At 71.3% G+C, this 108,313-nt stretch carries 92 protein-coding genes (1 of these 92 running past the window's edge); 63 read left to right on the top strand and 29 right to left on the bottom strand.

Annotation, left to right across the window (positions count from 1 at the left end):
• Window positions 1–135 precede the first annotated feature (135 nt).
• Window positions 136–1,746, bottom strand: coding sequence for an NADH-ubiquinone oxidoreductase-F iron-sulfur binding region domain-containing protein (locus AC07DS_RS04520; protein WP_479142605.1), 1,611 nt, complete (start codon window positions 1,744–1,746; stop codon window positions 136–138).
• A complete protein-coding gene (locus tag AC07DS_RS04515) occupies window positions 1,743–3,032 on the bottom strand; it encodes a cytochrome b/b6 domain-containing protein (RefSeq protein WP_479142603.1) in 1,290 nt (429 codons plus the stop codon). Before AC07DS_RS04515 ends, AC07DS_RS04520 begins: the two co-directional genes overlap by 4 nt.
• Window positions 3,033–3,448: 416 nt before the next feature.
• Between AC07DS_RS04515 and leuS the strand changes: the two genes are divergently transcribed.
• The 9 genes from leuS to AC07DS_RS04470 all read left to right on the top strand — a co-directional run bounded on the left by leuS (window position 3,449) and on the right by AC07DS_RS04470 (window position 14,728).
• Entirely contained in the window at window positions 3,449–6,325 is a 2,877-nt protein-coding gene (gene leuS / locus AC07DS_RS04510; RefSeq protein ID WP_479142601.1) for a leucine--tRNA ligase, read from the top strand.
• 182 nt (window positions 6,326–6,507) lie between these two features.
• Window positions 6,508–7,245 carry a hypothetical protein gene (locus AC07DS_RS04505; RefSeq protein ID WP_479142600.1) on the top strand — a complete coding sequence of 246 codons (738 nt, stop codon included), beginning with the start codon at window positions 6,508–6,510 and terminating at the stop codon, window positions 7,243–7,245.
• 72 nt (window positions 7,246–7,317) lie between these two features.
• On the top strand, window positions 7,318–8,163 hold the full coding sequence (locus AC07DS_RS04500; RefSeq protein WP_479142598.1) for a DegV family protein: 846 nt from the start codon (window positions 7,318–7,320) through the stop codon (window positions 8,161–8,163).
• Window positions 8,164–8,283: 120 nt separating this feature from the next.
• Window positions 8,284–9,441, top strand: coding sequence for a ComEA family DNA-binding protein (locus AC07DS_RS04495; protein ID WP_479142597.1), 1,158 nt, complete (start codon window positions 8,284–8,286; stop codon window positions 9,439–9,441).
• A complete protein-coding gene (locus AC07DS_RS04490; RefSeq protein ID WP_479142595.1) occupies window positions 9,438–11,960 on the top strand; it encodes a ComEC/Rec2 family competence protein in 2,523 nt (840 codons plus the stop codon). The genes AC07DS_RS04495 and AC07DS_RS04490 overlap by 4 nt, the downstream gene beginning before the upstream one ends.
• Before the next feature lie 27 nt (window positions 11,961–11,987).
• Window positions 11,988–12,824 carry an arylamine N-acetyltransferase family protein gene (locus AC07DS_RS04485; RefSeq protein WP_479142593.1) on the top strand — a complete coding sequence of 279 codons (837 nt, stop codon included), beginning with the start codon at window positions 11,988–11,990 and terminating at the stop codon, window positions 12,822–12,824.
• A gap of 55 nt (window positions 12,825–12,879) precedes the next feature.
• Window positions 12,880–13,125, top strand: coding sequence for a hypothetical protein (locus AC07DS_RS04480; RefSeq protein WP_479142591.1), 246 nt, complete (start codon window positions 12,880–12,882; stop codon window positions 13,123–13,125).
• A 98-nt stretch (window positions 13,126–13,223) separates the two neighbouring features.
• Window positions 13,224–14,213: a DNA polymerase III subunit delta gene (gene holA, locus AC07DS_RS04475; protein WP_479142589.1), complete on the top strand. Its 990-nt coding sequence runs from the start codon at window positions 13,224–13,226 to the stop codon at window positions 14,211–14,213.
• A 119-nt stretch (window positions 14,214–14,332) separates the two neighbouring features.
• On the top strand, window positions 14,333–14,728 hold the full coding sequence (locus AC07DS_RS04470) for a nuclear transport factor 2 family protein (protein ID WP_479142587.1): 396 nt from the start codon (window positions 14,333–14,335) through the stop codon (window positions 14,726–14,728).
• Window positions 14,729–14,927: 199 nt separating this feature from the next.
• On the opposite strand, the gene rpsT is transcribed toward AC07DS_RS04470, so the two are convergent.
• Window positions 14,928–15,194, bottom strand: a complete 267-nt coding sequence (rpsT, locus tag AC07DS_RS04465) for a 30S ribosomal protein S20 (RefSeq protein ID WP_145878540.1) — start codon at window positions 15,192–15,194, stop codon at window positions 14,928–14,930.
• Between the two features lie 226 nt (window positions 15,195–15,420).
• On the opposite strand from rpsT, the gene lepA reads away from it, so the two are divergent.
• From lepA to AC07DS_RS04435, 6 genes are all read left to right on the top strand, one after another.
• Complete coding sequence (lepA, locus tag AC07DS_RS04460; protein ID WP_479142586.1) at window positions 15,421–17,295, top strand: translation elongation factor 4; 1,875 nt, start codon at window positions 15,421–15,423, stop codon at window positions 17,293–17,295.
• A gap of 263 nt (window positions 17,296–17,558) precedes the next feature.
• Window positions 17,559–19,433, top strand: coding sequence for an AMP-dependent synthetase/ligase (locus AC07DS_RS04455; RefSeq protein WP_479142584.1), 1,875 nt, complete (start codon window positions 17,559–17,561; stop codon window positions 19,431–19,433).
• 146 nt (window positions 19,434–19,579) lie between these two features.
• The gene (locus tag AC07DS_RS04450) at window positions 19,580–25,243 is read left to right on the top strand and encodes an AAA domain-containing protein (RefSeq protein ID WP_479142583.1); all 5,664 of its coding nucleotides are present in this window, start codon (window positions 19,580–19,582) and stop codon (window positions 25,241–25,243) included.
• 188 nt (window positions 25,244–25,431) lie between these two features.
• On the top strand, window positions 25,432–27,309 hold the full coding sequence (locus AC07DS_RS04445) for a SpoIIE family protein phosphatase (protein WP_479142899.1): 1,878 nt from the start codon (window positions 25,432–25,434) through the stop codon (window positions 27,307–27,309).
• Window positions 27,310–27,336: 27 nt separating this feature from the next.
• Complete coding sequence (hemW, locus tag AC07DS_RS04440) at window positions 27,337–28,569, top strand: radical SAM family heme chaperone HemW (protein WP_479142582.1); 1,233 nt, start codon at window positions 27,337–27,339, stop codon at window positions 28,567–28,569.
• A gap of 27 nt (window positions 28,570–28,596) precedes the next feature.
• A complete protein-coding gene (locus AC07DS_RS04435; RefSeq protein WP_479142581.1) occupies window positions 28,597–29,160 on the top strand; it encodes a hypothetical protein in 564 nt (187 codons plus the stop codon).
• A 48-nt stretch (window positions 29,161–29,208) separates the two neighbouring features.
• Here the strand turns inward: AC07DS_RS04435 and AC07DS_RS04430 are convergent, their stop codons facing one another.
• Together AC07DS_RS04430 and AC07DS_RS04425 are read right to left on the bottom strand one after the other, a co-directional pair.
• Window positions 29,209–30,075, bottom strand: a complete 867-nt coding sequence (locus AC07DS_RS04430; protein ID WP_479142580.1) for a DUF3097 domain-containing protein — start codon at window positions 30,073–30,075, stop codon at window positions 29,209–29,211.
• Window positions 30,076–30,109: 34 nt separating this feature from the next.
• Complete coding sequence (locus tag AC07DS_RS04425; protein WP_479142578.1) at window positions 30,110–30,844, bottom strand: MBL fold metallo-hydrolase; 735 nt, start codon at window positions 30,842–30,844, stop codon at window positions 30,110–30,112.
• A gap of 152 nt (window positions 30,845–30,996) precedes the next feature.
• Between AC07DS_RS04425 and hrcA the strand changes: the two genes are divergently transcribed.
• The 10 genes from hrcA (at window position 30,997) to AC07DS_RS04375 (ending at window position 41,992) form a co-directional block, all read left to right on the top strand.
• A complete protein-coding gene (hrcA, locus tag AC07DS_RS04420) occupies window positions 30,997–32,013 on the top strand; it encodes a heat-inducible transcriptional repressor HrcA (protein WP_145878552.1) in 1,017 nt (338 codons plus the stop codon).
• On the top strand, window positions 32,014–33,150 hold the full coding sequence (gene dnaJ, locus AC07DS_RS04415; RefSeq protein ID WP_468808550.1) for a molecular chaperone DnaJ: 1,137 nt from the start codon (window positions 32,014–32,016) through the stop codon (window positions 33,148–33,150).
• Between the two features lie 212 nt (window positions 33,151–33,362).
• Complete coding sequence (locus AC07DS_RS04410) at window positions 33,363–34,481, top strand: nitronate monooxygenase (protein WP_479142575.1); 1,119 nt, start codon at window positions 33,363–33,365, stop codon at window positions 34,479–34,481.
• Window positions 34,478–35,224, top strand: coding sequence for a 16S rRNA (uracil(1498)-N(3))-methyltransferase (locus AC07DS_RS04405; RefSeq protein ID WP_479142573.1), 747 nt, complete (start codon window positions 34,478–34,480; stop codon window positions 35,222–35,224). Before AC07DS_RS04410 ends, AC07DS_RS04405 begins: the two co-directional genes overlap by 4 nt.
• A gap of 20 nt (window positions 35,225–35,244) precedes the next feature.
• Entirely contained in the window at window positions 35,245–35,637 is a 393-nt protein-coding gene (locus AC07DS_RS04400) for a VOC family protein (protein WP_479142571.1), read from the top strand.
• An 85-nt stretch (window positions 35,638–35,722) separates the two neighbouring features.
• Window positions 35,723–36,286, top strand: a complete 564-nt coding sequence (locus AC07DS_RS04395; protein WP_479142569.1) for a hypothetical protein — start codon at window positions 35,723–35,725, stop codon at window positions 36,284–36,286.
• A 108-nt stretch (window positions 36,287–36,394) separates the two neighbouring features.
• Complete coding sequence (locus AC07DS_RS04390; protein ID WP_479142898.1) at window positions 36,395–39,592, top strand: S41 family peptidase; 3,198 nt, start codon at window positions 36,395–36,397, stop codon at window positions 39,590–39,592.
• A 121-nt stretch (window positions 39,593–39,713) separates the two neighbouring features.
• A complete protein-coding gene (locus AC07DS_RS04385) occupies window positions 39,714–40,067 on the top strand; it encodes a histidine triad nucleotide-binding protein (RefSeq protein ID WP_479142568.1) in 354 nt (117 codons plus the stop codon).
• A 6-nt stretch (window positions 40,068–40,073) separates the two neighbouring features.
• The gene (locus tag AC07DS_RS04380) at window positions 40,074–40,979 is read left to right on the top strand and encodes a ribonuclease Z (RefSeq protein ID WP_479142567.1); all 906 of its coding nucleotides are present in this window, start codon (window positions 40,074–40,076) and stop codon (window positions 40,977–40,979) included.
• 20 nt (window positions 40,980–40,999) lie between these two features.
• Entirely contained in the window at window positions 41,000–41,992 is a 993-nt protein-coding gene (locus AC07DS_RS04375) for an adenosine deaminase (protein ID WP_479142565.1), read from the top strand.
• On the opposite strand, the gene AC07DS_RS04370 is transcribed toward AC07DS_RS04375, so the two are convergent.
• On the bottom strand, window positions 41,956–43,257 hold the full coding sequence (locus AC07DS_RS04370; RefSeq protein ID WP_479142564.1) for an MFS transporter: 1,302 nt from the start codon (window positions 43,255–43,257) through the stop codon (window positions 41,956–41,958). The genes AC07DS_RS04375 and AC07DS_RS04370 overlap by 37 nt on opposite strands.
• A 523-nt stretch (window positions 43,258–43,780) precedes the next feature.
• Here AC07DS_RS04370 and AC07DS_RS04365 point away from each other — a divergent pair.
• From AC07DS_RS04365 to AC07DS_RS04310, 12 genes are all read left to right on the top strand, one after another.
• Complete coding sequence (locus tag AC07DS_RS04365; protein WP_479142896.1) at window positions 43,781–44,677, top strand: 5-dehydro-4-deoxyglucarate dehydratase; 897 nt, start codon at window positions 43,781–43,783, stop codon at window positions 44,675–44,677.
• The gene (locus AC07DS_RS04360) at window positions 44,674–45,963 is read left to right on the top strand and encodes a glucarate dehydratase family protein (protein ID WP_479142562.1); all 1,290 of its coding nucleotides are present in this window, start codon (window positions 44,674–44,676) and stop codon (window positions 45,961–45,963) included. The genes AC07DS_RS04365 and AC07DS_RS04360 overlap by 4 nt, the downstream gene beginning before the upstream one ends.
• Window positions 45,964–46,025: 62 nt before the next feature.
• Window positions 46,026–47,168, top strand: a complete 1,143-nt coding sequence (locus AC07DS_RS04355; protein WP_479142561.1) for a carbohydrate kinase family protein — start codon at window positions 46,026–46,028, stop codon at window positions 47,166–47,168.
• A gap of 187 nt (window positions 47,169–47,355) precedes the next feature.
• Entirely contained in the window at window positions 47,356–48,435 is a 1,080-nt protein-coding gene (locus AC07DS_RS04350; RefSeq protein ID WP_336112681.1) for a PhoH family protein, read from the top strand.
• Between the two features lie 12 nt (window positions 48,436–48,447).
• The gene (gene ybeY / locus AC07DS_RS04345; RefSeq protein ID WP_479142559.1) at window positions 48,448–48,945 is read left to right on the top strand and encodes an rRNA maturation RNase YbeY; all 498 of its coding nucleotides are present in this window, start codon (window positions 48,448–48,450) and stop codon (window positions 48,943–48,945) included.
• A gap of 19 nt (window positions 48,946–48,964) precedes the next feature.
• Complete coding sequence (locus AC07DS_RS04340; protein ID WP_479142557.1) at window positions 48,965–50,269, top strand: hemolysin family protein; 1,305 nt, start codon at window positions 48,965–48,967, stop codon at window positions 50,267–50,269.
• Window positions 50,266–50,625 carry an MmcQ/YjbR family DNA-binding protein gene (locus AC07DS_RS04335; RefSeq protein WP_479142555.1) on the top strand — a complete coding sequence of 120 codons (360 nt, stop codon included), beginning with the start codon at window positions 50,266–50,268 and terminating at the stop codon, window positions 50,623–50,625. Before AC07DS_RS04340 ends, AC07DS_RS04335 begins: the two co-directional genes overlap by 4 nt.
• Window positions 50,626–50,753: 128 nt before the next feature.
• Window positions 50,754–51,692, top strand: a complete 939-nt coding sequence (locus AC07DS_RS04330) for a S66 family peptidase (RefSeq protein WP_479142894.1) — start codon at window positions 50,754–50,756, stop codon at window positions 51,690–51,692.
• A gap of 38 nt (window positions 51,693–51,730) precedes the next feature.
• Window positions 51,731–52,084: a cytidine deaminase gene (locus AC07DS_RS04325; protein WP_479142554.1), complete on the top strand. Its 354-nt coding sequence runs from the start codon at window positions 51,731–51,733 to the stop codon at window positions 52,082–52,084.
• 273 nt (window positions 52,085–52,357) lie between these two features.
• Complete coding sequence (locus AC07DS_RS04320; RefSeq protein WP_479142552.1) at window positions 52,358–52,834, top strand: hypothetical protein; 477 nt, start codon at window positions 52,358–52,360, stop codon at window positions 52,832–52,834.
• Window positions 52,835–53,016: 182 nt separating this feature from the next.
• On the top strand, window positions 53,017–54,345 hold the full coding sequence (locus AC07DS_RS04315) for a WxL domain-containing protein (protein WP_479142551.1): 1,329 nt from the start codon (window positions 53,017–53,019) through the stop codon (window positions 54,343–54,345).
• Window positions 54,346–54,438: 93 nt separating this feature from the next.
• Window positions 54,439–55,458: a DUF916 domain-containing protein gene (locus AC07DS_RS04310; protein ID WP_479142550.1), complete on the top strand. Its 1,020-nt coding sequence runs from the start codon at window positions 54,439–54,441 to the stop codon at window positions 55,456–55,458.
• Here AC07DS_RS04310 and AC07DS_RS04305 read toward each other — a convergent pair.
• Window positions 55,352–55,690, bottom strand: a complete 339-nt coding sequence (locus AC07DS_RS04305; protein ID WP_450589792.1) for a P-II family nitrogen regulator — start codon at window positions 55,688–55,690, stop codon at window positions 55,352–55,354. The two genes, AC07DS_RS04310 and AC07DS_RS04305, sit on opposite strands and share 107 nt — an antisense overlap.
• The gene (locus tag AC07DS_RS04300) at window positions 55,687–56,997 is read right to left on the bottom strand and encodes an ammonium transporter (RefSeq protein WP_479142548.1); all 1,311 of its coding nucleotides are present in this window, start codon (window positions 56,995–56,997) and stop codon (window positions 55,687–55,689) included. The genes AC07DS_RS04305 and AC07DS_RS04300 overlap by 4 nt, the downstream gene beginning before the upstream one ends.
• 174 nt (window positions 56,998–57,171) lie before the next feature.
• Between AC07DS_RS04300 and era the strand changes: the two genes are divergently transcribed.
• Window positions 57,172–58,125 carry a GTPase Era gene (gene era, locus AC07DS_RS04295; RefSeq protein ID WP_479142546.1) on the top strand — a complete coding sequence of 318 codons (954 nt, stop codon included), beginning with the start codon at window positions 57,172–57,174 and terminating at the stop codon, window positions 58,123–58,125.
• Window positions 58,126–58,267: 142 nt separating this feature from the next.
• Here era and AC07DS_RS04290 read toward each other — a convergent pair whose 3' ends face one another.
• From AC07DS_RS04290 to AC07DS_RS04275, 4 genes are read right to left on the bottom strand one after another with little or no spacing between them, the layout of a single operon-like run.
• Window positions 58,268–59,521, bottom strand: coding sequence for an MFS transporter (locus tag AC07DS_RS04290; RefSeq protein ID WP_479142544.1), 1,254 nt, complete (start codon window positions 59,519–59,521; stop codon window positions 58,268–58,270).
• Window positions 59,518–60,831 carry a GH1 family beta-glucosidase gene (locus AC07DS_RS04285; protein WP_479142542.1) on the bottom strand — a complete coding sequence of 438 codons (1,314 nt, stop codon included), beginning with the start codon at window positions 60,829–60,831 and terminating at the stop codon, window positions 59,518–59,520. Before AC07DS_RS04285 ends, AC07DS_RS04290 begins: the two co-directional genes overlap by 4 nt.
• A 58-nt stretch (window positions 60,832–60,889) precedes the next feature.
• Window positions 60,890–61,156, bottom strand: coding sequence for a protealysin inhibitor emfourin (locus AC07DS_RS04280; protein WP_468808520.1), 267 nt, complete (start codon window positions 61,154–61,156; stop codon window positions 60,890–60,892).
• Window positions 61,157–61,176: 20 nt separating this feature from the next.
• Window positions 61,177–62,247, bottom strand: coding sequence for a M4 family metallopeptidase (locus AC07DS_RS04275; RefSeq protein WP_479142539.1), 1,071 nt, complete (start codon window positions 62,245–62,247; stop codon window positions 61,177–61,179).
• A 322-nt stretch (window positions 62,248–62,569) separates the two neighbouring features.
• On the opposite strand from AC07DS_RS04275, the gene leuA reads away from it, so the two are divergent.
• A complete protein-coding gene (gene leuA, locus AC07DS_RS04270; protein WP_479142538.1) occupies window positions 62,570–64,291 on the top strand; it encodes a 2-isopropylmalate synthase in 1,722 nt (573 codons plus the stop codon).
• A gap of 185 nt (window positions 64,292–64,476) precedes the next feature.
• Window positions 64,477–65,172, top strand: a complete 696-nt coding sequence (locus AC07DS_RS04265) for a TerB family tellurite resistance protein (protein WP_479142536.1) — start codon at window positions 64,477–64,479, stop codon at window positions 65,170–65,172.
• Window positions 65,173–65,200: 28 nt separating this feature from the next.
• Here the strand turns inward: AC07DS_RS04265 and AC07DS_RS04260 are convergent, their stop codons facing one another.
• Entirely contained in the window at window positions 65,201–65,836 is a 636-nt protein-coding gene (locus AC07DS_RS04260; RefSeq protein WP_336112696.1) for a response regulator transcription factor, read from the bottom strand.
• A complete protein-coding gene (locus AC07DS_RS04255; protein WP_479142533.1) occupies window positions 65,833–67,047 on the bottom strand; it encodes a sensor histidine kinase in 1,215 nt (404 codons plus the stop codon). The genes AC07DS_RS04260 and AC07DS_RS04255 overlap by 4 nt, the downstream gene beginning before the upstream one ends.
• Before the next feature lie 170 nt (window positions 67,048–67,217).
• Here AC07DS_RS04255 and AC07DS_RS04250 point away from each other — a divergent pair, with 170 nt between their 5' ends.
• The 13 genes from AC07DS_RS04250 to AC07DS_RS04190 all read left to right on the top strand — a co-directional run bounded on the left by AC07DS_RS04250 (window position 67,218) and on the right by AC07DS_RS04190 (window position 83,575).
• Window positions 67,218–68,306 carry an ABC transporter permease gene (locus AC07DS_RS04250; RefSeq protein ID WP_479142531.1) on the top strand — a complete coding sequence of 363 codons (1,089 nt, stop codon included), beginning with the start codon at window positions 67,218–67,220 and terminating at the stop codon, window positions 68,304–68,306.
• The gene (locus tag AC07DS_RS04245) at window positions 68,303–68,986 is read left to right on the top strand and encodes an ABC transporter ATP-binding protein (RefSeq protein WP_479142528.1); all 684 of its coding nucleotides are present in this window, start codon (window positions 68,303–68,305) and stop codon (window positions 68,984–68,986) included. Before AC07DS_RS04250 ends, AC07DS_RS04245 begins: the two co-directional genes overlap by 4 nt.
• Window positions 68,987–69,289: 303 nt before the next feature.
• Window positions 69,290–71,374, top strand: coding sequence for an MMPL family transporter (locus AC07DS_RS04240; RefSeq protein ID WP_479142526.1), 2,085 nt, complete (start codon window positions 69,290–69,292; stop codon window positions 71,372–71,374).
• 47 nt (window positions 71,375–71,421) lie between these two features.
• Window positions 71,422–72,711, top strand: coding sequence for a sensor histidine kinase (locus AC07DS_RS04235; protein WP_479142524.1), 1,290 nt, complete (start codon window positions 71,422–71,424; stop codon window positions 72,709–72,711).
• A complete protein-coding gene (locus AC07DS_RS04230) occupies window positions 72,708–73,373 on the top strand; it encodes a response regulator transcription factor (protein ID WP_479142522.1) in 666 nt (221 codons plus the stop codon). The genes AC07DS_RS04235 and AC07DS_RS04230 overlap by 4 nt, the downstream gene beginning before the upstream one ends.
• Window positions 73,374–73,376: 3 nt before the next feature.
• Complete coding sequence (locus AC07DS_RS04225; RefSeq protein ID WP_479142520.1) at window positions 73,377–74,567, top strand: sialidase family protein; 1,191 nt, start codon at window positions 73,377–73,379, stop codon at window positions 74,565–74,567.
• Between the two features lie 130 nt (window positions 74,568–74,697).
• Window positions 74,698–75,375 carry an SseB family protein gene (locus AC07DS_RS04220; protein ID WP_479142518.1) on the top strand — a complete coding sequence of 226 codons (678 nt, stop codon included), beginning with the start codon at window positions 74,698–74,700 and terminating at the stop codon, window positions 75,373–75,375.
• A 20-nt stretch (window positions 75,376–75,395) separates the two neighbouring features.
• Window positions 75,396–75,983 carry a hypothetical protein gene (locus AC07DS_RS04215; RefSeq protein ID WP_479142516.1) on the top strand — a complete coding sequence of 196 codons (588 nt, stop codon included), beginning with the start codon at window positions 75,396–75,398 and terminating at the stop codon, window positions 75,981–75,983.
• The gene (locus AC07DS_RS04210) at window positions 75,983–80,701 is read left to right on the top strand and encodes a putative T7SS-secreted protein (protein ID WP_479142515.1); all 4,719 of its coding nucleotides are present in this window, start codon (window positions 75,983–75,985) and stop codon (window positions 80,699–80,701) included. Before AC07DS_RS04215 ends, AC07DS_RS04210 begins: the two co-directional genes overlap by 1 nt.
• 36 nt (window positions 80,702–80,737) lie before the next feature.
• Window positions 80,738–81,322 carry a hypothetical protein gene (locus AC07DS_RS04205; protein WP_479142514.1) on the top strand — a complete coding sequence of 195 codons (585 nt, stop codon included), beginning with the start codon at window positions 80,738–80,740 and terminating at the stop codon, window positions 81,320–81,322.
• A 77-nt stretch (window positions 81,323–81,399) separates the two neighbouring features.
• Window positions 81,400–81,903: an Imm50 family immunity protein gene (locus tag AC07DS_RS04200; protein WP_479142512.1), complete on the top strand. Its 504-nt coding sequence runs from the start codon at window positions 81,400–81,402 to the stop codon at window positions 81,901–81,903.
• Window positions 81,890–82,297 (top strand): Imm50 family immunity protein, encoded by a 408-nt coding sequence (locus AC07DS_RS04195; RefSeq protein ID WP_479142510.1) that lies wholly within the window; start codon window positions 81,890–81,892, stop codon window positions 82,295–82,297. The genes AC07DS_RS04200 and AC07DS_RS04195 overlap by 14 nt, the downstream gene beginning before the upstream one ends.
• Window positions 82,298–82,321: 24 nt before the next feature.
• Window positions 82,322–83,575 carry a DUF1266 domain-containing protein gene (locus tag AC07DS_RS04190; protein WP_479142509.1) on the top strand — a complete coding sequence of 418 codons (1,254 nt, stop codon included), beginning with the start codon at window positions 82,322–82,324 and terminating at the stop codon, window positions 83,573–83,575.
• Window positions 83,576–83,603: 28 nt separating this feature from the next.
• Here AC07DS_RS04190 and AC07DS_RS04185 read toward each other — a convergent pair whose 3' ends face one another.
• The gene (locus AC07DS_RS04185) at window positions 83,604–84,500 is read right to left on the bottom strand and encodes an RpnC/YadD family protein (RefSeq protein ID WP_479142508.1); all 897 of its coding nucleotides are present in this window, start codon (window positions 84,498–84,500) and stop codon (window positions 83,604–83,606) included.
• Entirely contained in the window at window positions 84,500–84,907 is a 408-nt protein-coding gene (locus AC07DS_RS04180) for an ATP-binding protein (RefSeq protein WP_479142506.1), read from the bottom strand. Before AC07DS_RS04180 ends, AC07DS_RS04185 begins: the two co-directional genes overlap by 1 nt.
• A gap of 202 nt (window positions 84,908–85,109) precedes the next feature.
• Here AC07DS_RS04180 and AC07DS_RS04175 point away from each other — a divergent pair, with 202 nt between their 5' ends.
• Together AC07DS_RS04175 and AC07DS_RS04170 are read left to right on the top strand one after the other, a co-directional pair.
• Complete coding sequence (locus tag AC07DS_RS04175) at window positions 85,110–85,961, top strand: helix-turn-helix domain-containing protein (protein WP_479142505.1); 852 nt, start codon at window positions 85,110–85,112, stop codon at window positions 85,959–85,961.
• A gap of 8 nt (window positions 85,962–85,969) precedes the next feature.
• Window positions 85,970–86,170 (top strand): DUF397 domain-containing protein, encoded by a 201-nt coding sequence (locus AC07DS_RS04170; protein WP_479142503.1) that lies wholly within the window; start codon window positions 85,970–85,972, stop codon window positions 86,168–86,170.
• A 29-nt stretch (window positions 86,171–86,199) separates the two neighbouring features.
• Here AC07DS_RS04170 and AC07DS_RS04165 read toward each other — a convergent pair whose 3' ends face one another.
• From AC07DS_RS04165 to AC07DS_RS04140, 6 genes are all read right to left on the bottom strand, one after another.
• Entirely contained in the window at window positions 86,200–87,276 is a 1,077-nt protein-coding gene (locus AC07DS_RS04165) for a PP2C family protein-serine/threonine phosphatase (protein ID WP_479142502.1), read from the bottom strand.
• A gap of 223 nt (window positions 87,277–87,499) precedes the next feature.
• Window positions 87,500–88,426, bottom strand: coding sequence for a dihydrodipicolinate synthase family protein (locus tag AC07DS_RS04160; protein ID WP_479142501.1), 927 nt, complete (start codon window positions 88,424–88,426; stop codon window positions 87,500–87,502).
• Window positions 88,427–89,431, bottom strand: coding sequence for an oligopeptide/dipeptide ABC transporter ATP-binding protein (locus tag AC07DS_RS04155; protein WP_479142499.1), 1,005 nt, complete (start codon window positions 89,429–89,431; stop codon window positions 88,427–88,429).
• Complete coding sequence (locus tag AC07DS_RS04150; protein ID WP_479142497.1) at window positions 89,428–91,404, bottom strand: dipeptide/oligopeptide/nickel ABC transporter permease/ATP-binding protein; 1,977 nt, start codon at window positions 91,402–91,404, stop codon at window positions 89,428–89,430. Before AC07DS_RS04150 ends, AC07DS_RS04155 begins: the two co-directional genes overlap by 4 nt.
• A complete protein-coding gene (locus AC07DS_RS04145) occupies window positions 91,404–92,360 on the bottom strand; it encodes an ABC transporter permease (RefSeq protein WP_479142495.1) in 957 nt (318 codons plus the stop codon). Before AC07DS_RS04145 ends, AC07DS_RS04150 begins: the two co-directional genes overlap by 1 nt.
• A 4-nt stretch (window positions 92,361–92,364) precedes the next feature.
• Window positions 92,365–93,999, bottom strand: a complete 1,635-nt coding sequence (locus AC07DS_RS04140; RefSeq protein WP_479142493.1) for an ABC transporter substrate-binding protein — start codon at window positions 93,997–93,999, stop codon at window positions 92,365–92,367.
• A 302-nt stretch (window positions 94,000–94,301) separates the two neighbouring features.
• Between AC07DS_RS04140 and AC07DS_RS04135 the strand changes: the two genes are divergently transcribed.
• The 4 genes from AC07DS_RS04135 to AC07DS_RS04120 are packed head-to-tail and all read left to right on the top strand — an operon-like array spanning window position 94,302 to window position 97,524.
• Window positions 94,302–94,517 (top strand): hypothetical protein, encoded by a 216-nt coding sequence (locus AC07DS_RS04135; protein ID WP_145883224.1) that lies wholly within the window; start codon window positions 94,302–94,304, stop codon window positions 94,515–94,517.
• A 22-nt stretch (window positions 94,518–94,539) separates the two neighbouring features.
• Entirely contained in the window at window positions 94,540–95,286 is a 747-nt protein-coding gene (gene recO / locus AC07DS_RS04130) for a DNA repair protein RecO (protein WP_386571960.1), read from the top strand.
• Between the two features lie 20 nt (window positions 95,287–95,306).
• Window positions 95,307–96,158, top strand: coding sequence for an isoprenyl transferase (locus tag AC07DS_RS04125; RefSeq protein ID WP_145883388.1), 852 nt, complete (start codon window positions 95,307–95,309; stop codon window positions 96,156–96,158).
• 40 nt (window positions 96,159–96,198) lie between these two features.
• On the top strand, window positions 96,199–97,524 hold the full coding sequence (locus AC07DS_RS04120) for a histidine-type phosphatase (protein ID WP_479142490.1): 1,326 nt from the start codon (window positions 96,199–96,201) through the stop codon (window positions 97,522–97,524).
• A 16-nt stretch (window positions 97,525–97,540) separates the two neighbouring features.
• On the opposite strand, the gene AC07DS_RS04115 is transcribed toward AC07DS_RS04120, so the two are convergent.
• The 4 genes from AC07DS_RS04115 to AC07DS_RS04100 are packed head-to-tail and all read right to left on the bottom strand — an operon-like array spanning window position 97,541 to window position 100,661.
• Window positions 97,541–97,954, bottom strand: coding sequence for a Fur family transcriptional regulator (locus AC07DS_RS04115; protein WP_479142488.1), 414 nt, complete (start codon window positions 97,952–97,954; stop codon window positions 97,541–97,543).
• 60 nt (window positions 97,955–98,014) lie between these two features.
• Window positions 98,015–98,917, bottom strand: coding sequence for a metal ABC transporter permease (locus tag AC07DS_RS04110; protein WP_479142486.1), 903 nt, complete (start codon window positions 98,915–98,917; stop codon window positions 98,015–98,017).
• Window positions 98,917–99,687, bottom strand: a complete 771-nt coding sequence (locus tag AC07DS_RS04105; protein ID WP_479142892.1) for a metal ABC transporter ATP-binding protein — start codon at window positions 99,685–99,687, stop codon at window positions 98,917–98,919. Before AC07DS_RS04105 ends, AC07DS_RS04110 begins: the two co-directional genes overlap by 1 nt.
• A 17-nt stretch (window positions 99,688–99,704) precedes the next feature.
• Window positions 99,705–100,661 carry a metal ABC transporter substrate-binding protein gene (locus AC07DS_RS04100; RefSeq protein WP_479142484.1) on the bottom strand — a complete coding sequence of 319 codons (957 nt, stop codon included), beginning with the start codon at window positions 100,659–100,661 and terminating at the stop codon, window positions 99,705–99,707.
• Window positions 100,662–100,822: 161 nt separating this feature from the next.
• On the opposite strand from AC07DS_RS04100, the gene AC07DS_RS04095 reads away from it, so the two are divergent.
• Entirely contained in the window at window positions 100,823–102,205 is a 1,383-nt protein-coding gene (locus AC07DS_RS04095) for a glycine--tRNA ligase (RefSeq protein WP_479142482.1), read from the top strand.
• Window positions 102,206–102,421: 216 nt separating this feature from the next.
• Here the strand turns inward: AC07DS_RS04095 and AC07DS_RS04090 are convergent, their stop codons facing one another.
• Window positions 102,422–103,534, bottom strand: a complete 1,113-nt coding sequence (locus tag AC07DS_RS04090) for an endonuclease/exonuclease/phosphatase family protein (protein WP_479142480.1) — start codon at window positions 103,532–103,534, stop codon at window positions 102,422–102,424.
• Window positions 103,535–103,727: 193 nt separating this feature from the next.
• Here AC07DS_RS04090 and AC07DS_RS04085 point away from each other — a divergent pair, with 193 nt between their 5' ends.
• Window positions 103,728–104,339, top strand: a complete 612-nt coding sequence (locus AC07DS_RS04085) for a LysE family translocator (RefSeq protein WP_479142478.1) — start codon at window positions 103,728–103,730, stop codon at window positions 104,337–104,339.
• Window positions 104,340–104,375: 36 nt separating this feature from the next.
• On the opposite strand, the gene AC07DS_RS04080 is transcribed toward AC07DS_RS04085, so the two are convergent.
• Window positions 104,376–105,428: a chitinase gene (locus AC07DS_RS04080; protein ID WP_479142476.1), complete on the bottom strand. Its 1,053-nt coding sequence runs from the start codon at window positions 105,426–105,428 to the stop codon at window positions 104,376–104,378.
• A 200-nt stretch (window positions 105,429–105,628) separates the two neighbouring features.
• Between AC07DS_RS04080 and AC07DS_RS04075 the strand changes: the two genes are divergently transcribed.
• Window positions 105,629–106,639, top strand: coding sequence for an aldo/keto reductase (locus tag AC07DS_RS04075; protein WP_479142474.1), 1,011 nt, complete (start codon window positions 105,629–105,631; stop codon window positions 106,637–106,639).
• A 25-nt stretch (window positions 106,640–106,664) separates the two neighbouring features.
• A complete protein-coding gene (locus AC07DS_RS04070) occupies window positions 106,665–107,252 on the top strand; it encodes a TetR/AcrR family transcriptional regulator (RefSeq protein WP_479142472.1) in 588 nt (195 codons plus the stop codon).
• Here the strand turns inward: AC07DS_RS04070 and AC07DS_RS04065 are convergent.
• Window positions 107,245–108,313, bottom strand: partial view of a PQQ-dependent sugar dehydrogenase gene (locus tag AC07DS_RS04065; RefSeq protein ID WP_479142471.1) — the 3' portion only. Its footprint extends 230 nt past the window's final position; the window shows 1,069 of its 1,299 coding nt (coding positions 231–1,299); the start codon falls outside the window, past its right edge — the gene reads right to left on this strand; the stop codon is at window positions 107,245–107,247. The genes AC07DS_RS04070 and AC07DS_RS04065 overlap by 8 nt on opposite strands.

Raw genomic sequence — 108,313 nt, 5'->3', positions numbered from 1 at the left:
CGACAGACAAAAGAAAACAGAAGAAGCACCAACAAACCGCCCTCTCCCTCTTCGTCCGTCGCGGCCGCCAAGGGAGCGAGCAACTGGGGCCCCCCCCCCCCCCCCGCCCCCCCCCCCCCGGTTCCGCTCGGCGTCTCAGCGTCCGAGGGCGCGGCGGCCGCGGCCCTGGGACAGGACGGGCAGGTTGCGCGCGGGTGCCTGCCCGCGCGTGTCCTCCTCGATGCGCAGCGCCAGTGCCGGGCAGCGGCGCACCGCGCGCAGCGCCTTCGCCTCGGCGTAGCGCGGCACCTGTGCCTGCGCCACGGTCGGGAAGCCGTCCGCGCCCAGCTCGAAGACCTCCGGGAGGATGTCGGCGCACAGACCGTGGCCCCGGCACAGCGTCCAGTCGACGTAGATCTTCTGGCGGCTGGAACCGGTCTCCTCGGGCTCTGTGCCGCCCGTGATGCCCAACGGGGCTCTGCCGCCCTCGAAGAGCGGCAGAACGCCCTCCACGGGCCGTCCGCAGCCGTTTCCGAGGACGTGCGCGGCCAGGTCGTCGGTGAACGCCTTGATGGTCGACTCCAGGAACATCGCGGAGCCGTCGGGGTGCGAACACGCCCCGCGCCGCTTCACGTTCTTCGCGACCTGCTTCAGCGCCTCCAGGGCGGCGGGTCCGCCGCCGTTGAGGATGTCCTCCAGACCGCGCGCGGCGGCGGGCAGTCCGAGGTAGCAGGGGCCGCACTGGCCGGCGCTCTCATCGGCCAGCCACTGGGCCACCCGCAGCGACTCGCCCAGTGGGCAGGTCTCCTGAGTGATCGGCAGGATCGCGCCCGCGCCCAGGGCGCCGCCCACCGCGTCCAGGGAGTTGCGGGAGACGATCGCCTCGTTGACGGTGGCCGCGTCGATCCACTTGCCGTGGTAGCCGCCGGTCAGCACGCCCTGCGGCACCGGCGGGGCGCCGGCCAGTTGCAGGACGTAGCGCAGCGGCACGCCCGTGGGGACCTCGAGCACCATCGGGCGGGCGACCGCGCCGGAGACCGTGAGCATGACGGTGCCCGGCTCGTCGTACAGGCCGGTGTTGCCGTAACGCTCGGGGCCGATGCGGGCGGCGATGGCCAGCTGCGCGAACGTCTCCGCGTTCGACAGCAGGGTGGGCGCCCCGCCGACGCCGGACTGCGAGGCGCTGATCTTGCGGCCGGGCGGGATCGCGGGGCCGCCGTCGACCGAGCGGATCAGCGACGCGGCGGCGCCGGTGACCATGCGCACGGGGTTGCGCTGCACCCACGCGCGCAGTGCCGATCTGCGGCTGTTGCTCAGGCCGCGCTCGGCGAGCGCGGCCTCCATGGAGCGCTGGGTGGACTCCCGGGTGACCCCGATCACGAGTGTGCGGGCACCGAGGGCCTCGGCGCACAGCAGGGCGCCGTCGAGGATGAGATGCGGGGCACGGTTGATGAGCACCGTGTCCTTGCGGCAGGCCGGTTCGTCCTCACTGCCGTTGACGACGACGACCGGCCGCACTCCCCGCTTGATGGCGGACTCGGCGACCGATCGCAGCTTCTTGTGAAAGGGGAAGCCCGCGCCGCCGCGGCCCTTGAGGTTGATGGCCTCGGCGAGTTGGGCGAGTTTCTCGCCGCTCAGCGGGTCGAGCGGCCCGTGCACCTTCAGATGCATGGGCAGATCGAGCCGCTCCACAAGGTCGAAGCCCGACGTGAGCTGCGGAAGTCCGACCACGCGGACTTCGGGTACGTCGGGCAGGGCCTCGTTCACCTATAGCCTCCGGAAGGCATGTTCCAAGGTTCGCCCGAACCCGGCGTCTCGTACGAGGTGCCGGGGTTTGGTTCTGTGGCGGGACCGCTGTTGTACGTGTCACCCGAGTTGTACGTGCCGTAGAGGTTGTTCGTCTCACCGGTGTCGTACATGTCACTTCCGCCGTATCCCGTGGTGCCCGTATTGCCGTAGACCGGAATGGTGTATCCCGTGTCCTGGAGCGGGTCGTACGCCGACGGCGGGGCCTCGCCGACCGGCGGCGGGGACGGGACCGGCCAGCTGCCCGAGGTGCTGGACTGGCCGTCCACGCGCGACATCGTCTCGGTGGCCTGCATGTCCCTCGGCAGGTCCATGCGTGTGGTCTGGCCGGTGGCGAACGACTGCTGCTGGCCCGGAGTGGACACCGCCCGGTAGGCCGCGGCGAAACCGGACGCCGGCTCGGGTGCCGGGCTCGCGGGGGTCTGGTACAGCGACGAGGCGGCGGGGGCGGGCCTCTCGCCCTGCGCGGCCCTCGGCTCGCGCCGGCTCTCGAAGCCCTGCAGGCCGGAGTCGGCGGCCCGGGAGCGGCTCGCCTCCAGGCCCTCGCGCCCCTGCCGCTCCTCGCTGCCGATGAGCGCGACGATCCGGTCGGCGACCTTGCGCTTGAACGGGCGCGGCGCGGCCCGCAGCGCGAGCGCCGCCATGATGCCGACCAGGCACAGCTCGTACGAGATCATGAAGAACGGCTTCGCGGCGCGCCCCGCGAACAGGCCGTGGATCAGCGCCGCGCACAGGGCCGGGTAGGCCAGCATGTGCATGGCGCGCCAGCGCGCGGCCACCGGCGCGGGGGAGGCGAACTGGTTGCGCAGCGCGCCGGTGACGCCCACGAAGATCATGAGCAGGGCGGCCAGCGAGCCGAGGCCGATCAGTCCCCCGGTGCCCGACACGCCGAGGCTGAAGGGGATCAGCGCGGCGATCAGGACGGTGTGTCCCAGCGCCAGCTTGATCGTGATGTGCACCAGGAGGAACGCGATCGAGGCCACCGCGAGCACCCGGTGGATAGCTTGGGCGACGATCCGCTGACGAGTGTTGAGGATGAGCCGGTCCTGCGTGACCAGACCCCAGATCACCGAACTGGTGAGGCTGACGAGCGACAGGACGCCCGCACCGAAGTTCAGGAAATCCTGGAGCCAGCCGCCTCCGTTCACCACAACCACGGGTATGAGCAGCAGGACGACAGCAGTCGCCACCCCATAGGCCGACCGGCCCGGCTTGGGGAGTGAGCTGTTACTACGACGAGGGTTCATGGGGGCAACTCCGAGCAGTTTCGGGAAGGCGGTCCCGCTGCCGAACTCTAGGTGGCGCCATACCGATCAGTACGAGGTTTGAGTTATTGCGTTGTTATCAAAGGACAATGCGACCGTGTCGATGTCCCTTAGCGGGTGTTACGCGAAGTAATCTTTGACCTTCGTTCAGTTCTGGTCGGGTTCGTGGCATGTCCACATGGCATACGGACGTTCGGCGCCGCTTGCTCAAGGGCTGCGGTACCCTAGCGCCATGCGTGCCGTACGCCTTCTGCTTAGCGGGCCGCGCTGATCAATACCGACCCCCGGTCGAACCGGGCGGGTCGGCATCGGCGCGGCGTCCCCTCCTGTGCGAGGGGTTTTTTCGTTTCTCAAGGACACAGCCGCAGGCAGAGACGATCGATGGAGCTTTGAGGATCATGAGCGAGACGAACCCCGCTGCCCCCGCCGAGGTGGCCGCGCCGCACCGCTACACGGCCGCCCTGGCTGCCGAGATCGAGGCACGCTGGCAGGACTTCTGGGACGTCGACGGCACCTACGCGGCGCCGAACCCGAAGGGTGACCTGGCCGGCGACGCCGAGCTGGCCGCCCGGCCCAAGAAGTTCATCATGGACATGTTCCCCTACCCGTCGGGTGCGGGCCTGCACGTCGGCCACCCCCTGGGCTACATCGCCACCGACGTCTACGCCCGGTTCCAGCGCATGACCGGCCACAACGTCCTGCACACCCTGGGCTTCGACGCCTTCGGCCTGCCCGCCGAGCAGTACGCCGTGCAGACCGGCACGCACCCGCGCGTGTCCACCGAGGCCAACATCGAGAACATGAAGGCCCAGCTGCGCGGGCTGGGTCTGGGTCACGACAAGCGCCGGTCGTTCGCCACGATCGACCCGGACTACTACAAGTGGACCCAGTGGATCTTCCTGCAGATCTTCAACTCCTGGTACGACGACGAGGCCCGCAAGGCCCGCCCGATCTCCGAGCTGATCGCCCAGTTCGAGTCCGGTGAACGCGCCGTGGCGGGCGACCACGGGCGCGCGTGGAACCAGCTGACCGCCGCCGAGCGCTCCGAGGTCCTGAGCGAGTACCGCCTGGCCTACGCCTCCGAGTCGCCCGTCAACTGGTGCCCCGGCCTGGGCACCGTGCTGGCGAACGAGGAGGTCACCGCCGACGGCCGCTCCGAGCGCGGCAACTACCCGGTCTTCAAGGCCAAGCTGCGCCAGTGGAACATGCGCATCACCGCCTACGCGGACCGGCTGCTGGAGGACCTGGAGGAGCTGGACTGGCCCGAGGCCATCAAGCTGCAGCAGCGCAACTGGATCGGCCGCAGCGAGGGCGCCCGCGTCGACTTCCCGATCGACGGCGAGCGCATCACGGTCTTCACCACCCGCCCGGACACCCTGTTCGGCGCGACCTACATGGTGCTGGCCCCCGAGCACCCGCTGGTCGACAAGTTCACCCCGGCCGCCTGGCCGGAGGGCACCCACGACGTGTGGACCGGCGGCCACGCCACCCCGGCCGAGGCCGTCGCCGCCTACCGTGCGCAGGCCGCCTCGAAGTCGGACGTCGAGCGCCAGGCCGAGGCCAAGGACAAGACCGGCGTCTTCGTCGGCGCGTACGCGACCAACCCGGTCAACGGCGACCGGGTCCCGGTCTTCATCGCCGACTACGTCCTGATGGGCTACGGCACCGGCGCGATCATGGCCGTCCCGGCGGGCGACCAGCGCGACTTCGAGTTCGCGCGCGCCTTCGAGCTGCCGATCCACTGCATCGTCGAGCCGACCGACGGCCGGGGCACCGACACCTCGACGTGGGAGGACGCCTTCGGGTCGTACGACGCGAAGATCATCAACTCCGCCAACGACGAGATCTCCCTGGACGGCCTGCCCGTCGCCGAGGCCAAGGCGCGCGTCACCGAGTGGCTGGCGCGCAAGGGCATCGGCGAGGGCACCGTCAACTTCCGCCTGCGTGACTGGCTGTTCAGCCGCCAGCGCTACTGGGGCGAGCCCTTCCCGATCGTGTACGACGAGGACGGCATCGCCCACGCGCTGCCCGAGTCGATGCTGCCGCTGGAGCTGCCGGAGGTCGAGGACTACTCGCCGCGCACCTTCGACCCGGACGACGCGGACACCCAGCCCGAGACGCCGCTGTCGCGCAACGAGGACTGGGTCAACGTCACCCTGGACCTGGGCGACGGGCCGAAGAAGTACCGGCGTGAGACCAACACCATGCCCAACTGGGCCGGTTCCTGCTGGTACGAGCTGCGCTACCTGGACCCGCACAACAGCGAGAAGCTGGTCGACCCCGAGATCGAGCAGTACTGGATGGGCCCGCGCGAGGGCCAGCCGCACGGCGGTGTCGACCTGTACGTCGGCGGCGCCGAGCACGCCGTACTGCACCTGCTGTACGCGCGCTTCTGGTCCAAGGTCCTGTACGACCTGGGGCACGTCTCCTCCGCCGAGCCGTTCCACAAGCTGTTCAACCAGGGCATGATCCAGGCCTTCGTCTACCGCGACAGCCGCGGCATCGCCGTGCCGGCCGCCGAGGTGGAGGAGCGCGACGGCGCCTACTACTACGAGGGCGAGCGGGTCAGCCGGCTGCTGGGCAAGATGGGCAAGTCCCTGAAGAACGCGGTGACTCCGGACGAGATCGCCGCCGAGTACGGCGCGGACACGCTGCGCCTGTACGAGATGGCGATGGGCCCGCTGGACGTCTCCAGGCCCTGGGACACGCGCGCGGTGGTCGGCCAGTTCCGGCTGCTGCAGCGGCTGTGGCGCAACATCGTCGACGAGAACACCGGCGAGGTCACCGTCACCGACGCCGAGCCCGACGAGGACACGCTGCGCGCCCTGCACAAGGCGATCGACGGCGTGCGCCAGGATCTGGAGGGCCTGCGCTTCAACACCGCCATCGCCAAGGTCACCGAGCTGAACAACCACCTGACCAAGGGTGGTGGCGCGGTGCCGCGGTCGGTCGCCGAGCCGCTGGTCCTGATGGTCGCCCCGCTGTCCCCGCACATCGCCGAGGAGCTGTGGCGCAAGCTGGGCCGCACCGACTCGGTCGTCCACCAGGACTTCCCGGTCGCCGACCCGCGGTACGTGGTGGACGAGACCGTGACCTGCGTCGTGCAGATCAAGGGCAAGGTCAAGGCCCGTCTGGAGGTGCCGCCGGCCATCTCCGAGGAGGAGCTGGAGAAGGTGGCGCTGTCCGACGAGAAGGTCGTCGCGGCGCTGGACGGCGCGGGCATCCGCAAGGTGATCGTGCGGGCGCCCAAGCTGGTCAACATCGTTCCGGCCTAGGACCAGGTCCGAGCGGACGCCCGGGTACCGGAACATCCGGGGTCCCGGGCGCCCGGGGAATGCGGCGTCGGGGTAGTCCCCTACGGGCAGGTTCGGGGTTTTTCCGGAACTCCGGACCTGCCCGCTGCGTTTACCGTGGAGAACACAGCGGCTCGTGCCGCATCCGGCGGAGGAGGAGCGTCATGGAAGTGATCACCGTGCTCGCCCTGTTCTTCCTGCTCTTCGTCGGCCTCGGCGCCTTCGTCACGATCAAGGCGCTCGGCGCCGCCAAGCGCGGCGTGGACCGCACGATCGCGCAGGCCAGACGCACCGTCGAGGACCACACCCTGCGTGCCAAGTCCTTCGCCCAGGTCGGCCCGGCCGGGGAGATCGCCCAGCTGCGGCTCACGCTGCGCACCTCGATGCGCGCCACCCAGGAAGCCCTGGACGCGGGATTGCCCGAGGACGAGTCGCTGAAGGAGTCCCTCGGCCTCTTCGAGCGGCTCGGCGCGCACGGCCGCGAGCTCGACGCCGACCTCAAGCGTCTGGAGTCCGAGCCGGACCGGGCCACGCTCGCCGCACGGCTGCCCGAGCTGCGCGGCCGCACCGAGCGCATCACCCAGTCCGCCGACTCCCTGCGCTGGGCCGCCCGCGACCGGGCCCGCCGCTTCTCCGACGACGACCTGGACTCGCTCAGCGCCCAGATCGACGTCGAGGCCGGGGCCCTTCGCCACTGGACGCGGGACGAGCCCACACCGGCACCCCCGCCGTGGCCGGACGCCCCGGCCGCCGCCGGCGGCCCCGAGGCACGGCAGCAGACCTGGCAGGAAACACCCGGCTCCCGCACCGCCGATGAGCCGGCGGGCCGGGCCATCACCCCGCCGACACCGCACCCTTCCTACCCCTGGCAGAAGAAGCCGCGCCCCGAGAGCACCACATGACCGGTCCGCTTCCGGACCGGCGGACAGGGGCTGGGCTGCCACGTGAGCGCTACGGCAGGTAACCTCCAGCTCATGTCCTGCCATGTCGCTATCGTCACCGATTCAACGGCCTACCTGCCGCCGCGGACGATGGAGCGTCACGGCATCACAGCGGTGCCGCTGACCGTGGTCCTCGGCGACCAGGCGCTCGAAGAGGGCACCGAGATCTCGACCCGTTCCCTGGCCCAAGCACTGCAGAAGCGGCGCCCGGTCACCACCTCCCGCCCCAGCCCGCAGACGTTCGCGGAGACCTACCGCAGGGTCGCCGAGTCCGGCGTGAGCGCCATCGTCTCCCTGCATCTGTCCGCCGAGCTGTCCGGCACCTACGACGCGGCGGTCCTCGCGGCGCGTGAGGCACCGGTGCCGGTACGGGTGGTGGACACCGGGATGGTCGCGATGGCGCTGGGTTTCTGCGCGCTCGCCGCGGCCGAGGCCGCAGAGGCCGGCGGCACGGTGGACGAGGTCGTGGCGGCGGCCGAGAAGCGGGCCGCGGGCACCTCCGCCTACTTCTACGTCGACACGCTCGACTACCTGCGCCGCGGCGGCCGCATCGGCGCGGCACAGGCCCTGCTCGGCTCCGCACTGGCCGTCAAACCGCTGCTCCAGCTGGGCGGTGGCCGCATCGAGCTGCTGGAAAAGGTCCGTACGGCGTCCAAGGCGATCGCCCGTCTCGAGGAGATCGCGGCCGACCGGGCGGGTGCCGCAGAGGTCGACATCGCCGTCCACCATCTCGCCGCCCCCGAGCGGGCCGCCGCCCTCGCCGACCGGCTGCGGGAGCGGGTGCCCGGGCTGGCCGATCTGCATGTCAGCGAAGTCGGGGCGGTCATCGGGGCGCACACCGGGCCCGGGCTGCTGGGAGCGGTCGTCTCCCCGCGCTGACCCCCCGCCCCACGGGCTGCCGTCACTCGTGCGAGTGGTGGAGTTGTCCACAACCAGGCGGTGATCCACGGGAATTGACCAAGATCATCGTGAAGTGGCGAGATGTTCCATCCTCGTCGCATGGCACTTCGATCACACGCACGCACCGCCACCCCGACCAGCGGACCGGGCCGTGGCCCCGCCTCCGACGGACGCATCCGCCGCCACCCCGCCGACCGTGGCCGCGCCCGTCACCGAGTCCCCGCACCCGCGGAGGAGCTGCGCCGCCGCGCGGAGCTCCTCTTCGGTGAACGAGCCGTGCAATGGCGGGAGTCGGGGAACGCACCGCCGGAGAGGCGGCAGCCGGCGCGTACGGCGACGGGGGTGGGTGCGGCGCCCGGGCTGAGGGCGGCTACGCGGGCGGCGCCCGGGCCGAGTGCGGCAACGGGACCGGCGCCCGATGTCGGTAGGGCGTTGCCCGAACTCACCGGGGCGCGCGTGCTGTCCGCCGAGCCGGGGCCGGCTGCGGTGCCCGAGGAGCAGCCGACCGGCCCGGCCGGCCGTTCGGACCCGGCGGAGCCTGTCCTGCCGGGCCTTCGGGAGCGGGCCGGGCTCGCTGTGCGGGAGCGGTTGCCGGTGTGGTTGCAGGCGCGGTGCGGGGTGGAGCGGCGGGGAGTGGTCGCACTCACCGTGGTGCTGGTGGTGGCCGCAGTGTTCGCCGTCCAGCACTTCTGGGCCGGGCGGACACAGACTGTGAACGCTCCCCAAGTGGTGCGTGCCGAGGCGCCGTTCGCCGGGAAGGAGGAGGGCGCGAGGTCCGCCGGTGTCGTCAGCGCCTCGGCGAAGCCGGGCGGGGAGATCGTCGTCGACGTCAGCGGCAAGGTGCGCAGGCCCGGGATCCGGCGGCTGCCGGCCGGCTCGCGGGTGGCGGACGCCCTGCGGGCGGCGGGCGGGGTGCGGCCGGGCGTGAGCACCGAGGGGCTCAACCGGGCCCGCTTCCTGGTGGACGGCGAGCAGGTCCTGGTCGGCGCGTCCGCAGGAGCGGCGGCCGCCCCGCCCGGGCCTGGTGGTGGTACGGGCTCCGGACCTGCGAGGACGGGACCGGCGGCCCCGGTCTCCCTCAACACGGCCACCGCGGACCAGCTCGACACCCTGCCCGGAGTCGGCCCCGTGCTGGCCCAGCACATCATCGACTACCGCACCCGGCACGGCGGCTTCCGCTCGGTCGACGAGCTCCGCCAGGTCAACGGCATCGGCGACCGCCGCTTCTCCGACCTGCGGGCCATGGTGCAGCCGTGAGCGGCCCCTCGGAGCAGCAGCCGCCGGCCCCGACCGACCTCCGTCTGGTGCTCCCGGCACTCGCGGCCTGGGCGACGGCTGCCCTGGTCCTCGACGCTCCGCCGGGCTGGAGTGCCGGCATCGCCCTCGCCTGTCTGCTCGCCGGAGCAGTCCTGCTGTCGGCCCGGCGGCGGGCGAGGCCGGGCGGACCGCCCGTCCGGTTCGCCCGGGCCCGTGCCCCGGTCGCCGCCGTGCTTCTGTGCGTGGCCGCGGCCGCCGCCTCCGCCGGACTGCACGGGGCGGATGTGCGGCGCGGGCCGGTGCCCGAGCTGGCGCGGCGGTTCGCGACCGTGACCGCCGAGGTCGAGCTGACCGGCGACCCCTGGCTGAGCAGGCCACGGGTGCGGGGCGATCACGCGGCGTCCGTGGCGGTGCTGGCCAGGGCGGAGGTGCGGCGCGTGGCCGAGGGAGACGGGGCGGGAGCAGCGACGAGGACTCCCGTGCTGCTGGTCGTCGACACGGACGTGCCGGCGCCAGGCACACCTCCCACGGGTGACGCGACCGGTGTGAGCGGCGCACGCCCCGGCTGGCTCGGGCTGCTGCCGTCCACCCGGCTGCGGGTGTACGCCCGGCTGGCGCCCGCCCTGACGGGCGGGGACCGGACAGCGGCCGTGCTGCGAGTGCGGAGCGAGCCCGTGCCGGAGGTCGTCGCGGGGCCGAGCGGGCCGCAGCGGCTGGCGGGCCGGCTCAGGGCCGGGTTGCAGGAGGCGACCGCGGGACTGCCGGCGGACGCCCGGGCGCTGCTTCCCGGGCTGGTCGTCGGCGACACCTCCCGGATCACACCCGAACTGGACGACGCCTTCAAGGAGACGGACCTGGCGCACACGCTCGCCGTCTCGGGCAGCAATCTCACGATCCTGCTCGCGCTGCTGATCGGGCCACCCGGACTCGCCCAGCGCGTCGAGCGCCGGGGCCTCGCCCCGCGCCTGGGGCTCTCGCTGCGGGCCACCGCCCTGCTCGCGGGAGCGCTCACGCTCGCCTTCGTGATCGTGTGCCGGCCCGACCCCAGCGTGCTGCGGGCCGCCGCCTGCGGCGCGGTCGCCCTGCTCGCCCTGGCGACGGGGCGTCGCAGATCCCTGGTCCCGGCGCTCGCCACGGCCGTCCTCCTGCTGGTGCTGTACGACCCCTGGCTGGCCCGCAGCTTCGGCTTCCTGCTCTCCGTGCTGGCCACCGGTGCCCTGCTCGTACTCGCGCCCGGCTGGAGCGAGGCGCTGCAGCGGCGCCGGGTGCCGGCCCGGCTCGCCGAGGGGCTGGCCGCGGCCGCCGCCGCACAGGCCGTGTGCGCGCCGGTCGTGGCGGTGCTGTCGGCCCGGGTGAGCCTGGTGGCGGTGCCCTGCAACCTGCTGGCCGAGGTCGCGGTCGCTCCGGCCACCGTGCTGGGGTTCGCCGCGCTCGCCACGGCGCCGGTGGCGATGCCGCTCGCCAAGGTGCTGGCCTGGTGCGCCGGTTGGCCCGCCGGATGGATCGCGCAGGTCGCCCGGACCGGGGCGGCGTTGCCCGGAGCGGGAGTGGACTGGCCGGGGAGCTGGCCCGGGGCGCTGCTGCTGGCGGCGGTCACCGTGGCGGTCGTCCTGGCCGGCCGGCGCCTGTTGCGGCACCCCTGGTGGTGCGGTGCGCTCGCCGTGCTGCTTCTGCTGGCGGTGGTGCGGCCGGCGCCGCTGACCCGGGTGATCACGGGCTGGCCCCTGCCGGGCTGGCGGTACGCGATGTGCGACGTCGGGCAGGGCGACGCGACGGTGCTGGCGGCCGGTGAGGGGGCAGGAGTGGTCGTGGACACCGGACCCGACCCCGCGCCGGTCGATCACTGCCTGCGGGAGCTGGGCATCACCCGCATCCCCCTGGTCGTCCTGACCCATTTCCACGCCGACCATGTCGCGGGGCTGCCCGGTGTGCTGCGCGGCCGCTCGGTGGCCGCGATCGAGACCACGGGCTTCGAGGAACCGGCGGATCAGGCCGAGTTCGTGAGAAGGGAGGCGGCCGATCGGCACATCCCGCTCACCCGGGCCGTGGCCGGGGAGGAGCGCCGCAGCGGGCCCCTGGACTGGCAGGTGCTGTGGCCACCCGCCGTCCCGGCCCCGGGGCAGCCCGCGGTACCGGAGCCGGACGGACCGAACGACGCCAGCGTCGCCCTGCTCGTCCGGTCCGGCGGACTGCGGATGCTGCTTCTCGGGGACCTCGAACCCCCCGCTCAGCAGGCCCTGTTGCGCTCCCCGGCCGCGGCCCGGCTGGCGGGAGTGGACGTGCTGAAGGTGGCCCATCACGGCTCGGCCCATCAGGACCCGGACCTGATACGGCTGGCGGCCCCGCGGGTGGCGCTCATCTCCTGCGGCGCCGACAACCCCTACGGCCACCCGGCACCGGCGACCGTCGCCGCACTGAGGACAGGCGGAGCGGTGGTGCTGCGCACGGACCGGGACGGTGCGCTCGCGGTCGGCGGGAGCGGCGGGACGGACGGGGAGGTGCGGGTGGCCAGAGACTGAGGGCGACGGTTCGCCGAGACTGGGTGCATGAACTCAGCACAGGCAGACGCCTATCTCCGCCGCCTCGGGGCCGCCCGCCCGCCGCACCTCACCACCGAGGCCCTGCGCGAGCTGCACCTGCGCCACCTGCGGACCGTGCCCTTCGAGAACCTGTCCATCCACCTCGGCGAGGAGATCGTGCTGGAGGAGAAGCGGCTGCTGGACAAGGTGGTCGAGGGGCGGCGGGGCGGCTTCTGCTACGAACTCAACGGCGCATTCGGGGCGTTGCTCGCCGCCCTCGGATACGAGGTCCAACTGCTGGCGGGGCGGGTGTACGGGGACGAGGGGCGCCTCGGCATCCCGTACGACCATCTCGCGCTGCGGGTGCGGACGGCGGACGGCGGGGACTGGCTCGCCGACGTCGGATTCGGGGCGCACAGCCACTATCCGCTGGCGTTCGCGGAACGAGAGGACCAGCCGGACCCCGGCGGGACGTTCCGGGTGACGGAGGCCGGCCCGGATCCCGCCGGAGTGCTCGGTGGCGGGGGCGGCCCGGCCGGGGCCCCGGACCTGGATGTCGTACGGAACGGAAAGCCGCAGTACCGGCTGGATACGCGGCCCCGCGCGCTCGGGGACTTCGCGGCCGGGGCCTGGTGGCACAGCACCTCGCCGCAGTCGCACTTCACCCGGTCCCTGGTGTGCTCACGGGTGACGCAGGACGGTGGGCGGATCACTCTCAGCGGCCGGACGTCGACGACGACGGCCCCCGACGGGAGGAAGGAGACAACGGAACTGGGGACGGACGAGGAGGTGCTGGCGGCGTACCGGGAGCGGTTCGGGATCGAGCTGGGCCGGGTGCCGGCCGTGCGGAGTCGGAACGGCTGATCCGGAAGGGCGGACCTGGCCGTTCGGCGTGTGGCGGGTGCCGGAGAATGGGGCGGTGAGCGATGTGAGACACGTGCTGGTGCTGCCCGACCGCGATGCCGCCGAGGAGGCGGCCGAGGCGCTCGGGGAGCGCTTCGCCATCGACGAGGAGCCCCAGCTCGTCCGGGACGCCCTGGCCGGCGAGGACGATGCGGAGGACGCCCAGTGGCTGCTGGTCCTGCACGACGCGAACGGACGCCTGGACCCCGCCGAACTGGACGCCTTCGCGGGGGAGTGGGACGGCTGGCGCGAGGAGCCGTGACCCCGAGGCCGGTTCCGGGGCAGGCTCCGGGGGCGGTCCGGGACCGGTCGGGGTGCGCGGCCGGTTCGTTGTCAGTGCCGCGTGGGATGCTGTAGGCGATGGCCAGGAAGACTGCGAATGACGACCCTCTCGCCCCGGTGACCCTTGCCGTGGGCCAGGAAGACCTCCTGCTCGACCGTGCCGTGCAGGAGGTGGTGGCCGCAGCCAGGGCCGCCGACGCCGACACGGACGTACGGGACCTGACCCCGGACCAGTTGCAGCCCGGCACGCTGGCCGAGCTGACGAGTCCCTCGCTCTTCGCCGAGCGCAAGGTCGTGGTCGTACGCAACGCGCAGGATCTCTCGGCCGACACGGTCAAGGACGTGAAGGCGTACCTGGGGGCGCCCGCGGAGGAGATCACCCTCGTGCTGCTGCATGCGGGCGGCGTGAAGGGCAAGGGGCTGCTGGACGCCGCGCGCAAGGCAGGGGCGCGGGAGGTGGCCTGCCCGAAGATGACCAAGCCTGCGGACCGGCTGGCGTTCGTGCGGGGCGAGTTCCGGGGGCTCGGACGGTCGGCCACGCCCGAGGCGTGCCAGGCGCTGGTCGACGCGATCGGCAGCGATCTGCGCGAGCTGGCCTCGGCGGTGGCGCAGCTCGTCGCCGACGTCGAGGGGACGATCGACGAGGCCGTCGTCGGGCGGTACTACACCGGGCGGGCCGAGGCGTCCAGCTTCACGGTCGCCGACCGCGCGGTGGAGGGCCGTACGGCGGAGGCGCTGGAGGCGCTGCGGTGGTCGCTGTCCACCGGGGTGGCCCCGGTGATGATCACCAGCGCGCTGGCCCAGGGGGTGCGGGCGATCGGGAAGCTGTCGTCGGCGCGCGGCGGCCGGCCCGCCGACCTCGCCCGTGAGCTGGGCATGCCGCCGTGGAAGATCGACCGTGTGCGCCAGCAGATGCGGGGCTGGACGCCGGACGGGGTGGCAGTGGCACTGCGGGCGGTCGCCGAGGCCGACGCGGGCGTGAAGGGCGGCAGTGACGACCCCGAGTACGCGCTGGAGAAGGCGGTCGTGACGATCGCCCGGGCCGCGCGGTCCAGAGGGCGGGGCTGAGCCTCAGGGCCCGTCCGGCCCTGGGCCGGAGCGGTGATCCAGTCGCCCGGTGGCCGTCGGCGAGGAGAATCGGAGCTGTCAGCCGTACATCGCCGGAACACTGGAAGGTGGCGATCGCCATGGCTGAACATCCGCACGCAGTCCTGGTCCGTAAGGCTTACGACGCCTTCTTCCGAGCCGACATGGACGCCCTGCGGGAGCTGATGACCTCGGACGTGACCTATCACGCGCCCGGCAGCCATCCGCTCTCCGGCGACTTCAAGGGCCGGAACGCCGTGATCGACATGTACGGCAAGCTCTTCCAGGACAGCGGCGGCAGTCTGCGTATCCAGCTGCGCAGCGTGTTCGTCGATGGCCGGGGGCATGTCGTGGCCCTGCACCACGCCACCGCGGAGCGTGGGGACAGGCGCTACGGGGAGGAAGGATGCCTCGTCTTCAGGATCGTCGGGGACAAGATCACCGACATCGACGAGTGCGTAGCGGACGTCGACAGGAGCAACGCCTTCTGGTCGTGAGGCGAAGGCCCGGGGCGGCCATGCCGAAGGCCCCGCCGCCCACCCTGGGGAAGGGAGGGCACCGGGGCCTCGGACCAAGCTGTCGAGCCCGTTCCCGCGTGGCGAACGCAGGCCGCGAACAGGCTCTGGGGTGCCGGACGGGAGCGGATGAGAGAGGGCCCGCTCTGGGTCCTTCCGGCGGTCAGATCAAAAGGGAGTCTCAGCCCTTGAGGGACGTGACCTTGGAAGCAAGCGCCGACTTCTTGTTGGCGGCCTGGTTCTTGTGGATGACGCCCTTCGAGACGGCCTTGTCGAGCGCACGCGCGGCAACGCGCTGCAGCTCGGTGGCCTTCTCGACGTCACCCGCGGCAGCGGCCTCACGGGCCTTGCGGATCGCGGTCTTCAGGGAGGACTTGACGGCCTTGTTGCGCAGCCGAGCCTTCTCGTTGGTCTTGATCCGCTTGATCTGGGACTTGATGTTCGCCACGAAGGAGCCTTTTCAGGTTCAGGTGCGGGCCGCTCGGGTCCCGTACCGGTGATCCAAAAATTTTCTGTTCGTGCCTCGCGCTGAGAGGGCATGAGGCACAGCCATCTACAGTACCAGTGGCTCTCCGGGCGGCCCAAAACGGTCTCCGGTCCCTACGCGTGGGACCATGGAGACTACGTATCGATCCGACCCGAGGCATAAGGCGCCTCAAGAGACAGGACCCTGCGTGCCCGCGACCCCTAACCATGTGCCCGAGCCGAGCCGTACCGCCCCGGCTCTGATCCGCAATTTCTGCATCATCGCGCACATCGACCACGGCAAGTCCACGCTCGCCGACCGGATGCTCCAGCTGACCGGTGTGGTCGAGCAGCGGCAGATGCGTGCTCAGTACCTCGACCGGATGGACATCGAGCGCGAGCGCGGCATCACGATCAAGTCCCAGGCGGTGCGTCTGCCCTGGGCCCCGACAGAGGGCCCCGACCAGGGCACGACGCACATCCTCAACATGATCGACACCCCGGGGCACGTCGACTTCACCTATGAGGTCTCGCGGTCGCTGGCCGCCTGCGAGGGGACCATCCTCCTCGTCGACGCCGCCCAGGGCATCGAGGCGCAGACCCTCGCCAACCTCTACCTGGCGATGGAGAACGACCTCACGATCATCCCCGTGCTGAACAAGATCGACCTGCCGGCCGCGCAGCCGGAGAAGTTCGCCGAGGAGCTGGCGAACCTGGTCGGCTGCGACCCGTCGGACGTCCTGAAGGTCTCCGCCAAGACCGGCCTCGGCGTCGACGCGCTGCTGAACAAGGTCGTCAAGGAGATCCCGGCGCCGGTCGGGGTCGCCGACGCACCGGCCCGCGCGATGATCTTCGACTCGGTCTACGACTCCTACCGCGGTGTCGTGACCTACGTCCGTGTCATCGACGGCCAGCTCAACAAGCGCGAGCGCATCAGGATGATGTCGACCGGCGCCACCCACGAGCTGCTGGAGATCGGCGTCAGCTCGCCCGAGATGCTCCCGGCGGACGGTCTCGGCGTCGGTGAGGTGGGCTACCTCATCACCGGTGTGAAGGACGTGCGCCAGTCCAAGGTCGGTGACACCGTCACCAGCCAGGCCAAGGGCGCCACCGAGGCGCTCGGCGGCTACAAGGACCCGAAGCCGATGGTCTTCTCGGGTCTGTATCCGCTGGACGGCTCCGACTACCCGGAGCTGCGCGAGGCCCTCGACAAGCTGCAGCTCAACGACGCCGCGCTGGTCTACGAGCCGGAGACCTCCGCGGCCCTCGGCTTCGGCTTCCGCGTCGGCTTTCTCGGCCTGCTGCACCTGGACGTGATCCGGGAGCGGCTGGAGCGCGAGTTCGGCCTCGACCTGATCGCCACCGCGCCCAACGTGGTCTACCGCGTGGTCATGGAGGACCACACCGAGCACATCGTCACCAACCCGAGCGAATTCCCCGAGGGGAAGATCGGCGAGGTGTACGAGCCGGTCGTGCGCGCCACCATCCTGGCGCCCACCGAGTTCATCGGCTCGATCATGGAGCTGTGCCAGACCCGGCGCGGCACCCTGCTCGGCATGGACTACCTCTCCGAGGACCGGGTCGAGATCCGCTACACCCTTCCGCTCGCGGAGATCGTCTTCGACTTCTTCGACCAGCTGAAGTCCAAGACCCGCGGCTACGCGTCCCTCGACTACGAGCCCACCGGCGAGCAGACCTCCAGCCTGGTCAAGGTCGACATCCTGCTGCACGGCGACAAGGTGGACGCATTCTCGGCGATCACCCACAAGGACGCCGCGTACGCGTACGGGGTGCGGCTCGTCGCCAAGCTGCGCGAGCTCATCCCGCGGCAGGCCTTCGAGGTGCCGATCCAGGCCGCCATCGGCTCCCGGGTCATCGCCCGCGAGACCATCCGCGCCATCCGCAAGGACGTCCTCGCCAAGTGCTACGGCGGTGACATCTCCCGTAAGCGGAAGCTGCTGGAGAAGCAGAAGGAAGGCAAGAAGCGGATGAAGATGGTGGGTTCCGTGGAGGTTCCGCAGGAGGCCTTCATCGCGGTCCTGTCCAGCGATGACAGCGCGGCGTCGGGCAAGGGCAAGAAGTAACCAACGGTAACGGCGGGCTGTGTCCGCAAACCGGGCACAACAGGGGCTCGTCGTGCGAAAGCATGGCGGGCCCCTACGCGTGCGTAGCGTCGCTCTGAGTGGAAAGTGACAGGCCGATGCCCCTTACGCAGCGGCCGGTCGCCCCTTACTCTGATCCCTGCTCGATAGTTACTCGCGAGTTAAACAACAAGCCCGAACCCCACCCGTGAGTTAACCCAGCCGCACCTGAGCCAGCCGCACTGTCGCGGGCCCCGGAGGATGTCGTGACCGACACACAGACCCTGATCGAGAACCGTCCGCCGTCCGTCGCGGCCCTCTTCCTGGAGCGCGTGGCGGCCACACCGGACGCCGAGGCCTACCGCTACCCGGTCCGGCCCGCTTCCGGCCAGGGGCCCGACGACTGGAAGTCGCTGAGCTGGGCCGAGGCGGCGCAGCGGGTGTACGCGATCGCGGCCGGGCTCATCGAACTGGGTCTGCAGCCCGAGCAGCGGGTGGCGCTGGCCTCCTCGACCCGCGTCGAGTGGATCCTCGCCGACCTCGGCATCATGTGCGCGGGCGGCGCCACCACGACCGTCTACCCGCAGACCAACGCCGACGAGTCCGCGTTCATCCTCTCCGACTCCGAGAGCCGGGTGCTGATCGCCGAGGACGCGGCACAGGTCGCCAAGGCGGTGGAGAAGCGCGCCGAGCTGCCCGCGCTGACCAAGGTCGTCGTCATCGACCCGGCCGGCGTCGAGACCGACGACTGGGTGACCACCCTCACCGAGCTGGAGCAGCGCGGCGCCGCCTATCTGGAGAAGCACCCCGAGCTGATCAAGGAGCGGGTCGGCGCGCTCACCAAGGACCAGCTCGCCACCCTCATCTACACCTCCGGCACCACCGGCCGCCCCAAGGGTGTGCGCCTGCCGCACGACAACTGGGCGTACATGGCGAAGGCCATCGCCGCGACCGGCCTGATCAGCGGCGAGGACGTGCAGTACCTGTGGCTGCCGCTCGCCCACGTCTTCGGCAAGGTCCTCACCTCCGGCCAGATCGAGGTCGGCCACGTCACCGCCGTCGACGGCCGCGTCGACAAGATCATCGAGAACCTCCCGGTGGTGCAGCCGACGTACATGGCGGCCGTGCCGCGCATCTTCGAGAAGGTCTACAACGGCGTCGCCGCCAAGGCCCGCGAGGGCGGCGGGGCCAAGTACAAGATCTTCCAGTGGGCCGCCGAGGTCTCCCGCGAGTACGCCAAGGTCTCGCAGGACAACTTCCGCCGCACCGGCAGTCACGCCGTGCCGTTCGGCCTCGGCGCCAAGCACAAGGTCGCCGACGCCCTCGTCTACTCCAAGCTGCGGGAGGCCTTCGGCGGCCGGCTGCGCGCCTGCGTCTCGGGCGCCTCCGCGCTTTCCCCCGAGATCGGCTACTTCTTCGCCGGCGCCGGCATCCACATCCTGGAGGGCTACGGCCTCACCGAGACCTCCGCCGCCTCCTTCGTCAACCCGGGCGAGGCCTACCGCACCGGCACCGTCGGCAAGCCGTTGCCCGGCTGCGAGGTGCGCATCGCGGACGACGGCGAGATCCTGCTGCGCGGCCCCGGCATCATGGACGGCTACCACCAGCAGCCCGAGAAGACCGCCGAGGTGCTGGAGAGCGACGGCTGGTTCCACACCGGCGACATCGGCGAGCTGTCGCCCGACGGCTACCTGCGCATCACCGACCGCAAGAAGGACCTCATCAAGACCTCCGGCGGCAAGTACGTCGCACCGGCCGAGGTCGAGGGCCAGTTCAAGGCGGTCTGCCCGTACGTCTCCAACATCCTGGTGCACGGCGCCGACCGGAACTACTGCACGGCCCTCATCGCCCTCGACGAGATCACCGTCCTGCAGTGGGCCAAGGAGAACGGTCTGGACGGAAAGTCGTACGCCGAGATCGTCGCGGCCCCGCAGACGGTCGAGATGGTCGACGGCTACGTCAAGCAGCTCAACGAGGGCCTGCAGCGCTGGCAGACCATCAAGAAGTTCCGGCTGCTGCCGCGCGACCTGGACGTCGAGCACGGTGAGATCACCCCGAGCCTGAAGCTGAAGCGGCCGGTGGTCGAGCGGACGTACAAGGCCCTGATCGACGAGATGTACTCGGGCACCCGCGAGGCGTGAGACAACCGTCCGGCCCCGGAAGGCACTTCGCCTTCCGGGGCCGTCGTGTGCCCGGAACAGGCGGAAAGGGCACGAGTGTCAGACCCGCCCCCTAGGATGCACACAATCCCTCCACATGTGGGTTCCGCCAGTTCAGCGAGGTGAGCGTGCCCGTGTCCGCCGCGACGCCCGACGACGTCGTCCGTCACGTCTTCCGCTATCTCGCGGAGGTGGGCGAAAGCCGCACCAGGCCGGTACGCACCCACGACGACGCCCGGCACCAGATGTGGTTCGCCGATCTGCCCGAGCAGTTCGCCTGCTTCCTCACCGAAGCCGTCCCCGGCGACACCCCGTTGTGGCTGCGGGCCGACCGGCCCGTACGGCACGACCCGCCCGCACCGCCGCTGCCCCTCGCTCACTGGCTGGACGGACGGGAGATCCACGACTCCGAGCGCCAGGAGCCGCCCGCGCCCCGCACCGAGGCGGAGGTCCCGGCCGACGAGGTGTCGGCGGGCGGCAGTTCACGCACCGGGCACCGCACGGTCGCCCTCGCCGACCACCCCCACCGCGACGTCGTGCACGAGCAGTACGCCACCTGGTCGCGCCAGTGGGAGAGGTGGGCGGCGCGCGACCGCGTCACGAAACCGGTCGTCCGCGCCTACGACCGCCTCTACCGCCTGTGCGTGGACGCCTCCGAGCTCGGCGAGAGCTTCGAACTCGTCGTCGGCTTCGGCCATCTGACCTGGTCCGCCCAGAACGAGCCGATCCGCCGGCACCTCGTCACCTGCCGGGCCGTCATCGCCATCGACCCCGACACCGGGGCCATCACCGTCGGACCCGACCCCGAGCACGGCAGCCCGGTCCTCGAGGAGTCCATGCTCGACGCCGGGCAGAAGGCGCGCGCCGAGATCCGCACCCTGGTCCGCCACGAGCTGGAAGCCGCCGGTGACACCACGGACGCGACGCTCGCCGACCAGCTGCACCGCGCGCTCAGGACCTGGACCATCGCCGCCCACGAAGCGGGCCGCTACGACCCCTCACCCGTCCGGCACCGCGCGACGGGAGACCCCGCCGTACCGGTCGTCGGCTTCGCGCCCGTGCTGCTGCTCAGGGAGCGCACCCGGCGCAGCATGCTCGAAGCACTGCGCGGTGTCGCCCTGCACATCGAACAGGGCGCCGAGCCCACCGCACTGCTCCGCGCCGTGGCCGGAGCCGGCGGCGGCCGCCCGCTGGGCGACCCCGGGCCCGGCACCCCGGAGGCTCGCGGCGCCCGGTCCGAGCTGTACTTCGCCCTGCCGTCCAACGACGAGCAGCGCACCATCGCCGAGCGGCTGCGTGACCGCGACCTGGTCGTGGTGCAGGGACCGCCCGGCACCGGCAAGACCCACACCATCGCCAACCTGGTCACCGACCTCCTCGCCCACGGCAACCGCGTCCTGATCACCAGCCACACGGCCCGCGCCCTGAAGGTCCTGCGGGACAAACTCCCCGCCAGCATCCGTGAACTGTGCGTCAGCCGCACCGACGACGGAGCCGGGCAGCAGGAACTGGAACAGTCGGTCAAGGCCATCCTCGACCGGCAGGGCGACTTCTCCGCGCGCGCCTACCGCCGCCGCATCCAGGAGCACGAGGAGCGCCTCAGGTCCGCGCGCTCCGCACAGGCGCTCGCCCTCAAGTCCCTGCGGGCCCTGCGGGAGCAGGAGACCTACCGCCACCCGGCCGAGATCGGCGACTACGAGGGCACCCTGACCCGCATCGCCGAACGCCTCGCCGCCGAGCGCCCGCGGTACGAGTGGCTCGGCGTCGTCCCCGCCAAGTCGCCCACGCTCGACCCCGAGGCCCTGACGGACCTGCGCCGCACGGCCCTCGCCTTCACCGGCCGGCACCGCGCCCTCGCGGCCACGGTCACCGCCGCGCTGCCCGATCCGGGGCGCCTGCCCACCGGACCCGCCTTCGCCGAGGCGGTCGAGACCGTCCGGGAGGCCGAGGCCGACCTCGCCGAGCTCCGCCAGGACGGCTCCGCCTCGCGCCTGGACGACGCCGTGTCCACCCTGGCCGTCGAGCAGCAGGACCAGCTGGCGGCGGCCCTGGACCGGTTCACGGCGGCTGCCGCCGCTGCGGCCACCCTGCCCGCCGACCGGGCCGCGGCACTGCGCCGCGAGGTCATGGCCGGGCAGTACCTGCAAACCCGCGACCGGCACACACGCACCGCGGCGGCCCTGACCGCGGTCGAGGAGGCGGCGGCGGCCCTCGGCTCCACCCTGGTCAGCGGCCTGGAGCCGTACGACGTGCCGACGGCGCTGGGGCTGGCCGGCTCCCTGCGCGACGGCCTCGCCGCCGGCGAGAAGCTGCGCGGCCCGCTCGGCCTGAAGACCCGGCTGCGCAAGGCGGTCGGTGACTTCCCCGAGACGGCGCGGGTCGACGGCCGCACCGTCGAGACGGAGGCCGCCGCCTCCGCCGTGGTGTACCGCGTCACCCTGGAGCGGCACCTGCAGGACATCGAGCAGGAGTGGGGCGAGGGCGCCGAGGCCTGGCAGAGCGTCAACCGGCGCATGACCCGGCTGCGCCAGGACATCCACACCCTCTCCGCCCTCAGCACCCTGGCCGACCTGCGTCAGGACGTGACGCGCGGGGCGGCGCCCGCACCGGGGCTCGCGGGCGTCGACTGGGCGGACGAGGAGCAGGTGCACACCGTCCGCGCCGCGCTCCGCGCCCGCGCCGCCCGCCGCGCCGCCGACCCCGCCCGCGCGCTGCTCACCGACGCGCTCGACGTGCTCCGGGCCGCCGCCCGCAAGCGGGGCGCGACGGCGCCCGTGGAGCGGGCGCGCGCGGCAGCCGAGGCCCGGGACGCCGCCGCCTACGGCGCCGCGGTCGGCGAACTGGACGGCCTGCGCGTGGCCCTGGACCGCAAGAAGGCCTGCGACGACGCCTACCGGGTGGTCGCTGCCGAACTTCCCGACCTCGCCGACGCGTTGGAGTCCACGCCGGACGATCCCGCCTGGGACACACGTCTGCCGGAGGCGGAGGCCGCCTGGGCCTGGTCGGCCTGGCACGCCCGGATGACGGACCTGACGGACCCCGGGGCCGAGGCGCGCCAGCTGCGCCTGCTCGCCGAGGCGGACGCCGACATCCGCATCGGCCTGGAGCGGCTGGCGGCCGACAAGGCCTGGTTCAACTGCCTGTCCAGGCTCACCGACGACCAGGCCGTCGCCCTCACCTCGTACCAGCAGAACGTCCGCAGGCTCGGCAAGGGCACCGGCAAGTACGCGGCCACCTACCGCAGGCAGGCGCGGGAGAGCCTCCAGGCCAGCCAGGAGGCCGTACCCGCCTGGATCATGCCGCTGCACCAGGTGACCGAGACCGTCCCCATGGACCGCGCGGGCCGCTTCGACGTGGTGATCATCGACGAGGCGAGCCAGTCCGGGCCCGAGGCGCTGCTGCTCGCCTGGCTCGGCGCGAAGGTCGTGGTCGTCGGCGACGACCAGCAGGTCAGCCCGGCCCAGGTCGGCGTCGACCACGACGAGCAGTTCGCCCTCCAGCGGCGGCTGCTCGGCGAGCTGCCCGCCGCCCGCCGCAATCTGTTCACGCCGACCGCCAGCCTCTTCGACATCGCCTCCGGACTCGCCGGCGGCCGTGGCCGGCTGATGCTCCGGGAGCACTTCCGCTGCATGCCGGAGATCATCGGCTTCTCCAACGAGCTCTGCTACGGCGGCCGGCTGCAGCCCCTGCGGCAGTACGGCGCCGACCGGCTGCCACCGCTGCGCGCGGTCCACGTGACCGACGGCTGGGTGGAGGGCAGCGGGCAGAAGCAGGTCAACCGGCCCGAGGCCGAGCGGCTGGTGGACACCGTCGCCCGCTGCATCGCGGACCCGGCCTACGCCGGTCGCAGCATGGGTGTGATCACCCTGCTCGGTGCCGGGCAGAAGTTCCTCATCGAGGACCTGCTGGCCGACCGGATCCCGCTCGACGAGCGGCAGCGGCGGCGGCTGCGCGTGGGCAACGCCGAGGAGTTCCAGGGGGACGAGCGCGACGTCGTCTTCATCGGCACCGTCGCCTCGCTCACCGGTCCGGACGGGCCGCGCCGCGTCGGCTCCTACAGCAGCGCCCTGAACCGGCAGCACCTCAACGTGGCCGCCTCCCGGGCCCGCGACCAGGTGTGGCTCTTCCACAGCGTGACGCTCACGGAGTGGGGCGAGACCGATCTGCGGCGCGCCTACCTCGACTGGTTCTCCCGGCCGGCCGAGGAGCGGGACGGCGCGGGACTCGGCGAGGTCCGCCCGGACGTGCCGCACGAGGCGTTCGACAGCCTCTTCGAGCAGCGGGTGTACCTGGCCCTGCGGGCCCGGGGCCACCTGGTGCGGCCCCAGTACCCGGCCGGCCGCTACCGCATCGACCTCGTCGTCGAGGGCGGCACCCGGCGCCTGGCCGTGGAGTGCGACGGCGACGCCTTCCACAACGAGGAGAACGCGGACGCGGACGCGGCGCGCCAGCGTGAACTGGAGCGGGTCGGCTGGACGTTCGTCCGCATCCGCGGCAGCCGCTTCTTCCTCGACCCGGAGAAGGCCCTCGAACCCCTGTGGGCGGAGCTGGACCGACTGGGCATCGAACGGGCGACGGCCGGCGCCGAGAGGAAGCCCCGACCGTCCGACCCGGCCGCTCCGGCCGCAGCTTCGGCCCCGACAGCCGCAGTTCCGGCCGCGCCGGCCGCGCCTGAGGCTGCGGCCGCCCCCGAACCCCGTCCCCGCACTGCCGTACGACAGCCCCGTGCATCCGTACCGCAGCCCCGCCCGGCGGAACCGCCCACCACCCCGGCCGCACCGCGCGGCACTCCGCCCAAACCGCCCGCCGCATCACAAGCCATCCCCGCCGAAACCGAGTTGGTCTCCGTGGCCCGTCTCGACCGCGACGAGGTCAACTCGGCCCAGCACGCGTTCAGCCTGCGTACGACCGTGGCCGGTGCCGCCCGCTTTCTCAGCGACGCCGGGGTCCCGGGCTTTCCGGGCGCCGACGCCGTGGAAGTCCTGCGCGGTGGGCGGCCCGTCGCACGGGTGGCCCATGCCGAGGTGCAGGCGATGATCCGGGCCGCGATCGCGCGCGTCGACGTGCCCGTCATCGGAGACGACGGCCAGGTCGGAGTGGCCCGCTACCACGCGCCCGGCACCCCCGAAGCCGCCCACGGCCGGACGACGGAGCTGCTCCGTGTGGACCGACGGCCGACGGGAGCCGGAGCGGCGGACCGGCAGCCCGTGGCCCGGAACGCACCCAGCCGCACAGCGGCCAGGGACACGCTGCCCGCCCTGCCGCGGCAGCCCGTGCGGACCACCGAGACGGCCGCCGTGACTCGGGCCGCTCCCTCCAACGAGCGAACGTCGCCGCGCCTTCGGGTCGACCGGATCAGTCTGGGCGCCCACCGGAGGGTGCAGCGGGAACTCGAGCGGGTGCAGGACGTGCTCGACCTGCCGTTGCCCGAGGTGGTGGCCGTCGACTCCTCGTCCCGCAAGGCCCAGCTGGCCGACCACGAGAAGCGGCGCGAGGCGCTGAAGGAACGGCGCAGCTTCCTGCGGGCCCTGCTCGACCAGGTCGTACCCGACCCGTCGTACACCGGCGGTGCCGTCGTCGTGCCGGGATGCCTCGTCGGCGTGGAGGACCTGGACGAACCGGGGATCACGGCGTACGAGATAGCGTTGCTCGCCGGTGACGAGGCGGAGCGGCTCAGCCCCGACTCGGCCTTGGGCAAGGCACTGTTGTGGCGCGAGGTGGGGGACGAGGTGACCTGGCGGACCGAGCGCGGCACGACGCTGCGCGTGCTCATCCGGTACATCGAGGACTGAGCCGAAGCCACGGCAGCACCGAGCCGAAGCCACGGCAGGATCGAGCCGAGGATGCGCGGATGCTCGAATTCCGCACATTTTCCGACCGTGTTCGAGCACACCCGTAGCACAGTTCTCACGGGTGCCTGTCCACTTCGGTAACTCAGCGCATAGGCGTGGGGTCCCTCTGTCACCCTGGCCGCATGGACATGGCGGCCATACCGACGCAGCGGGAGAGCGAGAGTCACGATTGTGGGGCACAGGGACTCGCCACCCTGCCCGGCAGTCCCCTCGCGCCCGGCTCCGCCCGTGCGCTGGTGCGCGCCGCCTTCGCCGAGTGGGCCGGCCGTGGGCTCGTCGACCCGGTGAGGTCCGCACGGCTGGCCGACGACGCCACGGCCGTCGTCAGCGAACTCGTCACCAACGCCGTCGTCCACGCGGGCACGGAGGTGGAGGTCGACTGGCGCCTGGAGGAGTCCGGCGCGTTCGTGGTGGAAGTGCGCGACCACCACCCGGCGCGCGCGCCGCGCGACCCAGCGCGCGGCGAGGCGCCGTACGACACCCCCGAGTACGGGCGCGGCCTGCGCCTGGTCGCGACCCTCGCCGAGTCCTGGGGCGTCACCTACCGCACCGGCACCAAGACGGTGTGGGCGCGGCTGTGCGCCGACGGCGGGGAGGACCCGGACGGGCACGCACCGGCCCACACCCTGGCGGCCGCCGAGGCGCTCGCGCCGCAGCCGCAGCGTCCCGGAGCCGACCGGGACTGGCTCGGCCGGGGCGCGCTGTCCTTCCTCGCCGAGGCCTCCGACCTGCTCGCCGGGCAGCTGGACGAGAACCTGGTCACGGCCCTCACCGGCCAGCTGATCGTGCCCCGGCTCGCCGACTGGTGCGCCGTGTGGCTGGAGGACGAGGCGACCGTGCGCGGCGGCGACGGCGGCGCGCCCACGCGTGTCTGGCACGCCAGCGAGAACCGCATCGAGGAGCTGTCCCGCGCCCTGGAGAAGGATCCGCCCTGCCCGCGGGACGGGACGGGGCTCTCGCCGTTCGAGCAGAGCCGGGAGTGGGGGAGGTCCGGCCCGGAGCCGTACCCGTGGCCCGGTGACGCGCTCGGCCCGCAGGACGTCCACGGCGCGGCGCTGGCGTACCGGCTGATCGCGGGTGGCCGCCCGCTGGGCACGCTGGTCATCGGGCGCTACGGGCTGCTGAGCTTCCCGGACGAGGTCACCGGGCTCGTCGAGGATCTCGCCCGCCGGGTCGCCCTGGCCATCGGTGCCGCCCGCCAGTACGCCCGGCAGGCCACCATCAGCGCCGTCCTGCAGCGCGGCCTGCTGCCCGGCGCGGTCGCCGAGATCCCCGGAGTGAGCAGCGCGCTCGTCTACGAGCCCTGCGACAAGGGCGGCCCGAGCGGCGACTTCTACGACCTGTTCCCGGCGGGCGACGGCCGCTGGTGCTTCGCCATCGGCGACGTGCAGGGCAAGGGCCCGGAGGCGGCGGTCGTGATCGGGCTCGCCCGCCCCTGGCTGCGACTGCTCGCCCGCGAGGGCTACCGGGTCGCCGACGTCCTCGACCGGCTCAACCAGCTCCTGCTGGACGACGCCACCGAGGCCGCCGACGCGGCCGCCCGCGCGCTGGTGGCCGGCGGGGCCCGGCCCGTGGCCCCCGGGGACGGCCCGCAGACCCGGTTCCTGTCCCTCCTGTACGGCGAGCTGACCCCGCACGACGGCGGCGTCCGCTGCACCCTCGCCTCCGCCGGACACCCCCTGCCGCTGCTGCTGCGTCCCGACGGCGACGTGCGCACCGCCGCCCGCCCGCAGACCCTGCTGGGCGTCGTGGAGGACGAGACCTACACCAGCGAGACCGTCGAGCTGGGCCCCGGCGACAGCCTGCTGTGCGTGACCGACGGGGTGACCGAGCGCCGTTCCGGCTCCCGCCAGTTCGACGACGGCGACGGGCTCGCGCGGGCCCTGTCCGGCTGTGCCGGCCTGAGCGCCGACCTGATCGCGGAAAGGATCCGTCGTCTGGTGCACGACTTCGGCGGCGGCCTGCCGGAGGACGATCTGGCCCTGCTGGTGCTTCAGGCGGAGTAACCGGCGGCGTACGGGACAATGGAGGACATGCCTTCCGCACTTCCCGACGGCGAGCCGGTCCCCGACGACGGCGCGCTGCCCGCCACCGCGCTCGCCGGCGCCACCGACCGACCCCTCGGGTTCTATCTGCACGTCCCGTACTGCGCGACCCGCTGCGGCTACTGCGACTTCAACACGTACACCGCGACCGAGCTGCGCGGCACCGGCGGAGTACTCGCCTCCCGGGACAACTACGCGGACACCCTGACCGACGAGATCCGCCTGGCCCGCAAGGTGCTCGGCGACGACCCGCGCGAGGTCCGTACGGTCTTCGTCGGCGGCGGTACGCCGACCCTGCTGGCCGCCGACGACCTGGTGCGGATGCTCGGCGCGATCCGCGACGAGTTCGGTCTCGCGCCGGACGCGGAGATCACGACGGAGGCGAACCCGGAGTCGGTCGACCCGGCCTACCTCGCCACCCTGCGCGAGGGCGGCTTCAACCGGATCTCCTTCGGCATGCAGAGCGCGAAGCAGCACGTGCTGCGCGTGCTCGACCGCACGCACACCCCGGGCCGTCCCGAGGCATGCGTGGCGGAGGCGCGGGCCACGGGCTTCGAGCACGTCAACCTGGACCTGATCTACGGCACGCCGGGGGAGTCGGACGACGACTGGCGGGCCTCGCTGGACGCCGCGCTGGGGGCGGGGCCCGATCACATCAGTGCGTACGCGCTGATCGTCGAGGAGGGCACGCAGCTCGCCCGCCGGATCCGCCGGGGCGAGGTTCCGATGACGGACGACGACGTCCACGCCGATCGCTATCTGATCGCCGAGGAGATGCTGTCCGCGGCCGGCTTCGACTGGTACGAGGTCTCCAACTGGGCCACCTCGGAGGCCGCCCGCTGCCTGCACAACGAGCTGTACTGGCGGGGTGCGGACTGGTGGGGCGCCGGGCCGGGGGCGCATTCGCACGTGGGCGGGGTGCGCTGGTGGAACGTCAAGCACCCGGGTGCGTACGCGGCGGCGCTGGCGTCGGGCCGCTCACCGGGCGCGGGCCGGGAGCTGCTGTCCGACGAGGACCGCCGGGTGGAGCGCGTCCTGCTGGAGCTGCGGCTGCTGGAGGGGGTTCCGCTGTCGCTCCTGAAGGAGGAGGGGCTCGCGGCCTCCCGACGGGCCCTGGCGGACGGCCTGCTGCAGTCCGGTCCGTACGAGGAGGGACGAGCGGTGCTGACGCTGCGCGGGCGACTGCTGGCGGACGCGGTGGTGCGGGACCTGGTGGACTGATCGTCGGGCTGGGTACAGTTTCCGGCCGTGGTCTCTGACAGACGGCCGGATCCGGACGCCACCGTGGTGCGGTACGGGCTGCGGTGGCTGCTGTGGACGCTGCCCCTGGTGGTGTTGCTCGGCGGTGTGGGCGTGCTCGGCCTGCTGCTCGTGATCGACCAGGGATTCCACCTCGTCGCCCTGTTCTGCCTGCTCGGCCTGGTCCGGGCCGGGTTCGCGCTGCGCACCGTGCTGCGGTGGCGCGGACTGGTCACTGCCCTCGACGCGAACGGGTTCTGGGTCCTGCGGCGCGGGAAGGCCGTGCTGTTGCCCTGGGACGCGCTGGCCGGGGTCGGCCTCCACTGGACACGTGTCGGCCGCAGGCTGGTCCACACGGTGGAGCTGTGCCCCCGCGGTGACATCGACCGTGACGACCCGTTGCTCCGGGAGTTCGTCCGCGACACGGCGCCACTGCGCGAGGGGCTGCCCCGGCTGCGCCACCGCTTCGACGTACGGCACTTCTTCAGCGTGTACGACCGCGCGCTCCGCCGCTGGGCGCCGCCCGAGCTGTGGTTCGGGCGCGTCGAGCAGCCCGGCTCCCACCTGCGGTAGCCGGACCGCGCCGGCCACCGGCAGCGCATCCGCGAGCCGCCGCCGGGCTCACTCGGCCGGGGCAGTGACGAAGTCGATCAGTTCCTCCACCCTGCCCAGCAACTCCGGTTCCAGATCCTTGTAGGACCGCACCCGCGACAGAATCCCCTGCCACACCGCCCCCGTGTTGTCCGACGGCCACCCCAGCGCCCTGCACACCCCCGTCTTCCAGTCCTCCCCGCGCGGCACCCGGGGCCAGCCGGGAATCCCCAGGGGCGAGGGCTTCACGGCCTCCCAGATGTCGATGTACGGGTGACCGACCACCAGCGCGTGCTCGCTCGTCACCGACTCGGCGATGCGCCACTCCTTCGTGCCCGGGACGAGGTGGTCCACGAGCACGCCCAGCCGCGCGTCCGGCCCGGGCCCGAACTCCGCCACGATCGCCGGCAGGTCGTCCACGCCCTCCAGGTACTCCACGACCACGCCCTCGATGCGCAGGTCGTCGCCCCACACCTTCTCGACCAGCTCGGCGTCGTGCCGGCCCTCGACGTAGATGCGTCCGGCGCGGGCCACCCGCGCGCGTGCGCCCGGGACGGCCACCGAACCGGACGCCGTACGGGTGGGCCGCACCGGCCCCGAGGCGGGCCGCACCAGGGTGACCACCCTGCCCTCCAGCAGGAAGCCGCGCGGCTCCAGCGGGAACACCCGGTGCTTGCCGAAGCGGTCCTCCAGCGTCACCGTGCCCGCCTCGCAGCGGATCACCGCGCCGCAGAAACCGGTGCCGGGCTCCTCGACCACCAGGCCGGGCTCCGCCGGCACCTCCGGCACCGGTTTGGGCTGCTTCCACGGCGGGGTCAGGTCCGGTGAATACACACGAGGGCGCGGGCCCGAAGGGCCCTCGTTGGAAGGGCGGTGGCGGGAGACGGGTGGGCGCATTCGGATGACGATAGGAGAAGCCGCCGACCTGCACTCACGACACGCCGAAACGCGCTGCCAGCTCGTCGCGTTGCCGTCGTACGAACGCCGCGTCGACCACCGCACCGTGACCGGGGACGTACAGAGCGTCCTCGCCGCCGAGTGCGAGTAGCCGGTCCAGGGCGTCGGGCCAGCGGGACGGTACGGCGTCCGGGCCCGCCTGGGGTTCGCCGGACTCCTCGACCAGGTCGCCGCAGAAGACGATCTCCGCGGCCCCGGGGGCCGAGCCGGGGACGAGGACCGCGAGATCGTGGGCCGTGTGGCCGGGGCCCACGTTGGCCAGCAGCACCTGCCGGCCGTCGCCGAGGTCCAGCGTCCACTCGCCCGAGACCAGGTGGCGGGGAGCGGCCAGGGCGGCGACGGCCGCGTCCGCGTCCGCTTCCGGCAGTCCGTGCCGGACCGCGTCCCGGCGCAGCTCCTCGCGTTCGTACGCGAACACCGCGTCGGTGCCCACCGCCGCGTACGTCCGGGCCCCGGCGAAGGCGGCCGTGCCGAAGACGTGGTCGAAGTGGGGGTGGGTGAGCGCGAGATGGGTCACACCGTGCCCCGCCAGCTGTTCCGCCCACGTCCGCAGCCGCTCGCCCTCGGCCGGGCTCGACCCGGCGTCCACCACCAGCGCCGTACCGGCCCCGAGAACCAGGCCCACAGTGCAGTCCCAGCCGGGCAGCCGGCACCGCCCCACCCCGGGCGCCAGCCGCTCCCACCCCAGCTCTTCCCAAGTCACCGTCATACCGCGACGCTAGCGGTACGGCAGGACCGACCTTGCCCAGTGAGTACCCCACGCCCGTACACTTGGCTGGGGAAGGCTGGCACTCGAACACGCAGAGTGCCAGGCGGGCGACCGGAAGAGCCGAGGGAGCGACATGCTGGAGGTGCGCGCGGATGCTGAGTGAACGCAGGCTTCAGGTGCTGCGCGCCATCGTCCAGGACTACGTGGGCACCGAGGAGCCGGTGGGCTCGAAAGCGCTCACCGAGCGGCACAACCTCGGAGTCTCTCCGGCGACCGTGCGCAACGACATGGCGGCCCTGGAGGACGAGGGGTACATCGCCCAGCCGCACACCAGTGCCGGGCGCATCCCCACCGACAAGGGCTACCGGCTGTTCGTCGACAAGCTCGCGGGCGTCAAGCCGATGACCGGCCCCGAGCGCCGGGCGATCCAGAACTTCCTGGAGGGCGCCGTCGACCTGGACGACGTCGTGGCACGCACGGTACGGCTGCTCGCGCAGCTGACCCGGCAGGTCGCCGTCGTGCAGTACCCGTCCCTGACCCGGTCCACCGTGCGGCACGTGGAGCTGCTCTCACTCGCCCCCGCGCGGGTGATGCTCGTGCTGATCACGGACACCGGCCGGGTCGAGCAGCGGATGGTCGACTGCCCTGCGCCCTTCGGTGAGGCGTCCCTGGCGGACCTCAGGGCCCGGCTGAACAGCCGGGTCGCGGGCCGCAGGTTCACCGATGTGCCGCGCCTGGTCGAGGACCTGCCCGAGGGCTTCGACGTCGAGGACCGCGGTACGGTCTCCGCAGTGCTCTCCACCCTGTTGGAGACACTGGTCGAGGAGAACGAGGAGCGGCTGATGATCGGCGGCACCGCCAATCTCACCCGCTTCGGACATGACTTCCCCCTCGTGATCCGGCCAGTGCTGGAGGCCCTTGAGGAGCAGGTCGTGCTCCTCAAGCTCCTCGGCGAGGCGAAGGATCCGGGCATGACCGTGCGCATCGGGCACGAGAACGCCCACGAGGGACTCAACTCCACCTCCGTCGTGTCGGTCGGCTACGGTTCGGGCGGCGAGGCGGTTGCCAAGCTCGGCGTGGTCGGACCGACCCGCATGGACTACCCGGGAACGATGGGAGCGGTACGCGCAGTGGCACGGTACGTCGGACAGATCCTGGCGGAGTCGTAAGTGGCCACGGACTACTACGCCGTTCTCGGCGTGCGCCGCGACGCGTCGCAGGATGAGATCAAGAAGGCGTTCCGTCGGCTCGCGCGCGAGCTGCACCCGGACGTCAATCCGGATCCGAAGACCCAGGAGCGGTTCAAGGAGATCAACGCCGCTTACGAGGTGCTGTCGGACCCGCAGAAGAAGCAGGTCTACGACCTCGGCGGCGACCCGCTCTCCCAGGCGGGCGGCGCCGGAGCGGGCGGCTTCGGGGCCGGTGGCTTCGGCAACTTCTCCGACATCATGGACGCGTTCTTCGGTACGGCGTCGCAGCGCGGCCCGCGCTCGCGCACCCGGCGCGGCCAGGACGCGATGATCCGCATCGAGGTCGAGCTGGACGAGGCGGCCTTCGGGACGACCAAGGACATCCAGGTCGACACCGCGATCGTCTGCAACACCTGCAACGGTGAGGGCGCCGCTCCCGGCACGTCCGCCCAGACGTGTGACATGTGCCGCGGCCGCGGTGAGGTCTCCCAGGTGACCCGGTCCTTCCTGGGCCAGGTCATGACCTCCCGCCCCTGCCCCCAGTGCCAGGGCTTCGGCACGGTCGTGCCGACCCCGTGCCCGGAGTGCGCGGGCGACGGCCGGGTCCGCTCCCGGCGCACGCTCACCGTCAAGATCCCGGCCGGTGTCGACAACGGCACCCGCATCCAGCTGGCCGGCGAGGGCGAGGTCGGCCCCGGCGGCGGTCCGGCCGGTGACCTGTACGTCGAGATCCACGAGCTGCCGCACTCGACCTTCCAGCGGCGCGGCGACGACCTGCACTGCACGGTCACGATCCCGATGACGGCGGCGGCCCTGGGCACCAAGGTGCCACTGGAGACCCTGGACGGCATGGAGGAGGTCGACATCCGGCCCGGCACCCAGTCCGGCCAGTCGATCCCGCTGCACAACCGGGGCGTCACGCACCTGCGCGGCGGCGGCCGGGGTGACCTGATCGTCCACGTCGAGGTCACGACCCCGACCAAGCTCGACCCCGAGCAGGAGCGACTGCTGCGCGAGCTGGCGAAGCTGCGCGGTGAGGAGCGTCCGCAGGGACAGTTCCAGCCGGGTCAGCAGGGGCTCTTCTCGCGGTTGAAGGACGCTTTCAACGGGCGCTGACGCCGGCTGGAGCGGCGGCCGGGGGTCCGGGGGTCGTCCCCCGGACAGGCACAGTCAGCCGGGTCAGCAGGGGCTCTTCTCGCGGTTGAAGGACGCCTTCAACGGGCGCTGAGCCATCGGCCGCGGGGTGCTTCGGTACCCCGCATGCCGGTGGCCTATGCCGCGGGAAGCCCGGATTCGGACTTGTTCGGAGGACGTGACAACATGCCGTCATGTCCTCCGCACTGACCGATCTCTTCCCCCACCCGATCGTGCAGGCCCCCATGGCGGGCGGTGTCTCCGTCCCGCAGCTCGCCGCCGCCGTGTCCGAGGCGGGCGGTCTCGGTTTCCTCGCCGCCGGCTACAAGACCGCCGACGGCATGTACCAGGAGATCAAGCAGCTGCGGGGGCTCACGAGCCGGCCGTTCGGTGTGAACCTCTTCATGCCCCAGCCCGAGTACCCCGGTGCAAGCACCGGCTCCACCGGAGCGGCCAACGCCGCGCCCCCGTCCGGCGCCGTAGAGATCTACGCGCACCAGCTGGCCGGTGAGGCCGCCTGGTACGAGACCGAGCTGGGCGACCCGGACAGCGGCCGGGACGACGGCTACGACGCCAAGCTCGCGGTCCTCCTCGACAACCCGGTGCCGGTGGTCTCCTTCCACTTCGGCGTCCCCGGCCGGGACGTCCTCGACTCCCTGCGCCGGGCCGGAACCCTCACCCTGGTCACCGCCACCAGTGCAGAGGAGGCCCTCGCCGTCGAGCGGGCCGGCGCGGACGCGGTGATCGCACAGGGTGTGGAGGCCGGCGGCCACCAGGGCACCCATCGGGACATCCAGGAGAGCGACGGCTCCGGCATCGGCCTGCTCTCCCTGACAGCCCAGATCCGGGAGGCCGTGAACATCCCGGTCGTCGCGGCCGGCGGCCTCATGCGCGGCAGCCAGATCGCCGCCGTCCTCGCGGCCGGCGCGAGCGCGGCCCAGCTGGGCACGGCGTTCCTCGCCACCCCGGAGTCCGGCGCCAACGCCCTGCACAAGCAGGCGCTGACCAACCCCCTGTTCGCGCGCACCGAGTTGACCCGGGCCTTCTCCGGCCGCCCGGCGCGCGGCCTGGTCAACCGCTTCCTGCGCGAGCACGGCCCGTACGCCCCCGCCGCGTACCCCGAGATCCACCACCTGACCTCACCGCTGCGCAAGGCCGCCGCCAAGGCCGGTGACGCCCAGGGCATGGCGCTGTGGGCGGGCCAGGGCCACCGGATGGCCCGCGAGCTGCCTGCCGGGCAGCTGGTGGAGGTACTCGTCGGCGAGATCGATGCGGCGAGGACAGCGTTGTCGGGCGGAGGTGACGGGCGATGACGGCTCCGGTCTTCGTCGTCGAGCACTTCCGCTCGGACGGCTACCGGTACGTCCTGGACGGGCCCGAGGGGCGGCACGCCGTCTCCGTGAAGCGGCTGCAGCCCGGTGAGGAGGTCGTCCTCACCGACGGCGCCGGGCGCTACGCGGAGTGCGAGGTGATCGGAGCCGAGGGCAAGGACCGGCTGATCGTCCACATGACCTCGGTCTCCGAGGAGCCGGAGCCCGCCCCGCGCATCACCGTCGTCCAGGCCCTGCCCAAGGGCGACCGGGGCGAGGTCGCCGTCGAGACCATGACCGAGGTCGGCGTCGACGCCATCGTGCCCTGGCAGGCGGCTCGCTGCATCACCCAGTGGAAGGGCGACCGCGGGCTGAAGGCCCTCGGCAAGTGGCGGGCCACCGCCCGCGAGGCCGGCAAGCAGTCCCGCCGGGTCCGCTTCCCCGAGGTCGCGGACGCGGCGACGACCAAGCAGGTTGCCGCACTTCTCGCCGAAGCCGACTTCGCCGCGGTCCTGCACTCCGACTTCGAGCACGGCAGCGCACCGCTCGCCACCGCCGAACTCCCCGCCGAGGGAGAGATCGTGCTGGCGGTGGGGCCCGAAGGCGGTGTCTCCCGCGACGAGTTGGCACTCTTCGAGGAGGCGGGCGCGCGGGCCTACGTGCTCGGCCCCACCGTGCTGCGCACCTCCACCGCCGGCACCGCGGCCACGGCCCTGCTCCTGGGCCGCACCGGCCGCTGGTCCTGACCCGAACCCGGGGGAACACGATGGAACTCGCACAGGTACGGCTCCTCGTCACCGACTTCGCCGCCTGCTACCACTTCTACGCCGAAGTCCTCGGCCTCAAGCCGCAGTCCGGCGCCACCGAGGGCCCGTACGAGAAGTTCAGCCCGCACGCCGGCTCCGCCGGGATCGCCCTGCAGGACCGCGCCATGATGGCCGAGATCCTGAACGAACTGGGCGAGCCGACCAACGGCCACCGTTCCCTGGTCGTCCTGCGCGTCGACGACCTCGACGGCTACTGCGAGCAGATCACCTCCCGCGGTGCCACCCTGCTCCACGGCCCGGCCCCCATGACCGACCGCATGCGCGTGGCCCACCTCAAGGACCCCGAGGGCAACCTGGTGGAGCTGCAGGAGTGGCTGCTGCTGCGGGGCTGAGATCATCCGATGGTGACCGTCCCGAACTGACGAGTGACCGTAAGCGGCCTTCCCCCGTGCGCGGACCGGTGGCACGCTGCCCTGCATGGGGGTGTTGAGGCGGATTCGCTACCGGGCGCGGCCCGTGCGTGTGCTGGGCGTGGCCGGGCTCGCCGTGCTGGCCGCGGGGGTGCTCGTGGGGTGCCGGCCGGGGGATCTCGGTTCGGCCGCGGTGGCGTACACCACCGACACGACCGCCACCGCCGAACTGAAACGGCAGCACGTGCAGGTCAGTTGGCTCACCTGCACCGGGAACTACGGCGGCTCGGGCAGCCGCACGCCGGGGAAGGCGCCCTCGCCGACGCAGACCACCGTCGTCTCCGTCGACTGTCAGGGGCAGACCGACGACCTGCGGAAGATCACCGTGGTCGGGGTGGTGACCAAGGCCGTCGACGGTGCCTGTGTGCGCGGGGACCTGACGGCCCGGGTCGAGGGCAAGCAGGTGTTCCACGTCGGTGGGCTGGGCGACTGCAACGCCAAGCCGGGGCCGACGTACGCCCCGCCCGTCACCTACCGGCCCTCCGGCGCGCAGCCGACCGTCACGGTGACCGTGACCCGGACGCTCTGGTGCAAGGGCGACCCGACCTGCTGGCCCGTGCAGGGCAAGTGATCGAAACCCAGGGCGCGGTCGGCGGTCGCTGCGTAGAGTGACGGGGTGACTAAGGGCGCTTCGACGGGAACCTCCGGCTACCTCCGATTCCCCCATCTCCACGCCGACTTGGTGACCTTCACCGCCGAGGACGACGTGTGGCTCGCACCCCTGGACGGCGGGCGGGCCTGGCGGGTGAGCGCCGACAACGTGCCGGTGACCCACCCCCGCATCTCGCCCGACGGTACGACCGTCGCCTGGACCTCCACCCGCAACGGAGCCCCCGAGGTGCACATCGCCCCGGTCGCCGGCGGCCCCGCCAAGCGGCTGACGTACTGGGGGAGTTCGAAGACCCAGGTGCGCGGCTGGACCCCGGACGGCAAGGTCCTCGCGGTCAGCACCCAGGGCCAGGCGAGCCTGCGCCGCAGCTGGGCGCGGGCGATCCCGCTGGACGGCGGCCCCGCCACCACGCTGCCGTACGGGCCCGTCGGTGACGTCGCGTACGGCCCGTACACCGTGCTGCTGTCCGCCCCGATGGGCCGCGAGGCCGCCTGGTGGAAGCGCTACCGGGGCGGCACGGCGGGCAAGCTGTGGATCGACCGTGCCGCCGAGGGCGAAGCAGGTGCCGGCGAGTTCGTGCGGCTGCACGAGGAGCTGGACGGGAACATCGAGTACCCGCTGTGGGTGGGGGTCCCCCCTGGTCGGGCGGAGCCGGGAACTCCGGTGGGGAGGATCGCCTTCCTGTCCGACCACGAGGGCACCGGAGCCCTCTACTCCTCCCTCGCCGACGGCACCGAACTGCGGCGCCACACGCCCCTCGACGGCTTCTACGCCCGGCACGCCGCCTCGGACGGCCGCCGGGTCGTCTACTGCAGCGCGGGCGAACTCTGGCTGCTCGACGACCTCGACGGCGCGGAGCCGCGCCGCCTGGACATCCGGCTCGGCGGTGCGCGCGTCGACCTGCAGCCCCACCCGGTGACCGCCTCCCGCTGGTTCGACCACGCCGTCCCCGACCGCACCGCGCGCGGCAGCGCGGTCGCCGTGCGCGGCGCCGTCCACTGGGTCACCCACCGCTCCGGCCCGGCCCGCGCGCTGGCCGCGCAGCCCGGCGTACGGGCCCGGCTGCCGCACACCTTCCGCGCGGACGCCGAGGAATGGGTGGTGTGGGTGACGGACGCCGAGGGCGAGGACGCGCTGGAGTTCGCGCCCGCCACCGGCGTCGCACCCGGTGCCGTCCCGCGCCGGATCGCCGCCGGACAGCTCGGCCGCGTCCTGGAGCTGGCCATGGCCCCCGACGGCAGCCGGGCCGCCGTCGCCTCGCACGACGGCCGGCTGCTGCTGGTCGAGCGCGACAGCGGCGAGGTCCGAGAGGTGGACCGCAGCGAGGACGGGGACGTCAGCGGCCTCGCCTTCTCGCCCGACTCCGGCTGGCTCGCCTGGTCCCACCCCGGCGCGCATCCGCTCTGCCAGCTCCGCATCGCCAACACCACCGACCTGTCGGTCACCGAGGCGACCCCGCTGCGCTTCCAGGACTACGCGCCCGCCTTCACCCTGGACGGCAAGCACCTCGCCTTCCTCTCCAGCCGCTCCTTCGACCCGGTCTACGACGAGCACGTCTTCGACCTGGCCTTCGTCGAGGGCGTCCGCCCGTACCTGATCACCCTCGCCGCGACCACGCCGTCCCCGTTCGGGCCGCAGCGGCACGGCCGGCCCTTCGGGACCCCCGACAAGGAGGAGACCCCCGACGCCGAGGGCACCCCGGCGACCCGGATCGACCTCGACGGCCTCTCCGACCGCATCGTGCCCTTCCCGGTCGAGGCCGGCCGCTACGCCAACCTGCGGGCCGCCAAGGACGGCGTGCTGTGGCTGCGCTACCCGGTGCGCGGTGTCCTCGGCGCCTCCCGGGCCACCCCCGAGGACCCGGATCCCAAGACCGAGCTGGAGCGCTACGACCTCGCCCAGCAGCGCCTGGAGCATCTCGCCGCCGACGCCGACCACTTCGAGGTCAGCGGCGACGGCAAGCGGGTGCTGCTGTGGACCGACAGCCGCCTCAAGGTCGTACCCGCCGACCGGCGCGCCTCCGACGACGAGGACAGCGACTCGAACATCACCGTCGACCTGAGCCGGATCCGGCAGACCGTCGACCCGGCCGCCGAATGGCGGCAGATGTACGACGAGACCGGCCGCATCATGCGGGACAACTTCTGGCGGCCGGACATGAGCGGCGTCGACTGGGACGGTGTCCTCGACCGCTACCGCCCCCTGCTCGGCCGCCTCGCCACCCACGACGACCTGGTGGACCTCCTGTGGGAGGTGCAGGGCGAACTCGGCACCTCGCACGCCTACGTCACCCCGCGCGGCGGCTTCGGCAACGGCGCCCGGCAGGGCCTGCTCGGCGCCGACATCTCCCGCGACGCGGACGGCGGTTGGCGCATCGACCGCATCCTGCCCGCGGAGACCTCCGACCCCCAGGCCCGCTCCCCGCTCGCCGCCCCCGGTGTCGCCGTGCGCCCCGGGGACGCGATCGTCGCGGTCGCCGGACAGCCGGTCGACCCGGTCACCGGCCCCGGCCCGCTGCTGATCGGTACGGCCGGAAAGCCGGTCGAGCTGACCATCTCGCCCGCCGGTGGGGGCGACCCCCGGCACGCGGTCGTGGTCCCCCTCGCCGACGAGGAGCCGCTGCGCTACCACGACTGGGTCGCCGACCGCCGCGCCTATGTCCACGAGAAGTCCGGCGGCCGCCTCGGCTACCTCCACGTGCCCGACATGCAGGCGCCCGGCTGGGCCCAGATCCACCGCGACCTGCGCGTCGAGGTGGCCCGCGAGGGCCTGGTCGTCGACGTCCGGGAGAACCGCGGCGGCCACACCTCCCAGCTCGTCGTGGAGAAGCTGGCCCGGCGTATCGTCGGCTGGGCTCTGCCGCGCGGCATGCGGCCGTACAGCTACCCGCACGACGCGCCGCGCGGTCCCGTCGTCGCCGTCGCCAACGAGTTCTCCGGCTCCGACGGCGACATCGTCAACGCGGCGATCAAGGCCCTCGGCATCGGCCCGGTCGTCGGCACCCGCACCTGGGGCGGCGTCATCGGCATCGACAGCCGCTACCAACTGGTCGACGACACCCTGATCACCCAGCCGAAGTACGCGTTCTGGCTGGAGGGATACGAGTGGGGCGTGGAGAACCACGGGGTGGACCCCGACGTGGAGGTCCCACAGCGCCCACAGGACTGGGCGGCGGGGCGGGATCCCCAGCTGGACGAAGCAATCAGGCTGGCCCTGGAGGCACTGGAGGAGCAGCCCGCAAAAACTCCACCGGGCTTGCCGACTTAAGGGGCGTGGGGCCGTGTCGATATGCGGCTCCGCCGCGGGGCGCGATCAGCCCCCACCGGACCCGCACCCGAACGACTACCATGCCCCCGTACTGATCAACCGGCGAAAGCGAGCGCAGCGCATGGCGGGAGAACCGCAGGACGACTGCCTGTTCTGCAAGATCGTCGCGGGGCACATCCCGGCGACGATCGTGCGGGAGACGGAGACGACCGTCGCCTTCCGGGACATCAACCCGCAGGCGCCCACGCACGTCCTGGTGATTCCCAGGGTGCACTACAAGAACGCGGCCGAACTCTCCGCCGCGGAACCGGCCGTCGCCGCCGACATACTGCGCGAGGCCCAGGCCGTCGCCGACGAGGACGAGCTGGAGAGCTACCGCATCGTCTTCAACACCGGCAGCGGCGCCGGCCAGACCGTCTGGCACGCCCACGCGCACATCCTCGGTGGCCGTGGCCTGGAATGGCCCCCCGGGTAAGTCGATATGTCCGTACGTGAATTGGTGGTCCTCGGCACCGCGAGCCAGGTCCCGACCCGGCACCGCAACCACAACGGCTATCTGCTGCGCTGGGACGGCGAGGGCATCCTGTTCGACCCCGGCGAGGGCACACAGCGGCAGATGCTGCGCGCCGGAGTCGCCGCGCACGACCTGAACCGGATCTGCGTCACGCACTTCCACGGCGATCACTCCCTGGGCCTCGCCGGGGTGATCCAGCGGATCAACCTCGACCAGGTGCCGCACGAGGTCACCGCGCACTACCCGCGCTCCGGGCAGCGCTTCTTCGACCGACTGCGGTACGCGACCGCCTACCGGGAGACCGTACGCCTCACCGAGGCGCCGGTCGACGCCGACGGCACCCTCGCACGGACCGGATCGTTCACGCTCGAGGCCCGCAAGCTGTCCCACCCCGTCGAGTCCTACGGCTACCGGCTCATCGAGCCCGACGGTCGCCGCATGCTGCCCGACCGGCTCGCCGCGCACGGGATCAAGGGGCCGGACGTCGGCCGGATCCAGCGCGAGGGCCGGCTCGGGGACGTGAGCCTGGACGAGGTCAGCGAGGTGCGGCGCGGGCAGCGGTTCGCGTTCGTCATGGACACCCGGCTGTGCGACGGGGTGCACGCGCTCGCCGAGGGCTGCGACCTGCTGGTCATCGAGTCCACCTTCCTCGACGAGGACGTCGAACTCGCCGAGGACCACGGCCATCTCACGGCCGGCCAGGCGGCGGCCGTGGCACGGGACGCGGGAGTGCGGCACCTCGTCCTCACCCACTTCAGCCAGCGCTACTCCGACCCCGAGGAGTTCGAGCGGCAGGCGCGTTCCGCCGGGTTCGAGGGAGAGCTGACCGTGGCGCACGATCTCCTGCGAGTGCCGGTTCCGAAGCGCGGATAAAACACGCTTACGATGCTTTGATGCCCCTCCCCAAAGCAGAACTGCACCTCCACATCGAAGGCACCCTGGAGCCCGAGCTGGCGTTCGAGCTGGCCGCCCGCAACGGCGTCGAGCTGCCCTACGCCGACACCGACGAGCTGCGCAAGGCGTACCAGTTCGAGGACCTCCAGTCCTTCCTGAACCTGTACTACGAGCTGATGGCCGTCCTGCGTACCGAGCAGGACTTCGCCGACCTGGCCGACGCCTATCTCGCCCGGGCCGCCGCGCAGGGCGTGCGGCACGCGGAGATCTTCTTCGACCCGCAGGCCCACATCGCGCGGGGCGTGGCCATGGGCACGGTCGTGGAGGGGCTGTGGCGGGCGCTCGGCCGCAGCGAGGAGAACCACGGCGTCTCCACGAAGCTCATCATGTGCTTCCTGCGCGACGAGTCCGCCGACTCGGCGCTCGAGACCCTGGAGGCGGCCAGGCCCCACCTGGACCGGATCACCGGCGTCGGCCTGGACTCGGCCGAGGTCGGGCACCCGCCGGTGAAGTTCCGGGAGGTGTACGAGGCCGCCGCCACGCTCGGGTTGCGCCGGGTGGCGCACGCCGGTGAGGAGGGTCCGCCGGCGTACATCACCGAGGCGCTGGACGTCCTCGGCGTCGAGCGGATCGACCACGGCCTGCGCTGCATGGAGGACCCGGAACTGGTCGAGCGGCTGGTCCGGGAGCGCATCCCGCTGACCCTGTGCCCGCTGTCCAACGTCCGGCTGCGGGCGGTGGACGTCCTCGCGGACCATCCCCTGCCGGCCATGCTCGACGCGGGGCTGCTGTGCACGGTCAACTCCGACGACCCTGCCTACTTCGGCGGGTACGTCGCCGACAACTACCACGCGGTGCGCGACGCCCTCGGGCTGCCCAGGGAGCGGATGCGCGAGCTGGCCCGCAACTCCTTCCTCGCGTCCTTCCTGGACGACGACGAGGAGCGGCGGGCCCGTTACCTCGCCGAGGTCGAGGCGTACGAGTTCGGGTAGGCGGTGTCGTACGCGGGCTGGGCGGGCACGGCCGGGGTGTCCAGCTGGATCTCCACTACGGAGACCGTCTTCCTGCCCGCCCGCAGCGCCACCACCGTCATCGGCGCCGCCACCGCCAGCAGTCCGACGGCCAGCACCTCGCCCATGACCGGGAAGCCCGCCCACGCCGCGAGCATGCTCCCGGCCAGCGGGCCGGCCGCCGTGCCCAGGGACGCCGCCGAGCCGACGAACACCGCCCAGCGGCCGCGCGGGTCGAGGGAGGCGGCGAGCCCGATGACGTACGACAGCACGACGGGGTAGATCGCGTTCCAGGCGATCTCGCCCCCGGCGAAGGACGTCAGGTCGGTCGCCGAGGCGCTGAGCGCGATGCAGCCCGCGATGAGTGCCGTACCCACGCCGACCGGGACCGCTCGGCCCAGCCGCGGGCCGAGCGCCCCCGCGCCCACGACCCCGACGAGTCCGGCGCCGAGCGCGACCGCGAACACCGCGCCGACGGTGACCTCGGTGAGGTGTGCCTGGTCGCGGCCGATGCGGCCGCTGACGCCCCACAGGGAGTTCTGCGCCAGGGACCAGCAGGGCATGGCGGCGGCCAGCAGCAGACCGGCGCGCAGGTGGGGGAGCCGGCCGCGCTCGATGGGGGTCCCCCCGCGCGAGTGTGTTCGAGCGTGGGGGAGGGTGCGGGCCGGGGCCGTACGGCCGGACAGACCGCCGGTGAGCGGCCAGACCGCGAGGGCGGTCAGCGCGATCGCGGCGAGGGGCTGCCCGTGGCCGGGGCCGAGGTGCGGGATCGTCAGGTAGAGGGTGCCCGCGAGGGCGGAGACGCCGAGCAGACCGAACGTGGTGACCCGGTGCGGGTCATTCCCCCAAGCTCTCGACTCCGTTCGAGCAGGGGGCACCCCCATCCCGGCGATGCCACTGGCGGCGACCGCCGTGACCGTGCCGGACCCGAACCCGCCGACCAGCGCGCCCGCGACGACGGCCGGTACGACCGAGGTGAGCGCGGCACCGCCGTATCCGAAGAAGGCGAGCGCGAGCCCGAACCGGGCGAGGGTGCGGGCACCGATCCGCTCGACCCGGGAGGCCAGCAGGAAGCCCGCCGCTGCCGAACTCAGCAGCAGCGCACTGCCGATGGCACCGGCCTGGGTGACGGAGAGCGGAAGCCCGGTGTCGAGCCGGCCGACGATGGTCGGCAGCAGGTACGGGGCGAGATACCCGGCCGTGAAAAGGGCGACGAGGGGCCAGGGCATGGAGCGGGGGGCGGACACGGGCGTTCCAGGGCGGACGAGAGCGGCGGCTCGGAAAAGAGGGGGGATGGGCGCCGACCGTCGACGGACAGGAACGCGCGAGCAAGTTGTATCAATTACGCCGTTCGGGAAGAAGGTCGTCCGGCGTGATCCGGGTCACTTCAGAGTTTGTGATCGGGGGGCCGGGGTAAGACATTGCCTTCTCCCGGCGAGTTGGCTCGCGCCTCGCCGGATGCGCTATGGTTGATCACGTCGCGGTCGCCGGAACTCCCGGAGCCGGACAGTGCGTTGGTGGTCCAAGGAAAGACGCCCCGCTTCCTGCGGGGAAATGCAGGTGCAAGGCCTGCCCGGCGCTCCAGTGGAGCCCCATCCCGTTGTGTGCGGGATGGGGCTCTTTTGTTGTTTCCCCTACCCCCCTCATTGACTCCCGCGTGTCCGTGTATCTAGCCTCTGTTCTCATACATAGACGACATTCATAGGGGGAGATGGTCTGGTGGGCGGCGACCCGACTCCGCAGAACGTGACGCGGCGGCTGCGGGAGGGCATGGCGCACGGCGTGCTGTCCTTCCCGCTCACCGCCTTCCACGACGACGGATCCCTGGACCCGGACGGTCAGCGCGCCCATGTCGCCGCGCGGCTCTCCGCCGGGCCCGGGGCACTCTTCCCGGCCTGCGGCACCGGCGAGTTCTTCTCGCTGGACGAGGAGGAGTACCGGCAGGTCGTCACCATCGCCGTCGAGGAGGCGGCCGGCCGGCTTCCGGTGGTGGCCGGGACCGGATACGGGTGGGCGCAGGCCGCCCGGTTCGCGCGGATCGCCGAGGAGGCCGGCGCCGACGCCCTGCTCGTGCTGCCGCACTACCTGGTCGACGCCCCGCAGGAGGGCCTCGCCGCCCAGCTGGAGCAGCTCGCCGCCCGCACCCGGCTGCCGATCGTTGCCTACCAGCGCGGTCAGGTCGCCTACGATGCGGCCTCGCTGCGGCGCATCGCGCGCATCCCGAACGTCATCGGCCTCAAGGACGGCCACAGCGACCTCGACCGCCTCCAGCGCCTCACCCTCGCCGCCCCCGAGGACTTCCTGTTCTTCAACGGCGCCGCCACCGCCGAGATCCAGGCCCGCGCCTACGCCACCGTCGGCGTCCCCGCCTACTCCTCGGCCGTGCACGCCTTCGCCCCCGAGATCGCGGGCGCCTTCTTCGGCGCGCTGCAGAGCGGCGACCACGGCGCGACCGAGAAGCTGCTGCGCGACTTCTACGTCCCCTTCGTCGAACTCCGTGACCGGGCACCCGGATACGCGGTGTCCCTGGTGAAGGCGGCGGCCCGACTGCGCGGTGAGCGCGTCGGCCCCGTCCGTGCCCCGCTCACCGACCCCTCGCCCGCCGACCTCGCCGACCTGTCGGCCCTCCTCGCCGCCGGACTCGACCTCGTGGGAGCCTCCCTGTGACCCGTGACCTGACCATCACCGAGGTACGCCTGACCCCGATCCTGGTCGCGGACGCGCCGCTGCTCAACACCCAGGGCGTGCACCAGCCGTACACTCCCCGGCTGATCGTGGAGGTCGTCACGGCCGGCGGGATCACCGGGCTCGGCGAGACCTACGGCGACACCAAGTACCTGGAGCCGGCCCGCTGCCTCGCCGAGCGTCTCCCCGGGCGCTCGGTCATGGATGTGAACGGACTGTTCGCGCTGGACCTCGCCGTGGACGAGGACCGGACCAGGGGCGCCGTGGACGCCGGCGGCCTGCGGGGCGTGCAGAGCGCCGACAAACTGCGGCTGTCCGTGCTCTCCGCCTTCGAGGTGGCCTGTCTGGACGCCCAGGGCCGGGCGCTCGGGCTGCCCGTGCATGCACTGCTCGGCGGCAGGGTGCGCGACGCGGTCGAGTACAGCGCCTACCTCTTCTACAAGTGGGCCGGCCACCCGGAGGGCGTCACGGCCGAGCCGGACGACTGGGGTGCCGCACTGGACCCCGCCGGAGTCGTCGCCCAGGCGCGGAAGTTCACGGAGCGGTACGGGTTCACCTCCTTCAAGCTCAAGGGCGGTGTCTTCCCGCCCGAGGAGGAGATCGCGGCCGTACGCGCCCTCGCCGAGGCCTTCCCCGGGCATCCGCTGCGGCTCGACCCCAACGGCGCCTGGTCCGTCGAGACCTCCCTGAAGGTGGCCAGGGAACTCGGGGACGTCCTGGAGTACCTGGAGGACCCGGCCCTGGGCACTTCGGCCATGGCCGAGGTGTCCGCGGGGACGGACATTCCGCTCGCCACCAACATGTGCGTGACCACGTTCGGCGAGATCAAGGAGGCGTTCACCGAGGACGCCGTCCAGGTGGTGCTCTCCGACCACCACTACTGGGGCGGACTGCGCAACACTCAGCACCTCGCCGCGATCTGCGACGCCTTCGGCGTCGGGGTGTCCATGCACTCCAACACCCACCTCGGCATCAGCCTCGCCGCCATGACCCAGGTGGCGTCCACCGTGCCCGGGCTCCACCACGCCTGTGACTCCCACTACCCCTGGCAGTCCGAGGACGTCCTCACCGAGCGGATCGCGTTCACCGACGGCAGGGTCGCGGTGTCCGACGCACCCGGCCTCGGCGTCGAACTGGACCGGGACGAGCTGGCCCGGCTGCACCGGCGGTGGGCCGAGGACGACGGCACGATGCGCGAGCGGGACGACGCGGCGGCGATGCGGGTGGCCGAGCCGCACTGGCGGACGCCGGTGATGCCTCGCTGGTAACCGCGTCCCGGGCGGGATCTGGTGCACACTGACCAGATCCGCATCACCTCAGGGAGCGCACCGTGACCCCGTCCCACACGATCGCCGGAGAGGAACCGGAGCACCTCACCCGTGCAGCGCCCTGCCGGGCCCAGGTCGACCCGCTGGTCGCCCTGCGCGCACCGGACGATCCGCCCTGGGACGTCTACCTCACGGGCACCGTCTTCCTCGACATCATCTTCACCGGCCTGGACTCGGCGCCCGTGCGCGGCACCGAGTCCTGGGCCCGGGGGATGGGGTCCAGCCCGGGCGGGGTAGCCAACATGGCCGCCGCGCTCGCCCGCCTCGGTCTGCGGACGTCCCTCGCGGCGGCCTTCGGGGACGACCACTACGGCGAGTACTGCTGGGACGCGCTGGAACAGGGCGAGGGCATCGACCTCGCCTTCTCGCGGACCGTGCCCGGCTGGCACTCGCCGGTGACCGTCTCCATGGCCTACGAGGGCGAGCGGACCATGGTGTCCCACGGCCACGAGCCGCCGCCGGAGGAGCCGGCGCCGGACTTCCCGCCCCGCGCGCGTGCGGCCGTCGCCTCCCTCGTTCCCGGCACGCGCGCCTCCTGGATCGCCCAGGCCGCCCGCGCGGGCACCCGGGTCTTCGCGGACGTCGGCTGGGACGACACCGGGGCCTGGGACCTGGGCAGCCTCCCCGACCTCGAACACTGCGAGGCGTTCCTGCCCAACGCGCAGGAGGCGATGCGGTACACCGGCGTGGACTGCCCGCGGGCGGCGGCACGGGCGCTGACCGAGTACGTGCCGCTGGCGGTGGTGACGCTCGGGTCGGAGGGGGCGTACGCGGTGGACCGGCGTACGGGGGAGACGGCCGAGGTGCCCGCGATCGCCGTGGAGGCGCTGGATCCGACCGGGGCGGGGGACGTGTTCGTGGCCGGGTTCGTGACCGGCACGCTGGCGGGGTGGCCGCTCGCCGACCGTCTTGCCTTCGCCGGGCTCACGGCGGCCCTGTCGGTGCAGGAGTTCGGGGGCTCGCTGTCGGCGCCGGGGTGGTCGGAGATCGGGGCGTGGTGGCGGAAGGTGCAGTCCCTTCCGGGGCAGGACCGGGTGGCGTTGCAGAGGTTCGCGTTCCTCGACGGGCTGGTGCCGGAGGAGCTGGACCGGGTGTGGCCGTTGCGGCGGGCCGTGCCGACCATCGGCTTCCGCCGCTTCAGCTGACGTACTGGGGGCTCCGCCCTCTGGCCCCCCGGCCTGTGCACTCCACACCCGGCCCCGTCGGGTCAGGAAGCGGCCCTCTGAAAAGCCCTACGGCCTTGTCAGTCCACCGTCGTACCCTGGAATCGCGAGGCCGCCCTCAGCTACGCGGCCGTGACGAGGAGGAACCGCAGGCCTACAGCGCCGGCCCATGACTCAGACACCCACAGCTCACACCTCCGCGCAGGAGCAGGCGAGAGCGCACCTCACCGTCCCCGCCCAGCACCCCATGGTGACCGTGCTGGGTTCCGGCGACTCTCTTCTGCGCGTGATCGAGAAGGCCTTCCCGGCAGCCGACATCCATGTCCGGGGCAATGAGATCAGCGCGGTCGGCGACCCTGCGGACGTCGCCCTCATTTCGCGCGTGTTCGACGAGATGATGCTGGTGCTCCGCACCGGGCAGCCGATGACGGAGGACGCAGTGGAACGCTCGATCGCCATGCTCAAGGCGAGCGAGGACGGGACGAACGACGGACCGGAGACCCCGGCCCAGGTACTCACGCAGAACATCCTGTCCTCCCGCGGCCGCACCATCCGCCCCAAGACCCTCAACCAGAAGCGGTACGTCGACGCGATCGACAAGCACACGATCGTCTTCGGCATCGGCCCCGCAGGTACCGGCAAGACCTACCTGGCCATGGCCAAGGCCGTGCAGGCCCTGCAGTCCAAGCAGGTCAACCGGATCATCCTGACCCGTCCCGCGGTCGAGGCCGGCGAGCGCCTCGGCTTCCTGCCGGGCACGCTCTACGAGAAGATCGACCCCTACCTGCGCCCGCTGTACGACGCGCTGCACGACATGCTCGACCCCGACTCGATCCCGCGTCTGATGGCCGCGGGCACGATCGAGGTCGCGCCGCTCGCGTACATGCGTGGCCGCACGCTCAACGACGCCTTCATCATTCTCGACGAGGCCCAGAACACGAGCCCCGAACAGATGAAGATGTTCCTCACCCGCCTCGGCTTCGACTCGAAGATCGTGATCACCGGTGACGTGACGCAGGTCGACCTGCCGAACGGCACGAAGAGCGGTCTGCGGCAGGTGCAGGAGATCCTGGAGGGCGTCGAGGACGTCCACTTCTCCCGGTTGTCGTCCCACGATGTCGTCCGGCACAAGCTGGTGGGCCGTATCGTCGACGCGTACGAGTTGTACGACAGCAAGCACGGCACCGAGAACGGCTCCCACAAGGGCGGCCATGGCAGGCCCGGTGCCAAGGGCTCCAAGGGGAAGTAGACCAGCACGACCATGTCGATCGACGTCAACAACGAGTCCGGCACCGAGGTAGACGAGCAGGCGATCCTCGACATCGCCCGCTACGCGCTCGCGCGGATGCGCATCCACCCGCTCTCCGAGCTCTCGGTGATCGTCGTGGACGCCGACGCCATGGAGCAGTTGCACATCCAGTGGATGGATCTGCAGGGTCCCACCGATGTCATGTCGTTCCCGATGGACGAGCTGCGGCCGCCCACGAAGGACGACGAGGAGCCGCCGCAGGGGCTGCTCGGCGACATCGTGCTGTGCCCGGAGGTCGCCACCAAGCAGGGCGCGGAAGCGCCGACGCAGCACTCCATGGACGAGGAGCTCCAGTTGCTCACCGTCCACGGAGTGCTGCACCTGCTCGGGTACGACCACGAAGAGCCCGACGAGAAGGCCGAGATGTTCGGGCTCCAGGCCGCCATCGTGGACGGGTGGCGGGCCGAGCGCGGGCTGACCGGCCCGTCGCCGGCGCCGACCGTCTCGTAGTCCGGGGGCCGGTCTTCGCATGAGTCCGCAGATCGTGATCGGCGCGATCGCCCTGGTCGTCGTCGCCTGGCTGGCCGCGTGCGCGGAGGCGGGCATCGCGCGCGTCTCCAGCTTCCGCGCCGAGGAGGCCGTGCGCAACGGCCGGCGCGGCAGCGCCAAGCTGGCCCAGGTCGCCGCCGACCCCACCCGCTATCTGAACGTGGCCCTGCTGGTCCGCGTCGCCTGCGAGATGGCTGCCGCGGCCCTGGTGACGTACGCCTGTCTGCAGGAGTTCGCGGCCACCTGGCAGGCCCTGCTGGTCGCCATCGGCGTGATGGTCCTGGTGTCGTACGTCGCCGTCGGCGTCTCCCCGCGCACCATCGGCCGCCAGCACCCGATGAACACGGCGACGGCGGCGGCGTACGTACTGCTGCCCCTCGCCCGGATCATGGGTCCGATCCCGTCGCTCCTCATCCTCATCGGCAACGCGCTCACCCCCGGCAAGGGCTTCCGCCGCGGCCCGTTCGCCTCCGAGGCCGAGCTGCGCGCGCTGGTCGACCTCGCCGAGAAGGAGTCGCTGATCGAGGACGAGGAGCGCCGCATGGTGCACTCGGTCTTCGAGCTGGGCGACACCCTCGTGCGGGAGGTCATGGTCCCGCGCACCGACCTGGTGGTGATCGAGCGCTACAAGACCATCCGCCAGGCCCTCACCCTCGCGCTGCGCTCCGGCTTCTCGCGGATCCCGGTCACCGGTGAGAGCGAGGACGACGTCGTCGGGATCGTGTATCTGAAGGACCTGGTCCGCAAGACGCACATCAGCCGCGAGGCCGAGAACGACCTGGTGTCCACGGCCATGCGCCCGGCGGTCTTCGTCCCCGACACCAAGAACGCCGGCGACCTGCTGCGCGAGATGCAGAAGGACCGCAACCACGTCGCCGTCGTCATCGACGAGTACGGCGGCACCGCCGGCATCGTCACCATCGAGGACATCCTCGAGGAGATCGTCGGCGAGATCACCGACGAGTACGACCGTGAACTCCCGCCCGTGGAGGACCTCGGCGATGACCGCTACCGGGTCACCGCGCGCCTCGACATCACCGACCTGGGCGAGCTGTACGGCCTGGAGGAGTACGACGACGAGGACGTGGAGACCGTCGGCGGCCTGCTCGCCAAGGCGCTCGGCCGCGTGCCCATCGCCGGTGCGTCCTCCGTCGTGGAACTGCCCGACGGCCGCGAGCTGCGGCTGACCGCGGAGGCCGCGGCCGGCCGCCGGAACAAGATCGTGACCGTGCTGGTGGAGCCGCTCGGCCCGGCGGACCCGACCGAGGAGGAGACGGCGGAGTGACCCCCGAGGAGCTGCGCGCCTTCTGTCTGTCCTTCAACGCGGTGGTGGAGGACTTCCCGTTCAGCCCGGACGCCTCGGTCTTCAAGGTCCTGGGCAAGATGTTCGCGCTGAGCCGGCTGGACGCGCGGCCCCTGACGGTCAACCTCAAGTGCGACCCGGAGGACGCGGTCCGGCTGCGCGGTGAGCACGAGGGACTGATCATCCCCGGCTACCACATGAACAAGCGGCACTGGAACACCGTCACCGTGGACGGCGAACTCCCGGACCGCCTGGTCCGCGAGCTGATCGAGGACTCGTACGACCTCGTCGTAGCGGGACTGCCGAGGGCCGAGCGGCTGCGGCTGGACCGGTCGTAAATGTGTTTGCCGGGCCCCTCTGACCCCGTGTCAGAATCCGGCGCATGACCTCTGTGCGATATCCGCGCCCGCTGCGCCCCGGTGACCGTGTCGGTGTGACCTCCCCCTCCAGCGGGGTGCCCGTGACGATGCGCGGGCGCCTCGATGTGGCGATACGCGACCTGGAGGCGCGGGGGTACGAGGTGGTCGTCGGCCGGTGCATGGACGGCTCGACGCACATCAGCGCCCCGGCCGCCGAGCGCGCCGCCGAACTGACCGAGATGCTGGCCGACCCGACGATCCGGGCGGTGGTACCGCCGTGGGGCGGGGAGACCGCGATCGACCTGCTGCCGCTGCTCGACTTCGAAAAGATCGGGCGGGCCGAGCCGACCTGGCTGGTCGGCTGGTCCGACATGTCGACCCTGATCACGCCCCTGACCCTGCTCACCGGGGTCGCGACCGTGCACGGCAACAACCTCATGGACACGCCGTACCGGACGCCCGAGGGCCTGCTGTCCTGGCTCGACGTCGTGGCGGCGCCGCAGGGCGAGCCGCTCTCCCAGACCCCGCCCGGCCGCCACCGGTCGGGCGGTTTCGACGACTACCGGTCCCACGCGGACGTACGCGACCTCACCCTGGACGCCGAGGGCACCTGGACCCGGCTCGACGGCACCGGTGACGTGGACGTCGAGGGCCGGCTGATCGGCGGCTGCATCGAGACCCTCGCCAACCTCGCCGGCACGCCGTACCTGAACACCTCGTCCCTCGCCGGCGACGAGGGGCTGCTGGTGTACGTCGAGGCCGCCGAGGACAACGCGTTCACCATCTGCCGCAACCTGCACGGCATGCGCCTGGCCGGCTTCTTCGACCGCGCGGCCGCCGTCCTCGTGGGCCGCACCCGCGCCCCCGACGGCGGCACCCTCACCCAGCACGAGGCCGTCCTCGACGCCCTCGGCTCCCTGGGCGTACCGATCGTCGCGGACGTCGAGTGCGGACATGTCGCGCCCTACCTCCCGCTGGTGAACGGTGCCCGTGCCCGCGTGGTGCACACGGCCGCCCGGAGCGAGATCGTTCAGACCCTGGACTGACCTCGTCGCAGGTCCGGGCCGGTCCGTATGCTCGGGACATGACCGACAGCAACGCGCTCGACCCCGAGGACCGCAAGATCGTCACCCTGGCCCGTTCCGCCCGGGCCCGCAACGGCGTGCCCGAGGGCGCGGCCGTACGGGACGAGACCGGGCGTACGTACGTCGCCGGGTCGGTGCAGCTCGCCTCGCTGGAGCTGAGCGCCCTGCGGACCGCCGTCGCCATGGCCGTGGCCTCCGGAGCCAAGTCGCTGGAGGCGGCGGCCGTGGTGAGCGAGGCGGAGTCCGTTCCGGCACAGGACCGGGCCGCTGTGGCCGACCTCGGGGGGCCTGAGACGCCGGTATTGCTCGCCGGGCCTGACGGAGCCGTCCGGGCCACCGTTTCCGCGGGCTGAGCCACCAGGGGGCTCCGCCCCCTGGCCCCCCGTTTCCCGCCCGCCCGTCTCGGTCGGATGAAGAGACACCGACCGAACAACAGGTCGGCCGGAATTCAACCTTGTCCGTTGCTTGCCCTCGCGCATCAATGGAGCCGTAAGTTCCGACGATCCGTCAGATCCGCACCGCCGCCGCAGCGTGCCCGCACCCACCTGCTCAGGCCTGCCAGTTCGTCGGCGCACCTTCCGACCATCCCCACATGGCATCCCCACAGGGAAGGGAAGCGGATCCCCATGAGAGGCAAGCGCACGGCAACAGGTGCGGCGCTGGTCGCCGGGGCCCTCGCGGTCACCGGACTCGCCTTCGCGCCCACCGCGGCCGCCGTCACTCCCCAGACGGCGACCATCAACGCGAGCTGCGGCTTCTTCGGCGGTGGCGCGGCCACGCTCATCGCCACCCAGAGCGGCACCTCGGCCACCATCACCCTCACCTCCACCGCGGTCAAGGCGCCGGTCGCGGTGGCGCAGGACTCCATCACCTCCAAGCTCACCCTGGTCAAGGCGAGCGGCGGCACCACTGTCTTCACCGGGACGAAGAACCCGGCCATGGCCGCCGGCGACCCGGTCACCGCCGGCCCGCTCACCGGCACCGTGGCCTCCGGTGACAGCCTGGAGGCGTACGGCGGCTCGCTGCAGATGACGATCTTCGGGATCAACGTCACCTGCAAGGCCACCGGCAAGCAGTCGCCCGGCCCGTTCGTCTTCGACTGAGCGACCAGAGTGACCTGAGTGATCTGTTCCGGATAGTTCCGGATCTCCCGGGGATGCCGCAGAAACTGATGATCCGTCAGTTTTCTGCGGCATCTCCATTGACTTCTCACGCGGGCTCCACATCAATTCCCCCTGTCGGCGCAGATGAGCCGCTGCGCCCGCAACCCTCAGGAGGGGCCCCCATGGGTTCGACACCCCGAAGATCCCGACGGTGGCGCTGGGCGTCACTGTTCGGGGCGACCGCCCTCGCGGTCACCGCGGGCGGCGCGCTGGCCTGTCCGGCCGGTGCCGCCGGTACGAACGTGGACTTCGCCACGCACTGCATCCCGCCCGCCGTCGCGGGCATCCCGCCGATCGACGGCACCACCACCGCGAGCGTGTCGGTGGACAACGCCAGCCCGAAGGTCGGCGACACGGTCACCGTGACCTACACCGTGGTCTCGGCCGCCGCCAGCAACCCCACCGACCTGGCCCTGCCGGCCGACATCATGACCCCGACCGGCAAGGTCACCCTCGGCGGAGCCCAGACCGGTGACATCACCGTCGCCGGACCGAAGAAGAACCCCCCGGTGCCGGGGAAGGCCGCGTTCCCGTCCTTCTCCATGACCGGCACGTTCACCGTCACCAAGGCCGGCCAGATCACCCTCTCGCCGGGCGACTACAACATCCACACCAGCTACATCCTCGAACTGGACACCCCCTGCACGGTCACCAACCCGCCGGCCCCGGCGTCGCAGACCGTCACGGCGACCGACGGGACCCCGGCCAACACCCGCGCCATTTCGCTGGGCTCGGCCTCCGGTGACCCGGGTGCCGCTGTCACCGTCAACGGCAGCAACTTCACGCCGGGCGCCACCGTCACCCTGGCCGGGCGGGCCGGGGGCACCCAGACCGCGGACACCGCCACCGTGACCGCGGGCGCCTCGGGCTCCTTCAGCGGTTCACTGGTCGTCAACGACAAGACGACGACCGGGATCGTGGCCTACGAGGGCGGCTCCTGGAGCGCGGACAAGGGCGCAGGCCCCGCGGCCTACGTCGTCAACGACAACACGCCCGTCCCGGCCGGCAGCCAGAAGCTGACCACCACCGTCAAGGCGGGCACCCTGTCCATGTCCCAGGCCGGGGACGCCGTCGCGCTGTCGTCGGTCGACTTCGGCAAGGGCGGGGCCTCCAGCGGAGCCCTGCAGACGGTGACGGTCAAGGACTTCCGCGGCGGGCCCGCGGGCTGGTCCCTGACCGGCAAGGTCACCGACTTCACCGGCCCCGGCGCCAAGATCGACGCGAGCAGACTGAGCTGGACCCCCGCCTGCGTCACCAAGGCGGGCAGCCCCAGCACCTGCAAGGCCGGTTCGACGGGCACGGTGGGCACCTCGGGAGCGACCCTCGCGTCGACCCCGGACGCCACGCTCACCGGCGGTGAGTTCACCGTCGACGCCGGACTCTCCCTGGACGTACCGGCGTTCACGCCCCCGGGCTCGTACTCCGGCGTCCTGACCCTCACCCTCACCTGACCCAACCCCACCCACGGTGGCCGGGCGCCCGCCGCACCACGGGGCCGCACCCGCCCGACCTCCACGACCCGAGCCCATGGGGGGTCCGCACCCATGCGCAAGCCGTACGTCCTCCTCCTGAGCCTCATCTGCCTCGCCCTGGGGATGCCGACCGCACCGGCCCACGCCGCCGACAACGGCAGCTGGTCCGTCTACCCGGTCGCCTCCGAGGTGGCCGCCCGCCCTTACTTCTACCTCTCGGCCGACCCCGGGCAGACCCTCACCGACAAGGTGGCCGTCGCCAACAAGACCGGCAGGCCGCTCACGTTCCGGCTCTACGCGGCCGACGCCTACAACACCGCCCGCGACGGCGGGTTCGCCGTACGGACCCTGAAGGAGCGGATGCGCGGGGTGGGCGCCTGGGCCCGGCCCGCGCGATCACGCGTCACCGTTCCCGGCCACAGGACCGTCACCGTGCCCTTCACCCTGCACGTGCCCCGGAGCGCCGGACCGGGCGACCACCCGGGCGCGATCGTCGCGCTCGACGAGCGGGTCGACCCCGGCAGCGGCAGGCTGGCGCTCGGCGTGCAGCGCGCCGTCGGCGCCCGGGTCTATCTCCGGGTCAGCGGGCCCACGCTGCCCGCGATCTCCGTCGAGCAGGTGCACATCAGCCATCACCAGCCGCTCGTCCCCGGCTTCGGCGACAGCACGGCCACCATCGGCTACACCCTGCGCAACACCGGGAACGTCAGCCTCGACCCCAAGGTGGAGCTGAAGGCGCGCGGACTGTTCGGCCGTACGCTGCTCGACCGCGACCTGACCGGGGTGCCGTCCGAGCTGCTGCCGGGGCAGCGGGTACGGCTCACCGAGACCTGGCACGGGGCACCCCAGCTCGACTGGGGCGACATCACCCTGACCGCGACCGCGCCGGACACCCGCCAGTCGGCGAGCGCCTCCTTCTTCGCGCTGCCGTGGCTGCTCGCCGCACTCGTGTTCGTGGCCGGAGTGGTGACCGGAGTACTGCTGGTCAGAGCGCGTCGGGGCCGCGCTCGCCGGTCCGCACCCGTACGACGGTCTCCACGGGCACTGCCCACACCTTCCCGTCCCCGATCTTCCCCGTCTGCGCGGCGCTGACGATCGCGTCGATCACGTCCTCGGCGACCGCGTCCTCGACCACGACCTCGATCCGGACCTTCGGCACCAGGTCGACCCGGTACTCGGCCCCCCGGTACACCTCGGTGTGGCCGCGCTGACGGCCGTAGCCGCTCGCCTCGGTCACGGTCAGACCGTGTACACCCAGCTCCTGCAGGGCGGTCTTGACCGCGTCCAGGCGGTACGGCTTGACGATCGCGGTGATGAGCTTCATGCCTGGCTCTTGACCTTCTGGGCGGTGGGGACGACGGAGGAGGAGACCGGGGCGCCATGCCCCAGGACCCCGTGATCGTAAGCCGTCTCGGCGTGCACCGTAAGGTCCAAACCGGTGTGCTCCTGCTCCTCGCTCGCCCGGAAACCGAGCGCCCGGTCGATCAGCTTGCCGAGGCCGTACGACATCGCGAAGGCGTACCCTGCGACGACCACGACGGCCAGCAGCTGCTTGCCGAACGGGGCGAGTCCGCCGCCGTAGAACAGGCCCTCGACGCCGCCGGTCATCGCCTTCTCGGCGAACAGGCCGATGAGCAGGGTGCCGATGACGCCGCCGACCAGGTGGACGCCGACGACATCCAGCGAGTCGTCGTAGTCCAGCTTGAACTTCCAGCTCACCGCGTAGGAGCAGACGACACCGGCGGCCAGGCCCACGACCAGCGCGCCGAGCAGCGAGACCGTGCCGCAGGAGGGGGTGATCGCGACCAGGCCGGCCACCGCGCCGGAGGCGGCGCCCAGGGTGGTCGGGTGGCCGTCGCGCCGCTGCTCGACGAAGAGCCAGCCGAGCAGGCCGGTGCAGCCGGCGGCCAGGGTGTTGAGGAAGGCGGCCGCGGCCAGGCCGTTGGCGCCGAGCGCGGAGCCCGCGTTGAAGCCGAACCAGCCGAACCAGAGCAGACCGGCGCCGAGGACCACCATGGGCAGGTTGTGCGGACGCATCGCGTCCTTCTTGAATCCCAGGCGGGGGCCGAGGACCAGGCACAGGGCGAGGCCGGAGGCGCCGGAGGTGATCTCGACGGGCAGCCCGCCCGCGAAGTCCAGCGCGCCGAGCCTGTCGTGGATCCAGCCGCCCGGGCCCCACACCCAGTGGGTGACCGGAACGTATACGAGGAGCGTCCACACCGGGACGAACACCAGCCAGGCCGAGAACTTCGTACGGTCCGCGACCGCGCCGCTGACCAGCGCCGCCGTGATGATCGCGAAGGTGAGCTGGAAGGTGGCGAAGAGGAGGGTGGGCACGGAGCCGTGCACGCTGTCCGGGCCGAGGCCGCTCATGCCGGCGTGCTCCAGCCCGCCGATCAGTCCGCCGCCGATGTCGTCGCCGAAGGCCAGTGAGTAGCCGGCCGCCAGCCACACCACCGTCACCAGGGCGATCGACACGAAGCTCATCATCAGCATGTTGAGGACGCTCTTCGTGCGGACCATGCCGCCGTAGAACAGGGCCAGTCCCGGAGTCATCAGCAGGACGAGGGCGGTGGCCGCGAGCAGCCATGCGGTGTCGCCGGTGTTCACGTGCGCGGCGGCGAGGGTCACGGGCGTCTCCAACGGTGTGGGGGCTCGTCAGAGGGTCACCGGTGGGCGCTTCCGGTTGCGTACAGGTGTGTTTCCGTGACGTTTCGTTGCGTGCGGGTTTCCGGAAACTCACCTGCGGGCGTGGTGCGCCCCACTGGTACGGCGCGGCTTCGTGGATCAGGGAGAATGGTCGCCATGAGCGTTCGTACCCAGTCATCCGAGCAGCCGGCCGAGACCGCCCACCGCGCCGGCTTCGCCTGCTTCGTGGGCCGTCCCAACGCGGGCAAGTCCACCCTCACGAACGCTTTGGTCGGGCAGAAGGTGGCGATCACCGCGAACCAGCCGCAGACCACGCGGCACACGGTGCGCGGCATCGTGCACCGGCCCGACGCCCAGCTCATCCTGGTGGACACCCCGGGCCTCCACAAGCCGCGCACGCTGCTCGGCGAGCGGCTCAACGACGTCGTACGGACGACGTGGGCGGAGGTCGACGTGATCGGCTTCTGCCTGCCCGCGAACGAGAAGATCGGCCCCGGCGACCGCTTCATCGCGAAGGAACTCGCCGGCATCAAGAAGACCCCGAAGGTCGCCATCGTCACCAAGACCGATCTGGTCGACTCCAAGACCCTCGCCGAGCAGCTGATCGCCATCGACCAGCTGGGCAGGGAGCTGGGCTTCGAGTGGGCGGAGATCGTGCCGGTGTCGGCGGTCGGCGACCAGCAGGTGGGCCTGCTGGCCGACCTGATCGTTCCGCTGCTGCCCGAGGGCCCGGCGCTCTACCCCGAGGGCGACCTCACGGACGAGCCCGAGCAGATCATGATCGCGGAACTGATCCGCGAGGCGGCCCTGGAGGGCGTCCGCGACGAACTGCCGCACTCCATCGCCGTCGTCGTGGAGGAGATGCTCCCGCGCGAGGACCGCCCCGCCGACCGCCCCCTCCTGGACATCCACGCCAACGTCTACATCGAGCGCCCCAGCCAGAAGGGCATCATCATCGGCCCCAAGGGCAAGCGCCTGAAGGAGGTCGGCATCAAGTCCCGCAAGCACATCGAGGCCCTGCTCGGCACCCCGGTCTTCCTCGACCTCCACGTGAAGGTCGCGAAGGACTGGCAGCGGGACCCGAAGCAGCTGCGGAGGCTGGGGTTCTGAGGCCCTGGGGCTTTGCCCCGGCCCCCGGCACGGGGTTCGCCCTGGACCCCGTCTCCCACTGGCGGCCTCCACGTGAAGGTCGCAAAGGACTGGCAGTGGGACCCGAAGCAGCTGCGGAGGCTGGGGTTCCAGTCCCGGCGGCTCACGCCACCCCCCGTATCCGCCCCACCAGCACCGCCCCCGCCAGCCCGATCACCGCCGCCACCAGGTACAGCACCCGGTAGCCGCCGAGGTACGTCACTATCGGTGCTGCCAGGACCGGGGCCGCCACCTGGGGGAGGGCGTTGGCCACGTTGATGACGCCGAGGTCCTTGCCCCGGTCCAGGGCCTTGGGCAGGACGTCGGTCATCAGGGCGAAGTCGACCGACGTGAAGACGCCGAAGCCGATGCCCAGGAGCGCCGACGCGGCGACGGCCCCCGGCCAGGTCTGCCAGCCGGACAGGGCCGCCGTGGCCACCGCCATCAGCACGCCCGACCAGACCACGAACGGCTTGCGCCGGCCCACCCGGTCCGACCAGGCGCCGCCCGCCACGACCGTCGCCATCAGCGTCAGACTGTTGACCGCCGTGAGGACGAGGACACCCCGGTCGGGGTCGGAGTAGTGCAGGCGGTCGCGCAGGTAGTACAGGAGGTACAGCAGCACCAGCGAGTTGCTGAGGTTGATCAGGAAGCGGGTCAGCCAGGCCCAGGCCAGGTCGGGGTGGCGGTGCGGGCTCAGCCAGAACGAGGCCAGGAAGCCGCGCCAGGACCAGGGGGAGCGGTCCTCCGGCGCCAGGCGCAGATCCTCGTGGCGCAGTACGTAGGGCAGGACGCCCACCACCGTGAACACCGCGCAGGCCGTGTACCCGGCGCCGACCCCGCCCGCCGCCGTCGCCAGACCCGTCCCGCCGACCACGCCCAGGATCTGCGCCGCCCCGAGCCAGCCGCCCACCGAGCCCCGCTGGAGCCGCGGCACCCGGTCCGGCACGGCCGCGGTCACCGCCGCGAAGGCCGCGTTCAGCGTGAGCTGCACCAGGCACCAGCCCAGCGTCATCGTCCACAGCCCGCCCGCGCCCGCGAGCAGCAGGAGGGAGAGCGCACCGCCCGCCGCGCCCGCCACGATCCATGGGGTACGGCGGCCCCGGCGGGCGGTCGTCCGGTCGGACAGGGCGCCGAAGAACGGGTTCGCGAGCAGCGAGACCACCGCCCCCGCCCCCGTCACCCACGCCAGCATCGTCTCCTTGGACATCCCGGAGCCGGGCGCGAAGTCGCCCGCCTGGGAGGCGAGAAGGATCTGCAGCGGGCCGAACCAGCCCACCCAGATCGCCCCGTTGGCCAGCGAGAGCGCCGCCGTCCAGCCGCGGCCGACCCGTTCGACGGGCTCGGCGAGGGCCGCCGAGGCGCGGGCGGTGGTCATCTCTGCGCCCGCAGTACGTCCCGGAACCAGTGGTAGGAGGCCTTCGGGGTGCGCCGCTGGGTCTCGTAGTCCACGTGGACCAGGCCGAAGCGGCGTGCGTAGCCCTCCGCCCACTCGAAGTTGTCCATCAGTGACCAGACGAAGTAGCCGCGCACGTCCACCCCGGACTCCAGCGCCGAGTGCAGGGCGCGGACATGGCCGTCCAGGTAGGCGATGCGGTCCTGGTCGTCGATGCCCTCGTAGGAGCAGCCGTTCTCGGTGATGACGACCGGCGGGAGGCGGTCGCCGTAGCGGTCGCGGAAGGTCGTGAGCAGCTCCGTGATCCCCTCCGGGACGACGGGCCAGCCGAAGTCCGTCACCGGGCGGTCCTCGATCTCCCGGACGGAGAAGGGGAGTTCGGCCGGCATGGTCAGGCCGCCGAACTCGATCTCGGTGCCCTGCGGGGCGCCCACCCGGGTCGGTGCGTAGTAGTTGACGCCGTACCAGTCGATCGGCTCGGAGACGGTCTTCAGGTCGGCGGACACGTCGCCGGGCATCAGATCGGCGATGCCCTCCGGGTAGGCGCCCAGCAGGATCGGCTCGGCGAACAGCCGGTTGAGGAGGAGGTCGTAGAAGCCCGCCGCCTCCTGGTCGGCGGGTTCTGCGGACGCCGGCCAGGTCGGGCCGTGGGAGTTGGCGATGCCGATGTCCGTCGCGCCGGTGGCACGCAGGGCCTGCACCGCGAGACCGTGGGCGAGGAGCTGGTGGTGGGCGACCGGGAGCGCGTCGAAGAGCAGCTGCCTGCCGGGGGCGTGGGCGCCCAGCGCGTGACCGAGCAGGGTGTGCTCGGCGGGCTCGTTGAGGGTGATCCACTTGGTGACGCGGTCGCCGAGGCGCTCGGCCACCACGGACACGTGGTCGGCGAACCGGGCCGCCGTGTCCCGCTCCAGCCAGTCCAGCGAGGCGGGCAGGTCCCAGTGGAAGAGGGTGGGCACGGGCCGGACACCGGCCGCGCACAGCTCGTCGACCAGGCGGTCGTAGAAGTCCAGGCCGCCGGGGGAGTTCACGCGGGGCCAGGAGACGGAGAAGCGGTACGCGTCCACGCCGAGGCCGGCGAGGAGGGCCACGTCCTCCCGGTAGCGGTGGTAGTGGTCGCAGGCCACCGCCGCCGTCGTGCCGTCCTTCACCCGCCCCGGCTCGGCCGTGAACACGTCCCACACGGACGCCTCGCGCTCGTCGGCCGCGCCCTCGATCTGGTGGGCGGAGGTCGACACACCCCACAGGAAGCCGGCCGGGAAGCGGGGGATCGGATTGCCTGCATCAGTCGCCATGGCCGGGATCATCCTTACCCCCGGTAACGGAAGTCAACGCCCAGGTGTGAAACCGCGGTTAGGCACCTTCCTTCAGCACCCGGGAGATCAACTCCCGCTCCGCCTCGGACAGTCGGGGGTCGGCCGCGTACACCGTCCGGCCGTCCACGGTGATCTCGTAGCTGAAGCCGTCCGGGACCCCGGCCGGGCGCGCGCCCCGGCCGGACGCGAGGGCGCGTTCGGCCAGGGTGTGCCACTCAGGGGCGTCGGGCCGGCCCGAGGTGTCCACCTCGGCCCGGCGCTCGATGCCCGCGAAGCCGCCCGTGCGCCGCACTTGGATACGCATGGGTCACTTCTAGTACGGAACTACAGCGTCCGCACCCCCACCTGCTCCCACGCCTTCTGCACGGCCTGGAGTTCGTCGCCGGCGCCGAAGCGCTCGCGGGCCGCATGGACGGTCAGCGTGGCGAAGTCGGCGAAGGCGGCGTCCTGCTTCAGCTCGCCGCCGGTCAGGACGTCGTACCAGATCTGGCCGGCCCGCTCCCAGGCGTTGCCGCCGATGGCCGTGGCGACCAGGTAGAAGGCGTGGTTCGGGATGCCCGAGTTGATGTGCACGCCGCCGTTGTCGCGGCCGGTGCGGACATAGCCGTCCATGGCCGCGGGCTGCGGGTCCCGGCCGAGGACGTCGTCGTCGTACGCCGTGCCCGGCGCCTTCATGGAGCGCAGGGCGGTGCCGGTGACGCGCGGGGCGAGCAGGCCCGCGCCGATCAGCCAGTCGGCCTCGGCCGCGGACTGGCCGAGCGCGTACTGCTTGATCAGTGAGCCGAAGACGTCGGAGATCGACTCGTTGAGCGCGCCGGGCTGGCCGAAGTAGGTCAGGTTGGCGGTGTGCTGGGTGACGCCGTGGGTCAGCTCGTGGCCGATGACGTCCACCGGGATGGTGAAGTCCAGGAAGATCTCGTTGTCGCCGTCGCCGAACACCATCTGCTCGCCGTTCCAGAAGGCGTTGTCGTAGTCCGTGCCGAAGTGCACGCTCGCGTCCAGCGGCAGCCCCTCGCCGTCGATGGAGTTGCGTCCGTACGCCTTCAGATACAGCTCGAAGGTGGCGCCGAGGCCCGTGTAGGCGCGGTTGACCGTGGCGTCCGCACCGGGTTCGGCGCCCTCCTCGCGGACCTTCGTGCCTGGCAGGTCCTGCTGGTGGCCGGCGTCGTAGATGGTGCGGTGCGGCTGGTCGGCCACCGTCCCGGCGGGCGCGGCGACGGCGGGCGCGCCGATCACCGTGGTCAGGCGGCGGTGGGTGCGCTGGTAGGCGTCGTGCTCCAGGGAGCGGCGGGCGGGTCCGGAGAGCGTGGGGTCCTCGTTCCGGGCGAGCCTGTCGAGGACGTGCGGCGGCACGATCGTGCAGAAGACGGGCTGGAAGCCCCCGTTGGTCGTCATGCCCGGCACCCTTGCACTGTGTGATCCGACTGTCACTACTCGCAACCATGATTGGTGAAATACGGTGACATCGGGCTCACTCCGCGTAGTCAAAGTGGTATGGCGCACTTTTTGTCCGTTTTGCCCCCACGGTCCCGCATACTGATACGAACCCTCGCGGTGAGGCGTCGCTCGGCTAGCATGCGGAGCATCATGCGTTTCGGGCTGCTCCTTCTTAGCTGCCGCGGCGAGGGCCTGTAGTCGAGGCCGACTCCCTCCCCGCGGAGCTTGGCGTTGCGTCGTCGGCCGTCCTTCCGGACACCTTCCAAGGAGCCCCCGCATCATGGCCAACCGCCAGCAGCCCAGTTCCATGCCGATCCACAAGTACGGCCGCTACGAGCAGGTCGACATCCCGGACCGCACCTGGCCGCAGCAGCGCGTCACCGTCGCCCCCCGCTGGCTCTCCACCGACCTGCGGGACGGCAACCAGGCCCTGATCGACCCGATGTCGCCCGAGCGCAAGCGCCGGATGTTCGACCAGCTGGTCAAGATGGGCTACAAGGAGATCGAGGTCGGCTTCCCGGCCTCCGGCCAGACCGACTTCGACTTCGTGCGCTCGATCATCGAGGAAGAGGGTGCGATCCCCGAGGACGTCACCATCTCCGTACTGACCCAGGCCCGCGAGGACCTGATCGAGCGGACCGTGGAGTCCCTGAAGGGCGCCCGCCGGGCCACCGTCCACCTGTACAACGCCACCGCGCCGGTCTTCCGCCGGGTCGTCTTCCGCGGCTCCAAGGACGAGATCAAGCAGATCGCCGTCGACGGCACCCGCCTGGTGATGGAGTACGCCGAGAAGCTGCTGGGCCCGGAGACCGAGTTCGGCTACCAGTACTCGCCGGAGATCTTCACCGACACCGAGCTGGACTTCGCGCTGGAGGTCTGCGAGGCGGTCATGGACGTCTACCAGCCGGGCCCGGGCCGCGAGATCATCCTCAACCTGCCCGCCACGGTGGAGCGTTCGACCCCGTCGACGCACGCGGACCGCTTCGAGTGGATGAGCCGCAACATCTCCCGCCGTGAGCACGTCTGCATCTCCGTCCACCCGCACAACGACCGCGGTACGGCCGTCGCCGCCGCCGAGCTGGCGCTGATGGCGGGCGCCGACCGCGTCGAGGGCTGCCTGTTCGGGCAGGGCGAGCGCACCGGCAACGTCGACCTGGTCACCCTGGGCATGAACCTGTTCTCCCAGGGCGTCGACCCGCAGATCGACTTCTCCGACATCGACGAGATCCGTCGTACGTGGGAGTACTGCAACCAGATGGAGGTCCACCCGCGCCACCCGTACGTGGGCGACCTGGTCTACACGTCCTTCTCCGGCTCCCACCAGGACGCCATCAAGAAGGGCTTCGATGCCATGGAGGCCGACGCCAGGGCCAAGGGCGTCACCGTCGACGACATCGAGTGGGCGGTCCCGTACCTGCCGATCGACCCGAAGGACGTCGGCCGCTCCTACGAGGCGGTCATCCGCGTCAACTCGCAGTCCGGCAAGGGCGGTGTCGCGTACGTCCTGAAGAACGACCACAAGCTGGACCTGCCGCGCCGGATGCAGATCGAGTTCTCGAAGATCATCCAGGCCAAGACGGACGCCGAGGGCGGCGAGGTCACCGGCGGCGACATCTGGTCGGTCTTCCAGGACGAGTACCTGCCGAACCCGGACAACCGGTGGGGCCGCATCCAGGTCCGCACCGGCCAGTCGACGACCGACACCGACGGCGTGGACACCCTGACCGTCGAGGCGACGGTCGACGGCGAGGACACCGTCCTGACCGGTACCGGCAACGGTCCGATCTCGGCGTTCTTCGACGCCCTGCAGTCCATCGGCATCGACGTACGCCTGCTGGACTACCAGGAGCACACGATGAGCGAGGGTGCCTCCGCGCAGGCCGCCTCCTACATCGAATGCGCGATCGACGACAAGGTCCTGTGGGGCATCGGCATCGACGCGAACACGACGCGTGCCTCGCTGAAGGCCGTCGTCTCCGCGGTGAACCGCGCCGCCCGCTGACCCACGCCGACCAGCACTTTCGGGGCCCTGACCGCTGTATACGGCGGTCAGGGCCCCGTCACTTATCGGCCACCGCACCCCTCAGGTCACGGACAGGTCTCGTACGAGGTACTGACTCAGCCTCCTCGATGTGGCTAACATCACGCCAGCGCGGCGATGTTGCCGCGTCGTTACGGAGGTGCGACGTGCTGCCAGTACGGGGACGAGACGACCGTGCCACCCGGGCTGTGCGCCTCCTGGGCACCCGCACCGCATGGACACCCGTGGGGGACGGCGAGTTCTATTGCCCCGGCTGCGGAGGCGACCGCAACTACCAGCGGCTCACCGGCCGCCGCCGCTTCACCTTCCTCGGGGTGCCCGTGCTGCCGCGCGGGGCGACCGGACCGGTCGTGGAGTGCGCCGCCTGCCGCCACCACTTCGGCACCGACGTCCTCGACCACCCCACCACCCGCCGCTTCTCCGCGATGCTCCGCGACGCCGTGCACACCGTCGCCCTTGCCGTCCTGGCCGCCGGCGGCGCCTCCTCCCGTACGGCCCTGGAGAGCGCCGCCACCGCGGTCCGCGCCGCCGGCTTCGAGGACTGCACCGAGGACCAGCTGGCCGCCCTGGTCGAAGCCCTCGCCGCCGACACCGGCCGGGTCCTCGGCGGGCCGTGCGGCGCGAGCCTCGCCATAGAACTGCACGAGGCCCTCGACCCGCTCGCCCCGCACCTCGCCCCGGTCGGCCGCGATTCCCTGCTCCTGCAGGCCGCGCGCATCGCCCTGGCCGACGGCCCCTACACACCCGCGGAACGGGACGCACTGGCCACGATCGGCGCAGCGCTCACCATCTGCACCGACGACGTGAACCGGCTGCTGGCCGCCGCGCGGACTCCGTCCTGACCCGTGCCCGTGACGTGCGTCCGATCGGTCAGCGCCTGATCAGACCCAGGTCGGTGGCGGCGGCGACGGCGGCGGTGCGTGAGTCGACGCCGAGCTTGGCGTAGACGCGGGCCAGGTGCGACTTGACCGTGCCCTCGGTGAGGTGGAGCCGCCGGCCGACGGCCTGGTTGGACAGCCCCGCCGCGACCAGGGCGAGGACTTCCGTCTCCCGCCGGGTCAGCGCGGCGCCGGGGTCACGCAGCCGGTTCATGAGCCGGTCGGCGACCGTGGGAGCCAGGGCGGTGCGTCCCGCGGCGGCGGTGCGCACGGCGGCCGCGAGATCCTCGGGAGGGGCGTCCTTGAGGAGGTAGCCGGTGGCGCCGGCCTCGATGGCCGGGAGGGTGTCGGCGTCCGAGTCGTACGTGGTCACGATCAGCACCCGGGGAGCGCCCGGCCGCGCGGTGATCGCGGCGGTCGCCTCGGCACCGCCCATTCCCCTGCCGAACTGCAGGTCCATCAGCACGACGTCGATGTCACCCGCGGCGGCACGGACGACGGCGTCCTCGGCGGTGGCGGCCTCGGCCACCACGACGAGGCCGGGTTCGGTCTCCAGGACGGCGCGCAGCCCGGCCCGCACCACGGGATGGTCGTCGGCGACCAGGAGGCGGATGGCGGAGTCGGTCACGGGCGGGCCTCGGTCTCGGCGGGTGGGGCGAGGGGGAGCCGGGCGGCCAGGGCGGTGCCGTGGCCAGGGGCGGACTCTATGGTCAGGGTGCCGCCGAGCGCGCCGAGCCGGGCGCGCATGGAGGCCACACCGAAGCCGCCCCGCTCCGGGTCGGGCGCGGGCAGCCCGGCGGGGTCGAAACCGATGCCGTCGTCGACGACGTCGAGAGCGACATGACCGCCGCACCGGCCGAGGGTGACCTCGACGGTGGTGGCCCGTGCGTGCCGGACGGTGTTGGCGACGGCGGACTGGGCGACGCGCAGCAGGACGACCTCGTACGGCGTCGGCAGCGGTGCCGGATCACCGCTGAGGCGGAACCGGGCGGCGAGCCGGTGCCGGGCACCGGTGGTGGCACACAGCCGTTCCAGGGCGTCGGCCAGGGTGGTCCCCTCCAGGGCGGGCGGGGCGAGGGCGGCGACGAAGCGGCGGGCCTCGGCGAGATTGTCGACCGCGGCCTGCCGGGCCTGACCGACGTAGCGGGCACTGTTCTCCGGAGCGCCGGGCAGGGCCCGCTCGGCGGCGCGCAGCAGCAACTGGATGCTGGACAGGCCTTGGGCCAGGGTGTCGTGGATCTCCCGGGCCAGGCGTTCGCGCTCGGCCAGCACACCGGCCGTGTGCTGGGCCTCGGCCAGGTCCGCGCGGGTGGCGGTGAGTTCCTCGATCAGACGCCTGCGCTGTTCGCTCTCCCGGTACAGGGCCTGGTACCCCCACACCACGGCGACCGCGACGGCGGCGCCGAGCGCCGGGCCGATCGCCATGGCCGCGCCGAAGGAGCCCTGGTGGAGGGCGAACGCGGTGATCGCCGCGAGCGCGGTCGCGGTCACAGCGGCCAGGCCGGCCCGCCGCGGCAGCAGGTGGAGCTGGAGGAAGTACAGCGGGAAGGCGACCCACACCCCGTCGGCGGTCAGGCCCAGCAGCACCAGCCACACCGCGCCGACGGCGGCCAGCCACCCGACGGCGGCCCGCCGGTCGCCGCGGACACGGGGCACGAGCGGGCCGGCCGCGTACACCAGCCCGCACGCCACGGCCACGGCGACCGTCGCCCCGGCGTGCGGCCGGCCTTCCGCCACGGCGCGGCCGGCCGCCAGGGCGAGCAGGCCGACGATCAGCAGGTGCAGGCACCAGGACAGGGTCCGGGTGGTCGGGGTCAGGGCGGGAGCGGGGGTGTTCACAGTCCCACCAGCCTAAGGAACCGTTCCGGGCCCGGCCTCCGCCGAAAGTTACAAACCGCGCGCCGCCTTTCGGTCCGCGAAGTGCCGTCCGTCGCCGGATGCCCGGCCGGGGCACCGGCGGCGAGGCTGGGGCCCCATCGCATCCACACCGCTGGAAAGGGCAGGCCAAGGTGTTCGTCGCCTGGAGAGATCTGAAGTTCGCCAAGGGGCGGTTCGCCCTCATGGGAACCGTCATCGTGCTCATCACCCTGCTGGTCGGGCTGCTCTCCGGACTGACCGCGGGCCTGGGCCGGCAGAACATCTCCGCCATCACCGGCCTGCCGGCCGACAGGATCGCCTTCCATGTGCCCGGCGGGGCCCAGGAACTGTCGTACGCCAACTCGACCGTCACCGCCGAGCAGTGGCGGCGGTGGGCCGAGGTCCCCGGAGTCACCGGCGCCGAACCGCTGGGCATCAGCACCACCCGGGCCACCGCGGGCGACCGGAGCACCGGGGTCTCCGTGTTCGGCGTCCGGCCCGGCTCCCGCCTGGCCCCCGACGGCAGCCGGATCACGGGGCACACGGCGGTGCTGTCCGGCACGGCCGCCGACGACCTGGGCCTCGAGCCCGGGGACGGCTTCACGCTGGCCGGACAGAAGCTGACCGTGGCCGCCGTCCGGGGCGACGCCTCCTTCAGCCACACCCCCGTGATCTGGACCGGCCTCGACGCCTGGGCGAAGACGGCGCCCCCCGCGCGCACCGGCGCCGGCCCGACCGCGACCGTGATCGCCCTGAGCACCGGCTCCGGCGCCGACATCGGCGCCGCCGACCGGGCCATCGGCACCAGAACGGTCCCGAAGGACGACTCGCTGTCCGCGATCGGCTCGTACGCCTCCGAGAACGGCTCCCTGCAGCTGATGCGCGGCTTCCTCTTCGCCATCTCCGCCCTGGTCGTCGGCGCCTTCTTCACCGTCTGGACCATCCAGCGCAGCGGCGACATCGCCGTCCTCAAGGCACTCGGCGCCTCCACCGCCCAGTTGCTCGGCGACGCCCTCGGCCAGGCCGCGGTCCTCCTGACCGGCGGCACCCTCCTCGGCACCGGCATCGCCGCCGGTCTCGGCGCCCTCGTCACGGGAAGCGCGGTGCCGTTCCTGCTCACTCCCACCACGGTCCTCGTCCCCGCCGCCGTGATGGTCCTGCTCGGCGCGCTCGGGGCCGCCCTGTCCGTCCGCCGCATCACCTCCGTCGACCCGCTGACCGCCCTGGGGAGCGCCCGATGAGCCTGAACCTGACCGACGTCACCCTCACCTACCCCGACGGCGAGTCCCGCCTGACCGCCCTCGACCACGTCACGCTGGACGTGCCCAAGGGCAGCCTGACGGCCGTGGTCGGCCCCTCCGGATCCGGCAAGTCCAGCCTTCTCGCCGTGGCCGCCACCCTCATCACCCCCGACGCCGGCACGGTCACCATCGACTCCACCACCACGACCGGCATGACCCGCGACGAACTGACCCGGCTGCGCCGCGACAAGATCGGCATCGTCTTCCAGCAGCCCAACCTGCTGCCCTCCCTCACCGCGGCCGAGCAGCTCCAGGTCATGGCCCGGATCGACGGCCGGTCACCGGCCAGGGCCCACGGCCGGGCCATGGAACTGCTCGACGCGGTGGGCGTCGCGGCCCAGGCCGGACGCCGCCCCCACCAGCTCTCCGGCGGCCAGCGCCAGCGCGTCAACATCGCCCGCGCCCTGATGAACGGCCCCGCCGTCCTTCTGGTCGACGAACCCACCAGCGCCCTGGACCACGAACGCGGCGCCGCCGTCGTCGACCTGATCACCCGCCTCACCCATGAGCAGGCCATCGCCACCGTCCTGGTCACGCACGACCGCACACACCTCACCGCGGTCGACCGGATCGCCGAGGTCCACGACGGACGCCTCCGCCTCGCGACGGCACCCTGCTGACCGGGGCCCCGGAAAGAGGCTTGGGAACCTGGAAGGAGGCTTGGGCCACGAGCCGGGGCGCGTGATCCCCGGGACCATGGGGACGCCCCCCCCGGGCGGATCCGCGCCCGGCCGGACCGCGCTCGCCCCGGACGTGCCCGATCGACCCGCGCCCTCGTGATACTCCCCAGGGAGTAGTCCGCCCGCCCGGCCGCCCTGCGCAGTACCGCCGAACTCGCTCCCGCGCCCGACGAACGAGCCCCTTTCCGGCGGAAGTCTGGAAGCCGTATCCAGACATCCGCTCCGGAGGGAGGGCCCGTTTCCATGGGGGCCGCGAAAACACGTGTGAGAGGCGGGCGGCGAGGCCTGCCCTGGCTGGTGCTGGGCCTGTGGGTGGTCCTGCTCGCCGTGGCCGGGCCGTTCGCCGCCAAGCTCGGCGACGTCCAGCACAACCGCACGACCGACTACCTGCCCGCCTCCGCCGACTCCACCCGGGTGGCCCGGCTCCAGGACCGCCTCCCGGGCGGCCAGACGACCGAACTGGTCCTCGTCTACCACCGCGCGAGCGGCCTGACCGCCACCGACCGGGCCACCGCCGGCGCGCAGGTCGACGCCCTCGCCCACCGGCACACCCTCACCGGCCGCACCCCGCAGGGCATACCGTCCGCCGACGGCACCACCCTCATGTACCCGGTCACCAGCAACGAGCCCGGCACCGACGAGAAGAAGCGCGACGCCTTCGTCGACGACGTCCGCAGCATCGTCCACGACACCGGCGGACTCTCTGCCGACGTCGGTGGCCCGGCCCCCCTCGCCACCGACGCCTCGGGTGTCTACAAGTCCCTCGGCGGCCCGCTGCTCTACACCACCGTCGCCGTCGTCGCGATCCTGCTGATCCTCATCTACCGCAGCCCACTGCTGTGGCTGGTCCCGCTCGTCGTCGCCGGTGTTGCCGACTTCCTCGCCCGGGCCGCCGCCTACGCCCTCAACCAGGCCTTCGGCACCGCCGTCACCGGCGCGAGCACCGGCATCATGACGATCCTCGTCTTCGGCGCCGGAACCGACTACGCCCTGCTCCTCGTCTCCCGCTACCGCGAGGAGCTACGACGCCACGAGCGGCCGTACGACGCGATGCGGGCGGCGCTGCGCGGATGCGGGCCCGCCGTCCTCGCCTCCTCCGGCACGGTGGCCGTCGGCCTGCTGTGTCTGCTCGCCGCGGACCTCAACTCCAGCCGGGGCATGGGCCCGCTCGGCACGGTCGGTGTGCTGTGTGCGCTGGCCGCCATGCTGACCCTGCTGCCCGCCGTCCTGGTCCTGCTGGGCCGCCGTCTGTTCTGGCCGCTCATCCCCGCCTACGGCTCCACGCCCAAGGCCGCCCGCCGGTCGCTGTTCGCCGCGATGGGCTCCTCGGCCGGGCGCCGCCCGCTGACCGTCCTCGCGTCCGGCGCCGCCCTGCTCGGCGCGCTGGCGCTGGGCGCGCTGAACCTGCCCGGGCCGCTCAAGCAAGTGGACACCTTCGTCGACCGGCCCGACTCCGTCACCGCCATGCAGACCGTGGCGAAGGCCTACCCGGAGCGCTCCGCACAGCCCATCGAGATCCTCACCCCCGCCGGCCGGGCCGACGCCGCCCTGGCAACCATCCGGGGTACGAAGGGAGTGGCGGACGCGCGGCAGGGCCGTACCGGCGTCGGCTGGACCGAGATCACGGTGACCGCGTCCGCCCCGCCCCAGTCCACCGCCGAGACCGCCACGATCGAGGCACTGAGGCACCGGCTGGTCGGCTCCCACGTCGGCGGACCCAGCGCCCAGCAGCTCGACCTGACGGACACCAGCGCCCGCGACCGGATGGTCGTCGTACCGATCGTCCTGCTCTCCGTGCTGCTGATCCTGATCGCCCTGCTGCGGTCCCTGGTCGCTCCGCTGCTGCTGGTGGTCGCCGTGGTTGCGGTGTGGGGAGCGGCACTTGGCCTCGGCGGGCTGGTCTTCGGGCCGCTGTTCGGCTTCCACGGCACTGATCCCGGCCTCGGCCTGCTGTCCTTCGTGTTCCTCGTCGCCCTCGGCGTCGACTACGGCATCTTCCTGATGCACCGGATGCGGGAGGAGTCGCTCCGAGGCGCCGAGCCCGCCGCGGCCGCGCTGACGGCACTGCGGACCACAGGCGGGGTCATCGCCTCGGCCGGACTCGTCCTCGCCGCCACCTTCGCGGTGCTGACCAACATGGGGCTCGTCCAACTCGTCGAGCTGGGCTTCGTCATCGCGGTCGGGGTCCTGCTGGACACTTTCCTCGTCCGCACCTACCTGGTGACCAGCGCGAGCGTGGCGCTGGGCAGGGCGGTGTGGTGGCCGGGGCGGCTGTCCAGGGCACCGGAGACGGCGCGCGCCGAGCGCGCACCGGAACCCGTGGGCTGAACCGTCGGGCGCCCCTGCCCTGGGCGGGGGCGCCCGCCTACCGGAAGATGAACCCCGTGCAGGAAACCACGACCACGACAGGCCGCCGCCCCCCGAGGATCCCGGCGGCGGTGCGCGGCGTCCCGGCGGCGGGACGGCCCCGCCAAGGCGAGCGGATCGTCGCGGCGATCAACCGCAATCCCCTCACCGCCCCGCACGCCACCCGCAACGACGCCCTGCTCGCCCTCGCCCTCGCCGTGCCGGCCGTGTGCCTCGCCCTGTTCACCGACCCGGGCCGCCGCCCCGACGCGCTCGGCTGGGCGCTGCTGCTCGCCGCACACGTACCGCTCGTGTGGCGGCGCCGCCACCCCCTGCTGGTGCTCGCCGCCGCGGTGGCCCTCATCGCGACGTACAACGCCCTCGACAACAACCACTCCGCGACGATCCCGGCCGGGCTCACCGCGCTCTACACGGTCGCCGTCACCAGTCGCCCCCTGCGCACCGTCCTGACGGGCATCACCGTCCTCACCGTCATCGTGGGCGTGATGACGACGGTGAACACCCACCATGCCTTCCAGGTGCTGCGCACCTCCGGCTGGGTGGTCGCCGTGCTCTTCCTCGGCGTCGCCGTCCGCTCCCACCGCCGGCACATCGCCGCGATCGTCGAACGCGCCGAACGCGCCGAACGCACCCGCGAGGAGGAGGCCCGCCGCAGAGTCGCCGAGGAGCGGCTGCGCATCGCCCGTGACCTGCACGACCTGCTCGCCCACAGCATCACCCTCATCGGCGTGCAGACCTCGGTCGCCGCGCACGTCCTGACCGCCGACCCCGAGCGGCTCGACCGGGAGACGGTCGCCAAGGCGCTGGACGACATCGCGGAGACCTGCCGCACCGCACGCGGCGAGCTGCGCGCCACCCTGGAGGTACTGCGGGAGCACGGCTCCTTGGACGCCCGCGGCCCCCTGCCCGGACTCGACGGCCTGCCCGACCTGGTGGAGGCGGCGCGCCTCGCGGGCGCCCGCGTCGAGCAGACCCTACGGGTACGCAAGGCACCGCCCGCCGTGGGCGCTGCCGCGTACCGCATCGTGCAGGAGGCGCTGACCAACGTGGTACGGCACGCCGGCCCCGAACCAGCCGTCAGCATCGACCTCTACGCGCGGGACGGCGCTCTGCACCTGACGGTGACCGACGACGGAACCGGCCCCACCCCCGGCGGCACGCCCGGCTACGGACTGGTCGGCATGCGGGAGCGAGCCCGCAGCGTGGGCGGCACCCTCGACGTCGGACCACGCACGCGGGGCGGTTTCGAGGTGAGAGCCGTACTGCCCACGACGACCACCGCGGAAGGGACCGGATGAGCGCCGTTCGCGTACTGCTCGCCGACGACCAGGCCCTCGTCCGGGCCGCCTTCGCCATGCTCGTGGAGTCCGCGCCGGACATGGAGGTCGTCGGACAGGCCGCCACCGGTCGCGAGGCCGTCGACCTCGTCCGCACCGCACGCGCCGACGTGGTGCTGATGGACGTCCGCATGCCCGACCTCGACGGCATCGAGGCGACCCGGCTGATCGCCGCCGACGAGGACCTGGCCGGGGTGAAGGTGCTGGTCCTCACCACCTACGACACCGACGAGAACATCGTGGACGCGCTGCGCGCCGGCGCCTCCGGGTTCCTGGTGAAGGACACCCGTCCGGCTGAACTTCTCGACGCGATCCGCACGGTCGCCGCGGGCGAGGCACTGCTCTCCCCGGGGCCGACGGCACGGCTGATCGAGCGGTTCCTGCGCAGCCCCTCCCCGCCCGTGACGGGCGGCCCCGAGTGCCTGTCGGGCCGGGAGCGGGAGGTGCTGACGCTGGTCACCCGGGGCCTCAACAACACCGAGATCGCCGAGGCGTTGGGGCTGAGCCCGCTCACCGCGAAGACTCACGTGAGCCGGATCATGGGCAAGCTCGGGGCGCGCGACCGGGCCCAGCTGGTCATCGTGGGCTACGAGTCGGGGCTGGTGATTCCGGGGAGCATGTGAGGCGTGATCCCGCTGAGCCGCGCACTTCTCGCCGCCACCGCGTTCCTCACCCCGCTCACCGGCGGCCTCCACCCGGCCCACTCCACGCCGCACGGCTGCGTCTCCTCCGTGCCGTACGTGGGCGGGAAGGGCGGCTACGACACGTACCGCATCCCCGCGACCGTCGTCACCCGGCGCGCCACGGTCCTGGCCTTCGCCGAGGGCCGGCACACGGGCGCCGCCGACACCGGCGACATCGATGTCGTCCTGCGCCGCTCCACCGACGGCGGCTGCACCTGGGGCCCGCTGAAGGTGGTGGCCGCCGGACACGGGGACACCCGCGGCAATCCGGCCCCCGTGGTCGACCCGCGCTCGGGTGCCGTCGTGCTCGTGACCTCGTACAACAGCGGGTCCGTGACAGAGGCTCAGATCATGCGCGGCGAGGTCACGCCCGAGCGGGGCCGCCGGGTGTTCGTCCAGCGCAGCACGGACGACGGCCGCCGCTTCACGCGCCCGCGGGAGATCACGGCCGCGGTGAAGCCGGCCGGGTGGCGCTGGTACGCGACCGGCCCCGGCCACGCGGTCGCCCTCACCCGCGGCCCGCACACCGGCCGCCTCCTCGTCCCCGCCGACCACTCCGCCGCCCCGCCTCCCGGCTCCTCCGACACCGGCCGGGAGCCCCGGTACTACGGCGCCCACGCCCTCTACAGCGACGACGGCGGCCGCACCTGGCACCTGGGCTTCGTTGACGACGCCTACGACGGCGTGACCAACGCCAACGAGACCGGCGTCGCCCAACTCCCGGACGGCCGCCTGTACATCAGCTCCCGCAACCAGAACGGCAGCGGCGTCGGCCACCGCATCGACACCTACAGCGACGACGGCGGCAGGAGTCTCGCCCGTCCCTTCGCCGTCCAGCGCACCCTGAACGACGTCCCGGTGGTCGAGGGCAGCGTGCTCCAACTGCGCAAGGGCCCGTTGCTGTTCTCCGCCCCGTCGGTGCCGACCGCCCGCAGGGCGATGGCACTGTGGTCGAGCACGAACGCGGGCCGTACCTTCACCAAGGCGCTGACGCTGTCTTCCCGGTGGGCGGCCTACTCCGACCTCGTGCAACTGGACCACGACAGCGTCGGGCTCCTGTACGAGACGGGGGTGACCGGGCCGTACGAGACGATCGAGTTCCGCCGGCTGCGGCTGCCCCGGCCTGCCAATTGACCGACGCTTTAAGCCTTGTTGACACGACTGACGTTGTCCGTATCGGTCTGCACATGTGAGCATCGAAGGTCGTTCAGTGAACGAAAGTGATTGAACGCGACAAGACATTTCTGATGAGGGGGAAGGCGCTGTGGGCAGCGCTGAGCCGACGGGATCGGCGGGGGCGACGGACGAGACCGGAGTGCATCCGCCCAGGTCGGCGCTGGCGGACATCGCCGAGCAGACAGTCGTGGGCACGGACCCCACGCCGCCGCCTGCCGAGGCGCTCCCCGTACCCCAACCGACGCCGGACACCGTCTCGTTCGCTACCGCACAGCAGCCTGCCCGGGCAGAAGCGCTGCTCACTCCGCAGCAGGCCACCCAACTCCGGTACCACCAACGTAAGTTCCGCATGAGGCTGGGTGAGTTCCGGCGCCGACGCGTCCTCGTCCCGTACGGGGAGAACGGTGCGGCCCTGACGGTGGAGATGAGCGGGGCACGGTGGTTGCTCGTATTCACCGACGAGGCTGCGCTGGGGCGGTATGTGAGGGCGCGCGGGGAAGGCGACCGGAGCTGGCGGTACCGGGCGGTGTGGGGTGCCGCGGTGCTGGATGCCGGTGTACCGGCGGTGGCCGGGACCGGGCTGCCGTGCGGGGTATTGGTGGATGCCGGTGATGGTGAGCGGGGGTTGGTGCTGCCGCCGGTCGTCGGGATCGTGCCGGACGTGGTCGCCGTGGACGGGCCGGAATCAGGCGCGGTCGATGACACCGGAACCGGAACACGTACACGTGACGTACTGGACATGGACTCCGGTGCCGAAGCCGGATGACTGACGGGGGAGGAACGGCAGTGACGACGCCGAGCGGGGGCGGGCAGCCGGATCTGCAGGTGCAGGGGCTGAAGTCGATCGCCGAGGGGATCAACAAGGCTCTGAGCGAGCTGGATTCGCTGGGCACGATGAAGGGCTGGGCAGGCGCGGGTCGCGGCTTCACCAGCCTGGAGATGGACGGCATGGACGTCGGTGACGACCATCTCGGCGCGATGCTGCACACCTTCTGCGAGCGCTGGCAGTGGGGCGTGCGCGATCTGATGGAGGAGGGCAACGCTCTCGCGGAGGGGATGGGGCTGGCAGCAGGCACCTTCCACCAGACGGACGAGTACGTGAAGGGCTCGCTGAAGATCGCCTACAACTCCGTGGCCGGGGATCCCTTCGCCGCCAACGACAAGGTGGAGAAGGAGAGCCTGGACCAGATCAACCATGCGGCGATGACGACGGGTTATGGCGAGAAGGACCGCGACAACCTGGTGAACTCCGTGAAGCAGACCGGGAAGGGCATGCTCACGGACGTGGAGACGAGCGAGGGCGTGCCGGGCAGTCCGATCCCGATCTCGCCGTCGATCGTGCGGGACGTGGCCGGGTCGGGTGACGGCAACTGATGTCGCTCACAGGGAAGTTCAACAGTGCCCTGGGGTCGCTGAAGTCCGGCTACGACGATGTCAAGCGGGCGACGGGTCATGTCATCGACGAGGGCGCCCATGGCGTGGGCGACGCGCTCGACTGGGCCGGTGCGCACGGTGCGGCCGACAAGGTCGACGGCTGGGGTGACTCCACCGCGTCCAAGCTGGGCGCGCACGTGGACGAGCAGCAGCTGGACGAGAGTTCGGACCCGAAGGAACTGATCCACGGCAACCCGGCGAAGCTCCGTGAGACGGCGGTGCATCTGCGGAACTTCGCGCAGTCCTTCGGCGCTGTAGCGACAGGCATGCAGCAGCTGGACTCGTCGGAGTTCAAAGGCGAGGCCGCCGACACCTTCCGACAGAAGTTCGCCACGCACCAGGTCAAGTGGCGTCGGGCCGCCGAGGCCTGCGGGGAGGCCTCCTCGGCCCTGGAGAACTTCGCGCATACCGTGGAATGGGCACAGTCCCAGGCCCGGGAGGCGGTGGCGAAGTACCGCGAGGGCAATGCCGCCTCGCAAGCCCACCAGCAGAAGGTGGAGACGTACAACGACGCCGTCGACGCAGGCAAGAAGGACCCCGGCCCGAAACCCTCGGACCAGGACCCCGGCGACGAGGCCAAGCACGTGGCCGAACAGATCCTGACCGCCGCCCGACGCCAGCGCGACCACCTCGCCGCAGAGGCCGCCGAGCGCGTCAAACTCGCCTTCCAGCACGCCCCGCACGAGCCGTCGGCCCTCAACCAGCTGAAACTCGACGGCGCGGACGTACTGGATGCCGCCAAGACGGAGGACATGCGCTTCTTCGGCGGTTTCATGCGCGGCCTCGGCGACCTGAACAACCTGGCGCGCAATGCGAACCCGCTCGATCCGTACGCGATCACGCACCCGTACGAGGCTGCTCAGGCCAAGGTGGAACTCTTGGGCGGCGCGGTCCATATGCTCACCCATCCCACCCAGACCGCCGACGGTCTCTGGAAGTCCTTCCTGGAGGACCCCGGCGGGGTCGGCGGCGAACTCGCTCCCCAGTTCCTGATCCCGGAGGCGGGGGCCGAGGAGGCCGCCGTCGACGGCGCCCGGGTCGCGGAGGACGGGGCGAAGGGGGCCGAGGGGGTGACGGCCGGCGAACGGGGCGCGGAGGGTGAGGCCGGGAACACCGCCCGCGAGGAGGCGAACAACAACCCGCAGGATCACTCCCGTCAAAAGGACGCCGTGAAGGACTGTGGCGACCCGGTTGATGTCGCCACCGGCAAGATGTTCCTGCCGCAGACGGACGCGGCCCTCCCTGGTGTGCTGCCGTTGGTCCTCAAGCGGCGGGTGGAGTCCGGCTATCGCCTGGGCCGCTGGTTCGGCCGCTCTTGGTCCTCCACCCTGGACCAGCGTCTGGAGATCGACGCTCAGGGAGTCGTCTTCGTCACGGAGGACGGCCTGCTCCTGGCGTACCCGCACCCGGCACCGGGCCTACCCACCCTCCCGTCTCACGGCCCCCGCTGGCCCTTGGACCGCGTGGCCGACGGCTACAGGATCACGGACCCGGGCACGCTACGCACCTGGCACTTCGCTGACCGGGGCGAGAACCTGGCCGTCCTGGAGCAGATAGACGATCGCAACGGCAACTGGATCACGTTCGAGTACGACGAGGAGGGCACGCCGCGGGCTGTAGTGACGAGCGCCGGTCAGGGCGTCCGCATCGCCACGGAGTCGGGCCGCGTAACGGCCTACCACCTGGCGGAGACCGGCCAGGAGTTGAAGCGCTTCGGCTACAGGGAGGGCAACCTCACGGAGGTCATCAACTCCTCGGGGCTGCCCCTCCGCTTCACCTACGACGACGCGGGCCGGGTCACGTCCTGGACGGACACGAACGACCGCAGCTACACGTACGAGTACGACGACCAGGACCGCTGCACAGCCCAGACCGGCTCCGCGGGCCACATGGCGACGCGCTTTTCCTATCAGGATCCGGACCCGGAGACGGGCCTGCGCTTGACCACGGCGACCAACGGCGAAGGCCACACCCGGCGTTTTCAGATCAACGAGGCCCGGCAGGTGGTGGCCGAGATCGACCCGCTCGGCGCCGAAACCAGGTATCGACGTGACCGCTACAACCGCCTGCTGTTCCAGGCGGACCCGCTGGGCCACACGACGACGTTCCGCTACGACGACGAAGGCAAACTCACGTCGGTGGTCCGCCCGGACGGTCGCGAGGCGAGGGCGGAGTACAACGAACTCGGCCTGCCGGTGAAGGTGGTGAACCCGGACGGTACGGTGATCCGGCAGGGATTCGACGAGCGAGGCAACCGCACGTCTGTGACGGACGCGGCGGGCCAGACCACCCGCTTCGCCTACACGGAGTCCGGCCACCTCACCTCCGTGACCGACCCACTTGGCAACACCGCAAGCGTTATCTGCGACCGAGCCGGCCTCCCGTTGGAGGTCACGGACCCACTGGGCGCGACCACCCGCTATCAGCGGGACGCTCTGGGCCGCCCGATGGCGATCACGGAGCCCACGGGCGCAACGACGACGCTGCTGGAATGGTCGACCGAGGGCCAGTTGACCCGCCGCACGGCCCTGGACGGCACAACCGAGACGTGGAGGTACGACGGCGAGGGCAACTGCACGAGCCACACGGACCCGATCGGCGGTGTTTCCCACTTCGAGTACACCCACTTCGACCTGCTGAGTGCCCGCACGGGACCGGACGGCGTGCGCTACGAGTTCGACCACGACAGCGAACTGCGTCTGACGAGGGTCACCAACCCGCAGGGCCTGACGTGGACGTACGAGTACGACGCGGCAGGCCGCCTAGTGGCGGAGACGGACTTCGACGCCCGCACGCTGACATACGCGTACGACTCCGCAGGTCGTCTCACCTCGCGCAGAAACGTTCTCGGTGACGTGGTGTCTTTCGAGCGGAACGAACTGGGCCAGGTGATCCGCAAGGACGCGGACGGTCAGATCACGACGTACGCCTACGACTTCACGGACCAGCTGGCGCAGGCAACAGGCTCCGACGGCACGACCCTCACACTCCTCCGCGACCGCTACGGCCGCCTGCATTCGGAGACGGTCAACGGCCGCGCCGTGACGTACGTCTACGACGCCCTGGGCCGCCGCACCAGCCGCACGACCCCCACAGGCGCTACCACCACCTGGTCGTACGACGCTGTGGGTCGCCGCACCGGCATGGTGGCCTCGGGCCGCGCCATCGACTTCACGTACGACGAGGCAGGCCGCGAACTGACCCGTCGGGTCGGCGAGACGGTTACCCTTGAGCACAGCTTTGACGCCCGGGGCCGCTTGACCACCCAGTCCGTCACCGGCGCCGAGCACCGCTCCGTGCAACACCGGACGTACAGCTACCGTGCCGATGGCAACCTGATCGGCATCGACGATCAGCTCTCCGGGTCCCGCCGCTTCGACCTGGACGCGGCGGGCCGGGTGACCGCTGTGCACGCGGCGGGCTGGACGGAGCGGTACGCCTACGACGAGGCGGGCAACCAGACACAGGCGTCCTGGCCGGCCAACCACCCAGGCCAGGAGGCAGTCGGCTCCCGGACCTACGCGGGTACGAGCATCACCCGCGCGGGCAACGTCCGCTACGAACACGACGCCCTCGGTCGCATCACCCTCCGCCAGAAGACTCGCCTGTCCCGCAAGCCGGACACCTGGCGCTACGAATGGGATGCCGAAGACCGTCTCACATCAGTGGTGACGCCCGACGGCACCCGCTGGCGCTATACCTACGACCCCCTGGGCCGCCGCACCGCGAAACTCCGCCTCGCTGCGGACGGCGAAACGGTCGTCGAGCGTGTCGACTTCACCTGGGACGGCACCACCCTCTGCGAACAGACCACGACGTCCCCCGACCTCCCCAACCCGGTCACCCTCACCTGGGACCACCAGGGCCTACGCCCCCTGACCCAGACGGAACGCATCACTGCGGCCGACACACCCCAGGACGAGATCGACTCCCGCTTCTTCGCCATCGTCACCGACCTCGTTGGCACACCCAGCGAACTCGTTGACGAACACGGCGACATCGCCTGGCACACCCGCAGCACTCTGTGGGGAACAACAACCTGGGCGGCCGACAGCACCGCCTACACACCCCTGCGCTTCCCCGGCCAGTACTACGACCCAGAGACCGGGCTCCACTACAACTACTTCCGCCACTACGACCCTGAAATCGGGCGGTATCTGACTCCCGACCCCCTGGGGGTCTCACCTGCGCCCAACCCGGCCACTTACGTCCACAACCCTCAAATATTGACGGATTCCTTGGGGCTCGCCCCGGATGAGTGCCCCGAGGAATCCGGAAGTCAGTGGTATCCGGATAAGGAGTATGAACCGAGCGCGGTCGCCGATCGCAATGCGGAAAACGTGGACCGTAAGGCTTGGTTCGAAACGCCGCAGGATATCCATGACCTGGTGGATAAACTGATGAAGGATCCTGACTATCCACAGCGCTTGACCGGCCCCCGCAATAACCAGGTACTCGACTTCTATCGGGGTGGAATGTCTCGCGCTGGCGCCCGATGGGCCGGCTCTCCGATCTATGACAACGGAGATCCATTCAGTCAGGCGCGCGTAATAGTCGACGGGGACGGAAATGTAGCCTACTTCGGCAGGCGCAGGGACGGTTCACATAATTATGATCAACTGATTCCTTACCCCTGGGCCAAGAGGCCGGTCCGTTAGAATGACAGTCATCATTGCAATCCGGGAGGGATCTTCATGCGGGAAGTAGAACTTGTGGCGGGCCTGGCCTCGGCAGGCCTGAAATATCTGGGCATGGTACCCGTTTCCCCTCCACTCATCCCTCCGCATCTGGCTTCCTTTGCGAACTCGACTGCCGCCGAGGGGCAAGAGTGGGCTGCAAGTATCGAAAATGATGCGCCGGATTTCCAAGAGAGAGTGAACCATGAGTGGTACATGCTCTGCGCCCATCAGGGTCTGTTCGCCGCCCAAAATCCACAGTTCCTCATTGCTGTCCGTGACGCAGAGAACGATCGTGCTGGTGTGGCATGGTGGGCGCGTGTAGCACTACAGATTGATTGGGATTTTGCAGGAGCCGGTGCCGATGCGCGTGTCACGGGGTGTGGCTGGGGACATCCCGAGTTCGTCATGCTTTCTGTCGACGGAAGCGTCATCGTTCGAGGGTCTCAGGGGGAGAAGTGGACGGATATCGTCTGCGTGCGGGACCCCCACCGTATCCCTTCGCTCAGGAGGCTGGGCGTCAGCCTATCCGAGAGTAGATCGACCCCCCAGGAAACGCGCGACGCCCTGGTCCGCTGGCTGGAGCATACGTCGGCGGAGTGACTGTGCCTTACAGCGACTCTGGCCCTCACTTCTCGGGCCCCGGAGACCTGCGACGCCCAAGGGCCGAGGAACGCATTATGATCGTTGATGAATTTATCGTAAACCCGGAGGCGCTGCGCGCCGCCTATGGGCACATGCCGAGACTGGAGGGGTGTATAAGGTTTCGATCGCTCAACCTGAATTGGCGTGGGCCTACATTGATCATTCGCGCCGATCTCCCGCAGTTTCCTGATCCAGCACCACAGGACTGGGTGACTTCGGGCTTTGATACGGTCCAGTTCCATCTGAGATTCCTGGCGGTCCAGAATCTGGCCATCCACTCATGGGAGCCCCCGGTTCTCGGCTTCCTGAAAGCAACTCATCGACCAGAGGAAAGACGCCTTCATGTTGACATTAGCGGCGACGGAATGAATCTGGCATTTGACTGCAGCGACTCGGTTACGATCGGCCATGTCAGTGCCTTCAGGGCCGATGTTGACGGCTCGGACCTGGGTTCACGTTCATTCGCAGGTCGAATCGACTCCCGTCGATACGATTCTCTGCCGGAGGTCTGGGAGAAGAGCTACTTTGAACGCATCTGACTGGCGGAGATTTCTTGCGGCCCCACATTTTCTGGGAGAGCTCTACGCGGCCGGCCCGCCAGCCCTCGACGAATGTGAACTATTCTACGTTCACGTAGACGAGCGTGAGGACTCTGTAACTCTCGGGTTCGACACAAGGTGCCTTCCATCGCACCCCGATCCGGAATGGCAAGAAAAACCCTATAATCGCTTCGAGTTTTACCTGCAGTTTTCCGGAGTAGTGGATTTCCAAGTCAGCAAGTGGACCGACGTGGAGGCCGGGGAGGTCAACGTCAGGGCTACACCGGGGGACGTGATTTCAGTGTCTTTGGGGCACGACGACTCCGGCATCAGTTTTCGCGCTTCATCGATGCGCTTGGTTCACACCCGTGTCTACCTTGCCGGTGACTCCTGATCGGCCTGAGAGGCAGAGAGCTTCATGTCGTTTGGTCCGCCGTCGGTGGCTTTCGGAACCCCGGCACCGTCTGCCTGGACGCCCCCGACGGAGATCGAGCAGGCCTTGTTCGAGGCCAAGTCGCGTGAGGACTGGGCCGCGTACTTCGACACGCTCGCGCGGGAACCACTGTATTTCGAGATACAGCGCGACAAGGCAGACACCGACCCGGACAGGACGTACTCGGTCTTCGGGCACGATCCACGTGCCGGCGGTCCCGTCTGGGCGGTGTACACCGTGGGCATGCTGCCCGCCCCTGAACCGCATCGGGTGTTCCATCGCAGCAGGCTCGGGTGGTTCGCAGAGGCATGGAAGCCGGGGCGTCCGCCGTGGATCGTGGTCAATCCGGGCAGTCCCTGTGAGGCGTTCCTCCCGGCGGCGCCACCGCACTCCGGCGCATGGGCTCAGCATTACCGGACCAGTGGCCCCCTGAGGGTCCCCGGCAGGCTGCTCACTCTCCGGGTCGGCGGCCCGCTGCACGGGTCCGTCGCCCACGGCCTCGCCTGCGGAGCGCTGCTGTGTGTCAGCAACGGCTCCGTCTGGAACGCCATGGCCTGGCACGGTACCGGGTATCGGAACGAGCTCAAGCGGCTTCGCGAGTGGTGGGGCATCACCACCCGCGAGGAATGGCAGTACTACCTCCGCGACCTACTCGCCTGCGAACAGCACAGCTCGGTCTGGGATTTCGCCCTCGGTCTGCGCCGTCGCATCGCCCGGGATTTCGGCGGGCATGTCGACCTGGGGTACTGGCGGCAGGCCGCCGCCAACCTCATCCGGGCGAACTCCGAGGGTTCGATCGTGGTGTCCGAGGACGGCGTCACCACAACCGACCCCCGCCCCGAGTCCGAGGTCGAGGCCCGCGTCGAGGGTGTGCAGCGGCTCATCGGGCGTATCACCCGCTACGAGGCCCGGATGCGTGCCGACGGTGTGCTCGGCGAGAACGGGTACGTGTCGTCCGTCGACGCCTGGGATCTCGGGCGTGCCTCGAAGATGGCCCGGTGGGGGCTGGGGGCCCGGTTCGGAACCCTTGCGGAGGCCGAGTCCGCGGTCATTCAGGCGGGGCAGGCAGCCTCCCTGTCCTACAAGTCCTGGCAGGACTTTTCCGCCGGCTACATCCTCGGGCGCTGTCTTCACTTCGACGACGAGGAGTTCGGGGACTGGTACCAGGACATGCTCGAGGCTCACCGAATCCTGATGTCCGAGCCCGGCAGTCCCTGGCTGAACATTCCGTTCCGGTGACCGCCCTGCCGGGCGGCCCCGTAACCCCTCACTTCTCGGCGAACAGCTCCGCTGCATCCGTGGCATGCACGGCTCGTTGGGCCCAGACCTCGAGTTGGTCCAGTTCCGTGCAGGCGCTCACTCGCTCGTGGACGGCGTCGGGCACCGGGATGCCGCGCCACTCCAGGATGTGAAGGATCATCTCGGCCTTGGCCTCAGCCCGACCTTGTTCCAGGCCCTGCTCTCGGCCCTCCTCGCGTACCTGCTCGGCCAGTGGGTGTCGCCAGAAGTACTGGATCGCCGTCATCAGGTCCCTCCACATCTGCTTCGCCTGGGGGTCGGCCAGGCATGAGTCGACGAACTGCACGAAGACCGCGGCACTGTCAGGGTCGATGGTCCGCAGAGCGGAGGCCAGGGACTCCAGTATGGCCGGAGCCTGCGGGCCCCGCCCGTGTGTCATGGCCGAGAGCACCGCAAGGGGTACGTCCCGTTCGGCCTGCCGCTCACTCGTGATCACCGGCACGTTGTCCGGACCCAGCACCAGCGGCCGTACCGTCAGCGAGTGCCAGTCCCGGAAGCCGAGCCGGATCGGGCGCGATGCCCAGCGTGCGGTGGCGCTGCTCTGGGTGATGACGATGAGCACGGGCTCACAGCGGTACTTCTCGTAGAGGTAGGAGAGGTAGTACGGCCAGCTGCCCCGCTTGCGGTCGTCCACCTTCCCCTGTGACTCGACCACCAGGAGGTACGTGCCCTCGTCCGTCTCCGCCCGCAGCAGCGTGTCCACCCGCCGCTCCACCGGCTCGACCTCGGTCAGGTCCACGTTCAACGCAGCGATCTCCCGCGGCTCGGGAAACGACACGTCCAGCACCCGCTGTAACGCCCGGGTCAGTAGCGCCGGGTCTTTCTGGAAGATCCGGTGCAGCGCTTCATGCGACGAGCCCACCATCACGCAGCCCCCAGCTCGCACCACACGAACTTCCCCCGGTTCCCGAACCTGGCCGACGGCTGCCAGCCCCAGTAGTCCGCACACGCCCTGACCAGCGCCAACCCCCGCCCCTCCTCCACCAGCTCGGCGACCTGCTCCAGCGACCGCGGAGGCTCCGGCGGCCCCGGGTCCGTGTCCCACGCCCCGATCCACACCACCCCCTCCGGGGAGCGGCGCACCCTGAGCGCGGCCGGCCCCTTCGTGTGCCGTACGGCGTTCGAGACCAGTTCCGCCGCGAGGAGTTCGGCGATGTCCACCATCCTGATCAGGTCGTGCATCGTCAGGATCAGGCGCAGGGTGCGGCGGCAGACGGTGACGGCTCTGAGGTCGTTCGGGATGTAGAGGGTGTAGTCCCAGGTTTCAGGCATGCGTCATCAACTCCGGTCCGAGGGAGGGGATTTCAGGAGCGGTGGCAATGCCGCAGCCGTCATGGCAGGACGACGCAGTGCGCTTCCGCTGCGTGTTCTTAACATCACAGACGGTAGACCTAGATTTTTAAGTTTTGCAAGCCGACCGCGTAACCTGACCCCGAACGAGTCGCGCATGCACGCGTGTTGGGAGGAGAGAGTCATGGCGCTGAGAAGCGAGCCAACGGCACGTCAGATGCGGTTGGCGGCTGAGTTGCGCAGGCTCCGTGACGCCGCAGGCCTCCCGGCCCGCGAGGCGGCGGAAATGCTCGGAGTCAGTTCAGCGCAGATCAGTCAGATCGAGACCGGCCTCACGGGCGTGAGCGAGAAGCGGCTGCGCCTTCTCGCCGCCAACTACTCATGCTCGGACGGTGAACTGATCGATGCCCTGGTGGCCATGGCGACCGACCGTACGCGGGGTTGGTGGGAGGAGTACCGGCAACGACTGCCCACGCCGTTCCTGGACCTCACCGAGTTGGAACACCACTCCACGTACCGGCGCGACGTGGAGTTCCTGTTCATTCCCGGCCTGCTGCAGACGCCTGCGTACGCCCGTGCCGCGTTCTCCTCCAGGATTCCCGAACTCCCCGAGGAGGATCTTGAACTGCGTGTCCAGCATCGTATGCAGCGCAAGACGATCCTCGTGGGGCCTGATCCTGCTCCCTATGAGGCGGTCATCCACGAGGCGGCACTGCGCATCAGGCTCAGCGACCGAGCCGATGCGCGGGCCCAGCTCTTCCGTGTCCTGGAACTTTCCGAGGCCGACCACATCACCGTGCGTGTCATCCCCTTCGACCTGGACGGCTTCGGCGGGGCGTGGAGCCCCGTGATGCTTGCGGGCGGTGCGGTACCCAAGCTGGACACGGCCGTTCGCGACGCACCTCATGGCACAGGCTTCATCGACTCCGAGGCTCAACTCAGCGTCTTTCGAACGCTCTTCCGTAGGGTAGAAGCTGCATCACTCGACCCCAATCGTTCGCGTGACGTCATCCACAGAGTGGCCAAGGAGCTGTGAGACCTACCGTGACCACCCCCGACAACTGGCGGAAGTCGTCCTACTCAGGCGGCGGCGACGGCAACAACTGCGTGGAGATCGCGACCGCCGTCACCCACATATGCATCCGCGACTCCAAGGCCCCGGCGAGAGCCACCCTCACCTTCCCCGCCGCATCCTTCGCCCCCTTCATGGACGCCCTGAAGGAGACTCGCCCCACGGCGTCGTAGCCGACGCAGTACTCGGTGGCATCCCAGGATCAGAGGCTAGGGCGCCGCCGCGCGACGAGGGCGGCGATGTCGTCGTCGAGCGCGCCGCCGCTGTAGGCGAGCAGGTCACGGTGGAGATGGGCGAGGAGCTGGTGGGGGGCCTCGCCGCTCCATGAGCGGACGCGTTCGGCAAGAGGGTAGAAGGTGCCGGAGCGGTCGCGGGTCTCGGTGACTCCGTCGGTGTACAGCAGTAGCTGGTCTCCGGGGTGGAAGGGGGTGAGGTCGACGTGGTAGCCGTCGCTCACCAGGTCGCCGAGGTTGAGTGGCGGCGAGGGGGCGGCGGGCTCCAGCTCTCGTACCTCGCCGCGGTGCAGCAGCAGTGGGGGAGGGTGGCCGCAGGTGACGGTCCGGACGACCGGCTCGTCGTCCGGGATCTCGGCGAGGAGCGCGGTGGCGAAGCGTTCGGCGACGACCTCCGAGCCGGGGATCTCCGGGTATTTGGCGGCGCTGCGGCTCACGCTCGTCTCCAGGCGGCGCGCGAGGTGGGGCAGGTCGGGCGCGTCGTGGGCGGCCTCGCGGAAGGCGCTGAGCAGCATCGCCGCCGCCTGCATCGCGAGCAGTCCTTTGCCGCGTACGTCGCCGATGAGCAGCCGTACGCCGTGCGGGGTGTGTATCGCCTCGTACAGGTCGCCGCCGATCCGGGCTTCCGCCGCAGCAGCCAGGTACAGGCTCTCGAGTGTGACGTGACCGAGGTGCCGTGGAATCGGATGCAGCACCGCCAGCTGGGCGGTCTCGGCCACTGAGCGGACCTGGACCAGCTGATGGGCGCGTCGGTCCAGCAGGCGGTTGAAGAAGACGGCGAACGCCGCGATCGCCACGAGGGTGGCCAGCTCGGAGTAGGCGGTCGCATCCCGCAGCGCGTCGAAGTCGGCCATCAGGCCGAGGAAGATGCCGCACGCGCCCACCCCGGTGAGCACGGTCGCCCACAGGGGCAGCAGTGCGGCGCCGGAGATCATGGCTGTGGCGAGGAAGGCGTCCGGCCTGACGGCACGGGGTGTGAAGAGGCCGATGAGCAGGCCGATGAGCAGCAGCAGAGCGGGCAGGAGGGGCAGCAACCTGGCCCGCACGCCAGCGCTGTGCGGGACTCCGCGTTTCTCAGGAGACCTCGCCATCATGCCGCTCCCCAAGGTCACACAGGTCGAGTGCAGCCCAGGTCCGGAAGTCAGGCCACCGATTTGGGTAATTTTATCGCTTCTCGTCCTGCAGCCCCTGCGCATCGCGTGAGCGGTGGTGACGCACAGGCATCACAGGGTGCCGGTACCAAGGGCCGACTGATCCGAACGAAACTGCCTAGAGCAGCCCGGCCCCGGCCAAGAACTTCCCCACCTTCGCCACCTCGTCCCCCGACAACGGCACCTGCGGCTCCGCCGTCACCGGGCAGGCGATGATTCCGCGCAGGTGCAGCGCCGCCTTGAACGCGCCGAGGGCCGACGAACTGCCGCCCATCCGGGCCGGGTCCCCGACCCCGACGATCCCGAACAGCGCGCACAGCCGCTCCTGTTCGGCCCGGGCAGCCTCCCAGTCGCCCGACCGGCACAGGCGGTAGAGGCGGACGTAGCCGTGCGGGTCCACGTTGGCCAGACCCGGCACCGCGCCGTCCGCGCCCAGTGCCAGCGCCGCGTCGGCGATCAGCTCGGAGCCGGTCAGGACGCTGAAGCCGGGGTGGGCGCGGGCGCCGGTGACGATCTCCCGGAAGACGGCCAGGTCTCCGCTGGAGTCCTTCAGGCCCGCCAGTACACCGTCGCCGGCGAGACCCAGTACCGCTTCGGTGGGGAGCTTGGTGTGTACGGCGGACGGGATGTCGTAGGCGATCACCGGGACCGGGCTCGCGGCCGCGATCCGGCGGTAGTGGTGGACGATCTCGGCGGGGTGGGTGCGGGCGTAGAAGGGGGCGGTGACGACGACGGCCCGGGCGCCGGCCGCGGTGACCGCCGCGACGTGGTCGAGGACGCGCGGGGTGGTCATGTCGATGGCGCCCGCGAGGATGGGCAGCTGTCCGCCCAGGTGGCCCACGACCGTTTCCACCACCTGGCGGCGCTGGCGGTCCGTCAGGAAGGCCGCCTCCGAGGTCGAGCCGAGCAGGAACAGGCCGTGCACACCGCCCTCCACCAGGTGCTCCACCAGCCTGAGCAGCGAGAGGACGTCCACCTCGCGGTCCGGTGTCAGGGGGGTGCAGACGGGCGGTACGACACCGGTCAGCGGGGCGGGAAAAGTCATTCAGGGCTCCTGGCGTGCTAGGTCACGGGTCGACTCGTCCTCCTCCACAGGATGGTGGCAGCGGAAGCGGTGTCCGGGCCGCGACGCGGCCGAGAAGTCCGGCATCGAACCCGCGCAGACCTCGTCCGCCTTCCAGCAGCGGGTACGGAAGGGGCAGCCGCTCGGCGGGCGGGTCGCCGACGGCACCGGGCCGGTCAGCGGGATCGGGTCGATGGGGTCGAGCAGGCCGGGCGTGGCGGAGAACAGGGCGCGGGTGTACGGGTGCCGGGCCTGGCCGGTGACCCGGGCGGCCGGGGTCTCCTCCACGATCCGGCCCAGGTACATGGTGATCACCCGGTCGCTCATCCGCCGTACGGTCTGGATGTCGTGCGAGACGAACACCAGGGCGAGGCCGAGGCGTTCCTTCAGGTCCAGGAGCAGGTTGAGGATCTGCGCGCGGACCGAGACGTCCAGGGCGCTCGTCGGCTCGTCCGCGACCACCAGACCGGGGTCCAGAGCGAGGGCGCGGGCGATGGCGACGCGCTGCCGCTGGCCGCCGGAGAGCTGCCCGGGCAGCGCGTCGGCGAGGGCCCGGGGGAGACCCACCAGGGCCATCAGTTCCCGCACCCGGTCCTCCCGCTCGGCTCGCGTACCGCGTCCGTGGACGTCCAGTGGGTCGCGCAGGACCCTGCGCACCGTCAGCCGGCGGTTCAGGGCCGTCGCCGGGTCCTGGAAGATCATGCCGGTGCCCGCGCCGACCGCGGCCCGGCGTTCGGCGGGCGGCATCGACCACAGGTCCCGGCCCCGGAACGACACCGTCCCGGAGGTCGGCCGTTCGATGCCCACCAGCACCTTCGCCAGCGTCGACTTCCCGCACCCCGACTCGCCGACCACCCCGACCGTCTCGCCGGGCGCCACGCTGAGATCGGCGCCGGTCAGGGCGTACACCCGGTCGCGGGTGAACAGGCCGCCGCTGCGGGCCTTGTGGACGACGTGGGCGTCCCTGACTTCCACGACAGCGGTCACTGCAGCGCCTCCTCGCTCTCCGCCGACACCAACTGCACCGCCGGGTGGTGGCAGGCGGCCGTGTGCGTGGGTGTGCCTGTGAGGACGGGTGAGGTGGTGTGGCAGATCTCCGTCGCCAGGGGACAGCGGTCGGCGAAGCGGCAGCCCGCCGGGAAGTCGGCGGGGGACGGTACGACACCCTTGATCTGCGTCATCCGCTCCTCGGCGGACTCCAGCGAGAGCACGCTGCCGAGCAGGCCGCGCGTGTAGTGGTGGGCCGGTGCCTCCACCAGGTCGGCGGTCACGCCCGTCTCCACGATCTGTCCGCCGTACATCACCACGACCCGGTCGGTGATGTCGGCGACCAGCGCCAGGTCGTGGGAGACGAGGATCAGCGCGAAGCCCAGTTCCTCCCGCAGCCGCAGCAGCAGCTCCATGACCTGGGCCTGCACGGTGACGTCCAGGGCGGTGGTCGGCTCGTCGGCCACGATCAGGGCGGGGTCGCGGGAGAGGGCCATCGCGATCAGGACGCGCTGGCGTTGCCCGCCGGACAGCTCGTGCGGGTAGCTGCGCAGGGTGCGCTCGGCATCGAGGCCGACCAGCGACAGCAGTTCGTGCGGGCTGCGGCGGCCACCGCGCCGCACCAGCTGCTTCAGCTGGGCGCGGATGGTCATCGCCGGGTTCAGCGAGGACAGGGCGTCCTGGTAGACCATCGCCATCTCGTGGCCGAGCAGCCGCCGCCGTACCCGCACGGGCTCGGCCAGCAGGTCCCGCTGCCGGAAGCGCACCTGCCCGCGCACCCGGGCCTCCTTCGGCTGCAGGCCCATGACGGTGAGCGCGGTCAGCGACTTGCCGCAGCCCGACTCGCCCACCAGGCCCAGCACCTCACCGGGGTGCACCTCGAAGCTGACCCCGTCCACGATGTCCACGCCCCGGTGCCGGTCCGGGAAGCCGATGGCGAGGTTCTCCACCGCGAGCACCGGCTGTCCGGACCGGTCGGGCAGGGGCCGGGCCCGGGAGCGCAACCGGCGAGCGGCCTCGGCCAGACCGGGCAGCGGGAGCACCTCGCCGATGCCGGGTTCCGGTGTCTCCAGCCGGTCCTCGGGCGCCGCCACCTCCCGGGCCGCCGGGGCCGCCCAGGCGTCCGAGACGCCCTCGGAGAGGATGTTCAGGGACAGGACGGTGAGCAGGATCAGCAGCCCGGGGAAGACGGTCGCCCACCAGCCGCCGGTCAGCACCATGTTCTTGCCGTCGGCGATGACACTGCCCCAGGACGGGTCCGGGGGCCGCACGCCGGCGCCGATGAAGGACAGCGACGCCTCGAAGACGATGGCCTCGGCGACCTGGACCGTGCAGAACACCAGGACCGGGGCGGCACAGTTGACGGCCACGTGCCGCAGCACGATGTGCGGGGTGCGCGCGCCGATCACGCGTTCCGCGGTGACGTAGTCCTCCCCGTACTGGTCGAGCACGTTGGCCCGCACCACCCGGGCGACCGGCGGCGTGAACAGGAAGGCGATCGCGCAGATCAGCACGTTGATCCCGCCGCCGAAGACGGCGACCAGCACGGCCGCGAGCGCGATGCCCGGGAACGCCATCACCACGTCCAGGCAGCGCATCAGCGTCTCGTCCACGGACTTGCGGGAGGTGGCCGCGAGCGCTCCGAGCAGCGCCCCGGCGACCAGCGCGAGCGCGGTCGCGCCCAGCCCGATCGCCAGCGACCAGCGGGCGCCGTACATCAGCCGGCTGAGGATGTCCCGGCCGAGGCTGTCCTGGCCCATCCAGTGCGCGGCCGACGGATGTCCGGTGCCGTCGACCGGGTCCTGCTGGTCGAGCGGGTCGTGCGGAGCGAGCACCGGGGCGAGCACCGCGACCAGGACGACCAGGGTCAGGAAGCAGACGGCGACCTTCGACAGCGGCGGCAGCCGGCGCCGGCCGCGGAGCCGGACGCCGGGCCGGGAGAGCCGCTCGGTGAGCTCGGCGCGCGTGACCATCAGGCCGCCCTCAGACGTGGGTTGACGAGCAGGTAGAGGATGTCGATGACGAGGTTGACGACGACGAACCCGGTCGCGGTGGTCAGGACGACCCCCTGGACGACGGCCGGGTCGCCGTTCTGCACGGCGTCGATCATCAGCTTGCCCATGCCGGGCAGGGAGAAGATCGTCTCGATGACGACGGCGCCGCCGAGCAGATAGCCGACCCGCAGACCGAGCACGGTGAGCGGATTGACCAGGGCGTTTCTGAGGACGTTCCGGCCCACGACCACCCGGGGCGGCAGTCCGCTGCCGATCGCGGTGCGCACGTAGTCCTTGTCCAGCTCCTCCACCACCGACGTCCGCACGATCCGGGTCAGCTGGGCGGCCACCGGCAGGGACAGTGCGAAGGCGGGCAGGGCCATGGTCTTCAGCCAGCCGGTGAAGGAGTCGGCCGGGTTGATGTAGCCGCCGGTCGGGAACCAGCCCCGGTCCACCGCCAGGTACTGGATCATCAGCAGCGCCAGCCAGAAGCCGGGCGCGGCGACCCCGACGAGGGAGACCACCCGGATGACCTGGTCCGGCAGCCGGTCGCGGTACACGGCGGCGGTGACGCCACCCGCCAGCGCCAGGACGACCGCGAGGCCGAGGCCGAGGAAGGTCAGCTGGAGGGTGAGCGGCAGCGCGGTGGTGACCTGGTCGACGACCGGGGCCCGGGTCAGGGCGCTGGTGCCCAGGTCGCCGTGGAGCAGGTCGCCGACGAAGTGGACGTAGCGCAGTGGCAGCGGGTCCAGCAGGCCGCCTCGCTCCCGGAAGTCGTGCAGCTGCTGCGGGGTCGGGTTCGCGCCCTGGAAGAACGCGGACGCCGGGTCGACGTCCGAGAACCGCATCACCAGGAACACGAACAGCACGATCCCGAGCAGCAGCGGCACGAGCAGGGTGACGCGGCGGAGCAGGATCCGTACGACAGCCGTCATGCCGTCAGGTCCACTGGGCTTGCAGGAGGTTGACGCCCGGGTAGGGCTGCGGCCTTATCCCCGTGAGCTTGCGCGGGTCCCAGGCGGTCATCAGCTCGTTGTGGACGACCGGGTAGAGCACGGCCTGCTCGGCGACGACGTCGACGTAGTCCTGGATCATCGCCTTCTTCTTCGCCGGGTCCGGCTCCCGGGTCGCCCGGTCCATGTCCTTGAAGAGCTGCTTGGCGACCGGGTTGTCGGCCCACCGCGTGTACTGCATCCACAGGTTCTGGGGGCCGTAGTTGTAGTGCATGATCAGGTCGGCGTCGAGCCCGAACTGGTTGGGGTTCGAGGCCGCGGCCACCACCTGGTAGTCCTGCTTCTGGTCCATCTTGGTGAACACGGCCGTGGTCTCCTGCGGCGCCAGCGTCGTCTCCACGCCGATCGCGTCCCAGGAGGACTTGACGGTCGGCAGACAGTCCACGATCCAGCTGACGTTCACGGCGAGGATCTCGATCTTCAGGCCCTTGACCCCGGCGGCCTTCAGCAGCGCCTTCGCCTTCTCGGGGTCGTAGTCGTAGACGGACTTGGCCCGCCGGTAGCTGGGGTTGGCCTCGTTGAGGAACGACGACGCGGGCTTTCCGTGCCCCTTCAGCGCGACCTGCACCATCTTCTCGGTGTCGATCGCGTAGTGCAGTGCCTGCCGCACCCGCACGTCGTCGAAGGGCTTGTGCCTGGTGTTGAACATCAGGAACAGGTTGTTCATCCCGGCGCCGCCCGCGACCTTCAGACCGCCCTGCTCCAGGCGGGGGATGTTGGCGTAGGGGATGTTGTCGGCGATCTGCGCGCCCGCGCCGGTGCCGGAGATCTTGGCCACGCGCGGGGCCGCGTCCACGATCGTCAGCCAGTTCATCCGCTTGAAGGCGGGCTTGCGCGGGCCGTTGTAGGCCGCGAACGCCTCGAAGGTGGTGTTCGACTTCGGGTGGTGCGCGGTCTGCCGGTACGGCCCCGAGCCCACCGCGAGCCCCTTGATCGCGTCGTCCCAGGCGCCGGGCCTGGAGAACACGTGCTTGGGCATGATCTTGGCCAGCGTCAGCCGGGCGATCCCGTCCGGGAAGGGGAACTTCAGGACCAGCTCGACGGTCTTCGCGTCGACCTTGCGCGCCTCCTGCAGCCAGCTGACGAAGAAGCCCTTGGCGAGGGTCTGGGTCTTCGGGTCGAGGATCCGGTCGAAGACGAAGACGACGTCGTCGGCGGTGACCGGCTTCCCGTCGTGGAAGGTCGCACCGGACCGCAGTGTGAACCGCCAGGCCGTGGCGTTCGGGTCCTTCGGCACCTCGGTGGCGAGCGCCGGGTACGGCACCCGGGAGATCGGGTCGGTGTCGAGCAGCCCCTCGTAGATGTGGTTGTTCGCGGCCATGGCGAACGCCGACGCCGTCTGCGTCGGATCCCAGCTGCCGTCGTTGCCGTACCCGATCACCGCGGTCAGCGTGCGGTTCCTGCCGCTGCCCCCGCTCCCGGTGTCGTTCGTGGACTCCGGGCCGGCGGAGCAGCCCGCCAGTACCGGCGGAAGGGCGGCGGCCGCGCCCAGGGCCCCCGTGTACTTCAGGAGCGACCGGCGGCGCGGTGCCGGCACGTCGTGGGTCACGTCGTCGCGCACGGTTCCTCCAGCGAGGTCGGGGGGAGGGGGAGGTACGACGTCCTACGTCCGATCGGTCAGCGTGACCATAAGAGCGCCTGTGGGGGCGGTCAAGAGATCGCACACGAATGGCGTAGCCGCCACAGGTCACACCAATGACGGGGTGAAATGGCCTCGGCAGGAGGTGAGTTGACGCAGCTCACCGGGCGGCGTGGGACGCACCGCGCAGGGCAGACTCCGGCCGAGTCTAGGCACGCTGGGCCACCAGTGGCATGCGAAGCGTGAAATTGCCGGGGGCAGGGGAGCCACCGGAGGTGGACGCGATGAAACTCCCCGTCGGCTCCTGTGCCGTCGACACCCGTACCGGACGCCTCGGCATCGTCATGGGGCACGAAGGGCCGTACGTCCAGCTGCGACCGTACGGCGGCGGGCGGGAGTGGGACGCGAGACCGGAGGCCGTCCGCCGGGCCACCCAGGCCGAGCGGCTGAGCGCGGCCACGGCCCACGCCAATGCACGCAGCCGCGGAGAGGTCCCTTGAAGAGAGCGGGCAGAATGGAGCCATGAGTCTGTTCCGGGACGACGGCATCGTCCTTCGCACCCAGAAGCTCGGAGAAGCGGACCGCATCATCACGCTGCTCACGCGTGGTCACGGGCGGGTGCGTGCCGTGGCCCGTGGGGTGCGGCGGACCAAGTCGAAGTTCGGGGCCCGGCTGGAGCCGTTCTCCCACGTCGACGTGCAGTTCTTCGCGCGGGGCAGTGAGCTGGTCGGGCGCGGGCTGCCGCTGTGCACGCAGAGCGAGACGATCGCTCCGTACGGTGGCGGGATCGTGACCGACTACGCGCGCTACACCGCCGGCACGGCCATGCTGGAGACCGCCGAGCGGTTCACGGACCACGAGGGCGAGCCGGCCGTGCAGCAGTACCTGCTGCTGGTGGGCGCCCTGCGCACGCTCGCCCGGGGCGAGCACGCCCCGAACCTCGTCCTCGACGCCTTCCTGCTGCGCTCGCTGGCCGTCAACGGCTACGCGCCCAGTTTCGGCGACTGCGCCAAGTGCGGAATGCCCGGTCCGAACCGCTTCTTCTCGGTGGCCTCCGGAGGCTCCGTCTGCGTCGACTGCCGGGTGCCCGGCAGCGTCGTACCCTCGCCGCAGACCCTGGTACTCCTCGGCGCGCTGCTTACGGGAGACTGGGAGACGGCGGACGCGTGCGAGGCGCGCTACGTCCGGGAGGGCAGCGGGCTGGTGTCCGCCTATCTGCACTGGCATCTGGAGCGCGGACTGCGCTCCCTCCGGTACGTGGAACAGTGAGCAAGGGAGACGAGAAGCACATGGTCGTACGCGGGATCCTGGGACGTCAGCGCCGCGAGTACAAGTCGCCGGAGCCGCACCCGTCCGGCGCCCGCGCACCGAAGCTCCCGGGCGAGCTGGTGCCGAACCACGTGGCGATCGTCATGGACGGCAACGGCCGCTGGGCCAAGGAGCGCGGGCTGCCCCGCACCGAGGGCCACAAGGTCGGCGCCGAGCGGGTGCTCGACGTGCTGCAGGGCTCCATCGAGGTCGGCGTCCGCAACATCTCCCTGTACGCCTTCTCGACCGAGAACTGGAAGCGCTCGCCCGACGAGGTCCGCTTCCTGATGAACTTCAACCGCGACTTCATCCGCAAGACCCGCGACCAGCTCGACGAGCTGGGCATCCGGGTGCGCTGGGTGGGCCGGATGCCCAAGCTGTGGAAGTCGGTCGCCAAGGAGCTGCAGGTCGCCCAGGAGCAGACCAAGGGCAACGACCTGCTCACGCTGTACTTCTGCATGAACTACGGCGGCCGCGCCGAGATCGCCGACGCCGCGCAGGCGCTCGCCGAGGACGTGAAGGCGGGCCGTCTCGACCCCTCCAAGGTCAACGAGAAGACCCTCCAGAAGTACATGTACTACCCGGACATGCCGGACGTGGACCTGTTCCTGCGCCCCAGCGGCGAGCAGCGCACCTCCAACTACCTGCTCTGGCAGAGCGCGTACGCCGAGATGGTCTTCCAGGACGTGCTGTGGCCGGACTTCGACCGCCGCGACCTGTGGCGGGCCTGCATGGAGTTCGCCTCCCGCGACCGCCGCTTCGGCGGAGCCGTCCCGAACGAGGAACTCCTCGCCATGGAAGCCGCCATCAAGGGTGATGACGCCACTTCGTAGCCACCGGCGGTTCACCCGGGCCGCCGAGGATGCGGGACTCATGAGACGTCTCACGCCTGTCCTCGCCCTCGGCGCCCTCCTGCTCACCGCGCTGCCGGCCCACGCGTCCGACGGTCCCGCACACCGGGACTCCTACGGCACCAAGGCGCCCTACACGCCCGGGCAGAACCCGCGCACCTACCAGCGGACCCCCGCCGGCTACACCCCCGTCTTCACCGAGAACGTCTCCCGGCACGGCTCCCGGGCCGCCACGGACAGAGAGGACGGCGACCTCGTCCTCGCCCTGTGGGACAAGGCGCAGGAGCAGGGACAACTCACCCGCAGGGGCGAGGAGTTCGGGCCGGCGGTACGGGCCCTGCAGGCCGCCATGTCCCAGGTCGGCTACGGCAACCTCAGCGGACGCGGCAAGCAGGAGCTGAAGGACACGGCCGCGCGCATGCAGCAGCGGCTGCCCTCCCTGTTCGGGAAGATCGCCGCGGACGGCGAGAAGATCGACGTGGTCAGCTCCGGCCAGGGCCGGGCCGTCGACAGCGGCAACACCTTCGCGGGCGCGCTCGCCGAGGCCGACCCGGCGCTGGGGCCGCTGATCGGGCCCACCCGCACCGACAAGGACCTGCTGTACTTCCACAAGGCGGCGGGCGGCGCGGCCTACCGCGACTACATCGCGCACGACCGGCGTCTCGCGAACACCCTGAAGTCGATCACCGACCAGCCGCGGACGCACGAGGCCGCCCGCAGCGTCCTGCGCAGGATCTTCAAGGACGACTTCGTCGAGGGGATCGCCGACCAGGTCCCGGCCGCGCAGGCCGTCTACAACCTGTACGCCATCGCGCCCGCGATGAGCGAGGAGAGCCCCGACGGGCAGGGCTGGGGCATGGAGCGGTACGTCTCCCGCTCCGACGCGGCCTGGTTCGGGTACCTGAGCGACGCCGAGGACTTCTACGAGAAGGGGCCTGGCTTCGCCGACAGCGACATCACGTACAAGATGGCCGGCGTCCTCCTGGACGACTTCTTCAAGCAGGTGGAGGCCAAGCGGGACGGCACCAGCGACCTCGGCGCCGAACTGCGCTTCACCCACGCCGAGGAGATCATCCCGCTGGCCGCGCTGATGGGCCTGCCCGGCAGCACCGAGCCGGCGACGCCCGAGGAGCCGTACACCTACGCCGGCAACCCTTGGCGCGGTGCCTCCGTGGCCCCCCTGGGCGCCAACATCCAGTGGGACGTCTTCCGCAAGGGCGACGACTACCTGGTGCGCATGCTCTACAACGAGAAGGAGACGGCCTTCAAGACGGGCTGCCGTCCCATCACCAAGGGCAGCGCCTTCTACGGCCTGGACGAGCTGGAGCGGTGCTTCGGGCGGGACTGACCGACCCTGACGCTGGTCAACGCTTCGCGGCGCACTCCGCACAGGTCCCGAAGATCTCCACGGTGTGCGCCACGTTGACGTAGCCGTGTTCCACCGCGATCGCCTCGGCCCACTTCTCCACCGCGGGGCCCTCTACCTCGACCGCCTTGCCGCAGCCGCGGCAGACGAGGTGGTGGTGGTGTTCGCCGGAGGAGCAGCGGCGGTAGACGGACTCGCCGTCCGAGGTGCGCAGGACGTCCACCTCACCGGCGTCGGCGAGGGACTGCAGGGTGCGGTAGACCGTGGTCAGACCGACCGAGTCGCCCTTGTGCTTGAGCATGTCGTGCAGTTCCTGCGCGCTGCGGAACTCGTCCACCTCGTCGAGGGCCGCCGCCACGGCTGCGCGCTGCCGGGTGGAGCGGCCCTTCACGGGCGGTCCAGCGGTCGTCACCGTCGTCTCCTCACGTCTCGCGTCTGCCCGGGCCATTGTGCCAGCCCGGGCTGTGCGCGGTCAGACACCGACCTCGTCGCCCGCCCCTCGGGTGGCCGGAATCGAGCACTCGGCGGGGTCGCCCGCGGGCTGTGCCGCGGCGGCCGCGCGGGCGCGTCGGCGGGCCAGCGGGGTGGCCAGGGCGGTGAGGACGACGAACGCCCCGATGGTCAGCAGGACGATCGTCGCACCGGGCGGAACGTCCTGGTAGAACGAGGTGACCGTGCCGCCGATCGACACGGTGACGCCGATGGCGACGGCGATCGCGAAGGTCGCGGCGAAGCTCCGGGTGAGCTGCTGTGCGGCGGCGACCGGTACGACCATGAGCGCGGAGACCAGGATCAGGCCGACCACCCGCATGGCGACGGTCACCGTGACCGCCGCCGTGACGGCGGTGAGCAGGTTCAGGGCGCGCACCGGCAGCCCGGTGACCCGCGCGAACTCCTCGTCCTGGCTGACCGCGAACAGCTGGCGGCGCAGTCCGAGCGTCACGGCGACCACGAACGCGGCGAGGAGCGTGATCGCGGTCACGTCCGAGGGGGCGACCGTCGACAGCGAGCCGAACAGGTACGACATCAGGTTGGCGTTGGAGCCGCCCGGAGCGATGTTCACGAACATGACACCGCCGGCCATGCCGCCGTAGAAGAGCATTGCGAGGGCGATGTCGCCGCGGGTCTTGCCGTACCAGCGGATCAGTTCCATCAGCACCGAGCCGAGCGCTGAGACGGCGGTGGCCATCCACACCGGCGAGGCGTTCAGCAGGAAGCCGAGGCCGACGCCGGTCATCGCCACGTGCCCGATGCCGTCGCCCATCAGGGGCTGGCGGCGCTGGACGAGGTAGATGCCGATCGCGGGCGCGGTGATGCCGACCAGGACGGCCGCGATCAGAGCGCGCTGCATGAAGGCGTAGTCGAGGAGGTCCATCAGCTCAGCAGTCCCGTGCGGAGAGATTCGGTGCCCGCGGGTGCGTGCGGGTGTACGTGGTCGTGGCCGGGTAGCGCATGTTGGCCGACTGCCCGTGGGGGTGGGCCGTCGTGCAGCACACAGCCGTCGCGCAGGACGACCGCCCGGTCGATCAGGGGCTCCAGCGGGCCCAGCTCGTGCAGGACCAGCAGGACCGTCGTACCGGCCGCGACCTGCTCGCGGAGTGTGTGCGCGAGCACCTCCTGGCTGGCCAGGTCGACGCCCGCCATCGGCTCGTCCATGATCAGCAGCTGGGGCTCGGCGACCAGGGCGCGGGCGATCAGCACCCGCTGGTGCTGGCCGCCGGAGAGCGCGGTCACCGAGTCCTTGGCGCGGTCCGCCATGCCGACCAGTTCCAGGGCGCGCTGCACGGCCGCCCGGTCCGCCTTGCGGAAGACGCCGAAGCGGGTGCGGGCCAGCCGGCCCGAGGAGACGATCTCGGTCACCGTGGCCGGGACACCGCCCGCGGCCGTGGTGCGCTGCGGTACGTACCCGACGCGTGCCCAGTCCCGGAAGCTGCGCCGCGGCGTGCCGAACAGCTCGATCGAGCCACCGCTGACCGGCACCTGGCCGATGATGCTGCGCACCGCCGTCGACTTGCCGGAACCGTTCGCGCCGAGCAGCGCGACGACCTCACCGCTGCGCACGGTGAGATCGATGCCGCGCAGGACCGGCCGCGAGCCGAGTTCCGCGGTCACCCCGCGCATGGCGATGACGGGCTCGCCCATGATGTCGTCCTCCGTGCCGGTCACTTGGCGCCCAGGGCCTGCCGGAGGGCCTTGAGGTTGGCTTCCTGGACCGAGAAGTAGTCGGTGCCCCGGGACTTCTTCGTGATGCCCTCGAGCGGGTCGAGGACGTCCGTGCGCAGGCCCGCGTCACCCGCGACGGTCTTCGCGGTCCGGTCGCTGACGAGCGTCTCGTAGAAGACGGTGGTGACGCCGTCGGCCTTGGCCATCGTCTCCAGGTCCTTCACCCGCGCCGCGCTGGGCTCGGACTCGGGGTCGAGGCCGTTGATGGCCTCCTCGGTGAGGCCGTAGCGCTCGGCGAGGTAGCCGAAGGCGGCGTGCGTGGTGATGAAGACCTTGCTCTTCGTGTGCGCGAGGCCGTCCTTGAACCGCGTGTTCAGGTCGTCCAGCTTCCTGACCAGGGCCGCGGTGTTCTTCCGGTAGTCGGCCGCGTGATCCGGGTCGGCCTTCTCGAAGGCCTTGCCCACGCCCTCGGTGACCTGGGCGTAGCGCACCGGGTCGAGCCAGATGTGCGGGTCCTTGCCGCCGGACTCCTCGCCCTCCTGCGTGTCGTGCGCGGCGGCGTGGCCGCCGACCTCGTTGCCGTGCTCCTCCAGCGAGGTCAGGGAGGCCGCGTCGATCTTCGTCCGCACCGGGGACTGGGCCACCGCCTGGTCGACGGAGGGCTGGAGGTTCTTCAGGTACAGGACCGCGTCGGACTCCTCGAGCCCGGCGATCTGCTGCGGGCTGATCTCCAGGTCGTGCGGCTCCTGGCCGGGGGAGGTCAGCGTGGTGACGTGGACGTGGCTGCCGCCGATCTGCTCGGCGAGGAAGGCCATCGGGTAGAACGACGCGACGACGTCGAACTTGCTCGTGTTGCCCGCGGCGCTCGCGCCGGAGCAGGCGGAGAGGGTGGCGAGGCCGAGGACGGAGGCCGCGGTCGTCGCCACCGCGGATATGAGCTGTCGTCGTACGTTCATGACAGTCATTTTCAACAAACATGGAAACCGTTGTCAACAAGGCCCGTCAGGGGCCCGAGATGGGGGGCCGATTTGGCCGTGGGGGAGCCTGCGCCGGTAACCTGAATCATTCGCTGGAAGCATCTCGCTTCAACGCCCGTCGTCGTAATGAAGAGAGCACCGTGGCCGCCGACAAGATCGACACCATCGTCAGCCTGAGCAAGCGCCGTGGCTTCGTTTTCCCCTGCAGTGAGATCTACGGCGGACAGCGTGCCGCCTGGGACTACGGACCGCTGGGTGTCGAGCTCAAGGAGAACATCAAGCGCCAGTGGTGGCGCTACATGGTGACGTCGCGCGAGGACGTGGTCGGTATCGACTCGTCCGTCATCCTGGCTTCCGAGGTCTGGGTCGCCTCCGGCCACGTCGCCACCTTCACGGACCCGCTGACCGAGTGCACCTCGTGTCACAAGCGGTTCCGCGCGGACCACCTCGAGGAGGCGTACGAGGAGAAGAAGGGCCACGCCCCGGCGAACGGCCTGGCCGACATCAACTGCCCGAACTGTGGCAACAAGGGTCAGTTCACCGAGCCCAAGCAGTTCTCGGGTCTGCTCTCCACCCACCTCGGCCCGACCCAGGACTCCGGCTCCGTCGCCTACCTGCGTCCCGAGACCGCGCAGGGCATCTTCACCAACTTCGCCCAGGTCCAGACCACCTCGCGTCGCAAGCCGCCGTTCGGCATCGCGCAGATGGGCAAGTCCTTCCGCAACGAGATCACGCCCGGCAACTTCATCTTCCGGACCCGCGAGTTCGAGCAGATGGAGATGGAGTTCTTCGTCAAGCCGGGCGAGGACGAGAAGTGGCAGGAGTACTGGATGGAGCAGCGCTGGAACTGGTACACCGGCCTGGGTCTCCGTGAGGAGAACATGCGCTGGTACGACCACCCGCAGGAGAAGCTCTCCCACTACTCCAAGCGCACCGCCGACATCGAGTACCGCTTCCAGTTCGGCGGCAGCGAGTGGGGCGAGCTGGAGGGTGTCGCCAACCGGACCGACTACGACCTCGGCGCCCACTCCAAGGCCTCCGGTCAGGACCTCTCCTACTTCGACCAGGAGGCCGGCGAGCGCTGGACGCCGTACGTCATCGAGCCCGCGGCCGGTGTCGGCCGCACGATGCTGGCCTTCCTGCTCGACGCCTACGTCGAGGACGAGGCGCCGAACGCCAAGGGCAAGATGGAGAAGCGCACGGTGCTGCGCCTGGACCACCGTCTGGCCCCGGTGAAGGTCGCGGTGCTCCCGCTGTCCCGCAACCCCGAGCTGTCCCCGAAGGCCAAGGGTCTCGCCCAGGCGCTGCGTCAGCACTGGAACATCGAGTTCGACGACGCGGGCGCCATCGGCCGCCGCTACCGTCGCCAGGACGAGATCGGTACGCCGTACTGCGTCACCGTCGACTTCGACACCCTCGAGGACAACGCGGTGACGGTCCGTGAGCGTGACTCCATGAAGCAGGAGCGCGTGTCGCTGGACCAGATCGAGGGCTACCTCGCCAGCCGCCTGCTGGGCTGCTGACCCGAAGCCCGTCCCGGGGGGGGGGGGGGGGGGGGGGGGGGGGGGGGGGAGGGGGGGTGGGGGGGGGGGGGGGGGGGGGGGGGGGGGGGGGGGGGGGGGGGGGGGAAAGACCGCAACCCCCCCCCCCCCCCCCCCCCCCCCCCCCCCCCCCCCCCCCCCCCCCCCCCCCCCCCCCCCCCCCCCCCCCCCCCCCCCCCCCCCCCCCACCGCTGCGTTTCACAGGTCCAGGTCCACGAACAGCGCCGCGTGGTCCGAGGCCGCGTTCCCCTTCGACGTGACGGTGTCGAAGGACTTGATGCCCTTTGCGAAGATTCCCCGGGTCTCCACCCCGACGTGCTGCACCTCGGGCCACAACGACGGCGGGAGCAGTATGTAGTCGAGCTTGTCCTGCTCGCTCCTGCACTCACCGTGGGTGCCCGGCACTCCGCGATAGGCGTGATGGCTCATCACGTCACGCAGGCCCGTTTCCCCCAGTTCCACGGCCGGCGCGCTGTTCGGGTCGTCGTTGAGGTCGCCGGCGACGACGACGTACGGGGTGCGCTCCAGTGCGGCCTGGTAGATCTCCGCGACCCGCCTGGCCTGGGCCAGCCGCAGTTCCGGATCGTCCTGGAACTTGCTCTTGAGATGGTTGCCGAGGAGCACGAGGGGGGAACCGTCGAGCCGGATCTCGAACTCGGGGCAGTCACGGCTGAAGAGGCGCTGGTCGGGGCGTTCCGGGTTGGTGTCGAAGATATGGGTCCGCACGGACGTGATCGGGTGACGGCTGAGGATCCCGACGTCGATGCCCCGGGCGTCGTTGCCGTCGATCAGCAGGTTGTACGGGTACGGCCGCCTGCCCAGCGCCCCGGCCAGGACCTGCGTGTTGAAGCGCTCCAGGGTGAGCCGGTCCTCGACCTCCGCCGTGAGCAGGATGTCCGCGTCGACCTCGGAGACCACCCGGCCGGTGTTGCGCACAACGTCCAGATCGAGGTCGTCCTGCCCCAGTTCGGCCCAACCGGCCCACCCGGAACGGCCGTCGGCGGTGATCTCGACGGTGGTGTCCTTCCCCGAGCCGTGCGTCCTGAACAGCCCGGAGCCCGCGCCCGGGCGGGACTGGTTCACGAAGATCAGCGGCGGGTTCACCGGGTCGATGGCGTACGCCCGGTGCTTCTGGATGAGCCCGGCGATCTCCGCCTTGTCGGCGCCCTGATACACCGGCAGGTCGAGGAGAGTGACCAACTTGGCGAAGTCGCTGAGGACTTCTTCGCGCTCGGCCGTGTCCGAGAGGCGGAACGCCGTGGGCCGGCGGAAGAGGTTCTCCATGTTGAAGGTGGCGATACGGATGCTCATCGCGGGCCTCCTCGGCGGCGCGAGAGCACCGCACGGCCGACGGCAGGCGCCGCCTGAGAGACTGCTCGCCGGCAGTTCCATTCTCCGAGCCCCGGCGGACCGTGTCCAACGGAGCCGGTCTTCCGAATTGGTCCTCCATGAAGGCCCGGGATTGGCCCTGTCCGGGCATCGCCCGGGTCACCAGGGTGGCCTCATGAGCCTTGCCTTTCTGCTGACCACCCTGGTGGTCGTCGCCACCCCGGGTACCGGTGTCGTCTACACCCTTGCCGCCGCCCTGTCCCACGGCCGCCGGGCGGGCGTGGTCGCCGCGTTCGCCTGTGCGCTCGGGATCGTGCCGCACGTCCTCGCCACCGTCACCGGGCTCGCCGCGCTGCTGAACGCGAGCGCCGCCGCCTTCCAGGTCCTCAAGTACACCGGTGTCGCCTACCTGCTGTACATGGCGTGGGCGACGCTGCGGGACAAGGAGGCCATCGTCGTCGAGCGGGACAGCGGACCCCGGTCGGCGGTGCAGGTGATCGTCCGGGGCGTGCTGATCAATCTGCTCAACCCCAAGCTGACGATCTTCTTCTTCGCCTTCCTGCCCCAGTTCGTCAGCCCCGAAGAGCCGCACGCGCTCCCGCGCATGCTGGGCCTGAGCGGCGTCTTCATGCTGCTGACCTTCGTCGTCTTCGCCCTGTACGGGGTGCTGGCCGCCTCCGTACGCAGTCAAGTCATGTCCCGGCCCAGGGTCATGGCCTGGCTGCGACGGAGCTTCGCGGGGTCCTTCCTCGCGCTCGGCGCCAAGCTCGCCCTCACGGCCCGCTGAAGGGCGGCCGCCGGAGCAGGTTGCGGGGCAGGGCCGTCAGCGTCCCTGAAGCGCCTTCACGTTGTCGCCGAAGGTCCAGTTCTTCGAGCCGTCCCAGTTGACCGACCAGGTCATCAGGCCCTTGAGCGAACTGCCGTAGTGCTTCCAGGCCTGGGAGACCAGGGACGGTGACATGTAGCCGCCGCCCGCGCCCGGCTGTGCGGGCAGCCCCGGCACCTGCTTGTCGTAGGGCACCTTGACGGTGGTGCCCTGCACCACCAGGCCCTTGTCGAGGCAGTCGGTCTGGGCGGTGAATCCCGCTACGGTGCCCGCCGAGTAGGAGTCGCCCGAGCAGCCGTACATGCTGCCGTTGTAGTACTGCATGTTCAGCCACCACAGCCGGCCGTTGTCGGCGTACTTCTTGACGATCGGCAGGTACGCGCCCCAGATCGAGCCGTAGGTGATGCTGCCGCCGGTGACGTACGCGGTCTCCGGGGCCATCGTCAGGCCGAAGCCGGACGGCATCCGGGCGAGAACGCCGTCGATGATGCGGATCAGATTGGCCTGGGACGTGGACAGCTGGGAGATGTTCCCGCTGCCCACCAGCCCCGTCTCGATGTCGATGTCGATGCCGTCGAAGTTGTACTTCTTCAGGATCGGGACGATGGTCGCCACGAACCGGTCGGCGACCGCGCTGGAGGAGAGGTCGATGCCGGCCGCCGCGCCGCCGATCGACAGCAGGATGGTCTGGCCGGACGCCTTGGCCGCGCACATCTCGGCGGGCGTGGCCACCTTCACGCCGCTGTCCATGCCGTCCTCCCACAGGGCCGTGCCGTCCGAACGGATGACCGGGAAGGCCGCGTTGACGACGTTGTAGCCGTGTGCGGGGATGCGGGAGTCGGTGATGGGGGTCCAACCGAAGGGCGGATGAACGCCGTTGGCCGAGCCGTCCCAGTTCTCCCAGTAGCCCTGGAGTACCTTTCCGGCCGGGCGGGACTTCAGGGCGCAGGTGTCGGCGGCCGAGGCGGTGGGGGCGGCGGCGATCGCGAGGGGGGCGAGGACGGCCGTGGTGAGTGCTGCGTTGAGCAGCCTGAGCGTGCGGCGGAGCATGCGGATCCTCCCGGTGGGGGTGCGGCGAGGTGTCGTAGGCATGTCGGTGCGTCGTCCCGTGGGGGTGCACTGTCCATGACAGTGCATGTGGTCCAGACCTCTCGTCAATAGGTCTGGACCAAGTGGTGCCCCGAGAGGCGCTGACAACTATGGACTGACAGATATTGAAATCTGTTATCTGTCATGGCAGGGTGGAGGGCATGACGATGCGAACCCGAACCCTCGGAACCACCGGCCCCCAGGTCTCCGCCCTCGGCCTCGGCTGCATGGGCATGTCCGCGCTGTACGGCGACGCCGACCGCGCGGAGTCCGTCGCCACCATCCACGCCGCCCTGGAGGCGGGCGTGACGCTGCTGGACACCGGCGACTTCTACGGCATGGGCCACAACGAGATGCTGATCGGCGAGGCCCTGCGCTCCGCGCCCGCCGCCCGGCGCGAGCAGGCACAGGTCAGCGTGAAGTTCGGCGCCCTGCGCGGCCCCGACGGCGGCTGGACCGGCTACGACGGCCGGCCCGCCGCGGTGAAGAACTTCGCCGCCTACTCCCTGCAGCGCCTCGGCGTCGACCACATCGACGTCTACCGGATCGCCCGCCTCGACCCGGACGTGCCGATCGAGGAGACCGTCGGCGCGATCGCCGAACTGATCGAGCAGGGGTACGTCCGGCACGTCGGCCTGAGCGAGGTCGGCGCCGAGACCGTCCGGCGGGCCGCCGCCACCGCGCCGATCGCGGACCTGCAGATCGAGTACTCGCTCATCTCCCGCGGGATCGAGCAGTCGATCCTGCCGACCACCCGTGAGCTGGGCATCTCCGTCACCGCGTACGGAGTTCTCTCCCGCGGCCTGATCTCCGGCCACTTCTCCCGCGACCGGCAACTGGCGGCGAACGACTTCCGCGCCTACTCGCCCCGCTTCCAGGGCGACAACCTCCAGCACAACCTGAACCTGGTCGACGCGCTCCGCAAGATCGCCGAGCAGAAGGGCGTGACGGTCGCGCAGATCGCCATCGCCTGGGTGCTCACCCGCGGCGAGGACATCGTGCCGCTGATCGGCGCCCGCACCCGCGAGCGGCTGAGCGAGTCGCTGGGCGCGCTGGACGTGACCCTGGACGAGTCCGACCTGACGGCGATCGAGCAGGCCGTACCGGCGGACGCCGCGGCCGGCGACCGCTACCCGGCCGCCGCCATGGCTCACCTCGACAGCGAGCGGTGACCATGACGCCGGGTACGGTCTAGCCATGGCACCGCCCACCGAGACCCTGACCGCCGAGCGCATCCTCGAAGCGACCGAGGAGGTGCTGCGCCGCCACGGCCCGGCCAAGGCCACTGTGGTCGACGTGGCCCGCGCGCTCGGTGTCAGCCACGGCAGCGTCTACCGGCACTTCCGTACCAAGGCGGTGCTGCGCGAGGCGGTGACCAAGCGGTGGCTGGACCGGACCTCGCAGCAGCTCGCCGGCATCGTCGCCGCGGACGGCTCTCCCGAGGACCGGCTGCGGGCCTGGCTCGCGGCCCTGTTCGAGGCCAAGCGGCACAAGGCGGGCGACGACCCGGAGCTGTTCCGGACGTACACGGTGCTGACCGAGGAGAACGTCACGGCGGTCGGCGAGCACATCACCGACCTCACGGCCCAGCTCACCCGGATCATCCAGGACGGCGTCGCCGCCGGCGCCTTCGCCGCCCCCGACCCGGCCGCCACCGCCCGCGCGGTCTTCCAGGCCACGGGCCGCTTCCACGACCCGGGCTACGCACGCGAGTGGCGGCAGCCCGGAGTCGAGGAGGAGTTCACCGCGGTGGTGGACCTGCTGCTGCGCGGTCTGCTCACCTGACGGCGACTTTGAGGATCTTGTCGAGCTGGTAGCCCTTCCGGTCGGTGCCGAGCCACAGCTCGTTGGTGCCGGGGACCTTGGCGAGGGCGCGCAGCTTCCCGTAGGCGCCGTTGTAGAACGCGGTCAGCCTGCCGACGCTCCGTCCGTCGGCGTTGATCGGCAGCCGCCACAGCCGCTCTCCGCGCAGCGTCGACGCGTAGACGGAGTTGTCGACGACGGCCAACTGGGCGGGCACGCCTCCGTCGCTCGGCTTCCACACCGCCTTGGGGTTGGTCATGCCCGCGGCGGAGCAGCCGCCCTCGCAGGCGGGCCAGCCGTAGTCGGCGCCCGGCTGGATCAGATTGAGTTCGTCCCAGGTGTCCGCGCCGATCTCGGACTCCCACAGCCTGCCCCGGGCGTCCCAGGCCAGACCCTGCGGGTTGCGGTGGCCGAGGCTGTAGACACGGTTGCCGAACGGGTTGCCGGGCGCCGCGGCGCCGGTCCTGGTGATGCGCAGGATCTTCCCGTTGAGCGAGTTCCTGTCCTGCGCCAGGGCGCCCTCGCGGGCGTCGCCGGTCGTGACGTACAGGTATCCGTCGGGGCCGAAGGCGATACGGCCGCCGTTGTGGTCGCCGCCCCGGCGGATCCCGCCGAGGACGACCGTGTAGCCGCTGAGCGAGGTGCCGTCGAAGCGCATCTTCACGACCCGCGTGCCCTCGGCGGCCGTGTGGACGAAGAACACGTCCCGGTCCGTCGTCCCGTTCCAGGTGGGGGAGGGGGCGACGCCCAGCAGCCCGCCGTTGCCCACGCCGGCGCCGGCGGTGCCGTTGACCGTGTTCGGCACCGCACCCACCTTCTTCTTGGAGCCGTCACGCCCCTGGAGCCACACCGTGGAGCTGTGGCGCTCCGTCACCAGCGCTCTCTTTCCGCCGGGCAGGAAGGAGATCCCCCACGGCTCCGTCCAGCCTGCGGAGAGAGTGGAGGGGGGGGGGGGGGGGAGGGGGGGGGGGCGGGGGGGGGGGGGGGGGGGTGGAGGGGGGCAATCGTAACGGAAAGCAGGGGGGAGGGTAGTGGGGGGGTGG

It is taken from the genome of Streptomyces sp. NPDC044064, from assembly GCF_056434245.1.
Note: the sequence above shows the minus strand (reverse complement) of the source record. Positions and strands in the feature narration are given on the sequence as shown.

Bases quoted from the DNA above. Each gene is read 5' to 3' on its own strand.
- AC07DS_RS04515 (WP_479142603.1), bottom strand. From the start codon at position 3,032: ATGAACCCTCGTCGTAGTAACAGCTCACTCCCCAAGCCGGGCCGGTCG.
- leuS (WP_479142601.1), top strand. From the start codon at position 3,449: ATGAGCGAGACGAACCCCGCTGCCCCCGCCGAGGTGGCCGCGCCGCAC.
- AC07DS_RS04505 (WP_479142600.1), top strand. From the start codon at position 6,508: ATGGAAGTGATCACCGTGCTCGCCCTGTTCTTCCTGCTCTTCGTCGGC.
- AC07DS_RS04500 (WP_479142598.1), top strand. From the start codon at position 7,318: ATGTCCTGCCATGTCGCTATCGTCACCGATTCAACGGCCTACCTGCCG.
- AC07DS_RS04495 (WP_479142597.1), top strand. From the start codon at position 8,284: ATGGCACTTCGATCACACGCACGCACCGCCACCCCGACCAGCGGACCG.
- AC07DS_RS04485 (WP_479142593.1), top strand. From the start codon at position 11,988: ATGAACTCAGCACAGGCAGACGCCTATCTCCGCCGCCTCGGGGCCGCC.
- holA (WP_479142589.1), top strand. From the start codon at position 13,224: ATGGCCAGGAAGACTGCGAATGACGACCCTCTCGCCCCGGTGACCCTT.
- AC07DS_RS04470 (WP_479142587.1), top strand. From the start codon at position 14,333: ATGGCTGAACATCCGCACGCAGTCCTGGTCCGTAAGGCTTACGACGCC.
- AC07DS_RS04445 (WP_479142899.1), top strand. From the start codon at position 25,432: ATGGCGGCCATACCGACGCAGCGGGAGAGCGAGAGTCACGATTGTGGG.
- hemW (WP_479142582.1), top strand. From the start codon at position 27,337: ATGCCTTCCGCACTTCCCGACGGCGAGCCGGTCCCCGACGACGGCGCG.
- AC07DS_RS04430 (WP_479142580.1), bottom strand. From the start codon at position 30,075: ATGCGCCCACCCGTCTCCCGCCACCGCCCTTCCAACGAGGGCCCTTCG.
- AC07DS_RS04425 (WP_479142578.1), bottom strand. From the start codon at position 30,844: ATGACGGTGACTTGGGAAGAGCTGGGGTGGGAGCGGCTGGCGCCCGGG.
- hrcA (WP_145878552.1), top strand. From the start codon at position 30,997: ATGCTGAGTGAACGCAGGCTTCAGGTGCTGCGCGCCATCGTCCAGGAC.
- AC07DS_RS04410 (WP_479142575.1), top strand. From the start codon at position 33,363: ATGTCCTCCGCACTGACCGATCTCTTCCCCCACCCGATCGTGCAGGCC.
- AC07DS_RS04405 (WP_479142573.1), top strand. From the start codon at position 34,478: ATGACGGCTCCGGTCTTCGTCGTCGAGCACTTCCGCTCGGACGGCTAC.
- AC07DS_RS04400 (WP_479142571.1), top strand. From the start codon at position 35,245: ATGGAACTCGCACAGGTACGGCTCCTCGTCACCGACTTCGCCGCCTGC.
- AC07DS_RS04395 (WP_479142569.1), top strand. From the start codon at position 35,723: ATGGGGGTGTTGAGGCGGATTCGCTACCGGGCGCGGCCCGTGCGTGTG.
- AC07DS_RS04385 (WP_479142568.1), top strand. From the start codon at position 39,714: ATGGCGGGAGAACCGCAGGACGACTGCCTGTTCTGCAAGATCGTCGCG.
- AC07DS_RS04380 (WP_479142567.1), top strand. From the start codon at position 40,074: ATGTCCGTACGTGAATTGGTGGTCCTCGGCACCGCGAGCCAGGTCCCG.
- AC07DS_RS04375 (WP_479142565.1), top strand. From the start codon at position 41,000: ATGCCCCTCCCCAAAGCAGAACTGCACCTCCACATCGAAGGCACCCTG.
- AC07DS_RS04365 (WP_479142896.1), top strand. From the start codon at position 43,781: ATGGCGCACGGCGTGCTGTCCTTCCCGCTCACCGCCTTCCACGACGAC.
- AC07DS_RS04350 (WP_336112681.1), top strand. From the start codon at position 47,356: ATGACTCAGACACCCACAGCTCACACCTCCGCGCAGGAGCAGGCGAGA.
- ybeY (WP_479142559.1), top strand. From the start codon at position 48,448: ATGTCGATCGACGTCAACAACGAGTCCGGCACCGAGGTAGACGAGCAG.
- AC07DS_RS04340 (WP_479142557.1), top strand. From the start codon at position 48,965: ATGAGTCCGCAGATCGTGATCGGCGCGATCGCCCTGGTCGTCGTCGCC.
- AC07DS_RS04330 (WP_479142894.1), top strand. From the start codon at position 50,754: ATGCGCGGGCGCCTCGATGTGGCGATACGCGACCTGGAGGCGCGGGGG.
- AC07DS_RS04325 (WP_479142554.1), top strand. From the start codon at position 51,731: ATGACCGACAGCAACGCGCTCGACCCCGAGGACCGCAAGATCGTCACC.
- AC07DS_RS04320 (WP_479142552.1), top strand. From the start codon at position 52,358: ATGAGAGGCAAGCGCACGGCAACAGGTGCGGCGCTGGTCGCCGGGGCC.
- AC07DS_RS04315 (WP_479142551.1), top strand. From the start codon at position 53,017: ATGGGTTCGACACCCCGAAGATCCCGACGGTGGCGCTGGGCGTCACTG.
- AC07DS_RS04310 (WP_479142550.1), top strand. From the start codon at position 54,439: ATGCGCAAGCCGTACGTCCTCCTCCTGAGCCTCATCTGCCTCGCCCTG.
- AC07DS_RS04305 (WP_450589792.1), bottom strand. From the start codon at position 55,690: ATGAAGCTCATCACCGCGATCGTCAAGCCGTACCGCCTGGACGCGGTC.
- era (WP_479142546.1), top strand. From the start codon at position 57,172: ATGAGCGTTCGTACCCAGTCATCCGAGCAGCCGGCCGAGACCGCCCAC.
- AC07DS_RS04290 (WP_479142544.1), bottom strand. From the start codon at position 59,521: ATGACCACCGCCCGCGCCTCGGCGGCCCTCGCCGAGCCCGTCGAACGG.
- AC07DS_RS04285 (WP_479142542.1), bottom strand. From the start codon at position 60,831: ATGGCGACTGATGCAGGCAATCCGATCCCCCGCTTCCCGGCCGGCTTC.
- AC07DS_RS04280 (WP_468808520.1), bottom strand. From the start codon at position 61,156: ATGCGTATCCAAGTGCGGCGCACGGGCGGCTTCGCGGGCATCGAGCGC.
- AC07DS_RS04275 (WP_479142539.1), bottom strand. From the start codon at position 62,247: ATGACGACCAACGGGGGCTTCCAGCCCGTCTTCTGCACGATCGTGCCG.
- leuA (WP_479142538.1), top strand. From the start codon at position 62,570: ATGGCCAACCGCCAGCAGCCCAGTTCCATGCCGATCCACAAGTACGGC.
- AC07DS_RS04245 (WP_479142528.1), top strand. From the start codon at position 68,303: ATGAGCCTGAACCTGACCGACGTCACCCTCACCTACCCCGACGGCGAG.
- AC07DS_RS04240 (WP_479142526.1), top strand. From the start codon at position 69,290: ATGGGGGCCGCGAAAACACGTGTGAGAGGCGGGCGGCGAGGCCTGCCC.
- AC07DS_RS04235 (WP_479142524.1), top strand. From the start codon at position 71,422: ATGAACCCCGTGCAGGAAACCACGACCACGACAGGCCGCCGCCCCCCG.
- AC07DS_RS04230 (WP_479142522.1), top strand. From the start codon at position 72,708: ATGAGCGCCGTTCGCGTACTGCTCGCCGACGACCAGGCCCTCGTCCGG.
- AC07DS_RS04210 (WP_479142515.1), top strand. From the start codon at position 75,983: ATGTCGCTCACAGGGAAGTTCAACAGTGCCCTGGGGTCGCTGAAGTCC.
- AC07DS_RS04205 (WP_479142514.1), top strand. From the start codon at position 80,738: ATGCGGGAAGTAGAACTTGTGGCGGGCCTGGCCTCGGCAGGCCTGAAA.
- AC07DS_RS04200 (WP_479142512.1), top strand. From the start codon at position 81,400: ATGATCGTTGATGAATTTATCGTAAACCCGGAGGCGCTGCGCGCCGCC.
- AC07DS_RS04190 (WP_479142509.1), top strand. From the start codon at position 82,322: ATGTCGTTTGGTCCGCCGTCGGTGGCTTTCGGAACCCCGGCACCGTCT.
- AC07DS_RS04185 (WP_479142508.1), bottom strand. From the start codon at position 84,500: ATGGTGGGCTCGTCGCATGAAGCGCTGCACCGGATCTTCCAGAAAGAC.
- AC07DS_RS04180 (WP_479142506.1), bottom strand. From the start codon at position 84,907: ATGCCTGAAACCTGGGACTACACCCTCTACATCCCGAACGACCTCAGA.
- AC07DS_RS04175 (WP_479142505.1), top strand. From the start codon at position 85,110: ATGGCGCTGAGAAGCGAGCCAACGGCACGTCAGATGCGGTTGGCGGCT.
- AC07DS_RS04160 (WP_479142501.1), bottom strand. From the start codon at position 88,426: ATGACTTTTCCCGCCCCGCTGACCGGTGTCGTACCGCCCGTCTGCACC.
- AC07DS_RS04150 (WP_479142497.1), bottom strand. From the start codon at position 91,404: ATGGTCACGCGCGCCGAGCTCACCGAGCGGCTCTCCCGGCCCGGCGTC.
- AC07DS_RS04145 (WP_479142495.1), bottom strand. From the start codon at position 92,360: ATGACGGCTGTCGTACGGATCCTGCTCCGCCGCGTCACCCTGCTCGTG.
- AC07DS_RS04135 (WP_145883224.1), top strand. From the start codon at position 94,302: ATGAAACTCCCCGTCGGCTCCTGTGCCGTCGACACCCGTACCGGACGC.
- recO (WP_386571960.1), top strand. From the start codon at position 94,540: ATGAGTCTGTTCCGGGACGACGGCATCGTCCTTCGCACCCAGAAGCTC.
- AC07DS_RS04125 (WP_145883388.1), top strand. From the start codon at position 95,307: ATGGTCGTACGCGGGATCCTGGGACGTCAGCGCCGCGAGTACAAGTCG.
- AC07DS_RS04120 (WP_479142490.1), top strand. From the start codon at position 96,199: ATGAGACGTCTCACGCCTGTCCTCGCCCTCGGCGCCCTCCTGCTCACC.
- AC07DS_RS04110 (WP_479142486.1), bottom strand. From the start codon at position 98,917: ATGGACCTCCTCGACTACGCCTTCATGCAGCGCGCTCTGATCGCGGCC.
- AC07DS_RS04100 (WP_479142484.1), bottom strand. From the start codon at position 100,661: ATGAACGTACGACGACAGCTCATATCCGCGGTGGCGACGACCGCGGCC.
- AC07DS_RS04090 (WP_479142480.1), bottom strand. From the start codon at position 103,534: ATGAGCATCCGTATCGCCACCTTCAACATGGAGAACCTCTTCCGCCGG.
- AC07DS_RS04085 (WP_479142478.1), top strand. From the start codon at position 103,728: ATGAGCCTTGCCTTTCTGCTGACCACCCTGGTGGTCGTCGCCACCCCG.
- AC07DS_RS04080 (WP_479142476.1), bottom strand. From the start codon at position 105,428: ATGCTCCGCCGCACGCTCAGGCTGCTCAACGCAGCACTCACCACGGCC.
- AC07DS_RS04075 (WP_479142474.1), top strand. From the start codon at position 105,629: ATGACGATGCGAACCCGAACCCTCGGAACCACCGGCCCCCAGGTCTCC.
- AC07DS_RS04070 (WP_479142472.1), top strand. From the start codon at position 106,665: ATGGCACCGCCCACCGAGACCCTGACCGCCGAGCGCATCCTCGAAGCG.